The organism is Clostridium sp. Marseille-QA1073, from assembly GCF_054863625.1.
Genome location: NZ_JBSVQM010000020.1, coordinates 1 through 81,651, shown reverse-complemented (window position 1 = coordinate 81,651; position 81,651 = coordinate 1). Strand labels below are relative to the sequence as shown.

Annotated in this window: 85 protein-coding genes and 6 pseudogenes; 34 read left to right on the top strand and 57 right to left on the bottom strand. The window is 28.8% G+C overall.

What is annotated here, in order from left to right:
* Nucleotides 1-122 precede the first annotated feature (122 nt).
* The 4 genes from ACY1IQ_RS16245 to ACY1IQ_RS16230 all read left to right on the top strand — a co-directional run bounded on the left by ACY1IQ_RS16245 (nt 123) and on the right by ACY1IQ_RS16230 (nt 3,902).
* Nucleotides 123-389 (top strand): metal-sensing transcriptional repressor, encoded by a 267-nt coding sequence (locus ACY1IQ_RS16245; RefSeq protein WP_039630589.1) that lies wholly within the window; start codon nt 123-125, stop codon nt 387-389.
* Nucleotides 390-402: 13 nt separating this feature from the next.
* Complete coding sequence (locus tag ACY1IQ_RS16240; RefSeq protein WP_461614942.1) at nt 403-2,847, top strand: heavy metal translocating P-type ATPase; 2,445 nt, start codon at nt 403-405, stop codon at nt 2,845-2,847.
* Nucleotides 2,848-2,868: 21 nt separating this feature from the next.
* Nucleotides 2,869-3,084: a heavy-metal-associated domain-containing protein gene (locus tag ACY1IQ_RS16235; protein ID WP_461614941.1), complete on the top strand. Its 216-nt coding sequence runs from the start codon at nt 2,869-2,871 to the stop codon at nt 3,082-3,084.
* A 326-nt stretch (nt 3,085-3,410) separates the two neighbouring features.
* A complete protein-coding gene (locus ACY1IQ_RS16230; protein WP_461614949.1) occupies nt 3,411-3,902 on the top strand; it encodes a peptidylprolyl isomerase in 492 nt (163 codons plus the stop codon).
* Nucleotides 3,903-3,945: 43 nt separating this feature from the next.
* Here ACY1IQ_RS16230 and ACY1IQ_RS16225 read toward each other — a convergent pair whose 3' ends face one another.
* Nucleotides 3,946-4,110, bottom strand: coding sequence for a hypothetical protein (locus tag ACY1IQ_RS16225; RefSeq protein WP_461614940.1), 165 nt, complete (start codon nt 4,108-4,110; stop codon nt 3,946-3,948).
* Nucleotides 4,111-4,348: 238 nt separating this feature from the next.
* On the opposite strand from ACY1IQ_RS16225, the gene ACY1IQ_RS16220 reads away from it, so the two are divergent.
* Nucleotides 4,349-4,954, top strand: a complete 606-nt coding sequence (locus ACY1IQ_RS16220; protein ID WP_461614939.1) for a DJ-1/PfpI family protein — start codon at nt 4,349-4,351, stop codon at nt 4,952-4,954.
* Nucleotides 4,955-5,087: 133 nt separating this feature from the next.
* Here ACY1IQ_RS16220 and ACY1IQ_RS16215 read toward each other — a convergent pair whose 3' ends face one another.
* Nucleotides 5,088-5,714, bottom strand: a complete 627-nt coding sequence (locus ACY1IQ_RS16215; protein ID WP_461614938.1) for a DinB family protein — start codon at nt 5,712-5,714, stop codon at nt 5,088-5,090.
* Between the two features lie 374 nt (nt 5,715-6,088).
* On the opposite strand from ACY1IQ_RS16215, the gene ACY1IQ_RS16210 reads away from it, so the two are divergent.
* The 3 genes from ACY1IQ_RS16210 (at nt 6,089) to ACY1IQ_RS16200 (ending at nt 8,320) form a co-directional block, all read left to right on the top strand.
* Entirely contained in the window at nt 6,089-6,490 is a 402-nt protein-coding gene (locus ACY1IQ_RS16210) for a DUF3888 domain-containing protein (RefSeq protein ID WP_461614937.1), read from the top strand.
* 396 nt (nt 6,491-6,886) lie between these two features.
* On the top strand, nt 6,887-7,762 hold the full coding sequence (locus ACY1IQ_RS16205) for a ribbon-helix-helix protein, CopG family (RefSeq protein ID WP_461614936.1): 876 nt from the start codon (nt 6,887-6,889) through the stop codon (nt 7,760-7,762).
* Nucleotides 7,763-8,176: 414 nt separating this feature from the next.
* The gene (locus ACY1IQ_RS16200; protein WP_461614948.1) at nt 8,177-8,320 is read left to right on the top strand and encodes an IS3 family transposase; all 144 of its coding nucleotides are present in this window, start codon (nt 8,177-8,179) and stop codon (nt 8,318-8,320) included.
* Between the two features lie 44 nt (nt 8,321-8,364).
* Here the strand turns inward: ACY1IQ_RS16200 and ACY1IQ_RS16195 are convergent, their stop codons facing one another.
* The 3 genes from ACY1IQ_RS16195 to ACY1IQ_RS16185 form a co-directional block, all read right to left on the bottom strand.
* Nucleotides 8,365-8,826: a hypothetical protein gene (locus tag ACY1IQ_RS16195; protein ID WP_461614935.1), complete on the bottom strand. Its 462-nt coding sequence runs from the start codon at nt 8,824-8,826 to the stop codon at nt 8,365-8,367.
* 13 nt (nt 8,827-8,839) lie between these two features.
* On the bottom strand, nt 8,840-9,103 hold the full coding sequence (locus ACY1IQ_RS16190; protein ID WP_461614934.1) for a hypothetical protein: 264 nt from the start codon (nt 9,101-9,103) through the stop codon (nt 8,840-8,842).
* Between the two features lie 364 nt (nt 9,104-9,467).
* Nucleotides 9,468-10,727 carry a radical SAM protein gene (locus tag ACY1IQ_RS16185; protein ID WP_461614947.1) on the bottom strand — a complete coding sequence of 420 codons (1,260 nt, stop codon included), beginning with the start codon at nt 10,725-10,727 and terminating at the stop codon, nt 9,468-9,470.
* 434 nt (nt 10,728-11,161) lie between these two features.
* Between ACY1IQ_RS16185 and ACY1IQ_RS16180 the strand changes: the two genes are divergently transcribed.
* The 3 genes from ACY1IQ_RS16180 (at nt 11,162) to ACY1IQ_RS16170 (ending at nt 13,208) form a co-directional block, all read left to right on the top strand.
* The gene (locus tag ACY1IQ_RS16180; protein ID WP_461614933.1) at nt 11,162-11,485 is read left to right on the top strand and encodes an endolytic transglycosylase MltG; all 324 of its coding nucleotides are present in this window, start codon (nt 11,162-11,164) and stop codon (nt 11,483-11,485) included.
* Nucleotides 11,486-11,714: 229 nt separating this feature from the next.
* Entirely contained in the window at nt 11,715-12,296 is a 582-nt protein-coding gene (locus ACY1IQ_RS16175; protein ID WP_461614932.1) for a non-canonical purine NTP pyrophosphatase, read from the top strand.
* 108 nt (nt 12,297-12,404) lie between these two features.
* Complete coding sequence (locus ACY1IQ_RS16170; protein WP_461614931.1) at nt 12,405-13,208, top strand: M55 family metallopeptidase; 804 nt, start codon at nt 12,405-12,407, stop codon at nt 13,206-13,208.
* A 104-nt stretch (nt 13,209-13,312) separates the two neighbouring features.
* On the opposite strand, the gene ACY1IQ_RS16165 is transcribed toward ACY1IQ_RS16170, so the two are convergent.
* From ACY1IQ_RS16165 to ACY1IQ_RS16155, 3 genes are all read right to left on the bottom strand, one after another.
* Nucleotides 13,313-13,717, bottom strand: coding sequence for a hypothetical protein (locus tag ACY1IQ_RS16165; RefSeq protein WP_461614930.1), 405 nt, complete (start codon nt 13,715-13,717; stop codon nt 13,313-13,315).
* A gap of 314 nt (nt 13,718-14,031) precedes the next feature.
* On the bottom strand, nt 14,032-14,700 hold the full coding sequence (locus tag ACY1IQ_RS16160) for a YqeB family protein (protein WP_461614929.1): 669 nt from the start codon (nt 14,698-14,700) through the stop codon (nt 14,032-14,034).
* 120 nt (nt 14,701-14,820) lie between these two features.
* Nucleotides 14,821-16,047, bottom strand: coding sequence for a serine hydrolase domain-containing protein (locus ACY1IQ_RS16155; protein ID WP_461614928.1), 1,227 nt, complete (start codon nt 16,045-16,047; stop codon nt 14,821-14,823).
* Between the two features lie 203 nt (nt 16,048-16,250).
* On the opposite strand from ACY1IQ_RS16155, the pseudogene ACY1IQ_RS16150 reads away from it, so the two are divergent.
* The 6 genes and pseudogenes from ACY1IQ_RS16150 to ACY1IQ_RS16125 form a co-directional block, all read left to right on the top strand.
* Nucleotides 16,251-16,865 (top strand): annotated as a pseudogene (locus ACY1IQ_RS16150) (aminoglycoside 6-adenylyltransferase); the annotation flags it as partial.
* 42 nt (nt 16,866-16,907) lie between these two features.
* A pseudogene (gene ant(9) / locus ACY1IQ_RS16145) lies at nt 16,908-17,710 on the top strand (aminoglycoside nucleotidyltransferase ANT(9)).
* 287 nt (nt 17,711-17,997) lie between these two features.
* Nucleotides 17,998-18,396, top strand: a complete 399-nt coding sequence (locus ACY1IQ_RS16140; RefSeq protein WP_461614927.1) for an aminoacyl-tRNA deacylase — start codon at nt 17,998-18,000, stop codon at nt 18,394-18,396.
* A 302-nt stretch (nt 18,397-18,698) separates the two neighbouring features.
* Nucleotides 18,699-19,631, top strand: a complete 933-nt coding sequence (locus ACY1IQ_RS16135; RefSeq protein WP_461614926.1) for a bifunctional helix-turn-helix transcriptional regulator/GNAT family N-acetyltransferase — start codon at nt 18,699-18,701, stop codon at nt 19,629-19,631.
* Between the two features lie 20 nt (nt 19,632-19,651).
* Nucleotides 19,652-20,041, top strand: a complete 390-nt coding sequence (locus tag ACY1IQ_RS16130) for a class I SAM-dependent methyltransferase (RefSeq protein ID WP_461614925.1) — start codon at nt 19,652-19,654, stop codon at nt 20,039-20,041.
* A 420-nt stretch (nt 20,042-20,461) separates the two neighbouring features.
* Entirely contained in the window at nt 20,462-20,620 is a 159-nt protein-coding gene (locus tag ACY1IQ_RS16125) for a hypothetical protein (RefSeq protein ID WP_461614924.1), read from the top strand.
* Between the two features lie 172 nt (nt 20,621-20,792).
* Here the strand turns inward: ACY1IQ_RS16125 and ACY1IQ_RS16120 are convergent, their stop codons facing one another.
* The 9 genes from ACY1IQ_RS16120 to purB all read right to left on the bottom strand — a co-directional run bounded on the left by ACY1IQ_RS16120 (nt 20,793) and on the right by purB (nt 29,592).
* Nucleotides 20,793-21,812, bottom strand: coding sequence for a tyrosine recombinase XerC (locus tag ACY1IQ_RS16120; RefSeq protein WP_461614923.1), 1,020 nt, complete (start codon nt 21,810-21,812; stop codon nt 20,793-20,795).
* A 247-nt stretch (nt 21,813-22,059) separates the two neighbouring features.
* Nucleotides 22,060-22,341: a His/Gly/Thr/Pro-type tRNA ligase C-terminal domain-containing protein gene (locus tag ACY1IQ_RS16115; RefSeq protein WP_461614922.1), complete on the bottom strand. Its 282-nt coding sequence runs from the start codon at nt 22,339-22,341 to the stop codon at nt 22,060-22,062.
* 6 nt (nt 22,342-22,347) lie between these two features.
* On the bottom strand, nt 22,348-22,869 hold the full coding sequence (locus ACY1IQ_RS16110) for a GNAT family N-acetyltransferase (protein ID WP_461614921.1): 522 nt from the start codon (nt 22,867-22,869) through the stop codon (nt 22,348-22,350).
* A gap of 346 nt (nt 22,870-23,215) precedes the next feature.
* The gene (locus tag ACY1IQ_RS16105) at nt 23,216-23,776 is read right to left on the bottom strand and encodes a flavin reductase family protein (protein WP_039633375.1); all 561 of its coding nucleotides are present in this window, start codon (nt 23,774-23,776) and stop codon (nt 23,216-23,218) included.
* 457 nt (nt 23,777-24,233) lie between these two features.
* The gene (locus tag ACY1IQ_RS16100) at nt 24,234-25,142 is read right to left on the bottom strand and encodes a 4Fe-4S binding protein (protein WP_461614920.1); all 909 of its coding nucleotides are present in this window, start codon (nt 25,140-25,142) and stop codon (nt 24,234-24,236) included.
* Complete coding sequence (locus ACY1IQ_RS16095) at nt 25,135-25,236, bottom strand: CD1871A family CXXC motif-containing protein (RefSeq protein ID WP_461614946.1); 102 nt, start codon at nt 25,234-25,236, stop codon at nt 25,135-25,137. The genes ACY1IQ_RS16100 and ACY1IQ_RS16095 overlap by 8 nt, the downstream gene beginning before the upstream one ends.
* Before the next feature lie 137 nt (nt 25,237-25,373).
* Nucleotides 25,374-26,468: a TlpA family protein disulfide reductase gene (locus ACY1IQ_RS16090; RefSeq protein ID WP_461614919.1), complete on the bottom strand. Its 1,095-nt coding sequence runs from the start codon at nt 26,466-26,468 to the stop codon at nt 25,374-25,376.
* 402 nt (nt 26,469-26,870) lie between these two features.
* The gene (gene hydE, locus ACY1IQ_RS16085; protein ID WP_461614918.1) at nt 26,871-27,965 is read right to left on the bottom strand and encodes a [FeFe] hydrogenase H-cluster radical SAM maturase HydE; all 1,095 of its coding nucleotides are present in this window, start codon (nt 27,963-27,965) and stop codon (nt 26,871-26,873) included.
* A gap of 196 nt (nt 27,966-28,161) precedes the next feature.
* Nucleotides 28,162-29,592 carry an adenylosuccinate lyase gene (purB, locus tag ACY1IQ_RS16080; protein WP_461614917.1) on the bottom strand — a complete coding sequence of 477 codons (1,431 nt, stop codon included), beginning with the start codon at nt 29,590-29,592 and terminating at the stop codon, nt 28,162-28,164.
* A gap of 162 nt (nt 29,593-29,754) precedes the next feature.
* Here purB and ACY1IQ_RS16075 point away from each other — a divergent pair, with 162 nt between their 5' ends.
* Nucleotides 29,755-29,985, top strand: a complete 231-nt coding sequence (locus ACY1IQ_RS16075; RefSeq protein ID WP_461614916.1) for a DUF378 domain-containing protein — start codon at nt 29,755-29,757, stop codon at nt 29,983-29,985.
* A gap of 62 nt (nt 29,986-30,047) precedes the next feature.
* Here the strand turns inward: ACY1IQ_RS16075 and ACY1IQ_RS16070 are convergent, their stop codons facing one another.
* The 3 genes from ACY1IQ_RS16070 to ACY1IQ_RS16060 all read right to left on the bottom strand — a co-directional run bounded on the left by ACY1IQ_RS16070 (nt 30,048) and on the right by ACY1IQ_RS16060 (nt 33,583).
* Complete coding sequence (locus tag ACY1IQ_RS16070; protein ID WP_461614915.1) at nt 30,048-31,409, bottom strand: MATE family efflux transporter; 1,362 nt, start codon at nt 31,407-31,409, stop codon at nt 30,048-30,050.
* A 168-nt stretch (nt 31,410-31,577) separates the two neighbouring features.
* On the bottom strand, nt 31,578-32,495 hold the full coding sequence (locus ACY1IQ_RS16065) for a pseudouridine-5'-phosphate glycosidase (RefSeq protein WP_461614914.1): 918 nt from the start codon (nt 32,493-32,495) through the stop codon (nt 31,578-31,580).
* Nucleotides 32,489-33,583 (bottom strand): PfkB family carbohydrate kinase, encoded by a 1,095-nt coding sequence (locus ACY1IQ_RS16060; RefSeq protein ID WP_461614913.1) that lies wholly within the window; start codon nt 33,581-33,583, stop codon nt 32,489-32,491. Before ACY1IQ_RS16060 ends, ACY1IQ_RS16065 begins: the two co-directional genes overlap by 7 nt.
* Nucleotides 33,584-33,862: 279 nt before the next feature.
* On the opposite strand from ACY1IQ_RS16060, the gene rsxC reads away from it, so the two are divergent.
* The 10 genes from rsxC to ACY1IQ_RS16010 all read left to right on the top strand — a co-directional run bounded on the left by rsxC (nt 33,863) and on the right by ACY1IQ_RS16010 (nt 43,255).
* Nucleotides 33,863-35,179, top strand: a complete 1,317-nt coding sequence (gene rsxC / locus ACY1IQ_RS16055; protein ID WP_461614912.1) for an electron transport complex subunit RsxC — start codon at nt 33,863-33,865, stop codon at nt 35,177-35,179.
* An 87-nt stretch (nt 35,180-35,266) separates the two neighbouring features.
* A complete protein-coding gene (locus tag ACY1IQ_RS16050; protein WP_461614945.1) occupies nt 35,267-36,208 on the top strand; it encodes an RnfABCDGE type electron transport complex subunit D in 942 nt (313 codons plus the stop codon).
* On the top strand, nt 36,209-36,778 hold the full coding sequence (locus tag ACY1IQ_RS16045) for an RnfABCDGE type electron transport complex subunit G (protein ID WP_461614911.1): 570 nt from the start codon (nt 36,209-36,211) through the stop codon (nt 36,776-36,778).
* A gap of 2 nt (nt 36,779-36,780) precedes the next feature.
* Nucleotides 36,781-37,422 carry an electron transport complex subunit RsxE gene (gene rsxE, locus ACY1IQ_RS16040; protein ID WP_291565700.1) on the top strand — a complete coding sequence of 214 codons (642 nt, stop codon included), beginning with the start codon at nt 36,781-36,783 and terminating at the stop codon, nt 37,420-37,422.
* Nucleotides 37,423-37,443: 21 nt separating this feature from the next.
* Nucleotides 37,444-38,019: an electron transport complex subunit RsxA gene (gene rsxA / locus ACY1IQ_RS16035; RefSeq protein WP_461614944.1), complete on the top strand. Its 576-nt coding sequence runs from the start codon at nt 37,444-37,446 to the stop codon at nt 38,017-38,019.
* Nucleotides 38,020-38,031: 12 nt separating this feature from the next.
* On the top strand, nt 38,032-38,859 hold the full coding sequence (locus ACY1IQ_RS16030; protein ID WP_461614910.1) for an RnfABCDGE type electron transport complex subunit B: 828 nt from the start codon (nt 38,032-38,034) through the stop codon (nt 38,857-38,859).
* 82 nt (nt 38,860-38,941) lie between these two features.
* Nucleotides 38,942-39,361: a SoxR reducing system RseC family protein gene (locus ACY1IQ_RS16025; protein ID WP_461614909.1), complete on the top strand. Its 420-nt coding sequence runs from the start codon at nt 38,942-38,944 to the stop codon at nt 39,359-39,361.
* A 302-nt stretch (nt 39,362-39,663) separates the two neighbouring features.
* Nucleotides 39,664-40,446, top strand: a complete 783-nt coding sequence (gene murI, locus ACY1IQ_RS16020; RefSeq protein WP_461614908.1) for a glutamate racemase — start codon at nt 39,664-39,666, stop codon at nt 40,444-40,446.
* A 370-nt stretch (nt 40,447-40,816) separates the two neighbouring features.
* On the top strand, nt 40,817-41,485 hold the full coding sequence (gene deoC, locus ACY1IQ_RS16015; RefSeq protein WP_461614907.1) for a deoxyribose-phosphate aldolase: 669 nt from the start codon (nt 40,817-40,819) through the stop codon (nt 41,483-41,485).
* Between the two features lie 288 nt (nt 41,486-41,773).
* Nucleotides 41,774-43,255 carry a Na+/H+ antiporter NhaC family protein gene (locus ACY1IQ_RS16010; RefSeq protein WP_461614906.1) on the top strand — a complete coding sequence of 494 codons (1,482 nt, stop codon included), beginning with the start codon at nt 41,774-41,776 and terminating at the stop codon, nt 43,253-43,255.
* 211 nt (nt 43,256-43,466) lie between these two features.
* Here the strand turns inward: ACY1IQ_RS16010 and ACY1IQ_RS16005 are convergent, their stop codons facing one another.
* On the bottom strand, nt 43,467-44,342 hold the full coding sequence (locus ACY1IQ_RS16005; protein ID WP_461614905.1) for an SDR family oxidoreductase: 876 nt from the start codon (nt 44,340-44,342) through the stop codon (nt 43,467-43,469).
* A gap of 207 nt (nt 44,343-44,549) precedes the next feature.
* On the opposite strand from ACY1IQ_RS16005, the gene pdaA reads away from it, so the two are divergent.
* Nucleotides 44,550-45,548, top strand: coding sequence for a delta-lactam-biosynthetic de-N-acetylase (gene pdaA, locus ACY1IQ_RS16000; RefSeq protein WP_461614904.1), 999 nt, complete (start codon nt 44,550-44,552; stop codon nt 45,546-45,548).
* Between the two features lie 36 nt (nt 45,549-45,584).
* Here pdaA and ACY1IQ_RS15995 read toward each other — a convergent pair whose 3' ends face one another.
* The 25 genes and pseudogenes from ACY1IQ_RS15995 to ACY1IQ_RS15875 all read right to left on the bottom strand — a co-directional run bounded on the left by ACY1IQ_RS15995 (nt 45,585) and on the right by ACY1IQ_RS15875 (nt 67,857).
* Nucleotides 45,585-45,842 carry a DUF1292 domain-containing protein gene (locus ACY1IQ_RS15995; protein ID WP_461614903.1) on the bottom strand — a complete coding sequence of 86 codons (258 nt, stop codon included), beginning with the start codon at nt 45,840-45,842 and terminating at the stop codon, nt 45,585-45,587.
* Nucleotides 45,843-45,898: 56 nt separating this feature from the next.
* Nucleotides 45,899-47,266, bottom strand: a complete 1,368-nt coding sequence (locus ACY1IQ_RS15990) for a CCA tRNA nucleotidyltransferase (RefSeq protein ID WP_461614943.1) — start codon at nt 47,264-47,266, stop codon at nt 45,899-45,901.
* A gap of 289 nt (nt 47,267-47,555) precedes the next feature.
* Nucleotides 47,556-48,575 carry a polysaccharide deacetylase family protein gene (locus ACY1IQ_RS15985; protein WP_461614902.1) on the bottom strand — a complete coding sequence of 340 codons (1,020 nt, stop codon included), beginning with the start codon at nt 48,573-48,575 and terminating at the stop codon, nt 47,556-47,558.
* 14 nt (nt 48,576-48,589) lie between these two features.
* Nucleotides 48,590-48,871, bottom strand: coding sequence for a hypothetical protein (locus ACY1IQ_RS15980; RefSeq protein WP_461614901.1), 282 nt, complete (start codon nt 48,869-48,871; stop codon nt 48,590-48,592).
* A 97-nt stretch (nt 48,872-48,968) separates the two neighbouring features.
* Entirely contained in the window at nt 48,969-49,571 is a 603-nt protein-coding gene (locus tag ACY1IQ_RS15975; RefSeq protein ID WP_461614900.1) for a deoxynucleoside kinase, read from the bottom strand.
* 594 nt (nt 49,572-50,165) lie between these two features.
* Entirely contained in the window at nt 50,166-50,324 is a 159-nt protein-coding gene (locus tag ACY1IQ_RS15970; RefSeq protein ID WP_461614899.1) for a hypothetical protein, read from the bottom strand.
* 18 nt (nt 50,325-50,342) lie between these two features.
* Complete coding sequence (locus tag ACY1IQ_RS15965) at nt 50,343-50,573, bottom strand: DUF1292 domain-containing protein (RefSeq protein WP_461614898.1); 231 nt, start codon at nt 50,571-50,573, stop codon at nt 50,343-50,345.
* A gap of 791 nt (nt 50,574-51,364) precedes the next feature.
* Nucleotides 51,365-52,717, bottom strand: coding sequence for a replication-associated recombination protein A (locus tag ACY1IQ_RS15960; protein WP_461614897.1), 1,353 nt, complete (start codon nt 52,715-52,717; stop codon nt 51,365-51,367).
* On the bottom strand, nt 52,714-53,787 hold the full coding sequence (locus tag ACY1IQ_RS15955) for a GIY-YIG nuclease family protein (protein WP_461614896.1): 1,074 nt from the start codon (nt 53,785-53,787) through the stop codon (nt 52,714-52,716). The genes ACY1IQ_RS15960 and ACY1IQ_RS15955 overlap by 4 nt, the downstream gene beginning before the upstream one ends.
* 120 nt (nt 53,788-53,907) lie before the next feature.
* Entirely contained in the window at nt 53,908-55,092 is a 1,185-nt protein-coding gene (locus ACY1IQ_RS15950; RefSeq protein ID WP_461614895.1) for a glycosyltransferase family 4 protein, read from the bottom strand.
* 805 nt (nt 55,093-55,897) lie between these two features.
* Nucleotides 55,898-57,160, bottom strand: a complete 1,263-nt coding sequence (locus ACY1IQ_RS15945; protein WP_461614894.1) for a uracil-xanthine permease family protein — start codon at nt 57,158-57,160, stop codon at nt 55,898-55,900.
* A 202-nt stretch (nt 57,161-57,362) separates the two neighbouring features.
* The gene (locus tag ACY1IQ_RS15940; protein WP_205604177.1) at nt 57,363-57,683 is read right to left on the bottom strand and encodes a hypothetical protein; all 321 of its coding nucleotides are present in this window, start codon (nt 57,681-57,683) and stop codon (nt 57,363-57,365) included.
* Nucleotides 57,684-57,738: 55 nt separating this feature from the next.
* Nucleotides 57,739-57,933 carry a hypothetical protein gene (locus tag ACY1IQ_RS15935; RefSeq protein WP_461614893.1) on the bottom strand — a complete coding sequence of 65 codons (195 nt, stop codon included), beginning with the start codon at nt 57,931-57,933 and terminating at the stop codon, nt 57,739-57,741.
* A gap of 41 nt (nt 57,934-57,974) precedes the next feature.
* Complete coding sequence (locus ACY1IQ_RS15930; RefSeq protein ID WP_461614892.1) at nt 57,975-58,436, bottom strand: MgtC/SapB family protein; 462 nt, start codon at nt 58,434-58,436, stop codon at nt 57,975-57,977.
* Between the two features lie 783 nt (nt 58,437-59,219).
* A complete protein-coding gene (locus ACY1IQ_RS15925) occupies nt 59,220-60,332 on the bottom strand; it encodes an Ldh family oxidoreductase (RefSeq protein ID WP_461614891.1) in 1,113 nt (370 codons plus the stop codon).
* 23 nt (nt 60,333-60,355) lie between these two features.
* A complete protein-coding gene (locus tag ACY1IQ_RS15920; protein WP_461614890.1) occupies nt 60,356-61,060 on the bottom strand; it encodes an Mpv17/PMP22 family protein in 705 nt (234 codons plus the stop codon).
* Nucleotides 61,061-61,218: 158 nt separating this feature from the next.
* The gene (locus ACY1IQ_RS15915) at nt 61,219-61,359 is read right to left on the bottom strand and encodes a hypothetical protein (RefSeq protein WP_461614889.1); all 141 of its coding nucleotides are present in this window, start codon (nt 61,357-61,359) and stop codon (nt 61,219-61,221) included.
* A 16-nt stretch (nt 61,360-61,375) separates the two neighbouring features.
* Nucleotides 61,376-61,546, bottom strand: a complete 171-nt coding sequence (locus ACY1IQ_RS15910; RefSeq protein WP_163247951.1) for a hypothetical protein — start codon at nt 61,544-61,546, stop codon at nt 61,376-61,378.
* A 197-nt stretch (nt 61,547-61,743) separates the two neighbouring features.
* Nucleotides 61,744-62,832: an IS200/IS605 family element RNA-guided endonuclease TnpB gene (tnpB, locus tag ACY1IQ_RS15905; protein WP_461614888.1), complete on the bottom strand. Its 1,089-nt coding sequence runs from the start codon at nt 62,830-62,832 to the stop codon at nt 61,744-61,746.
* A gap of 11 nt (nt 62,833-62,843) precedes the next feature.
* Nucleotides 62,844-63,183 (bottom strand): annotated as a pseudogene (tnpA, locus tag ACY1IQ_RS15900) (IS200/IS605 family transposase).
* Nucleotides 63,184-63,458: 275 nt separating this feature from the next.
* The gene (gene rpsA, locus ACY1IQ_RS15895; protein WP_461614887.1) at nt 63,459-64,607 is read right to left on the bottom strand and encodes a 30S ribosomal protein S1; all 1,149 of its coding nucleotides are present in this window, start codon (nt 64,605-64,607) and stop codon (nt 63,459-63,461) included.
* A gap of 236 nt (nt 64,608-64,843) precedes the next feature.
* Entirely contained in the window at nt 64,844-65,173 is a 330-nt protein-coding gene (locus tag ACY1IQ_RS15890) for a HesB-like protein (protein WP_039633435.1), read from the bottom strand.
* A gap of 160 nt (nt 65,174-65,333) precedes the next feature.
* Nucleotides 65,334-65,906: pseudogene (locus tag ACY1IQ_RS15885) on the bottom strand (peptide-methionine (S)-S-oxide reductase MsrA); the annotation flags it as partial.
* A 193-nt stretch (nt 65,907-66,099) separates the two neighbouring features.
* Nucleotides 66,100-67,170: a glycosyltransferase gene (locus tag ACY1IQ_RS15880; RefSeq protein ID WP_461614886.1), complete on the bottom strand. Its 1,071-nt coding sequence runs from the start codon at nt 67,168-67,170 to the stop codon at nt 66,100-66,102.
* 189 nt (nt 67,171-67,359) lie between these two features.
* On the bottom strand, nt 67,360-67,857 hold the full coding sequence (locus tag ACY1IQ_RS15875) for a hypothetical protein (RefSeq protein ID WP_461614885.1): 498 nt from the start codon (nt 67,855-67,857) through the stop codon (nt 67,360-67,362).
* Between the two features lie 445 nt (nt 67,858-68,302).
* On the opposite strand from ACY1IQ_RS15875, the gene asnB reads away from it, so the two are divergent.
* The gene (gene asnB, locus ACY1IQ_RS15870) at nt 68,303-70,204 is read left to right on the top strand and encodes an asparagine synthase (glutamine-hydrolyzing) (protein WP_461614884.1); all 1,902 of its coding nucleotides are present in this window, start codon (nt 68,303-68,305) and stop codon (nt 70,202-70,204) included.
* 120 nt (nt 70,205-70,324) lie between these two features.
* On the opposite strand, the gene ACY1IQ_RS15865 is transcribed toward asnB, so the two are convergent.
* Entirely contained in the window at nt 70,325-71,380 is a 1,056-nt protein-coding gene (locus tag ACY1IQ_RS15865; RefSeq protein ID WP_461614883.1) for an NADH:flavin oxidoreductase, read from the bottom strand.
* 268 nt (nt 71,381-71,648) lie between these two features.
* Nucleotides 71,649-72,116: a hypothetical protein gene (locus ACY1IQ_RS15860; protein ID WP_461614882.1), complete on the bottom strand. Its 468-nt coding sequence runs from the start codon at nt 72,114-72,116 to the stop codon at nt 71,649-71,651.
* Between the two features lie 247 nt (nt 72,117-72,363).
* On the opposite strand from ACY1IQ_RS15860, the gene ACY1IQ_RS15855 reads away from it, so the two are divergent.
* The 3 genes from ACY1IQ_RS15855 (at nt 72,364) to ACY1IQ_RS15845 (ending at nt 74,922) form a co-directional block, all read left to right on the top strand.
* The gene (locus ACY1IQ_RS15855) at nt 72,364-73,140 is read left to right on the top strand and encodes a nitroreductase family protein (protein ID WP_461614881.1); all 777 of its coding nucleotides are present in this window, start codon (nt 72,364-72,366) and stop codon (nt 73,138-73,140) included.
* A gap of 137 nt (nt 73,141-73,277) precedes the next feature.
* Complete coding sequence (locus tag ACY1IQ_RS15850; RefSeq protein WP_461614880.1) at nt 73,278-73,880, top strand: ECF transporter S component; 603 nt, start codon at nt 73,278-73,280, stop codon at nt 73,878-73,880.
* 70 nt (nt 73,881-73,950) lie between these two features.
* Nucleotides 73,951-74,922 carry a P1 family peptidase gene (locus ACY1IQ_RS15845; RefSeq protein WP_461614879.1) on the top strand — a complete coding sequence of 324 codons (972 nt, stop codon included), beginning with the start codon at nt 73,951-73,953 and terminating at the stop codon, nt 74,920-74,922.
* A gap of 110 nt (nt 74,923-75,032) precedes the next feature.
* Here ACY1IQ_RS15845 and ACY1IQ_RS15840 read toward each other — a convergent pair whose 3' ends face one another.
* From ACY1IQ_RS15840 to ACY1IQ_RS15800, 9 genes and pseudogenes are all read right to left on the bottom strand, one after another.
* Entirely contained in the window at nt 75,033-75,206 is a 174-nt protein-coding gene (locus tag ACY1IQ_RS15840; RefSeq protein WP_461614878.1) for a YjfB family protein, read from the bottom strand.
* Between the two features lie 156 nt (nt 75,207-75,362).
* Nucleotides 75,363-75,590: a hypothetical protein gene (locus ACY1IQ_RS15835; RefSeq protein WP_461614877.1), complete on the bottom strand. Its 228-nt coding sequence runs from the start codon at nt 75,588-75,590 to the stop codon at nt 75,363-75,365.
* A 44-nt stretch (nt 75,591-75,634) separates the two neighbouring features.
* Nucleotides 75,635-75,895 (bottom strand): annotated as a pseudogene (locus ACY1IQ_RS15830) (hypothetical protein); the annotation flags it as partial.
* A gap of 66 nt (nt 75,896-75,961) precedes the next feature.
* A complete protein-coding gene (locus ACY1IQ_RS15825; protein ID WP_461614876.1) occupies nt 75,962-76,627 on the bottom strand; it encodes a hypothetical protein in 666 nt (221 codons plus the stop codon).
* 347 nt (nt 76,628-76,974) lie between these two features.
* Nucleotides 76,975-77,154, bottom strand: coding sequence for a Spo0E family sporulation regulatory protein-aspartic acid phosphatase (locus ACY1IQ_RS15820; protein WP_461614875.1), 180 nt, complete (start codon nt 77,152-77,154; stop codon nt 76,975-76,977).
* Between the two features lie 68 nt (nt 77,155-77,222).
* A pseudogene (locus tag ACY1IQ_RS15815) lies at nt 77,223-77,297 on the bottom strand (terminase small subunit); the annotation flags it as partial.
* A 49-nt stretch (nt 77,298-77,346) separates the two neighbouring features.
* Entirely contained in the window at nt 77,347-77,532 is a 186-nt protein-coding gene (locus tag ACY1IQ_RS15810) for a hypothetical protein (protein ID WP_461614874.1), read from the bottom strand.
* Nucleotides 77,533-77,886: 354 nt separating this feature from the next.
* Nucleotides 77,887-78,960 (bottom strand): Ig-like domain-containing protein, encoded by a 1,074-nt coding sequence (locus ACY1IQ_RS15805; RefSeq protein ID WP_461614873.1) that lies wholly within the window; start codon nt 78,958-78,960, stop codon nt 77,887-77,889.
* Nucleotides 78,961-79,545: 585 nt separating this feature from the next.
* Nucleotides 79,546-79,710 carry a hypothetical protein gene (locus ACY1IQ_RS15800; RefSeq protein WP_461614872.1) on the bottom strand — a complete coding sequence of 55 codons (165 nt, stop codon included), beginning with the start codon at nt 79,708-79,710 and terminating at the stop codon, nt 79,546-79,548.
* 137 nt (nt 79,711-79,847) lie between these two features.
* On the opposite strand from ACY1IQ_RS15800, the gene ACY1IQ_RS15795 reads away from it, so the two are divergent.
* A protein-coding gene (locus ACY1IQ_RS15795; RefSeq protein ID WP_461614871.1) for an IS3 family transposase occupies nt 79,848-81,409 on the top strand; the annotation gives its coding sequence in 2 pieces (ribosomal slippage) (nt 79,848-80,505 and nt 80,505-81,409; 1,563 coding nt in all).
* Nucleotides 81,410-81,651 lie beyond the last annotated feature (242 nt).

The following is an 81,651-nucleotide window of genomic DNA, read 5'->3' as shown; positions in this document are numbered from 1 at the left end:
TTTACTATTGACTATTTATAATATTAGATTTACTATTTAAGTATACCCTACAGGGGTATAGAGTGTTATAAAAATATAATTATAAATAAAAGGAGGCAACCATGAGTAATAAAAGTATAAGTATGAATCCTGAGAGAAAAAATGCAATTAAATATTTAAATATCGCAAAGGGCCAAATAGAAGGCATAATAAAAATGATTGAAGATGATAGATATTGTGTTGATATTTCAAATCAAATAATAGCTTCTCAATCTATATTAAAAAAAGCAAACTCAGTTATTATAAAGCAACATTTAAAACATTGTGTAAAAAATGCATACAACAATGAAGATATAGATGAGAAGATTGAAGAAATAGATAATCTAATAGAAAAGCTAATAACTAAATAAAGAGGTGATAAACTTGACTAAAAAAATGCTAAAAATAGAAGGCATGACCTGTGCCGCTTGCTCTAAGGCAGTAGAAAGAGTTACAAAAAAATTAGATGGTGTACAGGAATCAAATGTTAATTTAGCTACTGAAAAATTAAATATCACCTTTGATGAAAATAAAGTATCCCTTGATGATATAAAACAAGCTATAGATAAAGCTGGTTATAAAGCTAAAAATGATAGTATTATAAAGACTTTAACAATTCAAGGTATGACCTGTGCCTCTTGTTCAAAGGCGGTAGAGAGAGCATGTAAAAAGCTTAATGGTGTTATAGCTGCCAATGTCAATTTAGCTACTGAAAAGCTTACAGTGGAATTTGAAAGCGATAAGATCAGGCTTTCTGAAATTAAAAAAGCAATAGAAAAAGCTGGCTATACTCCACTAAATTATGATTTAAATGTAGATGAAGATAAAGAAAGAAAAAATAAGGAAGAAAAATCACTATATAAAAGATTTATTTTTTCAGCAATATTTACAGTGCCGTTACTTATAATCTCCATGGGATCTATGGTAGGTTTAGAACTTCCTACTATTATTAATCCTACAGACAGCCCATTTAACTTTGCGCTTATACAATTTATATTAACTACTTTTGTTATATTTATAGGTAAGAAGTTTTTCAAAGTTGGATTTAAATCCTTAATAAAAGGAAGTCCAAATATGGATTCTCTTATTTCTATTGGTACTTTAGCATCCTATGGTTATAGTATTTATGCTATGTTTGAAATATATTTTAGCGGAAATCATGATATTGCTCATAATAAATTATATTTTGAATCTGCTGCAGTAATATTAACTTTGATAACTTTAGGTAAGTATTTAGAAGCTAAAACTAAAGGTAAAACTTCAGAAGCAATTAAAACCTTAATGGGATTAAGCCCTAAAACTGCAACTGTAGAAAAAGATGGACAGGAACAAAATATTCCTATTGATGATGTAGAAGTAGGGGATATAATTATTGTTAAACCTGGTGAAAAACTTCCAGTAGATGGTGTAATTATAAGTGGGTCTACATCTATAGATGAAAGTATGCTTACAGGGGAAAGTATACCTGTAGAAAAAAATGTAGATGACAATGTAATTGGTGCAAGTATTAATAAAAATGGTCTTATAAAATATAAGGCTACAAAAGTAGGTAAAGACACTGCATTGTCTCAAATAATTAAGTTAGTAGAAGATGCTCAAGGTTCTAAAGCACCTATTGCAAGACTTGCAGATATAGTATCTAGTTACTTTGTGCCCATAGTAATTGCACTAGCTTTTCTTTCAGCAATAGTTTGGTATTTCTTTAAAGGTGATGTAGTATTTTCATTAACTATATTTATATCTGTATTAGTTATTGCTTGTCCTTGCGCTTTAGGTCTTGCTACTCCAACAGCAATAATGGTAGGTACAGGAAAGGGTGCAGAGCTGGGAGTATTATTTAAAAATGGTTCTGCATTAGAAGAAACTCACAAAATTCAAACCATAGTTTTTGATAAAACTGGTACCATAACTGAAGGAAAACCTAAAGTGACAGATATTATAACTAATGATATAGATAAGGATGAGCTATTAATGCTTGCAGCTTCCTCAGAAAAAGGATCAGAGCACCCTTTAGGAGAAGCTATAGTACTAGAAGCAGAAAACAGAGCTATTAATTTAAAAGAATTATCAACATTTAAAGCTATACCTGGTCAAGGTATAATATCTACAATTGATAGCAAAATAGTATTACTAGGTAATGAAAAGCTTATGAATGAAAACAATATAGACATACAAAGCTTTAATGATTCTTTTGAAAAGTTAGCAAGTGAAGGTAAAACTCCTATGTTTATAGCTATAAATAATAACTTAGCTGGAATAATAGCTGTTGCAGATACTGTTAAAAAGAATAGTAAAAGCGCTATTGAAAAACTTCATAAAATAGGAATTAAAGTTGCTATGCTAACAGGAGATAATAAAAAGACAGCAAATGCTATTGCAAAGCAAGTTGGAATTGATATTGTCATATCAGAAGTACTGCCAAATGAAAAATCGGAGCAAGTTAAAAAACTTCAAAATGAAAGTAAAAAAATTGCTATGGTGGGAGATGGTATCAATGATGCCCCAGCATTAGCACAAGCTGATATAGGTATAGCTATAGGTTCAGGTACAGATGTAGCTATAGAATCAGCAGATGTAGTTCTTATGAGAAGTGATTTAATGGATGTGCCAACTGCTATAGAATTAAGTAAAAAAACCATACTAAATATAAAAGAGAACCTATTTTGGGCTTTTGCCTATAATACTTTAGGAATTCCTGTAGCCATGGGTGTTTGGTATGCTCTTGGTGGAAAACTATTAAATCCAATGATTGCTGCTTTAGCAATGAGTTTAAGTTCAGTATCAGTATTGTTAAACGCACTTAGACTTAAAAGCTTTAAAATAAAATAATATTTGGAAGGAGTAATAAATATGAAAACTAAAATAACTGTTAATGGTATGAGCTGTATGCATTGTGTTAATCATGTTAAAGAATGTTTATCAGAACTTGAAAATGTAAAATCTGTAGAAGTTGATCTAGATTCTAAAACTGCTATTGTAGAATCAGAGAATAAATTAGACCAAGATAAAGTTAAAACTGCTTTAGATGATTATGGATACGAGGCTGTAGCTTTTGAGGAAATATAAAAGTTTAAATTTTTATAATAAAATGGTATGCTATTAATCTTAGCATACCATTTTTCGTTAATTCCATGATAATGATTTTAAATGATAATTTTATTACAAATTTCTTCTATAATATGTTAAAATAAATTTTATAGCTTAAGTGCAAAGGAGGATAAAATATGAAACTTAGAAAAAATATAAGCTTATTATTAGTAATAGTTCTGTCTTTATCACTATTCATAGGTTGTAGTAAAAAAGAAGAAACTAATGATAAAGATACTACTTCAATTAATAATGCAGAAACAGAAAAAGGTAAAGATGATAAGAATCCAATAGCTACTATAGAAATGGAGGATGGTTCAAAAATTAAAATTGAATTATATCCAGATGTAGCACCTAATACAGTTAAAAATTTTATTTCACTAGCCAATTCTAAATTTTATGATGGATTAATTTTTCATAGAGTAATACCTGATTTTATGATTCAAGGCGGAGACCCTGAAGGAAGTGGAGTAGGAGGGCCTGGATATGCTATTAAAGGAGAGTTTTCGAGTAATGGTTTTGAGAACAATTTAAAGCATGATAGAGGAGTTATTTCTATGGCAAGAGTCAAAGATAAAAACTCTGCTGGTTCTCAATTTTTTATTATGCATAAAGATTCACCTCATTTAGATGGAGAGTATGCTGCTTTTGGTAAAGTTATAGAAGGTATAGAAGTTGTAGATAAAATTGCAGCAGTAGAAACTGTTGCACAATACAAACCAAAAGAAGATGTTAAAATGAAAAAGGTAACAGTTGATACTTTTGGTGTTGAATATAAAGAAGTAGAAAAAATGTAGATAAAAAGCTATTTCGTATTTGAATATGAAATAGCTTTTTTAATTATATAACAATAGATATTGTAACTAAAAATATCATACCTAAATTTATTAGTATACTTGACCATATAAGAAGGTAGAAGTATTTTGTTTCTCTGTTTTTTATACAACAGGAGATAGTAGCTATTAATGTAATTATAGATTCTATTACTAAAATTTTAGTTAACATAAATAAAACCCTGCCTTATATAATTTTATACATAATATTTCCTAGCATTTAAAGCAAAATCATATAAATATTTATTGTTTATAATGCTTTAAACAACATTACCTCTTTTTTATAATCTTTTAAATTTTAAACTTGAATACCTTATAATTTTAGATTAAGATTTTGATATAATTATCTTTTTAGTAAAGTTACAATTTTATATTATTTTAAATATCGTAAAGATATGGGGGATATGTTAATGAATAAAATTAAAAATGTGGCTATCTTAATATTTAACGAGGTAGAAATTCTTGACTTTTGTGGTCCTTTTGAGGTATTTTCTATTACAGCTCGTGATACAAATTTAAATGTTTATACGGTGGCAGAAAAAACAACACCAATTTTAACTTATAATAAATTAAGTGTAAATCCACACTATAGTATTTTCCATTGTCCTGACCCGGATATTGTTTTAATTCCAGGTGGAAAAGGATCAAGAAAAGAGATGAACAATCCTATTATTATTAATTGGATTAAATCGGTATCAAAAAATGCAGAACTAGTTCTTTCTGTTTGTACTGGTGCTTTTTTATTAGCAAAGGCTGATTTACTTGACAACTTAGAAATAACCACTCATCATTTATCCTTAGAAGTCTTAAAAGAAATTGCTCCTTCAAGTGCAAAAGTTAGAGAAGGGATTAGGTTTATAGATAATGGGAAAATTGTATTATCAGCTGGAATATCTGCAGGAATAGATATGTCCTTATATATTGTAGAAAGAATTTTCGGAAAAGAAAAAGCCTTGAATACAGCAAGTATCATGGAATATGAGTGGAATCCTGAACATGGTATTAAGTTAATATAATAAAAAACATATAAAGATAAAATGTGTAGAAGACATATTCATATCTTTATATGTTTTTTTATTAGTAATATAAAAATATTATAACTTAATTACTTTAAATCTCTTTTTGCACTTAAAGATTCATTTATATGAACTATATTATGTCTTGTAACAGGCATAATATAATTCCAGATACAGTTTTTCTTCCCCAAAAATCAATGAGCCAGTTTGAAGCTTCCACATCTAATACTGCTCCTTCATCTATTATACGTTGTAATCTATGTTTATTAAATTTTCTTTTCATATCCGTGATAGAAAGATTTTTTATTATATCTTGAGTCCTTCTTCCTACTTCAATCCTATAATTTTTTAATTTCTCCATATTTATATTTTTACTAAATTCCAATATTTCATTTTCAGACATTGCATTGCCAGTATCTATAATTTTTGAATTTATTCTCTCCTGCCAATTCCTTATATTAAATATCTGTTTATCTCCTACAACTAACAAATTCATTGTTATATCTTCTATTCTGGTTGAGTGCCAAACACCATATGCTACAGTACGACCTTTTTTATTTGTTGATGTTCTAAAAGTATTCTCGTCTAGTCCTTTCCACAGTTCATCTTCAAAAGTTTTTTTGTCTATTCCTGACATGACAGACAAATGAACCATTGAATGTAAATTTAAAGATAGATATTTGCTTTCTTCAATCTTATCTGGTTTTAAAATTATCTTCCTTAATTGCTCAATTTCATTATTCCATGGTTTTAAATCCATTTAATATTTGCCCCATTTTTATTAGTTATTTACTATAATAATACCATATTTTTGCTTCTAGAGAATCCACCAATAAAGATAGTTCTGGAATTTTCAATTGGATAATTGAAATTTTTAGAAAATACACAAGAATTTAATGCATATAATAAAAAAAGTAATAAACTTAATCATTGTGATTACGATAAAGTTACTTTTAATGATTAAATAAGAAGAAAAGCAAATACGTTTTAACATATGAAAACATATTAACATATGAAAACATATTTTTCCTTCCTCTTTTTATATTCATTAATATAATTTATTTCAATCATTTATCAGTAAATAATTATATCCTCTTTTTAACATACTAATATATAAAAAGAGGTGATTAGTTTATGAAGAAATTTGCAATCAAGGTATATTTAATAATTATAACTATATTTATGTTATTGACCCCTTTAGAAGTATATGCTAATACCCTGTCAATGATAGATTATACAACAACTAATAAAATTGAACAGTCGAAAAATTTATGTAATGAAACTCTATTAAGTATGCTATATCCATATATCACAACCTCAATTGAAGAACATTTTGGTCCAGATAGAAGATTTAGCTTAGCCACTTCAAAAGTAATTAGCATAAAAAGACCTAGTGAAGAATTTAGATTTTACATGGTTGTGGAAGTGGATACTTTTACAGGAGCACATAATCCACCTGGTGGAACTGCAATAATAACTTTTAGTACCAGCCCATATGGAACTAAAGAAATTAACTTTAAATATATTCCTCAGTAAATATATATTTATTTTTCTTTGTAATAATATTTATTTCAGATTTTAGATAAATGTAAATTTTTCTAGAGTTTGATCTAATAGGAAATATATCTCCATCTTTAATAGCTTTTTAGTCTTATTTATCCGTTTCATTCTAATTATTTTCTCTCCTGCTTATTGCTTCCTCTTTTTGTACCGTTTTTATCGTCTTTTTTAGTCCTTATTTATCTCACATTCCTTAACTCAATATAATAAAAGTTATATTGAGTTAAGTTTTTACCTTATTTTAGCTTTTTTTTATTCATTTTATTCTAAATTCATGGTATAATATACTTGTAAACATTAAGTTTACAAGTATATTTAGTATGTTTACAAGTATATGATTATTAAAATAAGTAAACATTTTAGGAGGAAATTATGGATACAACTTTTAGTGTAAGAATAAATGATGATTTAAAAGCAAAATTCAATGAATTAGCCCAAAAGGAGGGTATAAATAACAAAGAATTTATGGAGCAAGTTATAAAGTTCTATGAATTAAACTCTATAAAAGATAGTAATTTAAACATTTCAGATGATATAACTGAACTTCAAGATATAACTTCTAGGATTGTAGATATCTATATAAATTCTATGGAAAAAGCTAAAATAAAAATTGGAGAACTAGGGAATACAAATAAAGATCAGTTATCCAAGAAAGATTTAGAAATTCAAAAACTTAAGGAAGAATTGTCATCTATTAGAGAAGAAAATAAGAAAATTTTTAAGCTAAATGAGGAAGTAAAGAAAAAAGAAGAATTTATTAAAGAAGTTAAAGAAAATCTAGCCCAAACAAAAGAATTAAATAATATGTTGCAAGAAAAGAATAACCATCTAAATAATGAGTTAACTTCAACTAAATCATCATTAAAAACTATAAATGAAAAAGAGGAAGAGATCGAAACTTTAAAAAGTGATTTATCAAACTTAAATAATGATAATTCTGTATTAAAGTCTAAATTAGAAGAAATAGAGATTAAACTTTTAAACAAAGATAAAGAATTAAAAGAAATAAAGGAAAGATTCCAAAGAGATATTGAAGAACTTAATAATAAAAATAAAGAAAAGTTTAATTTCGAAATAGAAAAACAGCAACTTGAAACAAGTAAAAAGATGCTATTAGTTGAAGAAAAGTATAAAGAGGAACTAAAAAATAGAGAAGATGAACTAAACAACAAAATAATGGAGCTATTAAATAAAAGACAGGAGGATGCAGAAATTATAAGAAAATTACTGCTTGAAAATAAAGAATAACATTTGATTATGTTATACATCTAAATATTTATATGTTTACAACACTATTAGGGATATTGTCAACGAAGAATTAAAATTTAGGGCGTACTTTGCACTATACGGGGTAATCCCTAGAGTAACTACGATAAATCACAAACTCATTTACATTTTGAGAAATTGAGTTTGCGATTTAATTATTTTTCTATATTTAGTATAATCTTGGTATGGATGATTATACATTAATTCACAATTGTATTTTGATACGAACTAATTTAAATAGTTATGTAAATAAACTTTGTAGGGAAGGTACATATTATTCAGTCATTGCGAAGGAGATAAATTGTTTGAATTTAATTTTATTTTAATGTTATTAGTGCTCTCATTACCACCATTAATTATATAAATGAATGGTACCGCGTGCCTTAGTGGGAGTGAATCGAGCATTGCTATCAGTCCTATTTCCACACAAAAAAAGACGTAATAGGTACAATCAATGACTATATTTATTGGTATAATGATGAAAGATTTCAACAGAAACTAAGTAAACGCATACCAGTTGAATTTAAGTGTGCACTATAAAAAATACCAGCTTTTTTAATAATATTTACTTAATTGGACTCAATTCACTTGGTGGATGCGCCCCGTAAAAGATACTGCTTGTTGCCAGTATCAGTAGTGCCTATCTCGACGAACATGTCTTTTTCTGGCATTTGTTCATAAGCCTCCTGAGGCATCTCCAGGATCGTCTGTGACTGCGTGAGCTGGTATTCACCATGCTCCATATCTGCCTCCTGGATGAGCTCATAGATCACATCCTTAGCAATTTTCACTGGTCCGGCAGATAGATTGTCGATGTCGCCCTCAAGCAAGGTAGACCTATACGCTTGACATTTATTGCAGGATTCACAGCTCTGACATTTTTGACAAGATTCACATGTTTGGCAGGGCCCGCTCAACATGTCAACGAGCTCACTCGATCTACCGAAATACTTAGTTCCGATCTCCACAACACTTGAAACTCTTACTTGCGCTGGCGCAAGAGATGAAAAATTGGGACTCCCGATGGGTTTAAGTTTCTCTGGCATTGTTTTCCTCCTCTCACTTGATTTTCTTAGGGGATGAGCCCCGTAAGAGATACTGTTTGCTACCAGTATCAGTAGTGCCTACCTCGACGAACCTATCTTTTTCTGGCATTTGTTCATAAGCCTCCTGAGGCATCTCCAGGATCGTCCGTGACTGCGTGATCTGGCATTCACCATGCTCCATATCTGCCTCCTGGACGAGCTCATAGATTACATCATTGGCAATTTTCACTGGTCCAGCGGATAGACTGTGGATGCCAATGTCGTCCTCAAATGACATGCGGTACGAACTCCTCTGACAGGACTGGCAGCTATGACACCTCTGGCAGCTAACACAGCTCTCACATCTTTGACAGCTCGACCCGGCAAACAGATCAACGAGCTCATCTGATCTACTGAGATACTTGGTTCCGATTTCCACAGTACTTGAAATTCTTACTTGCGCTGGCGCAAGAGATGAAAAATTTGGCTTCTCGATGGGTTGAAGTTTCTTAGGCATTGTTTTCCTCCTTTCATTTGACTTTCTTAGGTGATGCACCACACAAGAGATAAAAAATTGGCCTTTCCGATGAGTTGAAATTTTTTTAACATTGTTTTCCTCGTATATGATATATTCTCGACTAGCTCTTCGCAGCCTTCAAGTGCTATAGCTTCCCTTTGTTGACTAGCATCCCGTTGTGATACAAGACGTTTAAGAACTGAAAATGAGACTCTCTATTTTCTTCGGTTGCACTCAGAAGCTCGCTGGGCACGAACTCTTGCGGCAAGCGTCGGATGAACTCAACTCCATCCAAATTCACCAGCAGATGGCCTGCGTCAAAGTACAGCAAAAACGCTTCATTCTCTTTCCTCCAACGGATGTCAGACAACAATCTATACGAACAATCAGGGTCAAATTCGCTATACAGCACTTTGCGTCGATAATTCTTCACGGAATGACGAGCCCAGGGATCCATTGCGGCATAATCATCGGAGTACAACTTTGAAGCCACCCGACAGGCCCCACGACAGTCTACGACAAACGAGCAATCATTGCACTCTGCAGGAGCTGCAAGATCCTCACGCCACTCGCTAATTCTTTTCCATATGGTGTCAAAGCCCTCTTCAAAGACGTTGCCCCACACATGGAAGTCATGCGGGCAAAATCGAACATCACCATAACAAGAAAGAACTGCCGATGATATTCCGCCGCTGCATCTCAATTTTACATCTAGGTCTTTGACCCGGGGGTCAGCGCAGAAGGGAATGGGCAGTAAGCTTACGACAGAGACAGTTAGATTTTCTTTGCATTTTAAGAACTCATCAAGAAACCTAGCTGCATTAATCGTATCAACCTTGTAACCGACTTTCATGGGTGAAAGTGCCCGAGTAAAAGAAATTTGGTGAACTCCCATCTTTTCTAATTCTACTGACGAAGCATACATCTTATCGATGTTTCTATTATCGATGACCTGATTTACTGCTACACGTAATCCTTGATTTATTGCATTCTGAATCCCATTCTTGGTCTCGTATGCAGCATTCGGAGCGTTTACAATTTCGTTATGTAATTCATCCATCCATGAGTGAAGACTGATCAACACGCTTTGCAAACCAGCGTCTTTCAGCTCTTTGCATGTGGCTTGACTTAATAATCGTCCGTTGGTATTGAGAGAATATTGGACATTGTTATCATTGAAGAATTTGAATAGTTCACTCAAGCGATCAATCCCTAGAATAAGAGGCTCTCCTCCAGTAATAACCACGTCGAACACATCGCTATCTACAATGCGTCGTGCTAATTCAATTATATTGGGTTTTGCTCTCCTGGCTGGCTTCTTGGTTGACGACTGAATCCAGCTGGATGCATAACAATGAGGGCAAGAGTTGTTACAGTGATCGGTGACCTCGAAATGGAGCGTCATAGGGTAAGTTAACACGTAAATCTCCCCTTTTTTAATGGTATTTCTTCACAATATATTCTTTCACATTTAAACATAAAATTATACATCATATTGAACAAAATTTATTACCGATAAAAAAATGAACAAGAAAAAAACTTTACAAAGATACTTTGATTACATAGCTGCCTAACCCTGTTGAAGGGAATGGAAGAGATTGAGGAAGACTAGAAACAATTTGCTTGAAATATCAAAACCAAAACACGATATATATTAATCGTAAGTTGTTTGATTTATTTTATGTTACTAAATCTAAACAACATTGTCAGGAATATATAAGACGCATTTTTCTTAATTTACGAAGTAACCTACTCTAAAAGCAAGTTCATCTTTACATAAACTTGCTTTTAGGAATGTAACAAATTTATCTTATTTTACAATAGATATTCTTTATTGCTATGCTTGAAGACTCTAATTTAGATAAGAGTAGTATTCCAGAAGGATATGATGTAGATAGAATAGCTATTGCCTTAGAAAAAGCGAATATAATTAGTAAAGATGAATTTATATCAGCAGTTAAAGAGTATAAATTGCCGAGCTACATTAAGTCTAATAATGAAAGAAAATATGACTTAGAGGGATTTTTATTCCCAGATACTTATAGTTTTAAAAAGGGAGTATCTGGTGAAGAAATAATTAAAACTATGAATGGAAGATTTGATGAAGTAATTAAGGATTTAACTAAAGAAAAGCCTTTAAAGATGAAAAGTTATATAACATAATAACTATGGCATCTATTGTAAAAAGAGAAACAAGTAATCTCATTCATATTCAATTCAAAATTACCATAAGAATTGATATGACTATAAATTAATCGAGTTAAAGCTCTAAGATATTCTTTAGCTAATGTATTCTTAATTTATTTTATCTACATTGCTATGCTATAATTGTAATTAATTTTAAACTTATTTTTATAGAATAGATATAACTAAAGAGGTGGAGTGAGATAAAATGAAAGAAATCATTTTTGTAACAACTAATAGAGGGAAAATTGCTTCTGCACAAAGGGAATTAAAAAACATAGTAGTTTTGGCTTATAATGCTGAGCTAATTGAACCAAGAAGTGAGGATATAAAAGAAATAGCAAAGCAAAAGGTTTTGCAGGCATATAAAATTGTAAAAAAGCCATGTATATCATTAGATTCAGGATTTTTTATAAATGAGTTAAATGGCTTTCCTAAAGCATATGTTAATCATATGTTAGAAACCATAGGGATAAAAGGGCTATTAAAACTTATGGATGGAGTAGAGGATAGATATTGCGAATTTAGATCTTGCTTATCATATTATGATGGAGTAGATATGAAGTTTTTCGAAAGCAAATCTCCAGGAATAATTTCAAAAAGTATACAGGGTAAAGAAAATGAAAATAAATGGTCTGATTTATGGTACATATTTAAACCAGAAAGCTTCAATAAAACATTGGCAGAATTTACTGAAGAGGATTTTATAGTATATGACAATTTAAAAGAGGATAGTTGTATAAAGAAGTTTGGAAATTGGTACGAATCTAAAACAACTAATAAATTATAAATTTGAAGTATATTATTTATAAAAAATACATAATAAAAATCATATTATAAATAAAGGACTATATCTCTCCAGAATGGAATAAGTATATTTAAAAAAGGAGGGATTATTTTGAAATTATTTATAAGTGCAGATATAGAAGGAGTTTCTGGTATAGTAGACTGGACAGAAACAAATAAAAACCATAGTGATTATAGAACATTTCAACTGCAAATGACAAAGGAAGTAAAGGCTGCTGCTGAAGGAGCACTTAAATCTGGTGCTAAAGAAATCATAATTAAAGATGCACATGATTCAGCTAGAAATATAATTCATGAACTCTTACCTAAAGAAACGGAATTAATAAATGGATGGTATGATCATCCTTATGGCATGATGGAAGGTTTAGATGAAAGTTTTGATGGAGTTCTATTTATTGGATACCATTGTGGTGCTGGATTTAATGGCAACCCATTAGCTCACACAATAAGCAGCAGTAAAATTAGATATATAAAGTTAAATGATGAACTAGCAAGTGAATTTAAATTAAATTATTATACAGCTCTTTCTTTAGGAGTTCCAGTAATTTTTGTATCTGGAGATAGTGACTTAATTAAAGATGTGAATAATACTAATCCAAATATAAAAGGTTTAGCCGTTAAAGAGGGGATAGGTGCTGGGGCAAAACATTTACATCCCGTATTAGTAGAAGAGAAAATTAAAGAAATGGTTGAGAGTATCACTAAAGATTATAATAAGAATTTTTTCTTAGGAAAAATGCCAGAAGAATTTAAAGTGGAAATTTGCTATAATCGTCATATTGATGCTTATAAAGCAAGCTTTTATCCTAATGTAAAATTAAAAGATAATAATACTATAGAATTTATTTGTAGTGATTATTTTGAGGCTTTAAGAATGAAGCTATTTTTAATTTAATAAAGATGTATTTATGCTACCTTTAAAATATATTTATCATATTTTAAAGGTAGCATTTAAATTATGGTATCTATATAAATATATCAAAAATTATTACTAAAGTACTATTTAGTTTCATTAACATAAACAGCTGTAGCTCTTCCTTCCATAGGATTTGATTCTAGTATTCCATTCTCAATATAAATTTCTACATGGTTGCCAACAGCAAATTTACGACTTACATCATGATAAGATATGGATGTTCCTTCCTTTGTATTTTCAAAGAAATTGGTTTTATCATCTATAGTAACCCAAATTTTTCCCTTTACAGTATCCACAATAGAATCCACTAAAATCTTTTTTCTTTCTTCCTTTACCTCTAATACGTCACCAACAACAGTTGGAGCCATCAATTTAGTACTTGTTGCTGGTGGATTTTCATTTACTACTTCAGCTTTCTTACTTTCACATCCAATAAACATGGTAAAGGTTAGTATACTAATTACAATAAAAAGAATTGTTTTCTTCATAATATCGCCCTTTCTTATCTATTATTTTTAATACTCTTTATACGATATAAAATTAAAAAAAGTTCAATATCATTTAAGCAAAATTTCCAATTACATCATTAACTGTTGAGATAGTAGTTTATTTATAGAATTAGCTTTGTTTCTTTCAAGCAAAATGAAGCCTTTACTTACTTTTTTGGACACATCTCTACTGATAAATGGTTTCATAAATCCTCCTTCTAATGAAATTGAGGTTAACCAGATTAAACTGGCTAACCTCATAAAACGACAATATTTTGCAGGCTCTATCTATTTAAAGAAATATCCGCTAATTTTTATCGATAATATTGCCTTTTGTCCTTTTCTTTTACTGATACTCTTAGTTTCCAAAGTTCTTGAGCCAATTGAAAAGCTTCTTCATCATTTCCTTTTTCAATTTCTATTTTCCTTGACTTTAATAGAGCATTCGCAGCAGGGGATAGGTCAGGAGAATCCACCACCCATGTTTTAAAATCTTTTTTAAATGGATCCGTATCACTCCAAAGATAATGATGTTTTATAAATGCAGCACCTACTCTGATTTTATTAAGCTCTTGTTTACAGTGAAATAGTTCTTTCTTGCCATGACCTAATAACACTAATTGCTTTTTATCCATAAATACAAATGAGATATCTTTCTTTTTTAAGATAATTTCATCATCTCTAATTTTAAATACAACTTTATCATCGTATACAGACGTTTCTAAGCTTTCATGAAAAGAAAAAAGAGTCAATGCAATTCCAGCAATCAAACCTAGGATCATTGTAACAATATCTAACCAGGCCCCATTATAGGATGCAATTAGTTTTAAAGGCCCTTGGAAAGGTATCCACGGCAAAGAAATGCTCCATTTAGCAATACTCGGAAGAAACCAACCCAACACTAAACCGATAAGAGGGAACCCAAGCCACAAGATAACCTTATCCATTTTTGAAAAATTTAATAATGTATGATTATCGCTCATTTAATTCCCCCTTAGATAATAAACTTGTAACGGCTTGTCTCCATGTTTGCATATCGCCAAGGATGCTATTTATCTTGAAATATTATGAGCGAAAGTAGTTTTTTTATGAATAATAAAATTTTACTTAATTGGGCAATTTATCAGCAGGCTCATTAATTCACCATATTTCTCTTCATCCAAACTGGAGTCGTCAGTGTTTATAAAAGTTATTATACCTACATTATTTGAATTTACATACATAGATGTATCCACTCCGGGATCACTGCCGGTATGTCCCCAGGCCTTTTCACCGTTATAGCTCCAGAATAATCCTATATTTTCATTAGTTTCTTTGCATTCCGGAGGAATATTAGTGTAGTTAAATTGTTTTTGCAACATTAAATCGATGCTTTTCGCGGTAATAAATGTATCTTGTCTTTTCATTACAGCTTGCAGGTATTTCGACAGATCATTTACCGTTGTCATAACCCCGCCATCGGGATATGTAATTAATTCATAAGCAGGCATTGGCTCAAGGGTGGCACCCATGGATTCCGTATGGTTGGTAAAATCAACCCTCAGTTTAGAATAATCTAAAGCTATGTTTTCTGGATTGAATTCGCTTCTGTCCCATCCGCTGCTACTCATAGATAGCTTTTCAAATATATTTTTCCTCACATAATCGGCATACGTCATCTTGCTTCTTGCTTCGATGCAGTATCCCGCAAGCGCGGACCCGATATTGCTGTAAGAAAAGCTTGTCCCTGGTTTATTGTTTGAAAAATTATCCTTTGAATACCATTTGCCCTCAGGATTCAGATAGTTATATAAGAAATCTTTCAAGGTCATATTCTTGGTGCCGTAAGCACTGTATGAATTGATATATTTAGTGTCGTCGTCCTTTATTCCGGATGTATGTGAAGCAAGATTTTTTAAAGTAATTCTCTCATTTGGGAAATATGGGTTTATGACTTTGAAAGGAAGTATATCATTGATATCTTCATCCAGGCTAAGCAATCCATCTTCCTGAGCTTTTGCCAATGAACCCCCAATAAAGGTTTTACTTATGGAAGCAATATTGGTAACTGTGTCCAACGTGTAAGGAATTCTCTTTTCAATATTGGCATATCCGATTTCTTTCTTGTATAATACTTTATCCTTGGTAAATACAAGTACAGCTATGCCAGGAACTTTAAGCGAATCAAAAAGTGACGTCAGTTGGTTGTCGAATTGCTGCACTTCTTTAGATACAGTAGCATCAGCAGCTTCTTTTTTTTCGTTTTCAGTTGAATTTATAGCGCATCCGGATCCAATACCAGACAGTAGAAACATATAAATCAGTATGCTGATTTTCTTAGATATTCTCATAAGAAACCTCCAATTATTATTGTTATTGTTGCTTTAAAGATACTTCGACGAATCTACACCGACCCAATACCTCCTTTTTTAAAAAATATTATAGATCCATCTTAATAAAAAAGGAATATCATATCAACCTACCAGCCCTGTTGGTGTTTGTCAAGATAGTTGTCGCATTTCTTTAAAAATTCATTAAGTAGAATCCTTCCGTGTTTATCTATCTAATGCTTTTTGATGATTATAATAAAATAGATCTTACATTATTACCGATAGAAGATTTGGATGATTATTTAAATGGGGATAAATTGATAAAAGTTCTAATTGATAAAGATACTAGAATTAAACAGAACATAGTACCGACTTGTTGATTACCATGTAAAGAAACCTACCATGAAAGAATACGATGACTGCTGCAATGAATTTTGGAATGTAACACCTTATGTTGTTAAAGGCTTGTGCCGTGAAGAGATACTGTTTGCGATTGATCATTTGAACCAGATTTTACAGCATGAACTACTTAGAATGATATCATGGAATGTTGGAATTGAAACAGGATTTACATTGAGTGTCGATAAGAATTATAAGTTTTTAGATAAATATATCCCAGATGATTTGTGGAATAGATTGCTATCTACATATTGTATGGATTCCTATGAAAATGTTTGGAAGGCATTATTTATATGCCATGAATTATTCCAAAAGTGTCTAAAGAGGTATCAGAAGTACTTGGATTTGTTTATACTGAATATGATAAAGATATAATAAGATATACGAAAGACTTATATAATCAATACGTCTCAAAGATAGAAAATGGAACAAAGATTTGATTAAGGATGCAATCAAATTTCATAAAGATACTCTATTTTTTGATGAAAGGAGATAACAGTTTAAAGCGCAATTCGATGAAGAAAATACCAAAGGAAGCAATTCAAGCAATCGAAATGATAGAGGAACTGCTTGATAGTATATTAGTTGGAGTGTATTTATACGGTTCTGCTGTAATGGGAGGTTTACGCATTAATAGCGATGTAGATATTTTGGTGGTAACAAATCATGGTTTATCTGAAAAAACTCGAAGAAATCTTACAAATAGGCTAATGCTTATATCTGGGAAAATAGGAAACATAACCGCTATAAGACCACTTGAAGTTACGGTTATCAATAAAAATGATATACTTCCTTGGCATTTTCCGCCTAAATATGAATTTATGTATGGGGAGTGGTTAAGAGAACAGTTTGAAAAAGGAGAAATTTCTAGACCAACTTATGATCCAGATTTAGCAATTCTCTTAGCTCAGGCAATAGAGAATTGCATTACTCTTTTGGGAGTAAATGCAGCAGAAGTACTTGAGCCTGTGCCAATAAAAGATATTCAAAGGGCTATTAAAGAATCTTTACCTGGGTTGATTGAGGATATAAAAGGTGATAAGCGCAATGTCATTTTAACTTTAGCTAAAATGTGGTTTACAACTTCTACCAGTGAAATTAGCTCAAAAGATCAGTCCGCAGAATGGGCAATACCCAATTACCTGAATATCATGCAGCAATACTCGACTTAGCGAGAAAGGCTTATTTAGGAGAGCATGTTGATAAGTGGGAAGGAATGGAGACCGAGGTGGCGTCACTCGTTAATTATATGAAAAAGTCTATAGAGTCCTGTCTTAACATCTGAGTACCTTTCAAATTGTGTTAATTATGAAAAAGGCTGATTGTTAATAGCATTATTGTCGAGGGTTGCTTCGATATGTTCCCTCATACTTCGATTTCTCAAAATTAGCAAAAATCTATCTAAAGCCGTAAATCAGCATTTTCACATGTGATTTAGAAGATAGTAACATTTTAGCGAGAGATAATAAAATAAGTGGATTTATTGATTTGGAGAGAAGTGGTAAAGCAGACAAGTAGTATGATATTAACTTCTGTATAAGTCTATTAGAGATGATATCGGAGAAGAAAAATATGCCCATGCTTAAGGCAGCCATTATACAACATTCTAGATGTATAATAATTTTTAAACTTGACTTCCATTGTCTCTTTTGGAACAATGGAAACCAAGTTTACACTAAAAAGTATAAAGGAGGAAATCTACTCATCGATAATTTAAAAACGATTTTACAAGAAAAAGAAGTTCAATATGAAATTATTCATCACGAAAAACAGATTTGTGCAGCACAGGAAGGTGCGGACTACTTTGGAATTGAAATAGGTCAGACAGCACCTACTTTAGTGCTAAAGTCAGAAAAAGGATATTTTGCGATGATTGTTTCTGGGAATCGTGGGCGTGTAAACTTAGAAAAAGTGTCAGGAATTATAGGATGTGGACAATTAAAAATGGCAACCCCAAAAGAAGTCCGATAGATAACTGGATATACTGTTGGTAGTGTCTCTTTAGTGATTTCTTTGCCTTGTATTGTTGATAGAGGACTTTTCAGTTATCCATTTATCTACGGAGGTACGGGAAAATCAGCATCCACATTAAAGCTCTCCCAAAATGCTTTAGAAAAAATAAATCAAGTTGTCGCTTTTCTTGATTAAGGATATTCTTAATTTGGCTGCTATATATTAATTTTAAATACTTGATAAAAGCAACTAATATACTTGACAAAGTCAACTATTATGTTATTATACTCTTATAATAATGATTTATAGGAGGAATTATTATGCAAAGAAAATTGAAAAGTTATGTTGGTATCATTAGAAGCTTTAATCGGTATTATACCAATGTGTTAGGTTTGGTGAATCAACATATTCTTGAAAGTTCATTTTCACTTTCAGAAGTACGAATTCTCCATGAAATTGAAAAAATAGAGAACTGTACAGCAAAGATGTTAGCAGATACGTTATCTATAGATGTTGGATATTTGAGTAGAATTCTGAAACGTTTTCAAAAATGTGGGTTCATTGAAAAAAAGCAATCCCAAAGTGATAGGCGTGCTCAGTATCTTACTGTCACACCGATTGGAAAAGAAAAGATGGATGAATTAAATGTTCTTTCGGATGAACAAATTACACAGATGCTTGAACCTTTATCCGATTTAGATATTATAAATCTGGCTCGGAATATGACATCCATTGAATCAATTTTGACAAATGGTAAAAACATTAAGCCAGAGGACATTTCAATTCGCACAGATATAAGAGCAGGGGATACTGGTTATATTACTTATATGCATGGTTGGATTTATAGAAAAGAGTATGATTATTCAACTGCTTTTGAGGGGTATGTAGCGGAATCATTTTATGAATTTTTGCTGGATTACAACCCTGATCGGGATAGGCTCTGGTGTGCAGAACACAATGGAGAGATTATTGGTTGTATCGGTATCGTAGGACATCAGGATAAAGCACAACTTCGATGGTTTTTGCTGCATCCCAACTATCGTGGAATAGGTATTGGTAAAGAACTTTTGAATTTAGCTCTTGCTTTTGCACGAGAAAAAGGATATAAGAAGGCATATCTGAAAACTACCAATGACTTGGAAAAGGCAACTAGCATGTATACAAAAGCAGGGTTTGTAAAATCTGCTGAAAAAGAGAACCCCTCATGGAGGAACGATTTGACAGAACTTGAATATGAAATGAACTTGGAGTAGTTCTCTGAATTAAATTGGTGATGCATTGTCTATGTAAATGGGAACTTTGTATTCTACACTTTTTCTGGCACAATAATCTCGAAGAATATAGAGACCCGATAAATTATGATTTTGAATTTGGTTGTGAAACTAATAAATATAATTTCTATCTTGAACTTGCTAAATTAAATACAGGGGAGGTTTTAGAACTTGCATGTGGCACAGGGTTGACAATGATACATTTAGCAAAATGTGGAATAAAAATTTCAGGTGTTGACATTATACCAGAGATGCTTAAATATGCCCGAATTAAAGCAGAGGAGTTACCTATGACTTTTATTGAAAGTGATGCTATGACCTTTGAATCTAAAAAGCGTTTTTCTATGATATATTTGACAGGAAATGCATTTCAAGCATTTTTGAGTAATTAAGATTAAATTTCACTACTTAAAATGGTTTACAAGTATTTAAAACCAAATGAGATATTTGCATTGGAACACATAATCCGATGGGAACTGATTTATCAAGCCAAGAGGAAACAAATCGGAGGCAATTTATCGATAAGGATGAAATACTAGTTCAGGTATCTGGAACATAATTATATGATGCAAAAAATCATATAATGAATTGGATGACTTTTCGTGATTTGGATTAAATACAATGAAAAAATTAGGTTTAGATATTATAAGAGATGCATTCGATAAAGAGTGTGTTTGGTATCTAATATATAGGAAAAAGGCATAGTTAAATTACAACTTATCTAAGAAATTAAATGGAGCTTAATTTAAACAATTGTTATATTTAGCGTAACAACCGAGTTATTCAAATTTGAATTTGAAGGAGGAACTTATATGAGCCAGAGCATATATGACAATGAAATATTTTTTACAGAGTATATGAAATTAAGGAACGAAAAAAGCTATAATGACTTATTGGAACAGTCAGCAATAAACAAATTATTACCCGATGTAAAAGACAAAACGATTTTAGATATAGGGTGTGGATACTAGGCGAGATAGAAGTAGGATTTCACATCTCTGGATTTTATGAAGACTGCCATATAGCGTGAGAACTAATTAGAGTAGGGGAATTATTCATATAAAAATAAATCTGTAAATAGTGGTTTTGGGACTAAAAAAGCCATATACTTTCTCAGTCCCAATTTTATAACTTTAAAGTATTCTAATCCTCATCAGAAAGGGGATTTTTATTTATAGCGGTTCTAAGTCTCTCATCATCAACATGGGTATAAATTTGAGTAGTTGCAATATTTTCATGACCTAATATTTGCTGAAGTGTTCTAACATCTACCTTGCCGTGCTTATGCATTAATGTAGCAGAAGTGTGACGAAGCTTATGGGGAGTATACTTATCCTTATCAAGTCCTGCTAATCCTACATATTTTTTAACTATACGTTCAACAGTTCTTTTATTTATTCTTCTATATTTACCACTAATAAATAGGGCATCTTTATCTTCTTTATCAACTCTAAAATTAATTTCATTCCTATGTGGCATATAACGATTTATTGCCTTTAATGAAGCTTTATTTAAATATATAGTTCTTTCTTTATTTCCTTTACCAATTATGGTTAAAGTATCTCCTTTAATTTTAGATATATCTATACTACAAAGTTCAGAGAGTCTTAAACCACAATTTAAAAATAGGGTTATAATACAATAATCTCTTTCAGAATTTTTTTCTCTATTTTGTGCAGCTTGTAATAGATCTTTGCTTTCATCTAATGTTAAATATACAGGGCTTCTTTTACCAATCTTAGGGGACTCTAAATCTACTGTTATATTAATAGGTAATAACTTTGCTTTTGTAGTTAAATAATTGAAAAATGACTTTAGTGAAGCAACTTTTCTAGCTTTAGCACTTGATTTATTATCTCTTTCTTTTTCTAAAAAGGAGAGGTAGCTATAAAAATCCGTTAGTGTAAGATCTTTTAAAACAGAAAGGTCAATGTCATTAACTGGTATATTATCAAAATCACCATCAAAATTAATAGGTAAGAGATTTTTATGTATTTTTAAAAACTTCAAAAAAAGAGTTAAATCAGAAGTATATGCAGTTATAGTATTTTTAGATACACCTTTAACAGTTAAAAGATAATTTAAATAATCCTTAACAAAAGGGGGAAGCTTATTAAAATTAGATGATTCATATTTAAGTTTATAATTATTATTATAATTCATGTTTTCCTCCAAAATATATGATAATGTCGCGAAACTTACATTTCACGACATTAATATTCTACAAAAGAGAGGTAAAATCCTTTATTTTTATATATTTTTTGTAGTTTGACATAAAAGTATGTGCATTCCCCTCTGATTTGCCGTGGTATAGATTGATAAAAAAGCTATAAGGCATTAATACCTTATAGCTTTTAAGACGTAAAAAATGAATATTGTTCGTCGAATAGATAAATTGTCCTTACTGTTTTTAGTAAGTGGAATATATTTCCTCTATTTCTCTCTCCAGGTCTTCTACTTGGATAATCTTTTTAATTTTCTTATCTCGTGTAGTTATCTCTAGTTGATTAGTTTTTATGTTTCTCTCGCTTACAATAATTCTTAAAGGTACACCAAGTAAATCTGCATCAGCAAATTGTACTCCTGCTATTACTTTCTTTAAACCTTCTAAGTTGTATCCTATTCGTTCTATCTTATATCTTACCTTTTCTCTCTTTGTTTTCCTTATCAGTTTCTTATCTACTATAAGCACAATAGGTTAATCTAGTATTAATTGGAATGCTTTTCTTTCACCATTTTTAACAGGAAGTAAAATATCTCCCTTTTCTACAAATCCAGCATTTTTTATAACTCGTTGCATTATTAAATTTTTAGGGTGTGTGTCTATTCTTATATCGATGTAACCTAAAATACTAGCAGTATTTATAAGTAATTCTAACAATTTATTTGATAACCCCTTCCCTTTAATAGAAGTATCAATTGCTACACGATGAATAGATACATATGAATTTTGAGTTTCATCCCATTTTCCGTTTTCTATAGTCTTATATGGAGCTTCAGGTTTACTTATAATACTTGCAATACCTATAATCTTTTTATTCAAAATCATAACATAAGCTTCTTGATTTTTTATATCTTCAAGAAAAATGTCATGGCTAGGACCATCTCCATCCTTCCATTGTGGAATACCATTTTTCTCAAGAGCCTTTCTACCATCATCTATTATATCCATTATTTCAGTTAAATCTTCAAATTTAGCTCTTCTTAAATATGGGTTCATTATATTTTCCTCCATTGACTCATTTTATTAATTCGATTTTATTAGAACAATAATATAAAAAATTATATTTTTTCTTAAAGAATATAGAATCCCTTGACATAAGTTCTCCAATATCCTCTATTTCCCCACCTATGTAATAAGGAGGACATGAACATTTATAAAACAGGCACAGGTTGTTCATTTTACTGCAAATACAGACTATCTGAAAAAATTTTCAAATTATCAGATAAGTGTATCTAATTTTGATAATGAGGGTGTAGACACAACTTTACTGATTGTGCCACAAATTCTTATACTATACGCTCAAAATCAATGTAGTTCAATCTGTATTTAAAGAAATTCACAACTAATCACCAAAATTGTTCAACTTTTTCCCCTCAGAGAAAGGTTTACCAACAACACTTTCTAAGTTGCAATAATTTAGAGCCATCATAATGATTGGGTCAATTTTGATTGGATCGGGCTGGCCTTGTGTCACACAATCTTCGTTGACAAACGCAGCAACAATCTCGCCGAAGAACATAGTAAAGCCCCTTATTTCCTTGCTATCGCAAACCTTGCAGAGAAAATTCAGCGGGCACTCTTCTATCATCGGTGCCTGGCCTAGCGTATCAAAAAAGGGTGTAAATAAACTCGATTTATCAACGTTCTTACCCGAAGCTATGCCACAGAAATCCATTTCTTTTACCAATACCGTTGAAGGAATATTGACGCTGAAATAGCCAGTCTGAATAATCCCTTCTGTAATATAATGAGTATTTTTCAATGACACGCACAGCACAGGTTCAAGACAAGCACACCCTCCTGCGCCAACAGTAGTATATGTCGGCTTTTCACTCATCATTGCACCAACAATCATAGCTGGAAATGGTCCAACTGCCTGGTTTTCAAGTTTAATTTTTTTCATTTTTAATCTCTCCTTTTTGCATAGCTCAAAACCTCGACTCAATGTTTTTATATATAACCATATCAATAAAAAGGTATGACTATGTATTATATAAATTCGTTATGTTACCCATAAACAACAAGTGTAACTTGCTTAATAAAAATTAGCTTTCCTATTATAGCATATCCATAAACTTTTTTCTGCATATTGTTGAAAATGCCTTGATTTTTTGTGCGCATATACAATAATATACGCACAAAAAATGAGGTAAATACATGGCGCTAGACAAAAAAGAGCGTCTACCGTCCGAAAAGCCTTTGAAAGACAGGATTTCATTAGGGTAGACACTTAATCTATACAATAACTTTTATATTAATTAAAACTTTATTATTCTTATTTTTTAGATATAATTTCAATTTCTTGTTCTTGTAGATTAAGTTAAACTATGTTGATTTCACTTTAATTCATTATCTACTTTTTAATGCCTATTTTTTACCATAGATTCCTTAACATCAGTATCAATATCATTGGCTCTCAACTTATTCATATTTGAGATTTTAAAATTTAAATTCTTTTTTATAGATTTTGTAGGACATATTTTTATACATTCCCCACATCTAATACATTCAGAGCTATTAGGATTTTTATAAACTTCTATATTCATTTTACATTTGTATGTGCAAGCATTACAGCTTGTACACTTATTTTTATCTACTTCATATTTATAAAAACTCACTTTATTAAATAATGAGTAAAAGGCTCCTAATGGACATATATATCTACAAAATGGCCTGTATATAAATATTGATGCTATAACAATGATAATTAGTAAAAACATCTTCCAGGAAAATAAGTATCCTATAGCTCCTCTTAAAGGTTTATTTAATGAAATTAACGGTATCCCGCCTTCTAATGTTCCTGCTGGACATATATATTCACAAAAATAAGGACGACTTATTCCAAATTCATTTACTAAAAATATAGGTAATATTATAACAAATAATGCTAATATAATATATTTTAGATATTTAAGTACATTATTTACTTTTCGATTTACATTTATTTTTTTAGAAGGTATTTTATATAATAAATCCTGAATAAGACCAAAGAGACATAACCACCCACATATAAATCTACCAAATATAATACCAAATAAAGACATAAGTCCAACTACATATAATGAAAAATTATATCTTACAGTTCCAATAACAGCTTGTAAAGAACCTATAGGGCAAGATCCCAGAGCTCCAGGGCAAGAATAACAGTTTAGACCTGGAACACAGATTTTTTTTATATTTCCTTTAAATATATTACCTTTCAAAAATCCACTTATGTTTGCATTTATGGTTATAGCTGCAATAATTTGTGTTATCCTTCTTTTATCCAATTCCTATACACTCCAGACATATGTTTATTGCTTTTTTAAATACAATTCTTACTTCATTTCTGTATATCCCAGTAAAAATGAATAAAATACTCATAAATAAGATACTATATTTTATAAGTATTTCACTTTTATTGAATTTACTTATATTCATAAATTTCACATCCTTTGTTGATATATGAACTCTAATTTTGTTACCTACCTCACCTGTTGTAAGATGAGGTAGGTAGTTTGTTATTGTATGTCTTTTAATCTATCTTCAATTTCTTTCTTAAACTCTTCTTTGCTATTAGAGCCTACTAAAAAATCTCCAATAATATTTCCTTCACTATCAACAAAAAATGTAGTAGGAACTCCTGAAATATCTTTTAATATGTTATTTTTAATACTCTCATCTGGAATAATATTAGTATACTTCACATCTTTTTTTGATAAAATTTCCTTAGCTAATTCTTCATTGTCTTCATCTGGAGTATCTGAGATAAGACCAATCATATTAATCTTCTCACCTTTAACTTCTTCGTAAAGCTTCTGAATATCTGGCATTTCTTCTACACATGGTCCACAATATGTAGCCCATATATTTACCATTGTAAGTTTACTATCTTTTAAGATACTACTATCTATTTCTTTACCATCTATAGTTTTAGTTTTAAATTCAAATTTCTTATATTTGCTTAATTTTTCTTTTTCCGATACTGGTTTAAATATCTTAATTAAACTTTTAAAACTTTTAATTTCTCCATGTATCTCTTCATAGTCTTTCTTAGATTTTTCTGATAGACCATTAGTATCAGGCTTATTATTATATAATAAGTAAAATTCAAGGTTGCCCTCTTTACCTATTAAATCTTTATTTTCATATTTTGAGAATAATTCTTTTTGAACTTTGCCTTCTGCTTTGCTCTTATCTATACTTACTACAGTACATAATTCTTTAAACTCTTTAGTTAAATCCATAATTTCTGCTGCAATTTCTTTGATTTTTGCTTTGTCTGTTTCTGGAATTTTCTCCGAATCCTTATTTAATTTTTGCGCCTTATCCATAGTCTCATCAAGTATAAAACTAATGATTAGTTGTCCTTCTACATTTTCTTCTGGTAAAGTTCCATACATATCTATATTCTTTTCTTTTTCTTTCCACTTATTAGGAAGCTTGAATTTAATTCCTAATTCTTCAAAATTCCTTTCTGCATCTTCTTTTATAGAATCTGTTTTTTCAATTTCATTTTTAGCTTGCTTGGAATCCCCTCCTGTAGACTTATTACATCCTACCAGCGATATACACAGTACTCCTGATATTAAAACTGTTAAAATTTTTCTTTTCATAATTAATTCCCCTTTATTTTTTTATATTGTATTTTCATACTTTTTAATTACTTATATTACAAATATTACAAGAAGAACTTTAAGAAAATTATAATTAAACCTTAAGATTTCTTAAGATTACAGTTTAATAAAACTGAGTACGGAAGCTAAACTTTTCTTATCTTATTTTGTTAATAGATAAAATAAAAAGCTGTTTACAAATATGCTTTGTTAACAGCTTATAAATAATAATTTATTTAAAACTTTAAAAAGTTCCCCTTTTCCTGTCTATAATCTACATTATCATAAAGATTCTTTGACATCTACTCTATCCCTATCCCTTATTTCGAAATATATTAATTCAATTCCATCCTTAATAAATGTTTCAATTTTTTCTATATGAAAATTATTAAATACTTCTCTCTATAATATTGCAATAGTCTTTGGATATGCTTTTTCTTCTTCATTTACACTAGTAGAAATATCATTATAATCACCACGTGACTCCACAATCTTATAACCTATTGAAGCTACACGATTTCTCAAACAAACATTACATTCTGCAGCTTCTTCCCCAGTACATATTTTATTATCATATAAGTCATATTTTTTTCTAACACTTATAGGTGAAAGATTTGGCATCAATACATTAGCTCCGGATAATATTCCTCTTTCTCTACCTTTATTATCAAGTGTACCCAGTGCAGTTGTTGCTGGAATGAGAGCTTTTGGAAGCATTAGCCTTAAAAGTCCTATTAAAAATAAAGTTAAATCTACATTGCCTGATGGAAAATTTGAAAATTTTGTATCTTTATGCGAAACAAAAGGACCTATTCCTATCATATGAGGAGATAACTCTTTAATAAATAAAAGATCATTAGCTATGTGTTTCGCTGTTTGGTAAGGTGAGCCAACCATAAATCCAGTACCTACTTGATATCCAATTTCCTTTAAATTATATAAGCAATTTTTCCTGTTCTCTAAAGAAAGTTCATTAGGATGAAGCATTCCATAATGCTCTTTATTAGCTGTTTCATGTCTAAGTAAATATCGGTCTGCTCCTGCTTTGAAGTACTTTAAGTAACTTTCATAATTTTTTTCTCCCATTGAAAGTGTTATAGCACAATCAGGATAACTTTTTCTAATATTACTAACAATATCAACTATTATATTGTCAGTAAAAGCACCATCTTCTCCACCTTGCAGAACAAATGTGCGGAAACCTAACTTATATCCTGTTTCACAGCAAGAAAGTATTTCTTCTTTACTTAGTCTATATCTATCACAATTTTTATTACTTCTTCTTATTCCACAATAATAACAATCATTTTTGCAGTAATTTGTAAATTCGATTAATCCTCTAAGGTAAATATCCGTCCCAAAGTGTTTCTTACTCAAAGATCTAGATTTTGTAAAAAGGTATTCACTAATTTCAGCATTGAAATTTTCTATCAAAAAAATGAACTCTTCTTTTTCTAAGTTATTTGTTTTATATAATTTATCGATTAAATCCTTCATATATTTTTTATTTTCACTCCTTTTTTCTCTACTAGTTTATTTTTTTATATCTTCTTTTATATTCTATAATCTTAACTTCTATGTAATAAGATTATATACAAAAAAGTGGATTCTTGGGAATCCACTTTTGCAATGTTATATGAAAATTTATTTTTACATACTCTTTTATTTCTACAAATACTTATTATTATGGCTTCTATACGTTTATTTCAATAGTTTCTCCTAACAATTCTCTGTTGGATGCTAATATTGGATTAACAATTTCTTGAATAAAATCATCAACTTGACCACTAGCTCTGCCAGTAAATTTATTTGGATCTATAATTGAAAGAATTTCATCTTTTGTAAGGTTAAAGCTCTCGTCTTCTATAATCCTTTGAATTAAGTCATTGCTCTCCCCTTCTTCTTTAACTTTTCTTGCTGCATCCATGGAATGAATTCTTATTCTTTCATGTAATTCTTGTCTATCGCCACCACGTTTTACAGCCTCCATTAATATATTCTCCGTTGCCATAAATGGCAGTTCGTTGTTAACGTGAGAGGCTATTACTTTAGGATATACAACCATATTTTCTGTTATATTCAAGTATAAGTTTAAAACTCCATCTAAAGCTAAGAAACCTTCAGCTACAGATATCCTCTTATTAGCAGAGTCATCTAATGTTCTTTCAAACCATTGAGTTCCAGCAGTTATGGCAGGATTTAATGAATTTACTATAATATATCTTGAAAGCGCGCTTATTCTTTCACTTCTCATAGGATTCCTCTTATAAGCCATAGCAGATGAGCCTATTTGATTTTTTTCAAAGGGCTCTTCCATTTCTTTCATATTTTGAAGTATTCTTAAATCATTGCTAAATTTATATGCACTTTGTGCAATTTCTGATAAGGTATTTAAAATTATAGAATCTAATTTTCTTGAATAAGTTTGGCCTGTTACTGGATAAGAAGCCTTAAACTTCATTTTTTTACAAACTATATTATCTAATTTTTTAACTTTATCTTCATCATTATTAAACAAAGCCATAAAACTAGCTTGTGTTCCTGTAGTTCCTTTTACTCCTCTAAATTTCATATTTTCAATAACAAAGTCTAAATTTTCTAAATCCATCAATAGTTCTTGTATCCATAATGTAGCCCTTTTTCCTACTGTAGTTAATTGAGCTGGTTGCAGGTGTGTAAAGCCTAATGTAGGCATATTCTTATACTTTATAGCAAAAATACTTAATTGATTAATTACATTAATAAGTTTTTTTCTAATTAAGTATAGTGCCTTCCGCATAACTATAAGATCTGTATTATCTCCTACGTAACAGCTAGTAGCTCCTAAGTGTATAATTCCCTTTGCCTTTGGTGCTACTAACCCATAAGCATAAACATGGCTCATAACATCATGGCGTATTTCCTTTTCTTTTGCTTCTGCTGCTGCAAAATCTATATTATCCATATTTTCTTTTAGCTCATTTATCTGCTCTTCCGTAATATTAAGACCTAGTTCCTTCTCTCCCTCTGCTAATGCAATCCAAAGTTTCCTCCAAGTCTTAAATTTCATTTCATCTGAAAATATGTATGACATTTCTTTTGAAGAATATCTTTTATTAAATGGCGAACTATATAAATTTCCCATGGCTTCCTCCGTACTTATTTTATTATTATTTATATATCATTCATATTATAACATACTTAATTCAAAAAAGTAATATATTTGTTCGTGTTTAATCTGTTCTAAAAGACTATTTGAAACATATATTTATATAAACATATAAATATCTGTTTTAGGGGGAATATTATGTATAGAGTCAATTTATTAGACAAACTATCCTTTATATTAGTAATAATTGGTGCTTTTAATTGGGGACTAGTTGGATTATTCAATTTTAATCTAATATCTAAGTTCTTCTCATTAATCCCATCAGAATCTATTACTGTATTTTTAAGTAGACTTTTATATATTTTAATTGGACTAGCTGCAGTAAACATATTAAAATTCTTTATGACTTGTTATAAATCAAATAAATGATTAAAGAAAGTCTATGCATATTATATGCATAGACTTTCTTATTTTATACTATTTGAAAATTTTTAGATATCCTTTACTAAGTTTCGTATCCATTTTTTAGAAAAAAGTCTTGGAAAGCAAAATGATATTTTAACTAATTCTTCTAAATACACCAAAGAAACTATAAGCTCTATAGGTAATTTAAATACTAATGCACCTAAAAATGCAATAGGAACTCCCACAAGCCAAACTCCACTCATCTCAAGTATTAATGAGTATTTTGTATCTCCTCCACTTCTCAATATTCCTACAATGAACAGTGAAGTTATCATCCTGAGAGGCATGACAAAGGAGTATACTCTAAGTATTGTCTTAGCACTACGAATAACTTCTGGTGATACATTATACAGTGAAACTATTGTTGATGAAGAAATAAATAATAATATACCTATGAGTATTCCTAGCGAAAAGCTTACTTTAATAAACCTTTTAGCAAAAATCATAGCATTTTCTTCTCTATTAGCACCAATTTCATTTCCTATCATTACAGCACAAGCATTAGCAAGTCCAAAAGCTGCTACAGTAAATATATTCTGAACTGTACCTGCAATTTGAAAAGTAGCCAATGCATTAGTACTAATCTTTGCATAAGCTACAGAATACATAGTTATACCTAGAGACCAAAATATTTCATTTATTACTACAGGATATATGGTTTTAATTATGTTAAATATAAATTCTTTGCTTAAATCGCAAAATTCATTTAACTTACCAGCTAAGGCAGTTTTTCGTATATATGTAACAGATAAAATTAATGCCATCTCGATTATTCTTGCTATAAGAGTAGCTATAGCTGCACCTTTAACTCCCAAAACAGGAAATCCTAATCTCCCAAATATAAGTATTGCATTAAAGACAGTATTACACATTAATGCAACTGCACTAGTAATCATAGGCAATTTAGCTCTCCCAATACTTCTTGATGCAAAGGAAAATGCAAAGCTAATAGCCGTTACTATATAGCTCCATCCTACAATTTTTAAATAATCTACCCCTAATGAAATAACCGTACTATCTTTAGTAAAAAAGCTCATAACTTTTTCAGGAAATATCAATGCTACTACTGTAAAAAATACTGCTCCTATGCTTCCTAATATTATACACAATCCCAATACTTTTCTTATGCTCTTAACATCTTTCTTTCCCCAAAATTGAGCTATAAATATAGCACATCCACTATTTAATCCAAAAATAAATAAGGAGAATAAAAAATAAAATTGATTTGCAAGACCTACAGATGCAATTTGTGCTTCTCCTAATTTTCCAATCATCATAGTATCAACCATATTTAATGATGATGATATTAAATTTTGAATCATAATTGGAAGTGCTAAAGATAACATTGTCTTATAAAACCTTTTTTTGTTATCTAAGCTATTCTCCATATGTCACTTCCTCCCCAAATAAAATATATGTAACTTTTCCCAATATTCATAATAGCATAGTTCTATTTCTTTCTCTAGTACAAAATTCTCTACATTAATATAAGTATATAAAAGAACCAGATTTACAAATTATTATATTTATAAATCTGGTTCTTTATAAATTATATTCTATTTTAAATTGCTAAGCTCAGCAGCTAATTTTGCACCTAATTTTGCATTGTTGTAAACAAGTTGAATGTTTGCTTCTAAGCTTTGTCCTTCAGTAATTTCTTTAACTTTACCTAATAAGAAAGGCGTACTTTCTTTACCTTTTATGCCCTTTTCTTCTGCCTCTTTTACAGCATCATTTATAGCATTATTTATTTTATCAAAATCCATAGCGTATTCATTAGGTATTGGATTAGCTACAACTACTCCTCCTTGTAACCCTAAATCCCATTTAGCTTTTAAAGCTTTAGCTAAGTCTAATTCACTATCAATTCTGTAATCTACTTTGAATCCAGATTTAGTAGTAAAGAAAGCTGGTAATTCTTCTGTTTTAAATCCAAAAACAGGAACTCCTTTTGTTTCTAAGTATTCTAGTGTTAAACCTATGTCTAATATAGACTTTGCTCCAGCACATACTACTGCTACATTAGTTTTTCCTAATTCATCTAAATCTGCAGATATATCAAAAGTTTCTTGTGCTCCTCTATGAACTCCACCTATTCCACCTGTAGCAAAAACTTTAATTCCTGCTAATTGTGCAATTATCATAGTAGCTGCTACTGTTGTTGCTCCATCTAATTTATTTGCTACTATAAATGGCATATCTCTTCTACTCATTTTAATAACATTTTTAGCTTTTCCTAAATATTCTACTTCTTCAGCAGATAATCCAACTTTTATCTTTCCATTTAATACAGCTGTAGTTGCAGGTACAGCACCATTTTCTCTTATTATTTTTTCTACATTTAGTGCAGTTTCAACATTTTTTGGATAAGGCATACCATGAGATATTATTGTAGATTCTAATGCTACCACTGGTTTTCCCTCACTTAATGCTTTTGATACTTCTTCACTTATTTCTAAATAGTTTTTTAACATAATTCCATCTCCTTTAATTTTTCATTAACACTGTCTAAATTTATATTAGGGTTAATTGTATTTTCATGGGATAGTGCCAAATAAGAACATCCCATAGCAAATTTTATAGTATTATCAACATCAAAATTATTTAGGTAACTATAAACTAACCCAGCAATAAAAGCATCTCCTGCTCCATTTGAATTAACTACTTTTATTTTAGAATTAGGTACATATTTAGATGTAAACTTATCTTTATAGTAAACTCCTTCTGCTCCTAGAGAGATAAATACTCTTTCTACTCCTTTATTTAAGAAGTAATCACATACCTTTGGTAAATCTTCATTACTATTAATCTTTATGCCAGATAATATTTCTGCTTCATATTTATTTGGCTTAATAGTATGAAATCTTCCAATAATATCTCTAACTTTTTTGCTTTTTTCAGTAGAAACGGTATCTAAGAAAAATTTTGTATCTTTAAAATTATTTACTATATATTCAATAATTTCTTTAGGAAGGTTGGTATCTATAATACATATCTTTGAACTTTCAATTACATTTTTCTTTTGTTTTATAAAATCAATAGACATATTATCTAAAATATCCATCTGTGATATAGCTACATGCATATCTCCACTTGAGTCCAAAATTGACATGTATACTGATGAATCATATCCTTCTAATTTTAAACTATGTTCTAAATCAATACCTATATCTCTACATTCATTTAATATTTTTATACCATAGATATCATCACCAATTGCAGTTATTAATCTAGTATTAATTCCAAGTCTAACTAAGTTTTCTGATATATTTCTTCCTACTCCACCTAATGAAACTTTTATATTTCCAATATTAGAATCTCTGTATCTTAATTCATTAGACGAAAATCCCAAAATATCTACATTAGCACCACCAATTACAGTGACAAAATTTTCATCATTAATTATATAACCTTTGCCCGATATATATCCCTTTTTAATAAGATTTGCAATATGAACTGCTACTGAAGATCTAGTAATTCCTAAAACTTCACTTAGTTCATTTTGAGATATTAAAGGGTTAGATTTTATTAAATTTAATATTTCTTCTTCCCGCTTTGTCATTTAAACCTCCTAATCTTATGCTTATTTCATAAACAATTGTTTATAATTTAATTTTATTTTATCATACCTTTGTTAAAAATATCAACAAGATTTTTAAATTATTTTTTTATTTTTCCACTTATTTTTTAAATTTATTTAATTATTTTAAAAATATATAAAAAAATCACTAATATATTTTACAAATTTCTCTATATTGCTTATAATTATTGCACCTTACATATTTAAGCGGTATAATAAATTATGAAAATTTGTATTATTTATAACAAAAGGAGGGTCATTATGGGACTTTTAACTTTCAAAGGTGGAATTCATCCCCCACACGGAAAGCACTTAACTGAAAATAGTGCAATTGAAAGATTACTTCCAAAGGGAGATTTAGTCTTTCCTATGTCTCAGCATATTGGTGGTGAATGTAAACCAATAGTAAATAAAGGAGATAGAGTTCTTGTAGGTCAAAAAATTGGACAGGCTGCAGGATTTGTTTCTTCTCCAATACATTCAAGCGTTTCTGGAACTGTAAAAAATGTTGCTCCAATGCTTCATACAAATGGTAGAAAAATTATGTCTGTTATTATTGAAAATGATGGATTATATGAAGAAATTGAAGCTACAGGTCATGATTACACAAAGCTAAATAATGAAGAAATAATTTCTATAATTAATGAAGCTGGTGTAGTTGGATTAGGTGGAGCATGCTTCCCTACTCATGTAAAATTATCTCCAGGTAGCGATAAAAAAATTGATAGCATTATAATTAATGCCGCAGAATGCGAGCCTTACTTAACTTGTGACTACAGATTAATGGTAGAAAACTACAAGGAAATTATTGAGGGAGTTAAAATACTATCTTACATGTTTCCAAATGCAAAATGCTACATAGGTATAGAAGATAATAAAAAAGATGCTATTTCAATTATGTCATCTGCCGTTGCAGAACTAAAAAATATAGAGGTTAAACCTTTAAAAACTAAATATCCTCAGGGAGCTGAAAAGCAATTAATTTATGCCATCACTAAACGTGAAGTGCCTACTGGAAAGCTACCTGCTGATGTAGGATGTATAGTTCAAAACGTTGCAACTGCATATGAAATTGGAAATGTTCTATCTACAGGTAAACCTTTAACTGAAAGAGTAGTTACAGTTACTGGTGAAGCAATAAAAACTCCTAAGAATTTAAGAGTTAAATTAGGAACTCCAATAAATGAGTTAGTTGAAGCTTGTAATGGTTTTAATGAAGAGCCAATTAAGATAATTTCTGGTGGTCCAATGATGGGTACAACCCTTATTACATTAGATACACCTGTTATAAAAGGAACTTCTGGGGTATTATCGCTAACTGCAAAACAAGCAGAACTTACAGAAGAGTCTAACTGTATTAGATGTGGAAAGTGTGTAGAGGCTTGCCCTATGTTCTTAATACCATCTAAACTTAATAGTTATGTAATTAGAGGAGATTTTGAAAGTTTTGAGAGTAGCAATGGATTATCCTGTATTGAGTGTGGTGCTTGTACTTATGTTTGTCCTGCTAAACGTCATTTAACTCAAACTTGTCGTGAAGGAAAAAGAGTAATACTAAATAATAGAAAGAAAAAATAAATAATTGAGGTGAATAATATGTCAGATAAATTACAAACAGTATCATCATCTCCTCATATAAAGTCAAAAGAAATTGAGATGAATAGTATGTCAGATAAATTATATACGGTATCATCATCTCCTCATATAAAGTCAAAAGAAACTGTTAGTACTATAATGAGAGATGTTATTATTGCACTATTACCTGCTCTAGCTGCTGGAATATATTTCTTTGGAGTTGGTGCTTTAATAGTTACTGCTACTTGTGTTATTTCATGTGTAGCATTTGAATATTTATTTCAAAAGATTACTAAAAGACCAATTAAAATATATGACTTGAGTGCAGTTGTTACTGGAATATTATTAGCATTCAATATGCCACCAACAACCCCTATATGGGTAGCTATTGTTGGAAGTGCATTCGCAATCATAGTGGTTAAATGCTTCTTTGGGGGTATTGGACAAAATATAGTTAACCCTGCTTTAGCTGCAAGAGCATTTTTATTATCTGCATATCCAGTTCATATGACAACATGGACTTTAGATGGCATAGCTACAGTTACTCCATTAGCAATATTTAAAAATGGCGGCGGTGCAATGCCTGAACTTTGGGATGTGTTTATAGGTAATGTTGGTGGATGTATAGGTGAAACTTCAGCACTAGCATTATTAATAGGATTTGCTTATTTACTTTATAGAAGAGTTATTAAACTTCACATACCTGTAAGTTATATAGCAACTACTTTTATACTAACACTAATACTCGGAAAATTTGGAAGAGACGGATTTGTCGCACAACAAGCTTTAGTAGAAATGTTCTCAGGTGGATTAATTTTAGGTGCTTGTTTCATGGCTACCGACTACACCACTTCTCCAATGACTAAAAAAGGTCATATAGTTTTTGGTATTGGTTGTGGTATTTTAACTGCAGTAATACGTATATTTGGAGGATATACAGAAGGTGTATCTTATTCAATATTAATCATGAACTTGTTTGTACCTATGATTGATAAATTTTTAAAGCCACGTGCGTTCGGGGAGGTAAAATAAGTGAAAGAGAATTTAAAACTAGGTGGAATACTTCTTGTAATCACAGCTATTGCTGGGATAATTTTAGGAATTGCCTATTCCGTAACAATGGGGCCGATTATGGCTAAAGAAAAAGAAGAAAAAAATGCTGCAATGAGAGAGATACTTCCAGATGCAGAAGATTTTCAAGAATTTAAATTTGATAATGGTTCAACACCTGAAATTGTAGCTGTACAAAGCGGTGTTAAAGGTGGAGCAAACGTAGGATATTGTATAAATGTTTCTACTAGTGGATATGGTGGTCCTATTAATATGATGATAGGAATATCATCTGATGGTACAGTAAAAGGGATAAAAATATTATCACATACTGAAACTCCAGGACTTGGAGCCAAGGCAGAAGAACCTGAATTTACTGATAAATTTAAAGAAAAGAAAGCAGATAGTGAATTAACTGTTGTTAAAGGTGATGCTTCAGGAGATGATCAAATTACTGCTATCTCTGGTGCCACAATTACATCAAAGGCAGTTGCTGATGGTGTAAACATTGCAACAAAAGCATTTAACGAACAATTGAAAGGAGCACAGTAATCATGAAGAAACTTATAGAAAGATTGAAAACTGGATTATTTACAGAAAACCCTGTTTTTGTACAAGTTCTAGCTATGTGCCCTACTTTGGCTGTTACAAGTAGCGTTAAAAATGCTATAGGTATGGGGCTTGCAGCTACTGCTGTTCTAATTGGTTCAAATGCAGTTATTTCTTTACTTAGAAAACTTATTCCAGATAAAATAAGAATTCCAGCTTTTATAGTTATAATAGCTAGTTTCGTTACTTTGATACAATTTTTAGTTCAAGCTTATTTACCGGATCTTTACAAGTCTTTAGGTATATTTATACCTCTTATAGTTGTTAACTGTATAATCTTAGGTAGAGCTGAAGCTTATGCATCTAAATATTCTGTAGTGAGTTCTATATTTGATGCTATAGGTATGGGACTAGGCTTTACATTAGCTCTAACAGTATTATCATGTATAAGAGAATTATTAGGTGCTGGAACAATATATGGAATTCAAATACTTCCAAGTTCATACGAACCAATGGGAATTATGCAATTAGCACCTGGTGCTTTCATAACTCTAGGAATTTTACTTTCAATAATGAATCAAGTTAAAATATCTAAAATGAATAAAGTTAAAATATCTAAAGAAAAAAGCGCTGAAGCTATAAAATAAGCAATAGAGAGGTGAATGAATTTGGAACTTTTAGGTATATTTTTAAGTGCGTTACTTGTTAATAACGTATTATTAGCTAAATTCCTAGGAATATGTTCATTCTTAGGGGTATCAAAAAAGACAGAAACTGCTAAAGGTATGGGTTTTGCCGTTGTCTTTGTAATTGTTTTATCTTCAATTATTACTTACATTGTAAATATGTTTATATTAAAACCACTTAACATAGAGTATTTATCAACTTTAGCATTTGTGCTTGTTATCGCATCATTAGTACAATTTGTTGAAATAGTTGTAAAGAAGACTAACCCTGGATTATATAGAGCTCTTGGTATATTCTTACCACTTATAACAACAAACTGTGCTGTACTTGGTATTGCAGTTTTAAACATGGAAAAAGGATATAACTTACTTGAAGCTATAGTTAATGGTTTAGGAGCTTCTTTAGGATATATGCTTGCCATAGTTCTTTTAGCTGGTCTTAGAGAGCGTATGGAAGAAAATACTGACATGCCTGAAGCATTCAAAGGATTACCGATTGCACTAGTAACTGCTGGTCTTATGGCAATTGCTTTCTTTGGATTCAATGGTCTTATATAAGGAGGTCTTTTAATGGAATTAAAAGCAATTTTATATCCTGTATTAAGCCTTGGTGGTCTTGGACTTCTATTTGGTTTACTACTTGGATATGCTAACGATAAATTTAAAGTTGAAGTTGATGAAAGAATCCCTTTAGTAAGAGATTGCTTACCTGGAGCAAACTGTGGTGGATGTGGTTTCGCTGGTTGTGATGCATATGCAGAAGCTGTAGTATCTGAAGGAGCAGCTCCTAATTTATGTTCACCTGGTGGTTCAGCTTGTGCTGAAAAAATATCTAATATTTTAGGTGTATCTCTTGAAGAAAGTGAGCCTAAAGTGGCTTATGTAAGATGTAAAGGTACTTGTAATCTTGCTAAAGAAAAAAGCTTATACTTTGGAATAAAGGATTGTAATGAAGCTATGAATGTACCTGGTAATGGTTCAAAAGCTTGCATAGATGGTTGTTTAGGCCTAGGAAGCTGTGTTAAAGTATGTCAATTTGATGCCTTAGAAATTGTTGATGGCGTTGCTAGAATTATAGAAGATAAATGTGTTGCCTGTGGTGCTTGTGTAAACGCTTGCCCTAAAGGTATTATCGGAATTCTCCCAAAGAATTCTAAAGTTCGTGTACAATGTAATTCAAAAGCTAAAGGCAAAGAAGTTATAGACGTATGTTCTGTAGGTTGTATAACTTGCTCATTATGTGCAAAAAACTGTCCAAAAGAAGCAATTGTTATGGAAAACAACTTACCAGTAATTGATTACGATAAATGCGTAAATTGTGGTATTTGTTCAAACAAATGTCCTAAAAATTCAATTGAGAATTTACGTAAACCTAAAGTTGCTGAGGTGGCAAATTAGTTATATAATATAAATAATAAAAGACTTACAATTGTAAGTCTTTTATTATTAAAGTTAGAATGAATTCTTTTGAGGTGATAGCATGGAGCAAAAAGGACGTATAAAAAAAGTAAACGGCGACATTGCTGAAGTTACTTTTGTTAAAAAGTCAGGTTGCGGCGGTAATTGTTCTGGATGTAAATCTGGCTGCCCTTCTGATATGGTACTTATAAGCATAGAAAATACTTTAAATGCCTCTGTTGGTGATGACGTGTTAGTTTCTATACAAGATAAAACATTTTCTAAAATGACCTTTTGGGCATATTTTTTCCCGACTGTAATGACTTTATTAGGTCTTATAGGTGGAATAGTATTATTTAAATCTTTAGGAATGAAAAACTATGAATTATACGGTAGTGCTGTAGGATTTATTTTCTTGTTATTATCCTACTGCCTATCAGGCAGATTAAATAAAAAATCTAATAAGGACCCTTTTACATTTGAAATGATAAAGAAAATTTAATATTCTAACTAAGTAGAAGTCATATAAGTGGCTTCTACTTTTTATTATATTTAAAATTCTATAGGCTAGAACCTTAGTTTTTCCCCTATCCCACAAATAATATCATATTATTCTTTTTCTTAAAGAAAACACATATAACTTTAACCCTTGTACTATTACAATGTATTAAAGTAATTCTCAAAATAACTAAATTAATTTATATTTGCCGAAAAATAGTTAAATTATATAAAGCAATAAAATTCATTTTGTATTATAATAAAATTGCATATATATTAAAAACTTTACTTATTGGAGGAATAAGAATGAAGATAGGATTTTTTGATTCTGGTATTGGGGGTATTACTGTATTACATGAAGCATTAAAAATTTTACCTCATGAAGATTATCTGTATTATGCGGATACTTTAAATGTTCCATATGGGCCAAAACCTAAAAACGAAGTAAAAAAATATATTTTTGATGCTATAGAATTTATTATCAATCAAAAAGTTAAAGCAATAGTTGTTGCCTGCAATACTGGTACAAGCGTAGCAATAGAAGATTTAAGAGCTAAATATAATGTTCCAATCATAGGCATGGAACCTGCCATAAAACCTGCTGTTGAAAGAAATAACGATTCAGGTAAACGAATTTTAGTAACTGCTACCGCTTTAACTTTAAAGGAAGAAAAATTACAGCACCTTATTACTAAATTAGATAATGAACATATTGTTGATTTGCTACCTCTTCCAGGATTAGTTCAATTTTCGGAAAAATTTGAGTTTAATGAACAAATAGTATTACCTTATCTTCAAGATCAATTAACTAAATATGATTTAAATAATTACGAGACTATTGTATTAGGATGTACTCATTTTTCTTTCTATAAAAATATGTTTAAAAAATTGCTTCCATCAAACACTAACATAATTGATGGAAACATTGGTACTGTAAAAAATCTAAAAAGAACACTGAAAGAAATGAACTCTTTAAATGAAGGTAATGGTAATATCACTTTCTTTAATTCAGGATTTAAAATTGAAGATAAGACAAAATTAGATAAGTACAGTGAATTATTTAAAATATTAGATGATATTAATTTTTAAGCTCTAATATAGATGTATCACTTCTAAATTTAATATATTAATTCATATAATTATGTTATTAAATTATTTAAGTTTACATTAATCATTGACTAAAGTTTTTAGTTGAAATATTTAATGATGGAGTTATTAGTTATATATTAGCTTTTTAGATAGTTTATCTATATATGGTTAATATTATTTTTATCATATGGATAAACTATTATAAATTTATATAATTTAACCTATGGAAACATACCTTTTGTAGATAGGTAAGCTAACTATTGACTATTGCTATAATTTAACTTATTATATTAATATACCCCTATGGGGTATATTAAATTTTTCAAAAGCACTAAAATTAGTGTCTTATTAGATAATGGAGGTTTTATAAATGAATATTGCTTCAATGATTGATCACACAATATTAAAAGCAGATACTACTATAGAACAAGTAAAAAAAATATGTGATGAAGCTAAAGAATATAAGTTCAAATCTGTTTGTGTTAATTCTTGTTATACAAAATTTGTATCAGATGAATTAAAAGATTCAGGTGTTTTAGTTTGTACAGTGGTAGGTTTTCCCCTAGGGACTATGGATTCAAAAGCAAAAGCTTTCGAAACAGCTAGAGCTATTGAATTAGGTGCAAACGAAATTGATATGGTTATAAATATAGGTGCATTAAAAGATAAAAATTATGACCTAGTATTAAAAGATATAAAAGAAGTTGTAGAAACTGCTAAAGATAAAGCTATAATTAAAGTTATAATAGAAGCATGCTTATTAACAGAAGAAGAAAAAATTAAAGCTTGTGAACTTTCTGTGGAAGCAGGTGCAGATTTTGTCAAAACTTCAACTGGCTTTAGCACTGGTGGTGCAACTGTAGAAGATATTAAATTAATGAGAAAAGTAGTTGGCCCTCAGATAGGTGTTAAAGCTTCTGGTGGAGTTAGAACAACAGAAGATGCACTGAAGTTTATAGAAGCTGGTGCAAATAGAATAGGTGCTAGTGCATCTATAGCTATAATAAATAAAGATAGTAAAATTACATCTGATTATTAATAATTTTCTAAAAGTATTAAGACTATAAATTAGTTTTAATGCTTTTTTTATTATTTTTTTAATAATTGTAGAAAAAATAACAATTATTAGTCCACTATTTTGAATTTTTTTACAATAAAATTAATATTCTAAAAACTATTTATCTTAATTTTCAAAATATGTTGAATTTTTAACAAAAAGGTTTTATAATTTACCTATAACTTAAAGAATGAAATTTTTCATTCAATAAATCAATTACTTTTTTTTAAGTTAGTGGTTTAACAAAAGTTTATCAGGGGGGATTTTTTTATGTTAGCATTATTAAAGCTTTCACCTGTCTTTGTAATGGCAGGACTTATGATGTTAAAGGTGGATGCATTACTTGCAGCACCAATAGCAACGATTTACGCAGCACTTATTGCAAGGTTAACTGAAAAACTAAAATTCGACGAAATAGTTGATTGCGCTGTTGATAATGTTAAAAGTATGCAGTTAGTATTCTTTATACTAATGCTTGCTTACGCAATGGCATCAGCATTTATGTCTACTGGAGTTGGTGCTTCAATCGTTAATTTAGCTCTAAATCTAGGATTAAACGGACGTACAGTTGCTGTAACCGGTTTCTTAGTTACATCTGTATTATCCGTTGCTACCGGTACTTCTTGGGGGACCTTTGCAGCTTGTGCTCCGATATTTTTATGGCTATGTCATATAGTTGATGGAAGTATAGTATTAACTACAGCCGCAATTGCTGGTGGTGCATGTTTTGGAGATAATATCGGCCTTATATCTGATACTACGGTAGTTAGTTCCGGGATTCAAAAGGTTGAAGTCATCGATAGAATACGACATCAAGGAGCTTGGTCAGTAATTTGTTTAATCATTACAGCTATATTGTTCTATGTTGCAAGTTTAGTTATGGACTTACCTACAACTGTTACAAATGCTTCTGATGCGATTAATGCAATACCTAGTGAGGTTTGGACCGTTCTAGAAAGAGAAAAACCAGTAGCTATCGACTTATTAAATCAAGTTAAAACTGGAGTACCATATTATATGATTATTCCACTAATTTTAGTTATTGCAGCTGCTGTTAAAGGTATACAAACTCTTGCTTGCTTAGCAATAGGAATAATTTCTTCATTATTGCTTGGTTTATTAGCTGGAACTGTAGAATCAGTACCTGCATTTTTGGAATTAGTTAAAGGCGGATTTGCTGAAGCTGGTGGATGGGTTATAGTTATGATGATGTGGGTTGGCGCCTTTGGAGGGCTGATGTCAAAAATGAATGCTTTCCAACCTATATCAAAGTTAGTTGTTAAATTATCTAGAAATATAAGACAACTTATGTTCTGGAACGGATGTCTTTCTATTTTAGGAAATGCTGCTCTTGCAGATGAGATGGCTCAAATAGTTACAATTGGACCAATCATCAAAGAAATAGTTGATGAAAATGTTGAAGGTGATGAAGAGTCAATGTATAAACTTCGTTTAAGAAATGCTACCTTCTCTGATGCACTTGGAGTTTTTGGTTCTCAATTATTTCCATGGCATGTATATATGACCTTTTATGTAGGTATAGCTTCTGCTATATATCCATTACACGAATTTAAAGCTATGGAAATAATTCAATACAACTTTATGGCATTTATAGCTGTATTTTCCATATTAATACTTACTCTTACTGGTCTAGATAGATTTATTCCAAGATTTGCTCTTCCAAAAGAGCCACAGGTTAGACTTAAAGCAAGGAAATTAAGATTAGTAGAAAAACAATCTAATCACGCTTAATTTATTAAAAATTCAAAGCCTTCATAAAAATGAAGGCTTTTTTTAATTAACTTTTTTTAAGAATTATTATTTAAGTATTCAAATAACGATTAAGCTAATTTTATTATTTATGAATATGTATTACATTGTTATATTATAAAATTAAATTTAATTTAATATGAATTTTTAAAAAAATTCTTTTTTGAAATTGTTAATTAAATAATTATTTATTTTATCCATTTATTATTGTTCCGCCGTTAACATGAATTACTTCTCCAGATACATAAGATGATAAGTCACTAGCTAAATATAAATAAGCTCCTGCTAATTCTAATGGTTGACCTGGTCTTTTACTTGGAGAATTACTTCCAAATTGTCCCACTTCACTTTCGTTGAAACTAGCTGGAATTAAAGGAGTCCAAACTGGTCCTGGGGCTACTGCATTTACCCTAATTTGTTTATCTTGAAGAGATAATGCCATAGAGCGAGTAAAAGTTACAATTGCCCCCTTCGTACAAGAATAATCAATTAACGTCTTATGTCCTTCATAGGCAGTTATAGATGCTGTATTAATTATATTTCCTCCAAGTGGGATATATTTTAATGCTGCTTTAGTTATATAAAACATACTAAATAAATTAGTTTTAAATGTTCTTTCTAATTGCTCCTTAGTTATATCCTCAATTTTTTGTTGTACATGTTGTTCTGCTGCATTATTTATAAGTATATCTATCTTGCCTAGAGATTTTATAGTTTCTTCAACTACATTATTACAAACTTGTTCCTCACCTATATCTCCTGGGAGTAAAACACATTGACCATTATATTTTTCTATTATGTTTTTTGTTTCCACAGCATCTTCTTCTTCATCTAAATAAGAAATTGCTATTTTAGCTCCTTCTTTAGCAAATAATACGGAAATTGCTCTCCCTATTCCACTATCTCCTCCTGTAATTAATACTACTTTATCTTTTAGTTTATTCGATGGTATGTAGCTTTCGTCATCATATATAGGTAGTGGATTCATCAATGATTCAATACCAGGTTGTTTATTTTGATGTTGAGGTTGAAGTTTTTTAGGAAAATTATTAATAAAATTTATGTCCATACTCTCTCTCCTTTCTATTAATTTTATTATGTTTATTTTTCTATAATAATATTTAACCAAAAGTTGGTTTAATATTATTTGCATATATTATTACCTATTGCTAAAACTATAATAAGTATTTTATTTAAATAAAATACTGTATTTTTTAAATAAATATTCGTATTAAATAGTAAGAGTTAATATTATTTAGAGAAAGGAGATTATTATATGAACAAAGTAAAAATTTTAACTTTATGTTTAGCTCTTGCACTAACACTATTTGGTTGTTCAACTAATGAAAATATACAAGATAAGACCTCTAAAATTAATGAAGAATCAATAGTAGCAACAACAAAACCTATAGAGAAAAAAGAGAATAAAGATGACTTTAAAAAAGAAAATAAAAGTTTAGTAGAAAAGGACAATGACAAGCCTGATTCAAAACTTGAAAAAAAAGAGGTGAATAATCCTACTGAAAACAATTCATCTTCTCCTGACAAAAAAAACGAAACTAGCATAAATAAAATTGATACAAATTTAGATAATACTAAAATTAGTTGGTGGTATAAGCCAAATAAAAATCATACAACTCCAGAAGTAAACAATGATATAAAATTTGATTTAAACAAGTATGATGCATTATATGTAGGCAATACTGACGAAAAAGTTATATATTTAACTTTTGATGAAGGATATGAAAATGGTTATACATCAAAAATATTAGATACATTAAAAGCCAATGATGTTAAAGCGATTTTCTTTGTTACTTCTCCATATGTTAAGGGTAATCCTGAACTAATAAAAAGAATGGTAGATGAAGGTCATATTGTAGGCAATCATTCCAATACCCATCCATCTATGCCTACAGTGACTGGAGATGAAACTAAATTTAATAACGAATTTAAAGATGTTGAAGACAAATTTAAAGCTATTACTGGTCAAGATATGCCTAAATTTTTTAGACCACCTATGGGTGAATATTCAGAGAAAAGTTTAGCTATGACTAAAAATTTAGGATATAAGACTATATTTTGGAGTTTTGCTTATCATGATTGGGATGTAAATAATCAACCTAATCCTAGCACTGCAAAACAAACTATGTTAAATGGTGTTCATAATGGCTGTATTATGTTAGTGCATGCTGTATCAAAGACCAATACTGAAATATTAGATGAAGTTATAAAAGAAATAAAAGCACAAGGATATGAATTTAAGTTATTACCATAAAACAAAAAACATCTAGAATTACTAGATGTTTTTCTTTTATTCATTCATTGTTTCATCAAATAATTTATCATACTCTTCTACTACAGCATTAAATTCTTCTTCATTCTCAACCATTTCATAAGTATCTTTACCATCAACATTAACTATTTTATATATATAGGCATCTTCATCATTATCTGTTGGTGCTAATAACACATATTTCATATCATTTAAATTAATTTCTTCAACCAATTCTAATTCTATTTTTTCGTTAGTTTCAGCGTCTAATACTGTTATTATTTTTTTATCTTCCATAATTATCTCCTTTCAAAGTAAAAATACATTCCTATTATATACTATACTAGTATTATTTACAAATAGTTCTTTGCATAGACTTTAGCTTCTTGTAATAGTATTTCTTTAGTATTTAAATTAGGCTTCTCAAGAACTAACTCCAATAAATGTTTGAGTAATATACCTATATTTTCTCCTTCAGCTATTCCTAATAAAATCAAATCCTTTCCATTTATATTTAAATCCTTAAGAGTTAAAGGTTCTTTACTGTTAATTATTTCATCGCAAGTTCTTTTAAGTTTTAATATATCATCATATTTTCTATATTCAGGAGAAGAAGCTTTTCTATCAGCAATCATCAATTGAAATAAAATATCTAAATTTTCTTCACCTATTTCATTTATATATTTTTTAATTTTTATTGGCTTCTCTATTTTAGGAACTTTCATATGGTTTTTTACTAGTTTTGAAACTCTATTAATTGTATTATTATCAAATTTCAATTTTTTAAGTATTCCTATTGTAAGTTTCTCTCCTATCAGCTCATGACCATAAAAATGCCCTCTACCACTATTGTCAATAGTAAATGTACTCGGTTTACCTATATCATGTAATAATGTAGCTAATCTTAAATTAAAATCATTATTAGTGTTATCTAGAGCCACCATTACATGATTAAAAATATCTTTATCATGATACTTACTTTTTTGATTAAAATCTACTAACTCTATTAATTCAGGTATTATATACTCCATAAGATTCAATTCTATTAGTTTTCTTATTCCTTTTGATGGAATATCAGAAATTAGTATTTTCTTAAATTCTTCTCTAATTCTTTCTATACTGATATTCTTAAGTAATTTACTGTTATTTATTATAGCCTCTTCTGTGTGATCATCTATAGAAAAACCTAACTGACTACTAAATCTTATAGCTCTTAACATCCTCAATGCATCTTCGTGAAATCTTTCATTTCCATCCCCTACTGCTTTAATTCTTTTACAGTTTAAATCTTTTATACCATTAAAGCAATCTACTAAGCCTACTTTATAGTTATAAGCAAATGTATTAATAGTAAAATCTCGTCTCTTTAAGTCTTCTTCTAATTTACTAGTATAATAAACTTTAGACGGTCTTCTATTGTCTATATAATCCCCTTCTACTCTATAAGTAGTAATCTCATAAGGTATTCTATTTATAATTACTGTAACAGTACCATGCTGTATTCCTGTTTCTACTACTTTATATCCTAAGGAATTAAATAATTCTTTAGTTTGATATGGAGTAGAGTTAGTAGTAATATCCCAATCTTTAGGCTCTAATCCTAATAGACTATCTCGTACACATCCACCTACTACAAATCCTTCAAATCCATTTTTATATAATGTATTAATTATTAGTTCCACCTCTAAAGGCAATTTTATATTTATTTCCACCCATATCATCCCTTTGTTTAAACTTACCATTTTATAATAATATTATTTCTATATATGAAGTAATAATTAATAATTTAAAATACTAATTATATTTAAAGTCCAACCAATAAAATCTTCATATTTTTTAAAATAAATTTTATCTTAAAGATTCATTAAAGCTAAATTTCACTCTAAATTCTTAATTTTCAAAAGGTTAAACTATTTTATAACGAATTTATTTTTTAGAGTATATTTTAAGTCTTCATATTGAATCCCTGTATATATCATATACTAATTTCTATTATTATAAAACAAATTATTAATAAACAGCTCTCAAAAATTGAATTGTATACTGTGATGGATCTAATGAACTAAACTCATACCCTTGGCTAATTAGACCATCAATTATATATGGTAACGCTTCTACCGTAGAAGTTTTCATTATGTTATCATGCATTAATATTATTGCAGAATTTGTATCCTTAGAATTTTCTAATACAGAGCTTATTATGTAATCTCTACTTGGAGCTATAGATGCAACATCATTAGAATCAATATTCCAATCAAAATATGTATATCCACTAGCAATTAAAAATTTACTTAAATCTTTCATAATATTATAGTGATAATTTTCACTTATAGTATTATTGCTTCCACCAGGAAATCGTGCAATCTTTATTTCATAATTATAATTAGATTTTATTAATTTTTGAAGCTTATTAAAATCTTCGGCAAAATTGTTCATATTACTATAGATGTAACTATAATCATGACTATAAGTATGATTACCCAATGTATGCCCTTCTTTTATAATTCTTTCATAAACTTTATGGGAAAATTCATCTTCTCTCCCATTTACAAAAAATGTAGCTTTAATATTATATTTTTTTAAGGTATCTAATATCTTTATACTATTTTTACTTGGACCATCATCAAAAGTTAAATATGCTACTTTTCTATTAGGAATATTTGCTACATAATATTCAGTAATTTTATTACCGCTATAATTTTGTATGCTATTTATTAACGCTTTTTGCTTTTCTTTTTTTTCAATTTGTTTCTTTTCCTCTATTTTTATCATTTCATCTAAAGAATTAATTTGCTCTTCTATTTTTTTAATTTCCTTATCAATACTATTCTCTAGTCCTCTATACTGTTCAATTTTTATATCAGCTGAGTATATCTTAGCATCTAATGTATTTATATTATTACTATTTTGAGAAATAATTTGATTTAATATATTTATTTCTTTATCATTTTTAATACTATAAGATACCATAAATACTTCTGTTATAACTAATACTATTACTATAAGAACTACATATGTTTTCTTTTTCATAATATATTTATACCTCATTGATTTCTTTGTAGAATTCTTAGTTGCTCTTCTTTTTCTATTAATATCTTATTTAATTTTTCTTTTTTAGCTTTTTTATCATTTATTATCTTTGATAAATTTCTAATATCCTCTTCTTTGTAAAACAATACAGATCTTTTTTCATTCATAACATCTTTAATATTACTATTCTTATCTTCTAAAAAGTTTATATATATATTTTTATAACTTATAGCTATTAGAGTAAAAACTATGATAAACAAAACTAACAGTATATTTGAATCTAATTTTTTCTTCATATTCTATCTCCCTTAACTCTAATATTCTTTTTTATTTTGTGTATTATAAAATAATTTATTCTATAAATAAAAGGTCCTCCCGTTTAAGGCAGACCTTTTATTTTATAGATTTTAATTTATTATAAATCAATGATAATAGATATTGTCTATCCTCTATATTATTCTCAAAATCTAAATTATCTACATTTATCTTTAAAATTGGAGATATATTATATTCATTAAAGTATTCTCTATAATTATCATTTAATCTTTCCCAGTATTCTCTTTCAACTATTTTTTCGTAGTCCCTTCCTCTTTTATTAATTCTTCTTATTGCCTCATCTACTGTTACTTCTAGATAAATTAATAGTTTAGGCGGCATGCAGTGCTCTAACATATTTTCAAATAACTCTATGTATAGGTTAAATTCTTCTACAGACATCTCCTTAGAGTCTTTTAACATTTTAGCAAAAATAACATCTCCATATATGCTTCTATCCATTACTGCTTTATCAAATTTTGATGCTTCTTTTATGTTTTTAAATCTTTTATTAAGAAAAAATATCTGTAATGGAAAACTATATCTTTGTCTATCATAATAAAACTTTTCTAAGAGGGGGTTGTCTATTATAGGTTCTTCAAAAGGTATATATCCCTGTTCAGCTAAGATATTCATAAGACTACTCTTCCCTACTCCCACTACTCCGTCAATGACAATCATATTCCAATATCCTCCTTTTTTATTTTTTAAAAAGATTTTATAAAAGCTCATACTTCAACACTTCTTACTATAGCGTTCTATAACGGAAATTTAACTTATGCATGATTTTAATTTCCATAACAAAAATTATTTTCTAAGAATTAAAGATGAAGAATTATGGTTAAAACTTCACAGCCAATGCCTCTGAAATTTTTTAAATAGATTTTATTTTAAAAAATTCATTAAAGGTAAATTTCATCCTAAATTCTTCATTCTTAACTATTAACTCTTAATTTCTAAGTTATTAGGCTGTTTTATAGAAAATTTATTTTCCAAAGTATATTTCAAGTTTTCATATTGAATACCTGTATAATATAGATATACGAATTCTAAAATTAATATCTGTACATATATATGTAAAAATAATTAATATTTTTTATATTATAATTAGAACTATTGAATTTACAACACATAATTTCCATAATTATACGACTATAAATATAGAAAACCAAGTCTACATCTATATATTAGTAATGAGACTTGGTTTTTTAAATTAGATTTTTAAAAATAAATATAGTTAATATCTAAGTTTAAAATCTATGTATCACCTGTGTATTAATATGATACTTTATGTTTATCAAAGGCACTTTCATTTAATGCTGGCTCTTCAATAGTAGTTACAAATTGATTTTTACTAACTTGATTCTGCGTTTTTACGCCTTTTTTTATATAATCTTTATTATTTTCTTTTTTAAATTCACTTCTATCTTTCATATTGTCCTCCATAACTTATTATCCTTCATTATATTTTTTAAGAACTCTATTAAATTCGTCGCCTGTACCTATTGAAGTATATTGTATTTCTTCCCCTAACCTAGTTACTCTATAAGCATATGCTTCATTGGAATTTTTAGGTCCTGCAATAATGTATTCTTTATTATCCATCTTAATTACATCAATTAATTCCATTTCAACATCATTACCATGAGTATCCTGAATTTTAAATATTTCATTATGAGCCATTTTTACTCCTCCTCAATATTTAGTTATATATAATTAAGATGTTCAATTATTCAAATTATATTACATAGAATTTATATTTTAATATATATAATACAAATTATTTTTTAATTTGTATTATATATCCTTTATAAATTAAGTTTCTAAAGAATTTATTTTAGATAAAATAATTTTTGGCTAAACATTATTTTATAAACCTACTAAACTTTTTAACATATAGATTGCTATAATAAAGTTTTATATTTATAATATCATCCCACTAGATAAAAATTTGTCCATATATGTTTATATTTTATTATTGATTTTTTTAGAATAAGAGGTTATAATACAATGTAACAATAAAATAATATTGAAAAGGAGGAAATTAAATGAAAGATACAACTTTTATAATAACTGCAGATGTTATTGAAGAATGTCTAGAAGAAAGCATAGATTAATAGACATCAAACAATAATTTTTAAATTGGAATTGAAAATGGAAAATACATATTATAATAATGTATTTTTAAATTTACAAAATGACTAATGTAATATTTTACTTAAACTTTTAAGTCATCGTGACTCAAGTCACGACTTTTCAATTCACAATTTATAAATCTAAGCAATTCTCTATTAAAATTGAGGATTTTTTTTATGTCTAAATTTAAGATTTTAATTATCATATTTATAAGTTAACTAGATTAATTTCTTATTTTCTCTTCTAAATTAATAACTACTTATTAGTTTTTATTCACTGTATAGTATATACTCTATATAATGAAATTGTAAATTAAATAATATAAAAAATACAGCACTTTACTTATGCTGTATACTTTCTGTTGATTTTAATCTTATGAGTCTTTCTTTTAACTTACTTTCATAACCCATTTGAGTCGGCCTATAATATTTTCTATCCTTTATTTTATCTGGTAGATATTGCTGCTTAACGTAATGATTATTATAATCATGAGGATAAAGATATTTATCAGAATTATTATATAATCTCTCTGCTCCACTATAGCCTTTTTCTCTTAAAGCTAAGGGTACTTCTCCAATTTCTCCATACTCTACATCTTTAAGAGCTTCATTTATTGCCAAATAAGCTGCATTACTTTTCGGTGCAGAAGCTATATAGGTTACAGCTTGGGATAATATGATTCTAGCTTCTGGCATTCCTATAACTTTAACTGAGTCCATTGCTGCTTTTGCTACTAATAGAGCATAAGGATCCGCATTTCCTACATCTTCTGAAGCGGCTATTAAAATCCTCCGAGCAATAAATTCTATATCTTCACCAGCATATAACATTCTAGCAAGGTAATGCACTGCTGCATCAGGATCAGATCCTCTCATACTTTTAATAAAAGCAGATATAATATCATAATGATTATCACTATTTTTATCATAGGTGATATGTTTTCGTTGAATACATTCTTCAATAACATCTAAATCAATATTTATTATTCCATCACTATCTTTATTTGTAGTCAGAACTGCTAATTCTAATGCATTTAACGCCCTTCTACCATCCCCATTAGATGTAATACATAAAAATTCCATTGCTTTTTTAGTTAAATTAATCTTTATATTGCCATAACCATTATCCTTATCTTCCAATGCTTTTAATATGAGTTTTTCTATATGCTTTTCATTTAATATTTTTAATTGAAAAACCATAGATCTAGATAGAAGAGCTTTGTTTACTTCAAAAAAAGGATTCTCTGTAGTGGCACCAATTAAAATTACCACTCCTTTTTCCACATGAGGAAGAAGAGCATCCTGCTGACTTTTATTAAATCTATGTATTTCATCAATAAATAGTATTGTCTTCTTATTATACATTTTTAGATCATCTAGTGCAAAATCTATTATTTCCCTTAACTCTTTAAGATTACTTGTAACTGCATTTATAGATTTAAAATTAGCTTTTGTACTACTAGCAATTACTGTAGCTAAACTTGTCTTCCCTGTTCCTGGAGGCCCATATAATATTAAAGAGGTAAGTCTATCTGACTGAATGGCTCTATAAAGTAATTTTCCAGGAGCTAAAATATGTTCTTGTCCAATGTATTCCTCTAAAGTTTTAGGCTTCATTCTCTCTGCTAAAGGTGTAGAAGAATCATTATTTCTATTATCCATATCAAATAAACTTATATTTTCAAAGGTCATAGTATCACCCTACCTTTTTTATGAATAGTTTTTTTTATAAATTTTTCTATTTCAATTACAAATTTTTTTTCATCTATGATATCATCTTTTATTTCAAAATAATCAATATGATTATTTTTTAAATAAGAGTTTATTATCATAGCTTCATCTATAATTTCCTTTAAATCTACATTATCTAATTTCTTATTTCCAGTATTAAATAAACTCAAGATCATTTTTGTCATGAAACTTATGTTGATATCATCCACTAAATATTTTTCCTTATATAATATATCATTGTTATATAGACAAAATATCTTTATACGATCTTCATCAATATGTTCAATAACAACTAGCCTTCTATTGCTATTTAATAATTCTACATTATATAAATCTTGTTTTAAATATCTAACTCTACCTAAATCATCTCTTATTTTTGCTGCTAGCTCGAAATTTAATTCAAGTGCTGAACTTACCATTAAAGTATTAAATCTTTCTGTTAATTTATCATCTTTAAGAGATAGATAATCTATTATAATTTTTATTTCTTTCATATACTTATTTTTAATATCTTTATTTATGCAAACTCCTAAACAAAGATTTAAATTATAATTTAAGCAAGCAGATTTAGATATACTACTGCACTTTCGTATTTTAGCTATATCTATTATGCTATTAACTGCTTGATAAGTTGCATTAAAGTTAGTAAAAGGCCCATAATATAACTCCCCATCATCATGTTTTTCATAACATAGAACTATTCTAGGGAATTCTTCTTTAACAGTTATTTTTATATAAGGATATCTTTCATTATTCTTTAACAATTTATTATAAGTTGGCTTATATGTTCTGATTAATTTACATTCTAATAGTAAAGCCTCTAATTCTGTATCTGTAGTTATATATTCAAAATCATGAATATTTTTCACAAGCTTTTGAACTTTGCTACTCTTATGATTCTTATTTCCAAAATAACTAGATACTCTTCTCTTTAAATTTTTAGATTTTCCTACATATATAACTATATTTGAGCTATCTTTCATCAAATATACACCAGGACATTCCTTTAAATTTTTAACTTTTTGCTTCACTATTATTCCTCCAGAAATCAATACATCTCTAATATATTTATAAATTTTAGATTCCCTATAAATCATATCAAAAATATATACATAATAAAAGACTATAAGAGATTATAATCTCTCATAGTCTTATCTAGCCGCCAATAGATCTATATCTACTGATTGTCCATAAACTTCTTTATATAGTTCATAAACTCTTATTCCAAATAATTCACTTGAATATTCATAGGATTTACTCAAAGCATTTGAAGAAAACTTTTTCCTTAAATCATCATTCTTTAAAAGGTTAAGAATTGAGGATACGAAATCTTTCTCACTATTATAAGTATATCCATTATAACCATCTATAACTACTTCTTCTATACATTGATCATATCTACATACTACAGGAGTTCCACAACTTAATGCTTCTATATATGTCAATCCTTGAGTTTCACTAGTAGATGCAGTAACAAACATATCAGAAATTTTATAATATTTATATACATCCTCTGGTTTTACCATGCCAGTGAAAATTATATTATCTAAAAGGTTTAAATTAGTAGCTTCTTCTTTTAATACATCTAGATAAGGTCCGCCGCCTACTATTAAAAGCTTGGCCCTCTTTTCCTCTTCAATTATATACTTAAAATTTTCAATAATTTCTTCAATATTTTTTTCTTGAGCTATTCTTCCAATATAAGCTAATACCTTATCTTCTTTATTTATACCAATACTTTCTCTTAGGTTAATTCTTTCATACTCACTAAACTCTACCATAAAGCGAGATAAATTAATTCCTGTTGGTATAACTTTAATTGGTGTATCTACTCCATAATTAATTAAAGCATTTTTTGTTTTATCTGTTGGAGCAATTACCATATTTACTTTGTCTAACAACATTTTTGTTATTTTAGCTGCTCTATCTCTATTTATTACCTTTCCTTTCAAAAAATATGAAAGATAATCCTCATACATTGTATGATATGTGTGAATTAATGGTGTACCTAAAGCTTTACTTATTTTTCTAGCAATAATCATTGTAGAAAATTCAGACTGCGAATGTATAATATCTGGTTTCCAATCAATAATTTCTTTTATAAGGTTATTACTAGTTATAGAAAATGTAGCTCTTCTAGCTTCAGGATAAACCCATATTGGCTTTGATTTTAAATAATATACATCTCCATCTATATACGTTTCACCATTATTTGATAAAGTAATTATTTTTACATCATTTCCTTGTGCTTTTAATTCTTTATATAAATTTATAGTTGATGTTACAACTCCATTAACTACTGGTGTAAATGTATCTGTTGTTATTAATATCTTCATAAATTAATACCTCCATCTCTAGAAGATATTTTAATTATAAGCTTGCATTATTAGTTATCACTTATAGATTTATTAAAAATATATTAGAAACAAATTGCAAAAATATATGATTCCTAATTGAAAAATTTAGAAAATATTGATACTTAACTATGTTTATTTTATTATAAAGCTCACTATTAATGCTACTTATCATAACTTATTATACTACAAAATAGAGTAAATGATAGCCTTTTAATATTAAGAAAATAAGTAAAGTTCCTGTAAAATTAGTATTGTTATAAACTTAAAAGTTATAATTGTAATGTGCTCCTATGCAACTATTAATAAATTATTTTTAAAAATAAAAACTTTAATATATACTTCTACATTTCCTCTACAAGCCATATTTAATATCTCTTTTCCTTCTATTAATGAAAAGCTTTTCCTCTTTTTAATACATTCATAGCTTTTTCAATTACTGTCTTTTATAAAGTTCCACTACCTATAATTCTATATATCTCTTCATCTCAGGCACTGACCTTATATTTCCTTCACCCCTTGTTGAAGAGCAATAGACTTTAATAATGATTGAAAGTACTATTTTTATTACCTTTTTCAATTTCGTTATTTAAATTTGAAATAATTGCTAGCTCTATAAAACCACCCTATTTTTTCATTTAATACCTTATTATAACATAATATTTATTGATAAAAATAAGCTTCAAACTAATAACTAAAACTTATAATAAAAATTTTTAATTCTCATATTATACTGCAAATTAAAAAGATGTGCTAAATCTTTAGCACATCTTAATATACTTCTATTTTATTTTTTTCTATTTATTATTGCATTTAATATTACTCCAGTAATTGCAGCTAAACTGACTCCGGAAATTTTAACAGTTTCCGTTACAGGTATGCCTAAAATAAATCCAAATTTTTTCTCAATTATCCCTGTACCAATACCTATTATTAATATAACAGTCATGATTATTATATTTTTAATATTGAATTCAACTTTTTCACTTTTAATAGTTTTCACTCCAATTAATGCTATCATACTAAATAGCATTAAACTTATTCCACCCATTACTGGTGCAGGTATTGACTGTAGAAATCCTCCTATTTTAGCTACTACACCAAGGACTATTGCTAACATTGCAGTTAATCTAATTATTGATGGATCATAATTTTTAGTTATTGCTAATACACCTGTATTTTCTCCGTAAGTTGTGTTAGCTGGTCCTCCTATAAATGCTGAAAACATTGTTGCAAGTCCATCACCTAATAAAGTTCTATTTAAGCCTGGATCTTCTATAAAATTCTTTCCAACCACTTGACCATTGGTAGTGATATCACCAACATGCTCCATTAATACAGCTAAAACTACTGGTGCTATAATTGCTATTGATGAAAGATCAAATTTAGGTAGTGTAAAGTTTGGTATTGAAAACAGTGGTGCTTCTGATATTAGAGAAGTATTTACTATACCCATTTTTAATGATAGTATATATCCTACTGTTACTGCTAGCAAAATTGATAATTGCTTTATAAAACCCTTGCTAAATAATGTTATACACACTGCTATTGATAAAGTAATTGCTGCCACTATTAGATTTTCTGACGCCATATCATAAGCAGTTGGTATTAAATTTAATCCTATAGCTATTATCATTGGACCAACTACTTGCGCTGGTAAAAATTTCTTTATGTTATTTACTCCTACTTTACGAACAAATAGTGAAAGAACTACATATATAAATCCTGCTATCACTATACCGCCTTGAGCATATCTAAGATCACCATTGTGTAGCTCTGTTACTGATATAATAACTGGAATGAATGCAAAAGACGAACCTAAAAATACTGGAACTTTTCCTTTGGTACATAGATGAAATATAAGTGTTCCACACCCTGCTGCAATCAGTGCAATAGATGGATCAAACCCTGTAAGTATAGGAACTAATACTGTTGCACCAAACATGGCTATTAAATGTTGAAATGCTAGCACAAATCTTTGTGCTGACTGAAGTAATGATTTGTTTTCTTGACTATTAACATTTGATTTAGTAATAACATTTTGTGACATAAAAAAACCTCCTTAATTTTGACAAGGAGAAATTAACTTTCTCCCTTTTCAGCCTCTCTGAACTGATTTAAAGGTAATACATAATAAAAAAACTTCTTGCTACTGCAAGAAGTCATGATATACCTGTAAAAATAACTATACTTTTAATCTTGCAGCCTCTCTGGACCGTATTAAAGATTTATTCACTTTGATAAAAAGTATATCACTTTTTATCCTGTCTTACAAGTATTAAATTATTAAATTTTACTGTTCTACTCATAATTTTTAATATATCTTTATAAACTTTTTCATTATTAACCTTTACAACTTCTCCCTTAGCAACTCGTTCCACTATTTTTTCTAGTTTTTCTGGAGGATTAACTTTTCTTAATGGGTCATTTCGCCATACGATTAGACGTTCACACTCCTCAATTGTTAATACTTTTCTTTCTTTGTCCTCATGTCTCTTTAAAGTTATAACTATAATGTACAATGAAACTATAAGTACAATTAAAGAAATACTGTCAATTATAATATAATTCATAAAAACTCTCCTTATCCAAAACTAATCCTTATTATTCTTAACACTATTAAATTATTTATATAACTCTTATTTCTACAAATTCTTTAAAAGCACTAAGTTCAACTATAAGATTTAGAATATTGATATATGGTGGAATTAAGACATAGTATATGCAGTATTCTGTGTTTTTATTACACTCTTCCTTATATTTACATTCCACATTTAAAATTTCTATATCCTTATCTGCTAAAACTTTATATAATGCTGACATTGCAGCTTCTCTATCTATATATTTTACTTCTATTTTGATCTTTATAGTTTTATCAATGCACTTTTTTCTATTTTTTCAAAACTTACCAATACTAAAAATACAACTATAGATGATACTATGCTTAAGAAATAATATCCCATGCCTATAGCTAATCCAATGCAAGCTACAATCCAAATAGAAGCAGCAGTTGTGAGTCCTTTTACTGATCCTTTCTCATGTATTATTGTTCCAGCACCTAAAAATCCTACACCAGTAATAACTTGTGCCCCTAATCTAGCTAAATCTACTTTTAGAACCTCTTTTAAGGCTATATTGCTATTTATAATATTTATAGCATCCTGGGAGATTAATATTTGTATCATAGAAATTATAACAGCACCAATGCATACTAAAGAATGAGTTCTAAGCCCTGCAGGTCTATGTTTATACTCTCTTTCATATCCAATGATTCCACCTACAAACATGGCTACTAATAATCTTAATATTATTTCGTACTTTTCCATTAAAACACATCCCCATAATTAATAAAAAATATATAAACATAACAATTCCAAAAAATAATGTATACATTAAATTATTATTCTTTTACTTCTCTAATTAAGGCTATTCAATAAGAATGTACAGTTAAAGTCATTTCTTCTTTATACAATTAAGAATTAAACATTGATATGGAGAAAGCTTTTAATTGATTTCTTTTTTGAATTTATGCAATAACTTATATATAAGCTAGCAATATAATTACTAGTGAAAAAATCAATTAGTGAAATTAGTTTGATTTAAACTAATTTGAACTATAACTGTAAATTTTATATTATGAATTAAAATGCCTAAGAAACAATTATATTAATGTACACTTTAAATTTATAAGCAGTATATCTATAATATTTATATTTTATTATATTGGTGACTAAAAATTTTTCAGATTAAATAAAATAGCTATTTAAAATAAAAATAATATTTTACATCATGTAAAAGTATATATATTATGATACAAAATAGGTAAACCTATTGGTTAATCGATTTCTCAAATATTTTATATTATTTTAAATAAAAAAGCCGCCAATTAAGTAAAAATTTAGAACTCAATTAACGGTTAATATTTATTTTGACTTTTGCTTTAGGTTAAAAGTAGTATTAAGCATCTTGGTAGAACATACTTTTATACATTCACCACAACAAATACATTCTGGACTATTAGGATTTTCATAAAATTATATTCAAATTTACGTAAATATAATACAAAAAAAGAAGGATATGCAATAAACATATCCTTCTCCATGTTAACTTTATTCAAAAGAAAAATTGTAATTATTTAATCCCAATTCTTTTTTTAGTGCTAAAATATCCTGCTGTAATGCTTTATTTACAGGTACACCTTTATCTTTTCTATAAAGCCAAGCCTCATACTCTTTTTCTCCAGCAGTATAAATTCTTTCCATTCCAGGAGCTTTTTTAGAGTTTCTAAGAGATCTTAATATTTCTCCTGTTGTAGATTTGAAACTATCTAGCTCTGTAAAAGCTTCTACATTTATTGCCATAAAGAAATGTCCTAATCTATAGGGAACTTTCTTACCATCTTCAAAACCATTTAATGCTTTTAGAAAAGCTCCTCCTTGAAGTGCTGCAGATAGTATTTCAACTACTGTAGCATAACCATACCCCTTATATCCTCCAGTTTCTTCTCCAATACCTCCTAATGGGGTAAGAGCTGCCTTTCCGATTGTTAAATCTTTTAAAATTTGATGAGTATCTACACGACTATTTCCCTCTTCATCTATTACCCATCCTTCAGGTAGTTCTTTGTTTTCTCTATCATAAACTTCGATTTTTCCTCTTTGACTAGTAGATGTTGCACAGTCTAATACAAAAGGAAACTGCTCATCTGTAGGAATTCCAAAAGTTAGAGGATTAGTACCTAACATATTTTCCACTCCAAAAGTTGGAGCAATAGATGGTCTAGCATTAGTTCCTGTAACACCTATCATGCCTTGCTCTGTAGCCATTGTTGCATAATAACCAGCTATTCCATAATGAGAAGAGTTTCTAACAGCTACCATTCCCATACCGTAGACCTTAGCTTTTTCTATTGCTATTTCCATTGCTTTTTTTCCTATAACATGCCCAAGTCCATTATTACCATCTATTACTGCGGTAGTTGGTGTTTCTTTAACAATATCAATTTTAGTATTCACTTCTAAAATTCCATCTTTTATTCGATCATAATAAATTGGTTTTAATCTACCTATACCATGAGAATCAATTCCTCTTTTGTCTGATGTAATAAGTACTTCAGCACAAATTTTTGCATGTTCTTCTGGCACACCTACTGCCTTAAAAACGTCTATCATAAAATTTTCTAAATAATTAAAATCTATCCAATACACTTGTTCATTTTCCATATTTTTTCACCTTCTTAAATAAATCATTTTGCAATAGATTTGTGGGAAATAGTATTTTTTTTAGGTTTAGATAAAGCCAAAATAGCCCCTAAAACCATAGAAAGAATTGCTGCTGTTAATACTCTATATTGTGGTGGCAATAAAAAAGTAATAGTATGAGCAGGAATCCAAAAAACTGGAATGGTCTTTAAAACAACAAAATTTAAATATCCATACCAATCTATATTATTAACTACCTCTTTTAATTTTACTTTTTTTATTTTATTTAGTCTACCCCCACCTAGTTCAATATAAGTATCAGTAATTCTATGGAATGCCATAAAAGTTGGTGCAAAAACTATATTCATAAATGCACTTGTAAAAAATGCAAACAAAAATTTATAAGTAGTTGATTCTTTTTTAGCAGAAGGAAGTAAACCTGAATCCATAACTCCTACTACTCCTTTAGCAAAAATATCGAAAACAACAGTAAATGTCATTCCTATAAATCCCCATACAATAAATTTATATATTATTCCTATAGGTTTCTCATAATTTCCTTTTACTATTCTAAGTGCTAAAATTTCACCTAAGGTAGCTAATATAGATACCTTTAAGAATCCTATAACATAAGGATGAGACTTTGCTAAAATAGTTAAACTATTGGTACCTTCACCATTTAGTAATTGAAATAATAAAAATATTACTAGTCCAACTGTAATCCCCCAAATAATATCTCCTTTTTTCATAATTATTCCCCCTATTATTTATTTCAACTCTAATTTTAACAAAAAATATTACCATTTACTATATTATATTCCATTTCTAAAACAGAATAATTAAAAATTTACTCTATTGATTTCTTATTTAAAAATTTTATAATAAAACAAGCTAGGAATAGTCCTAGCTATATGTTTTTCTTAAAATTCTTCACAGAATGTTTTTTGGCATTTCTATTTTGATTATGGTTTTCTTCTGTTATAGGTATTTGATAATTGCATTTTTCCATTCTAGCTATTTTATTATCTGGCTGACTATCTTTTGGCATATTATTTCATCTCCTTTTACCACTTTCCATCATAGTTTATTGGATTTGCTTTATTATGCTTGCTTTTTGCTTTTCCTTGAATTTCTGGCACTGGATGAAAATCATTTTTAGGGAACTTTTGTTTATGATTACTTTCTGTTCCATGTGGTTCTTCAACATTAGGTCTTCTCATTCCTTTTTTAGCCATAAATAAACTCCTCCTTATTAACTTTCTAATAATAGTTTGTTTATTTACTTTTCTAATATACTAGAAATATAAGGTTTAATTACTTGTGAACTACTACCACTTACTTCGTTGAAGTAGTAGCTTCGTGGTCAATACTCCCAACGGAGCAAGTTTACCTACGCTCAAAAGGTCGAACCAACCTCCATATAATACCAAAATTACATTACTAATTTCAGTAGATTTTTACTAACATTTATATCTCTATCATGGCATATACCACAATTCGGACAAGTCCATTCTCTAAGCGCTAGATTTTTTACTTTTGAATTTTTATACCTACACTCTGAACATAATTGACTACTAGCATAATTACTAGGTGCTATTATAAGTTCTCTTCCATACCACGCAGTTTTGTATTCTAGCATCCTTCTAAATTCTGACCAACTAGCTTCACTTATAACTTTTGCTAGTTTATGATTTTGATGCATGTTCTTAACTTTTAAGTCCTCAATAACTATAGATTGGTTTTCTCTAATAAGTTTTATTGATAACTTATGTAAGAAATCTGTCCTTTGATTTGCTATCCTTTCATGTAATTTAGCTACTTTTAATCTTGTTTTATTTCTATTGTTACTACCTTTTTGCTTTATTAATAAATCTTTTTGTAACTTAATTAATCTTCTTTCTGACTTTCTAAGATACTTTGGATTAGACTCTTTATATCCATCTGAGCATATTACAAATTCTTTGAGTCCCATATCTACACCTATTTTTTTATCAATTTTAGGCAATTTAATATTTTCTGTATCAACTAATATAGAAACATAGTATTTGCTGCTAGGTGTTTTAGATATAGTACAACTCTTAATTAATCCATCGAATTGCCTATGCTGTTTTATCTTTATCATAGTTTTTAATTTTGGTATTTTTATTTTATTATTTTCAATGTATACAGTGCCTTTTTGATTATTAGTTGTATAACTATGATAATTATTTTTCTTACTTTTTAATTTAGGAAATTCTACTGACTTATCTCTAAAAAAGTTCTTATAAGCTTTCTCTAAATTTAATTGTTCATTAGAGAGTGCTAAACTATCTACTTCTTTTAACCAAGGAAATTCAGCTTTATATTGTGCTGGTGTAGGATATTTAATTTTTTTAATATCTAAATCTTTGTTTTCTTCGTAAGATTTAATCCTATCCGCTAACATTTTATTATAGATAAATCTACTACAGCTAAAGGTTTCAGTTAAATATAATTTTTGTTCTTCATTAGGATATATTCTATATTTATAAGCTTTTAGCACAATATCTCACCTCACTTTGTGCCTTGATTTTGTATATATTTCTTTATTACTTGTATTGGAGAACCACTGTCTTAAGTAAACAGTAACTACTTGACCAAAAATATTCTTTCCATAATTGTTTTCTTATTTCTGAAAATTTCTTTTTTATCAATCCACTACTAGCACTCTTATAAGCATTTATGAATTTTGATAACTCACTATTAAGATGTGCTTTAAATAATACATGAACATGATTTCTATCATGTTCCCATTCTACAGTTGTTATATTATAATTTTGCTTATATTATCAAATATATCTTTCAGTCTTATACTTACATCATCGATAACTTCTCTTCTATAGTATGTTACCAATACTAGATGGTAATATACTGAGAATACTTAATAATTGTTACTATCTAAATCCATTAGTATCACTGCTTTCTGTAATTTAATATAATATAAGCAAGTTGTTTTTATGCATTCATCCTCACCTTACTTCATTGAAGGTGAGGACTTCTGCTAGGTTATGTTAAATATTAAGTATAAAAATAAAACACACAAAGAATAGTATTATTTCTTCATGTGTTTATAAAAAATAAATTTAATTTGCGTTATATTATAAAATTTAAGGTTAAATCTCTAGAAAATTAATCAAATTTAAAATTCTTTAAAGCATCTTTAAAGACGTCACCAAGTGTAACATCACTATTATCATTGTATTTTTCGTAATCTTCTTTCGGGCCTTCTATAGTTTCCTTAATACTTAAAGAAATTCTATTTTTATCTACATTTAAAATTTTAACTTTAACAACTTCACCTAGGGATAATTTGTCTTGTGGTTTTGTTATATTTTCCTCAGAAATTTCTGAAAGGTGGACTAATCCTTCTACACCATCAGCTATTTCAACAAAGGCACCAAAATTCATAAATTTTACTACCTTACCTTCAACAATATCACCAGTGCTAAATTTATTTTCGATATTATTCCATGGATCATAATCCATATCTTTTAAAGCTAGAGATATCCTATTTTTAGCTCTATCAAAATCTAATATATAAACTTCAACTTCATCTCCTATTGACACTACATCACTAGGATTCATAATTCTTTTCCAAGATAAATCATTTAAATGAATTAATCCATCTAATCCACCTAGATCAACAAAGGCGCCAAAATTAACAAGTCTTGATACTACACCTTTTCTTTTCTCTCCCTTTTTCAATGAATTCCATAAATCATTAATTTTCTTTTCTTTTTCTTCCTCTAAGACTACCCTTCTTGATAATACGATTTTATTATCTTCTTTATTAAACTCTATAACCTTAACTTTAAATTTTTCATTAATGAATTTAGATAAATCTTTTACATACTCATTAGAAACTTGTGAAGCAGGAATAAATGCTCTTATACCATTAACATCAGCAATTATTCCACCTTTAACAGCTCCTATTGTAGTTGCACTAATTACATTATTATTCTTATATGCTTCTTCTATTTTATCTAATGATTTTATTGCATCTGCTTTTTTCTTTGATAAAAGCACATGACCTTCACTCTCATTAATTCCTAAAACATATACTTCTATTTCTTCTCCTTCATTAATAAATTCTTTTAAATTTTCATCTTCACTACATATCTCATTTTTATATATTATTCCATCGTACATAAAATTTATATTTACTAATACATCATTGTCTTTTACGGATAAAACTTTACCTTTTAATATATCACCTTTATAAATTTTATTTAGAGATTTATCTATTTCATTAATAAACTCTTTCATTGAATTTTCCATCACACTCTCCCCTTTCTTGCTTATATACAAAGTATATACACTAAATGTAGCATTTTCAATATGAATAAAGAAACCCCATAAAAATAAATAACTTTAAGCTAATAATATTTTTAAGCTTTTAAAAAATATAGCATATAGTTGTTATTTAATTATGTTAATAGAGGTATTGATTTTTTATTCTGGATAAAGTCCATTTTTGCAAATAATAAAAGGAAGGATTTCTCCTTCCTTAAGTATTAGCCACAACTAGAGCAAGTTGAGCATCCGCCACCTTCTGGTTTCTTTTCAGGCTCAATAGAAAATCCGCTCATGCCATTTTCTTCTCCAGATAATATTGTTAATGCTCCAAACTGAGTTGTAACATCTTTATCAACTAAAAATGTTATTTCATTTATTACTTCTGTATTGTCTTCAGGTTTTTGCTCATCTAAAACAAGATTGAATGATGGCCCACAACAGCTCATTCCTGCAAAATGTATTCTAATAACATTAGCTGTAACTTCATTGTCTAATAAAAACTGCTTAAATTCTTTAGCAGCATTTTCGCTCATTTTAACGATGCTCATAGTTTATACCTCTCTTTTAATTTATTATCACTAATTAACAAAAGTCAAAATTTATTGAGAACAATTATTAATTAAGTAATTACATAATAATATAAAAATAAATATAATGCAATAATAATTTATTTTTATGTTTTCCTTTATATATTATATTATTCGTAGATTAATTTCCATATCCTTCTACTATATCAAACAAAGCTCTTTTTGATATCTCATTCAATTCAAATTTATTAATATCATTCTTTAACATTGCAATGGTTCCATGCCCTTTACAATAACTATTTAATTTACAAGCTAAAGTAGAGTTCATGAACTCCTTGAAACTAGAATATTTAGTAGCTAGTTCCTTCATCAAAATGGATGCTTTCTGGAGATAGTATTTTTGATGATAGTTTTCTGCTAAATAAAATTTACTTAGTGGTACTATCTCTGTATTAAAGGTTATATTTAAGGCTTCTTCAAAATCTCTTTTAGAATTTTCTGCTATAATTCTCTCTTCATCTGTTCTATAAAATATAATAGACCTATATTGAGCTATACCAGTTTTATTTTCCGGTGTATGGTTATCCCAAAAGCTATTTATTATTTCTTCATATGTAATCTTATCACCATCATAATCGAACTCAAAGGTTTCTGCATGATCACCAATATTATTATAAGTGGGATTCACTGTACTTCCTCCACAATATCCTACCCTTGTTCTAATAACTCCATCAACTATACCAAACTTGGCATCTGGAGTCCAAAATCATCCCATAGCTAATGTTGCTGTTTTTAAATTTTTTGGTATTTTCAAATCAAATGTTATCATTGTTAATCATACCTCACTCTCAAAATTGGTTTTAAAATAATATTAAAATATAAAAAAACTTTTGTAAATTAGAATATAAAAACCTCCAAATATATGGAGGCTTTTCAAACTAATAATATTATTGTATACCAATACTTTTAAAAAATTCTTTATTATTTATAACATTACTATCTTGAGGTCTAAATTTTGCTGCTAATTCATTATGCTCAAAGGATTCCTGTATTTTATTTATCTTATAATAGCAAACACATAATTGAAGATGAGGACGCCATGTCCAATAATCTATACTTATAAATCCTAAAAAATTTTCAGGAATTTTTAACTTAGTAGCAGTTTCATACCAATATATTGCCTCATCATACCTTTCTTCTTTTTGAAAGAAATAACCTAATCTATAGCAGCTTTCTGCCCTAGGACTACTATATTCAAAGGCTCTTAAACAACTCTCTCTAGCCTTTTTATAGTTTCCTATTCCATCATAACAATCAGCAATCTTATATAATGCATCTATTTTATCTTCAACCCATCCATCCATAAGCATAAATTCTTCAAGTTTGTAAATTGCTTCATGGTACATTCCATTATAAAAAAGCTCTTTTCCATAATAATAGGTATCTCTAGCATTAAATACGTACCCTTCTTTTAATTTATTCTGATATATTTCTAAATTTCTCTTTCCGCTGCCTTTTAATTTTCTATGAACTACTTTTATATCACTATCTATAGTTTTTCCAAATACTTCAAGATATTCATGTATAAATCCTATCCACAGAAAATTTTTTTCTCTTTTTACTAACCTATTTCTCTTAAAAGTTAAAATAGGGTTTCCGAATTCATCAAAATGAGTTTGATAATCCATAGTAACAGAATCTACAGAACCATCTAAAGTCCCCTTAAGATACTTAAGTTTTTCTTTATCTTCATCAAGAAAAATATCATCTGCATCTAACCATAATATATATTCCTTTGTAGCTTTACTAAAAGAATAGTTTCTAGCAGCTCCAAAATCATCTATCCATTTAAAATTATATATATTACTTGTATACTTTTTAGCAAGTTCAATAGTTTTATCTTCAGAACCAGTATCAACAATTATTATTTCATCCACAACATCTTTTATGGAATCTAAACATCTTTCTATAACATCTTCTTCATCCCTGACAATCATACATAAACTAATAGTAATCATATTTACCTCCACAGTGGTATTAATTCTAAATTTACAACATACTAAATCTGCAAATTTAGTAGAAAATAAGTGTATACCTCTATAATGACTTGATTTTTTTGTCAATATATGCGGTAATATACTTTTATATAATATGAAGGTAAATTGTCTTTAGTTACATATTAGTAAATATATATGTTGATATTTTAATTAAGCTAAATTTTTATTATTCATAAATTCTTCAATAGGTATTATCTCATCAGCAAACATTCTATGAGTATGATTAATATAAGAAAGTTTTATAATATCTTTATCTATAATTTTTCCATTGTTCATATAATCGCCAAAATCATATAATAATAGTGCAATCATATTGTTATTCAAGCATATGTCATATAAATAATTTGAAAAATCTTTAAATAATAATTTACTATTTGAATTTATTATGCCTTTTACATCAATTATAAATCTTACATCAGAAAATCCTCTTTCAATTTTATTATCCCTATATCGTGCTAAAAACTCTTTTATTACCTTAAAGTCACTACTCAATACTATATTTTCTATAGTTCCATTACATATCATCAATTTTTCTGTATCATCTAAAAATTTATATAAGAGATTATAGAGTCTATCTTCGATATTTAAATAAACATATACATTATCCTTAATGCAACCCTTTATGTATTTATATATATTTATAACCATATGATCATCTCCATAATAATAAAAGGCTATATTTTTACCTAGTTTATTTATACTACTTCATTATATCTCTCCCTTAAATATTGTAATATTTTTACAATAAAGATATTCTACCATTTGATGGAATTACCTTCTTTTTCCATATTTTTCTTTTTTTAAAATATGACAAAATAATTTCTTATATTAATACTTTATGTAAGTAAAAGTTAATATATATCTACATATGTAATTTTATTTATTTTTTCTTAAAATATGTCTAATCTTAATTTTTTATAACTATTCTATAAATAACTGTGTTATACTATAATTTATGTGAATAAAATTATTTATGAAAGTTAAAATACATAATAGTGAAGATATTTTATATATTGACCAGTTTTTTTCATTAAGATAAAATGAAAAAATAAGAATAAAATATTATAAAATTCATCACTAAGGAGGAAATAACATGTGTGGATTTGTAACATTTTTTAGTAATACGCCAATGAATGTTGAAACTAAGGATGCGTTAACTCCAATGACAGCATCTATTATTCATAGAGGACCAAATCAAGATGGACAATATGTTGATGATCATGTTTATTTAGGTTTTAGAAGGTTAAGCATTCTTGATTTAGCAAATGGAAGACAACCTTATAGTCATGAAAATGGCCAATACGAATTAGTGTTCAATGGTGAAATATATAATTATTTAGAATTAAGAGAAGACTTGATAAAAGAAGGATATGAATTTAATACTAACTCAGAAATTGAAGTTATAGCAACCCTTTATAAACATTATGGTGAAAGCTTTGTTAGTAAATTAAGAGGTATGTTTTCATTTATAATTTGGGATAAAACTAAAAATGTATTTTTTGGTGCAAGAGATCAGTTTGGAATAAAGCCTTTCTATTATATAGAAAATGATAATGGATTATATGTTGCCTCTGAACTTAAAAGCTTCTATTCAAATAAAGATACTACCTATAAAAAGATTGATGAAGAATCTCTTCACAACTATTTAACTTTTCAATTCGTACCTGAACCAAATACTATGTTAGAGGATGTTAAAATTTTAAAGCCAGGTCATACAATAAGAAAAGAACTAGGAAAAAAACATGAAATAAACCAATATTATTCAATGCAATTCAATCCAACTCCAATGCCAAAAGATGAAAGAATGAAAGAAATAAGAGATGTATTAGAAAGATCTGTTGAGCTTCATATGCAATCTGAAGTACCTGTAGCAACCTTTTTATCTGGTGGTATAGATTCTACTGTAGTAACTGCTCTTGCTAAAAAATTCAAGCCTGATATTAAAACTTTTACTATAGGTTTTGATAGAGAAGGATATACTGAAATTGATTTAGCTAAAGAGACTGCTGATAAACTAGGAGTTGAAAATATAAGTAAGATTATTACAGCAGAAGAGTTTGCTAATGAAATACCTAAAATTATATGGCATATGGACTCTCCAGTAGCAGATCCTGCTGCAATTCCTCTTTACTTTATAGCAAAGGAAGCTAGTAAGCATGTAACTGTTATATTATCTGGTGAAGGTTCTGATGAGGTTTTTGGTGGATATACTATATATCATGAGCCACTATCATTAAAAATGTTTGACTATATTCCTAATGGTGCTAAAAAGCTATTAAAATCTATGTCTTCTAAAATGTCAGAAGGCACAAGAGGAAAGAGTTTTTTAGAAAGAGGATGTACTCCAATTTCAGAACGTTATGTTGGAAATGCTAAAATATTTGTGGATTCTGAAAAGCCAAATATATTAAGAAACTATAATAGCAAATATACCTATCCAAGAGCAATGAAAGATATTTATGAAAGAGCTAAAAACTATGATGAAGTAACACAAATGCAGTATGTTGACTTTAATACTTGGCTTACTGGAGATATATTAGTTAAAGCTGATAGAATGACAATGGCTCACTCTTTAGAGTTAAGAGTACCATTCTTAGATAAAGAAGTATTTAAGGTTGCTTCAAAATTAACTTTAGATGAAAAAATTAATGGCCATGTAACTAAATATATGTTAAGAGAAGCTTATAAATCAGAGCTTCCTATGCTTAGTGCTATAGATAGAAAAAAATTAGGTTATCCAGTACCTATTCGTCTATGGCTAAAAGATGAGCTTTATGATTGGGCTGTTAATATAGTAAAACAAAGTAATACTGATGAATTTATAAATAAAAAAGCAGTTCTAGACCTTATTGAAGAACACAGAAGAGGACCATTTGACAGAAGTAGAAAAATATGGACTATTCTTATTTTCTTAATATGGCATAGAGTTTTCATTGAAAATACTGCTTCTTATGATTTTCACAAAGAAATAGCTTTAGATAAAGTAACTAAATAAAAAGAGTCGTGACTTTAAAGTCACGACTTTTTTCTATTAATAATGCAGCATATTAAGAGAAACAATATAATAATAAAAGTTATAAAACTTATTAAATAATTATTGTATATTTCTAAAGCTTTATTTATGAAGTATGCAGGTCTTTCCTATAGACATACAGTTACCACAATATAAACATTTAGGTTTAGCTCTATCCCCTAATTCCCATCTATTTATAAGATCAGGTTCACAAATTAACGGTCTAGACATTGAAAAGCATTCTATTTTACTATTATTAAGTATCTCTTCCATAGTATTTAAATTATTATTTTTACAAACTAACATTACTTTACACTTTACATTATCTGCTATAATTTTTCCGTAATCTCTAAAAACAGAATCTGTATAACTTATTTTATTACTATTATAATTGCCACTACCACTTATTTCTATCCCATCAATTCCTCTTTTATCTAACTCATAACAGACATATTTACATTCTTCAAATGTAGCACCTTCATCATCAAAATCACTACAATTTATTTTTATAGTAACTATAAATTCATTTCCAACTATTTTTCTTATTTCATCATATACTTCTAATATTATTCTTCCTCGGTTTTCAACATTTCCACCATATTTATCAGTTCTTCTATTATAATAAGGACTTAAAAATTGAGATAATAGATATCCATGAGCTCCATGTATTTGAACTCCATCAAGACCAGACTTTTTAACTCTTAATGCAGCTTCACTAAAAGCTTTTTTCAATAGCTCTATATCCTCTATAGTCATTTCTTTAGGAGTAACTTTAGTGAGTTTATGTTCTATAGCTGAAGGTCCTAATATTTCTCTGTTTTCCACTTCAAACATACTTTGAGAACCACCATATACTATTTGCTGAATATATTTACAATCATATTTGTGAACTATTTCCCCAAGTATTTTGTAATCTTCAATAAAGGAATCATCATAAATTCCTAGCATTTTAGGAGAAGGTTGTTCATCTTTCGTAACATAAGCATAACTTCCAATAATAAGACCTACTCCTCCTTTAGCTAAATTCTCGTAGATATTGTAAATTTCATCATTTAAATGACCATCATCCTTTGCTCTTCTTTCATAAGTAGCAGAACGAACAAATCTGTTTTTTAAAGATAATTTTCCTATGGTGACATTGTCAAATAAACTTTTCATTTAAATCCCCCTACTATAGATTTATATAATTGAGAATTGACTATTAACAATGGAGAAGTTACTTCAATTCTCAATTCACAGTGCAAAATTCACAATTATGGATATTTCTCAGCAGAAGCTGAGAAATTTAGATTTTATCTTTTTTCAAGTTACAAAGTGACTTTTTTAGGAAACTAGCAATTACATTACTAGTGAAAAAATTCATTAAAGAAATTATTTTGATTAAAAATAATTTCCACCATAATTGTCAATTCTCCATTTTCAATTCTCAATTGTATAATATTATACCATTTTCATTTAGCCAATTTATTAAGTACTCAATAAATCTCATATCTTTATAATCATAATATTCTTCAATAATATCATGATTAATTAATTCTATATTAAATTTATGTTCACTTTCTCCAATTAAGGATAACAATTTAATTTTAAGCATTTCATCATTGATACTTGAAGCAAAATCTATCATCACTTCGTTGACAAATTCACTTTCAATTAATGGTATATATATGTACTTATCTTTATTATTATTTATTTCTCTTGCTTCTTCCAATAAAATTATTTGCCATTCTTCTAGCTTATGTAATTCTGTATTCTTCTCAATAGACTCCATAATATCTTTAGGAATATAACTTATATCACCATTTTCTATATTTATAAAACTTTGCCCTGTTCCTCTTGTATCAAAAGAACTTAATTCTAATAATAATTCCATATCAATACTTAATTTTTTCATTATTACCTCTTTTTTCAGTATAAAACCAATATTAACAATTTATTGAAATTTTAATTTCAATTCATATTATATCATATAAAAATATAGATTAAAAATATAACATAAGAAAAATAATTGAAGTTTAAAAAATAAAATATCTAATCAAATAAAACCAATATAATACTAACCATTTATTTTCTAAGAATGCTTAAAGGAATACATATAAATATATAGAATAATACATAATAAAATTAAGGGGGACTGCATTATGAATGAAGTTATTAAAACCATCAATGAACGTGTATCATTAAGAAAATACGAAGATAAAAAAATATCAAAGGATCACTTAGATATTATATTAAATTCTTCTATGAGAGCACCAACTGCTGGAAATATGATGCTATATTCTATTTTAACTATCGAAAGTGAAGATACTAAGAAGAAGCTTAGTATAAGTTGTGATAATCAACCGTTTATTGCTAAAGCTCCATTAATTCTTATTTTTTTAGCTGATTTTCACAGGACCTACAGGTATTTTCATATTAGTAAAGTTAAAGATTATTGTATTAAAAACAATAAAAAATATAGACTTCCTTCCGAAGGAGATCTATTTTTAGCAATTAACGATGCAATTATTGCAGCCCAAAATGCTGTTATATCTGCAGAATCTTTAGAAATTGGTTCTTGCTATATTGGTGATATTATGGAAAATTATGAGTTTCATAAAGAACTATTAAATCTTCCAGATTATACTTTTCCAATATGTATGTTGACCTTAGGATACTATCCTCAAGATACGAAAAAAATATATCGTGAAAGATTTGATAAAAAATACACAGTATATAGTGAAAAATACACTGATTTAAGTGATGACGACATTAAAGAGTGCTACAAAGAATGGGATAAAAACTTTATGCCAAACAATCCTTACAATGGAGAAAATACAGGACAAATACTCTATGCTCGTAAGACTGGTGGGGATTTTTCTCTTGAAATGACCCGCTCTGTTCGTGAAGCATTAAAAAAATGGAATGGAGAAATTTAATATTATATATTGATTTTTTTTTATCAAGTGATAAAATACTATTGTCGGTATTCTTCGGAAACTGAACTAGTCTAATAATTTTTTTAATTAGACCCGAATTATATCCTTTTATGGAATAAGAATGGGAGGAATTTAACATGGAAACAAATTTAAATCCAACAACAAGAAAAAAATCAAAATTAACTGTGAGACAATTAGCTATTGTTGGTATGCTATCAGGAATTTCTATTTTTTTAGGAGTTTCTAAATTAGGTTTTATACCGTTACCTACAATGAAAGCTACAATTATGCACGTACCTGTAATTATTGGTGCCATTATTGAAGGACCAATCGTTGGAGCGTTAATTGGCTTAATTTTTGGTATTTTTAGTATGGTTGATGCTTTTTCAAACCCAACAATAACATCTTTTTTATTCTATAATCCAATTATTGCAGTATTACCTAGAATTTTAATAGGTATTGGTAGCTATTACATTTATCATTTATTCAATGTAAAGAAAAATTCTTTAAGGCTTTCAGTAACTGCAATTTGTGGTTCACTTATTAATACTTGTGGAGTACTTGGTTTTGCTTACTTATTTTATGCTGAGAAATTATCTCAAGCATTAAATTTAGGAAGTACAAAGGCAGCAGGAATATTTTGTGCAACAACTGCCATAACTAATGGTATTCCTGAAGCAATACTTTCAGCAGTAATAGTAACACCTATTGTTGTATCGGTAAGAAAATTTAAAAAATAAATACGTTACTCCTAGTCAAGTTTCTTGCTTTACTAGGAGTTTTTAATATTTATAAAAGGCGGAATGTGTTATGAAAGAAATAAAATTTGTAGATATAGATAAACTTAAAGTTGGTCATTCGCAAAACTTTGAAGCTTCTACTGGATGCACCGTAGTAATATGTGAAGAAGGTGCCACTGGAGGGGTTGCTGTTAGAGGTGGTGCTCCTGGCACTAGAGAAACTGATTTATTAAACCCAACGGAAATGATTGAAAAAATCAATGCAGTGGTTTTAGCTGGAGGCAGTGCCTTTGGTTTAGATGCTTCTTCTGGTGTAATGGAATATTTAGAAGAAAAATCTCTTGGTCTTGACGTAGGAGTAACAAAAGTCCCTATTGTCTGTAGTGCTGTATTATTTGATTTAGTCATTGGTAGTAGTAAAATTAGGCCTGATAAAACTATGGGGTATGAGGCTTGTCTACATTCAGAAACCAATAATGATGATTTACAAGGAAACATCGGTGCTGGCACTGGTGCAACTATAGGAAAGATATTAGGACCAGAATTTTCTATGAAAGGTGGTCTTGGATCTTACGCTATTCAAGTTGGTGATTTAAAAGTTGGTGCTATAGTAGCTGTTAATGCGCTTGGAGACATAATTAGTCCTAATTCTGGTGAAATTATAGCCGGTGCCTTAAACTCTAGCAAAAATGGATTTATAAATACTGTAGATGTAATGATAGATCAATATCAAAATAAGGTAAATAGATTTAATGGAAATACCACTATAGGATTAATTGGTACTAATGCAATTTTAACAAAGTCAGAAGCAAATAAAATTGCTTCTATGTCACATAACGGTTTTGGAAAGACTATTAGACCTGCTCATACTATGTTTGATGGAGATACAATATTTACTATGGCTACTAATGTAGTGGAAGCTGATATGAATGTAGTAGGAATGCTTGCTACAGAAGTTATGGAAAAGGCAGTAATTAATGCTATCATAAATGCAAAATCCTCCTATGGCATATTAGCTAAATGTGATTTAAATAAAAATTAGAGTCATATACAAAAAAAGAAAAGTTCAAATAACTTTTCTTTTTATAAGATAATTTATCTATTATACTTGTATAACTGTTCATAGAAAACCATGACTGATGTCTTGGTTTTCTATGCTTTTACATCTAAACTATTGCCTAAATTAGGGTCAACAGCTTCTATCATTTTAATCATTCCATCCATATTTACATTAGATGTTGTCATTACTTTTTTCATTAATGCTAAGCTCACTGCATTTTGAATTTTTCCTTGATTTAAAGAAATACTCATTGCTGCTATATCCATAATATTACCTCCATTCATCTTTATACTTCAATTATCGTATAAAGTTTATAATATTATAGAGTCTATTCAATTTAAAATTAAAATAATTCTATGAAGATATATTATTAAATATAGATTACTGACTTTCAACTATTCTTAGAAAACCTTAAATTAAAGCTATTCAGTAGCTTTTTCCAACTTAATATTTTCAGTACTATTATTAGCAGTAATCTCAACTATTTCACCTGAATAATTTAAGACTTTAGATGTGTCAATTTTAGGAAATATAGCCATATACTTATTCTGCGATTTTACATAATCTATTACGCCTGTTGAATAGCATCTAAACTCATTTCTATGTTTGATTGTAATACTTTTCTCATGAATGAAAATGTACTTACTCAACAACAAAAATTTAAATACATCCTATGTTAAAGCTTAACAGCATTATTAACACCTTTCTTAATTGTTTGAAATCCTAGATAAGCACCTACAAATTCTTTAACTTTACCAGTTAAAATATCCGTAGATCTTGAACCTCTATTAATGCTTTCCTTAGTTGTACAAGTATTAGCAATTCATCTATCTCTATTTGTGCTATTATTCATGTCATCCATAGCACTTATAGTTAAATTTAGAGCTTATATAACTTGTTGGAGGGGTCTCGTCATTTGGTCAAGCATTCTAAGAGCTATGGATACTGTTCTCATATCATCACCTCACCTTTTAAGACATAACAAAAGCACTTACTATAAGTAAGTGCCCTTAAACTTTATTTATTTTATATACTCTTCTCCATCTAATATAAATGATTTAACACTATTCCCATCAGATGATAAAATTATTTGAAATTCACTTCTCAATTCTGCTCCAAATGAATTTTGCGCATCAACATATGATTGTACTATTATTTCTTCTTTATCTTTCCCAAATTTCCATTTCGATATATTAGGAAATTTTGCAGTAGATGGTGATTTTAAAACAGATTTAACAGCATCTTTGCATTTTACTTGTAAGTTGCTTATTTCGTTATTAGAAAAAGTAAAGTCCGTAATTTTAGAAATTACTTTTCCGTTTTCATATAAAGAATTATCATCCCATTTTATCATATTAATTTTATTATCTTTTGTAATATATAGTACTACATTGTCTATATTTCCTGCTTTTACTCTATATCCTTTTTCACCTTCAATATTAATGTTATCTAAAATTTCATCATGCTCTACTTTATCTATCTTACCTATACCACATTCTTTTAATATATTAACCACATCTGTTGCTTGATCCTTCGATATATTGGTAGCATTTATAATAATTCCTTCTTGTGTTGCCCCTAATCTATCTGCATTTTGAATTGCATAAAATGTGCTAAGTCCTAGAGCAACTATAATGATAATTGGTATTAAACATCCTAGCCTTTTTTTTCCCTTGGTCACACCCATCACCAATTTCCCCCTCGTATGTCTTTTTTTATATATTATACTAAATGATTGCCTTATATGTCTACCTCTTACTTGCCATTCTTGACGCTCTGCTTTCTTTTTCTCCATGAAGGTCTATACTTGCATATATAAAAGCTTTCTCATTTCTAGATATATTTCTAAATGTACTAGGTAGGATTTTAAGTCTATGAAAGGCATAGTGAGCATAGTTTGCTTCACTATCACCCTCCTTTATTAGTTTTTGCTTCTTCCATGAGTTTTGCTATCCCTTTATCATAAGTTTTATATTTTGATTTAACCATGAGCTTACCTTCTTTTATATATTAAAAAAGAGCCCTGTTAAGAGCTCATTTCTTTTTTAACTTTTCATCAATAAACTTATTATACTGATTTAATGCTGCATTTAATATTTTACTCGCTGTTACTACTTCCTGATCAACTAAATTACCCTGTTTTTCATTTATTAAATGCTCTAATTGTATCCTTAATGTCTCTATATCTTTTAATAATTCCTCTAACTCAGACATACTAACACCTCCATAATTAGTATTAACTACGAAAGTGTTTTTAATCATTTTTGTATATATAATTTTACTTTATAGGCTCTAGTGGCATTTAAATCCACTAAGTATTCATCTACAAATGTTTTCTGTTTTGGTGTTAGCTTCACAATGTCATCTCTTTTAAGTATTTAAAAAACACTCATATAGATGAGTGTCCTATTTACAAAATGTAGTAAGTGCTATTTTACCAATGTCATCATTGTCAATGATAGCTAAACAATACTGTTTTATACTGTCTTCTTTATCTTTAGTAAAGAGTGTATTGTTTTTATTCTCATTTACTTCGCTATGCTTTATTATCTTATACATTGCTAATATACAATCATCTGATAATTGTTTCATTTTAAAATCTATAATTTGCCAGGATAACTTGCTACTATCATTTTGCTCTTGCCATACATCACCATTTTTATAATGATATTCAAATCCTGAATTGGTAAACTCAATAAAATCATTTGCTACAATATCATTTATTTTTTATTTTGATTTTCTTACTTCTGATTTTACTAAATCATTTTCCAATTGTAATATGTGTTCTTTAATAGAATCCATTTCATCACCCCTTTTATCTTACATTTCTACAAAACACACAAAATCTTTTCAAATTAAAAACAGCCTCTAGATTATCCTAAGTACTATAAAAAGGTGACTAAACTAAAAAAGCACCTACATAAGTAAGTGCTCTAATTACCTATTTTATTTACTTATTTCATATTCTCTTACTTCAAAAGATACTATCTTGTTATGTGCTATATATTCAGTAACTGATTTATATGGATTAAGTTTTTTATCAAATGAATATAATGCTGAACCTTTGCCATTAGCTCTTTCCTCAAACCAGCTTATAAATTTATTTACTTCTTCCATGCTTACATCATATTCTTTTGTAGCTCCATTTACTAAAGAAATACTTAAAATTGCATTGTTTTTATTTTCTTCTACTAGTTTGCTTACATTTACTTCACAAGTAGCTGTTAAATCAGTATTTTCTACTTTAGCTGTTATTGTCACTTGTCCTTCTTTTATAGCTGTTACATTTCCATTTTCGTCTACTTTTGCTATACTTTCATCACTTGATGACCATATAACTTTTTTATTTGCAGTATCTTCTGGTAATACTGTTGCAGTTAATTTGTCAGTTTGACCAACTTTTAGATCAATTGATGACTTATCTAATGATATAGATTTAGCTTTAATCTCATAAGGTAACAATTCTCCATTTTCATCTATATCTATTGCATCAATTGCCATTCTAATGTTATCTGTTGTATATATCTCAACAAAATGTTCGGTATTTTTTAGTGAAATATTTTCATAAAACAATGTTTGAAATTGATTTGAAATATTATATTGAGATAAATTGCCCATAATCTTTCCATCAATTTTAATAATTATATTTTTACTTCTATTTGGGTGAAGACAGGTTGTCATTCTTATTTTATCTCCAGTAAAATTAAATTTTAATTTTGAATCATTATTTTCAGAGTAATGAAATCCGTTATTCCAACTCCCATTTTCATTGTTATAATACCAATTACCTTCATAAGTAATATCTTTATATGAATCATCATATCTCTTCCATTCTTTTTCAGGAAGATTAAGCTTATCTCCAATCTTAGCACTATTCTCAGGTGTATTATTTAAATTTTCTATACCTATAACCGCATCATCAAATGAAGCAGCTTTTACTATTTTTGCATTATTAAAACTTAATGACATAAATACAAATGCAACCGTTAGTATTAAAATTGATTTTAATTTTTTTTTCATTATTTTATCCCCCTTGTGTAATTTGTACATATGCATTATATACTGTATAAATTTGCATATTCAATGATAAATTTACTACAATTTAGGTCATATTTTTTAAAACTTTATAATTATTGTAAAACATATTTAAAAATATATATTCTGTTTAAATATATTGGCCAAATTAGAAAAGCACCTAGTTTCCTAGATGCTTTTCTAAAATTTACTCTTTTTTAATAACTGTAACCATATTTTTACCGAACTTGTTACAGACTTTCTCAGGCTTCTTTCCATATTTTTTATGAATTTAATCAGTGTATTTCTTACTAATCCATATTATTGGAGCTATCTCATTTATAATTCCTCTCTTGGTAATTCTTCAAAAGCTTTATTGTTAAAACACAGTAGATATTCTTTCTGATTTCTTCTAACTTCTGCACTCTTTTGCTGCATAGACTTAAATCTCTTTTTATGGCTTTCTTCTATCTTTAAGTCATACTCTTTATAGATTTTAGAATAATGATTTTGAATATATATGTACTATTTTATTATTTAACTAGTATACTTACTTTGCACTTTTCCTCGTAAAACAGCGTATTGTGCTACTTATACAAACATTCTTATAAATTCTTTTCTATTAACCTTTAAGATTTCATATGCTCTATCTAGTCCTAAAGATATACATTCATTATAGCTCTTACTTGTTCCATTAGCTTCTTCATGTACTAACTTATAGGCTAATCCTTTAAATTCTGTTTTTATCTTATTCACTTTATATTTTCTTTTCTTAATTTCATAAAATATTTGAATTGTGACGTAAAAACACCGTAAAATTCTAACTGATATGCTCCCCTTAGAGTAGACAGATTTAAAAATAAAAATCTGTCACTGTAAAGGGGAGTACTTTTATGTCCAGAAGAACTAAATATACAGCAGAGGAAAAATACGAAATTTTGATTGAATATTTGGATGGAACTAGTTCAATACAAGAAATCCACACTAAGTATAAGATTAGTGTTTATGCTTTTTATAAGTGGAGATACAACTATGAAATGTATGGAGTAGATGGTCTAAAAGAATCTAGAACCTGTAAAAAATATTCAAGAGAGCTAAAAGAACAAATTGTTCTAGAGTATTTTTCAGGAAAACACTCGCAGGGAGAGCTTGTTAAAAAATATGGGTTAACGGATAAGACAGTGTTGAAGAGATGGATAAACAACTATAATAGTCATAGAGAAGTAACAGCAAAGCCGAAAGGAATGAGAAAAACTATGACAAGTGGAAGACGTACATCTTTAAAAGAAAGAGTTGAAATTGCACAGTACTGCATTGAGCATAATAATAATTATCATCAGACTGCTGAGGCATATCAAGTCTCTTACCATCAAGTATATCAATGGGTAAAAAAATATGAATCTGGAGGAGAAAGTGCGCTCGAGGATACAAGAGGTAAGAAGAAGGCTGAAGTAGAGCTGACTCCTGAAGAAAGAATGAAACTTGAAATGAAAAGACTTGAAGTTGAAAACGAAAGGTTAAGAGCAGAGAACGCATTCTTAAAAAAATTGGAGGAACTAGAAAGGAGGCGATATTAAGCCGTATAAGACAAGAAAACAAGTATATTGCAATTTCAAAGCTTCATGAAAAAGATAAGTTCTCTATATCTTTGTTATGTAAGATAGCAATGATTCCACGTTCCTCGTACTATAAGTGGGCAAAGCGTGAGGAAAGCGTTCAAGAAACAGAAAATAGAATGTTGATCACAGAGATTGTCGAAATCTACTATGAGGTAGATGGTATCTACGGCTATCGCAGAATGACTTTGAATTTGAATCGAAGATTAGGTAGGAAAATTAATCATAAGCGCATCTATCGACTTATGAGACTATTATCTTTAAAGTCTGTAATTAGAAGAAAGAGGAAACGTTACATCAAATCTGCTCCGCAGCAGGTAGCGGAAAATCTCCTAAATCGCGAGTTCACAGCCGATAGGCTGAATCAGAAATGGCTTACTGATGTTACTGAGTTTAAGTATGGTAACTCTCAGAAGGCTTATTTAAGTGCCATTTTGGACATACACGACAAGTCAATTGTTGCATATGTTCTTGGCCATTCTAATAATAATGACCTTGTCTTTAGTAACTTAGATCTAGCCTTATCAACAAATCCAGGTGCAAGACCGATGCTCCATAGCGATCGTGGTTTCCAATATACATCTTATGGCTTTAAGCGCAAGCTGAACGAAGCCCAAATGACACAAAGCATGTCACGAGTGGGCAAATGTATCGACAATGGCCCCATGGAGGCCTTTTGGGGAACTCTTAAATGTGAAAAGTACTATCTGCATAAATATAGTACATATGAGGAATTGGCTAATGCAATTGATGAATATATTAATTTCTATAATACTAAGAGACTACAAAAAAGATTACACGGCCTAAGCCCAATGGAATTTAGGGCTTTAGCCACTTAAGTAATTTTTATTATTTCCACTGTCTATTTGACAGGGGGCAGTTCAAACTTGAATAATACGGTGTTTTAGTAAACCATTCATTTCTTCAGTTATGACTTTAAATAAGAAGATTATGCATCTGGAACTTTTTTATATATATACCAGTTTCCACTCTCATCTTGCTTTAAAATAAAATATATAAATTCATCTTGGCCAGTATATTCTTTGTATTTATAAATATTAAATTGATGCTCACCATCCTC

Bases quoted from the DNA above. Each gene is read 5' to 3' on its own strand.
- ACY1IQ_RS16225 (WP_461614940.1), bottom strand. From the start codon at position 4,110: ATGTTAACTAAAATTTTAGTAATAGAATCTATAATTACATTAATAGCT.
- ACY1IQ_RS15935 (WP_461614893.1), bottom strand. From the start codon at position 57,933: ATGTCAGCATTATATAAAGTTTTAGCAGATAAGGATATAGAAATTTTA.
- ACY1IQ_RS16090 (WP_461614919.1), bottom strand. From the start codon at position 26,468: ATGAAAAGAAAAATTTTAACAGTTTTAATATCAGGAGTACTGTGTATA.
- ACY1IQ_RS15920 (WP_461614890.1), bottom strand. From the start codon at position 61,060: ATGAAAAAAGGAGATATTATTTGGGGGATTACAGTTGGACTAGTAATA.
- ACY1IQ_RS16195 (WP_461614935.1), bottom strand. From the start codon at position 8,826: ATGCCAGAGAAACTTAAACCCATCGGGAGTCCCAATTTTTCATCTCTT.
- deoC (WP_461614907.1), top strand. From the start codon at position 40,817: ATGAATATTGCTTCAATGATTGATCACACAATATTAAAAGCAGATACT.
- ACY1IQ_RS15850 (WP_461614880.1), top strand. From the start codon at position 73,278: ATGGAAACAAATTTAAATCCAACAACAAGAAAAAAATCAAAATTAACT.
- ACY1IQ_RS15810 (WP_461614874.1), bottom strand. From the start codon at position 77,532: ATGAAACAATTATCAGATGATTGTATATTAGCAATGTATAAGATAATA.
- ACY1IQ_RS16160 (WP_461614929.1), bottom strand. From the start codon at position 14,700: ATGAGCGATAATCATACATTATTAAATTTTTCAAAAATGGATAAGGTT.
- ACY1IQ_RS16135 (WP_461614926.1), top strand. From the start codon at position 18,699: ATGCAAAGAAAATTGAAAAGTTATGTTGGTATCATTAGAAGCTTTAAT.
- ACY1IQ_RS16185 (WP_461614947.1), bottom strand. From the start codon at position 10,727: ATGACGCTCCATTTCGAGGTCACCGATCACTGTAACAACTCTTGCCCT.
- ACY1IQ_RS16140 (WP_461614927.1), top strand. From the start codon at position 17,998: ATGCCCATGCTTAAGGCAGCCATTATACAACATTCTAGATGTATAATA.
- ACY1IQ_RS16005 (WP_461614905.1), bottom strand. From the start codon at position 44,342: ATGGACATAAATTTTATTAATAATTTTCCTAAAAAACTTCAACCTCAA.
- ACY1IQ_RS15875 (WP_461614885.1), bottom strand. From the start codon at position 67,857: ATGGTTATAAATATATATAAATACATAAAGGGTTGCATTAAGGATAAT.
- ACY1IQ_RS16070 (WP_461614915.1), bottom strand. From the start codon at position 31,409: ATGGAGAATAGCTTAGATAACAAAAAAAGGTTTTATAAGACAATGTTA.
- ACY1IQ_RS15890 (WP_039633435.1), bottom strand. From the start codon at position 65,173: ATGAGCATCGTTAAAATGAGCGAAAATGCTGCTAAAGAATTTAAGCAG.
- ACY1IQ_RS15950 (WP_461614895.1), bottom strand. From the start codon at position 55,092: ATGAAGATATTAATAACAACAGATACATTTACACCAGTAGTTAATGGA.
- pdaA (WP_461614904.1), top strand. From the start codon at position 44,550: ATGAACAAAGTAAAAATTTTAACTTTATGTTTAGCTCTTGCACTAACA.
- ACY1IQ_RS16095 (WP_461614946.1), bottom strand. From the start codon at position 25,236: ATGAGTATTTTATTCATTTTTACTGGGATATACAGAAATGAAGTAAGA.
- ACY1IQ_RS16010 (WP_461614906.1), top strand. From the start codon at position 41,774: ATGTTAGCATTATTAAAGCTTTCACCTGTCTTTGTAATGGCAGGACTT.
- ACY1IQ_RS15880 (WP_461614886.1), bottom strand. From the start codon at position 67,170: ATGATTACTATTAGTTTATGTATGATTGTCAGGGATGAAGAAGATGTT.
- ACY1IQ_RS15915 (WP_461614889.1), bottom strand. From the start codon at position 61,359: ATGCCAAAAGATAGTCAGCCAGATAATAAAATAGCTAGAATGGAAAAA.
- ACY1IQ_RS16230 (WP_461614949.1), top strand. From the start codon at position 3,411: ATGGAGGATGGTTCAAAAATTAAAATTGAATTATATCCAGATGTAGCA.
- ACY1IQ_RS16060 (WP_461614913.1), bottom strand. From the start codon at position 33,583: ATGACAAAGCGGGAAGAAGAAATATTAAATTTAATAAAATCTAACCCT.
- ACY1IQ_RS15960 (WP_461614897.1), bottom strand. From the start codon at position 52,717: ATGACCTTTGAAAATATAAGTTTATTTGATATGGATAATAGAAATAAT.
- ACY1IQ_RS15845 (WP_461614879.1), top strand. From the start codon at position 73,951: ATGAAAGAAATAAAATTTGTAGATATAGATAAACTTAAAGTTGGTCAT.
- ACY1IQ_RS16235 (WP_461614941.1), top strand. From the start codon at position 2,869: ATGAAAACTAAAATAACTGTTAATGGTATGAGCTGTATGCATTGTGTT.
- ACY1IQ_RS15840 (WP_461614878.1), bottom strand. From the start codon at position 75,206: ATGGATATAGCAGCAATGAGTATTTCTTTAAATCAAGGAAAAATTCAA.
- ACY1IQ_RS16180 (WP_461614933.1), top strand. From the start codon at position 11,162: ATGCTTGAAGACTCTAATTTAGATAAGAGTAGTATTCCAGAAGGATAT.
- ACY1IQ_RS16190 (WP_461614934.1), bottom strand. From the start codon at position 9,103: ATGTCATTTGAGGACGACATTGGCATCCACAGTCTATCCGCTGGACCA.
- murI (WP_461614908.1), top strand. From the start codon at position 39,664: ATGAAGATAGGATTTTTTGATTCTGGTATTGGGGGTATTACTGTATTA.
- ACY1IQ_RS15990 (WP_461614943.1), bottom strand. From the start codon at position 47,266: ATGATATGGGTGGAAATAAATATAAAATTGCCTTTAGAGGTGGAACTA.
- ACY1IQ_RS15860 (WP_461614882.1), bottom strand. From the start codon at position 72,116: ATGAAAAAATTAAGTATTGATATGGAATTATTATTAGAATTAAGTTCT.
- ACY1IQ_RS15865 (WP_461614883.1), bottom strand. From the start codon at position 71,380: ATGAAAAGTTTATTTGACAATGTCACCATAGGAAAATTATCTTTAAAA.
- ACY1IQ_RS16120 (WP_461614923.1), bottom strand. From the start codon at position 21,812: ATGAATTATAATAATAATTATAAACTTAAATATGAATCATCTAATTTT.
- rsxC (WP_461614912.1), top strand. From the start codon at position 33,863: ATGGGACTTTTAACTTTCAAAGGTGGAATTCATCCCCCACACGGAAAG.
- ACY1IQ_RS16125 (WP_461614924.1), top strand. From the start codon at position 20,462: ATGAGCCAGAGCATATATGACAATGAAATATTTTTTACAGAGTATATG.
- ACY1IQ_RS16205 (WP_461614936.1), top strand. From the start codon at position 6,887: ATGGATACAACTTTTAGTGTAAGAATAAATGATGATTTAAAAGCAAAA.
- hydE (WP_461614918.1), bottom strand. From the start codon at position 27,965: ATGAAGGATTTAATCGATAAATTATATAAAACAAATAACTTAGAAAAA.
- asnB (WP_461614884.1), top strand. From the start codon at position 68,303: ATGTGTGGATTTGTAACATTTTTTAGTAATACGCCAATGAATGTTGAA.
- ACY1IQ_RS15925 (WP_461614891.1), bottom strand. From the start codon at position 60,332: ATGGAAAATGAACAAGTGTATTGGATAGATTTTAATTATTTAGAAAAT.
- ACY1IQ_RS15975 (WP_461614900.1), bottom strand. From the start codon at position 49,571: ATGATTGTCATTGACGGAGTAGTGGGAGTAGGGAAGAGTAGTCTTATG.
- ACY1IQ_RS15805 (WP_461614873.1), bottom strand. From the start codon at position 78,960: ATGAAAAAAAAATTAAAATCAATTTTAATACTAACGGTTGCATTTGTA.
- ACY1IQ_RS15985 (WP_461614902.1), bottom strand. From the start codon at position 48,575: ATGAAAAAGAAAACATATGTAGTTCTTATAGTAATAGTATTAGTTATA.
- ACY1IQ_RS16130 (WP_461614925.1), top strand. From the start codon at position 19,652: ATGCATTGTCTATGTAAATGGGAACTTTGTATTCTACACTTTTTCTGG.
- ACY1IQ_RS16165 (WP_461614930.1), bottom strand. From the start codon at position 13,717: ATGAAGAAAACAATTCTTTTTATTGTAATTAGTATACTAACCTTTACC.
- rsxE (WP_291565700.1), top strand. From the start codon at position 36,781: ATGAAGAAACTTATAGAAAGATTGAAAACTGGATTATTTACAGAAAAC.
- ACY1IQ_RS16030 (WP_461614910.1), top strand. From the start codon at position 38,032: ATGGAATTAAAAGCAATTTTATATCCTGTATTAAGCCTTGGTGGTCTT.
- ACY1IQ_RS15995 (WP_461614903.1), bottom strand. From the start codon at position 45,842: ATGGAAGATAAAAAAATAATAACAGTATTAGACGCTGAAACTAACGAA.
- ACY1IQ_RS15980 (WP_461614901.1), bottom strand. From the start codon at position 48,871: ATGAAGAAAAAATTAGATTCAAATATACTGTTAGTTTTGTTTATCATA.
- ACY1IQ_RS16050 (WP_461614945.1), top strand. From the start codon at position 35,267: ATGTCAGATAAATTATATACGGTATCATCATCTCCTCATATAAAGTCA.
- ACY1IQ_RS16215 (WP_461614938.1), bottom strand. From the start codon at position 5,714: ATGGATTTAAAACCATGGAATAATGAAATTGAGCAATTAAGGAAGATA.
- ACY1IQ_RS16210 (WP_461614937.1), top strand. From the start codon at position 6,089: ATGAAGAAATTTGCAATCAAGGTATATTTAATAATTATAACTATATTT.
- ACY1IQ_RS15855 (WP_461614881.1), top strand. From the start codon at position 72,364: ATGAATGAAGTTATTAAAACCATCAATGAACGTGTATCATTAAGAAAA.
- ACY1IQ_RS15930 (WP_461614892.1), bottom strand. From the start codon at position 58,436: ATGGAAAAGTACGAAATAATATTAAGATTATTAGTAGCCATGTTTGTA.
- rpsA (WP_461614887.1), bottom strand. From the start codon at position 64,607: ATGGAAAATTCAATGAAAGAGTTTATTAATGAAATAGATAAATCTCTA.
- ACY1IQ_RS16105 (WP_039633375.1), bottom strand. From the start codon at position 23,776: ATGAAAAAAATTAAACTTGAAAACCAGGCAGTTGGACCATTTCCAGCT.
- ACY1IQ_RS15825 (WP_461614876.1), bottom strand. From the start codon at position 76,627: ATGGGTGTGACCAAGGGAAAAAAAAGGCTAGGATGTTTAATACCAATT.
- ACY1IQ_RS16025 (WP_461614909.1), top strand. From the start codon at position 38,942: ATGGAGCAAAAAGGACGTATAAAAAAAGTAAACGGCGACATTGCTGAA.
- ACY1IQ_RS15940 (WP_205604177.1), bottom strand. From the start codon at position 57,683: ATGAATTATATTATAATTGACAGTATTTCTTTAATTGTACTTATAGTT.
- ACY1IQ_RS15965 (WP_461614898.1), bottom strand. From the start codon at position 50,573: ATGGCTCATAATGAAATATTTAAAATTCAGGATACTCATGGTAATGAT.
- ACY1IQ_RS16245 (WP_039630589.1), top strand. From the start codon at position 123: ATGAATCCTGAGAGAAAAAATGCAATTAAATATTTAAATATCGCAAAG.
- ACY1IQ_RS16155 (WP_461614928.1), bottom strand. From the start codon at position 16,047: ATGAGAATATCTAAGAAAATCAGCATACTGATTTATATGTTTCTACTG.
- ACY1IQ_RS16065 (WP_461614914.1), bottom strand. From the start codon at position 32,495: ATGTTAAAAAACTATTTAGAAATAAGTGAAGAAGTATCAAAAGCATTA.
- ACY1IQ_RS15945 (WP_461614894.1), bottom strand. From the start codon at position 57,160: ATGTCACAAAATGTTATTACTAAATCAAATGTTAATAGTCAAGAAAAC.
- ACY1IQ_RS15970 (WP_461614899.1), bottom strand. From the start codon at position 50,324: ATGAAAGATAGAAGTGAATTTAAAAAAGAAAATAATAAAGATTATATA.
- ACY1IQ_RS16220 (WP_461614939.1), top strand. From the start codon at position 4,349: ATGAATAAAATTAAAAATGTGGCTATCTTAATATTTAACGAGGTAGAA.
- ACY1IQ_RS16175 (WP_461614932.1), top strand. From the start codon at position 11,715: ATGAAAGAAATCATTTTTGTAACAACTAATAGAGGGAAAATTGCTTCT.
- ACY1IQ_RS15820 (WP_461614875.1), bottom strand. From the start codon at position 77,154: ATGTCTGAGTTAGAGGAATTATTAAAAGATATAGAGACATTAAGGATA.
- ACY1IQ_RS16110 (WP_461614921.1), bottom strand. From the start codon at position 22,869: ATGAACCCATATTTAAGAAGAGCTAAATTTGAAGATTTAACTGAAATA.
- purB (WP_461614917.1), bottom strand. From the start codon at position 29,592: ATGGGAAATTTATATAGTTCGCCATTTAATAAAAGATATTCTTCAAAA.
- ACY1IQ_RS15910 (WP_163247951.1), bottom strand. From the start codon at position 61,546: ATGGCTAAAAAAGGAATGAGAAGACCTAATGTTGAAGAACCACATGGA.
- ACY1IQ_RS16075 (WP_461614916.1), top strand. From the start codon at position 29,755: ATGTATAGAGTCAATTTATTAGACAAACTATCCTTTATATTAGTAATA.